The organism is Pseudomonas sp. GW821-FHT01E05, assembly GCF_059422425.1.
This window is the reverse complement of the sequence record NZ_JBWKWW010000001.1, coordinates 169,802-284,018: the sequence shown is the minus strand read 5'-3', so window position 1 is coordinate 284,018 and position 114,217 is coordinate 169,802. Positions and strand designations below refer to the sequence as shown.

Below are 114,217 nucleotides of genomic sequence, written 5' to 3'. Positions count from 1 at the left end.
ACAAGTGCAAAATATTGAGTAAGGCTACCCCGACATGACCCACAGCACCGGCACCCTCTACATCATTTCCGCCCCGTCTGGCGCGGGCAAGACCAGCCTGGTCAAGGCCCTGATCGACGCTCAGCCGCAAATTCGCGTTTCGGTTTCCCACACCACCCGCGCCATGCGCCCCGGTGAAGTCGACGGCGTGAACTACAACTTTGTCGACCGGGCCGAGTTCGTGCGGATGATCGAGCATGGTGATTTCCTGGAGCGCGCCGAAGTGTTCGGCAACCTCTACGGCACTTCGCAGAGCCATTTGCAGCAGACCCTGGATGAAGGTCACGACCTGATTCTGGAAATCGACTGGCAAGGGGCCGAGCAAGTGCGCAAGTTGATGCCCCAGGCTCGCTCGATCTTCATTCTGCCGCCGTCCCAGCAGGCCTTGCGCCAACGCCTGACCAATCGCGGCCAGGACAGCGACGAAATTATCGAAGGCCGGATGCGCGAAGCCGTCAGCGAGATGAGCCATTACCTCGATTACGACTTCCTGATCATTAACGATGACTTCGCCACTGCACTGGACGATCTGAAAGCTATCTTCCGCGCCAATCAGCTGCGCCAAAAGCCTCAACAACAGCGTTTCGGTAAATTACTCGCTGAACTGTTGGGCTAAAGACCTCTTCCCAAAAACGCTGCAAGGGCTTTACATTGGCACTTGTAGCGCGTTGGAGAGCTGGGCGGAAAATCAGCGCTTCCCTAAACGCTGGTGATTTTTTAAACTGTTGAGTCCGCTCGCCCATCCGGGCAGCGCGCATATTGCATTTGCTACGAGGAATACCATGGCCCGCGTAACCGTTGAAGACTGCCTAGATCACGTGGCTAACCGCTTTGAGCTGGTCATGCTCTCTACCAAACGTGCTCGTCAATTGGCGACCGGTGGCAAAGAGCCAAAGCTGGCCTGGGAAAACGACAAACCTACCGTAATGGCGTTGCGTGAAATCGCAGCAGGTTTGATGAGCTATGAAGTCATCGCTGAAGCTGAAATCGTTGAAGACGAACCGCTGTTCGCAGCGTTCGAGGACGAGTCCAACGAGGCCGTCTAAGCCTATGCCTGGTCGACGTAGCACGGCGCGGGGTCACAGCCATCGGCAGGAGTCATCATGCCGAGCATAGACGCCCTCGCCGATCGCTTATCGACCTATCTCGGCACGGACCAGGTCAACCTGGTTCGCCGAGCGTACTTTTATGCCGAACAAGCCCACGACGGCCAACGCCGGCGCAGTGGCGAAGCCTACGTCACGCACCCGTTAGCGGTCGCGAATATTCTTGCCGACATGCATATGGACCATCAAAGCCTGATGGCGGCCATGCTGCATGACGTGATCGAAGACACCGGTATTGCCAAGGAAGCGCTCTCGGCGCAGTTCGGTGAAACCGTGGCCGAACTGGTCGACGGGGTCAGCAAACTGACCCAGATGAACTTCGAGACCAAAGCCGAAGCCCAGGCCGAAAACTTCCAGAAAATGGCCATGGCCATGGCCCGCGATATTCGCGTGATCCTGGTCAAGCTGGCCGACCGCCTGCACAACATGCGAACCCTGGAAGTGCTGTCCGGCGAAAAACGCCGGCGGATCGCCAAGGAAACCCTGGAAATCTATGCGCCCATCGCCAACCGCCTGGGCATGCACAGCATCCGCATAGAGTTCGAAGACCTTGGCTTCAAGGCCATGCACCCGATGCGTTCCGCGCGGATCTACCAGGCAGTCAAACGCGCCCGGGGCAACCGCAAGGAAATCGTCAACAAGATCGAAGAGTCCCTCAGTCACTGCCTGGCCATCGACGGCATTCAGGGCGAGGTCAGCGGTCGGCAGAAACACCTCTACGGCATCTACACGAAGATGCGCGGCAAGCGTCGGGCCTTCAACGAGATCATGGACGTCTATGCGTTCCGCATCATCGTCGACAAGGTCGATACCTGCTATCGAGTGCTCGGCGCTGTACATAATTTGTACAAGCCGCTGCCGGGGCGTTTCAAGGATTACATCGCGATCCCCAAAGCCAACGGCTATCAGTCGCTGCATACCACCCTGTTCGGCATGCATGGCGTACCGATCGAGATCCAGATCCGCACCCGCGAAATGGAAGAGATGGCCAATAACGGCATTGCTGCCCATTGGCTGTATAAATCCAGCGGCGAGGAGCAACCGAAAGGTACTCACGCCCGTGCTCGCCAATGGGTCAAGGGCGTTCTGGAAATGCAGCAGCGCGCCGGCAACTCTCTCGAATTCATCGAAAGCGTGAAGATCGACCTGTTCCCGGACGAGGTCTATGTCTTCACGCCCAAAGGCCGGATCATGGAGCTGCCCAAAGGCTCCACGGCAGTCGACTTCGCTTACGCGGTACACACCGACGTTGGCAACAGCTGCATTGCCTGTCGGATCAACCGTCGCCTGGCGCCACTGTCCGAACCACTGCAAAGCGGCTCGACCGTGGAAATCGTCAGCGCACCGGGCGCCCGGCCAAACCCGGCCTGGCTCAACTTCGTGGTCACCGGCAAAGCCCGCACACACATTCGTCACGCCCTGAAACTGCAACGCCGCTCCGAGTCCATCAGCCTCGGCGAACGCCTGCTGAACAAGGTGCTCAACGGTTTCGACAGCTCGCTGGAAAAAATTCCGGCCGAGCGCATCCAGGTGATGCTCAACGAATACCGCCTTGAAGTGATCGAAGACCTGCTGGAAGACATCGGCCTGGGCAATCGCATGGCCTACGTCGTCGCCCGCCGCCTGCTCGGCGAAGGCGAACAGCTGCCGAGCCCGGAAGGCCCGCTGGCGATTCGCGGCACCGAAGGTCTGGTCCTCAGCTACGCCAAGTGCTGCACACCGATCCCTGGCGACCCGATTGTCGGCCATCTGTCCGCAGGCAAAGGGATGGTGGTGCACCTGGACAACTGCCGCAATATCAGCGAGATCCGCCATAACCCGGAAAAATGCATCCAGCTCTCCTGGGCCAAGGATGTCACCGGCGAATTCAACGTCGAACTGCGCGTCGAGCTGGAACACCAGCGCGGCCTGATTGCCCTGCTGGCCAGCAGCGTCAACGCGGCCGATGGCAATATCGAAAAAATCAGCATGGACGAACGCGATGGTCGCATCAGCGTGGTCCAACTGGTGGTCAGCGTGCACGACCGTGTGCATCTGGCCCGCGTGATCAAGAAACTGCGCGCCCTGACCGGGGTCACCCGCATCACCCGCATGCGTGCGTAACCAGCCCATTACAAGGAGTCATACATGACCAAGACTGTTATCACCAGCGACAAGGCACCTGCCGCCATCGGTACATACTCCCAGGCGATCAAGGCTGGCAACACCGTCTACATGTCCGGTCAAATTCCTCTGGACCCGAAAACCATGGAGCTGGTCGAAGGCTTCGAAGCCCAGACCGTTCAGGTTTTCGAGAACCTCAAGGCCGTGGCTGAAGCCGCTGGTGGTTCGTTCAAGGACATCGTCAAACTGAACATCTTCCTCACCGACCTGAGCCACTTCGCCAAGGTCAACGAGATCATGGGCAAATACTTCGACCAACCTTACCCTGCCCGCGCCGCCATCGGTGTCGCCGCACTGCCAAAAGGCTCGCAGGTCGAGATGGATGCCATTCTGGTCATCGAATAACTGCCAGCACATATCCTGGCGCAGCCGCCACGCTGCGCCAATTCCGTTTTGAAAGGATTCCGTCATGCGCAAAGCGCTTGCCCTCTCGCTGCTCGCCATATTCCTCGGCGGCTGTGCCAGCAATCCCGCCGACCGCGACATCAGTGGCACCTGGATCAACCAGGTAGCAATCGATGCTGCTGCCAAAGGCGGCCCCTTGCGTGAAGCCCTCCAGGCCAACGGTCCAAACCTGGAATGGGACATCAATACCAAAGCCGGTCAGGCGAGATTTACCAACGGTTTCGAGAATGTCGAAGGCAAGCTGCTGGGTGAGAAATCCGGCGCCTGGAAGATCGATTTCTATGGCGGCTCCTCCAGCGAACTCAGTCGCGACGGCAAACAGCTGCAGCAAGTGGCAAACGACTCAGAACCGGAACAGGTTTTCAATCGAGCGCAAGACACGGTTCCCGAAGGCGCACCGATTGGCGCCAGCTTCGAGCGAGCCCTGTACTCCGCTTATATGGGCGGCAGCTGGAAAGTCGTCAGCGGCCCGGGCGAAGGCAGCACCGTTCAGTTCCAGGCCGATGGCCGGGTTGAAGGCCTGCCAGGCACTGATCGTTACGCGCTGTGCCTGGCCGGTGATTGTGCGTCCATGAGCGGCGGCCATGACAACATCTGGCTGCAGCAAGGCGGCCAGGGCAACCCATGGATTTTTACTCGCAAAGGCAAACAACTGGAGATCTTCCAGGTGGTCAATGCGTCTCAAGCCGATGAAGTACCATCACTCTCTCCTGGTAACCGGCAGTGGTTACTGGAAAAACAGTGACCCCGCAATAAAGGAGCCCATGGGCTCCTTTTTCTTTGCCTTGAAGGTTGAGTCAACGACTGCCCTCGAGAATCGCCGTATACCCTTCACGAAAGCTTGGATAACGCGGCACCCAACCCAGCGCCCGCGCCCGCGCGTTGCTACACCGCTTGCTGCCGGCCCGACGGACACTGGCGTCGGCCGCCCATTCGGTGACACCCAGATACTCGTGTAACCAGTCGACCACTTCCGCGAGCGGCGCAGGTGCATCGTCGACACCGATGTAGCAGTCCTGCAGCGCCTCACCTCGACGATCCGCCTGTAGCAGGAACGCCAGCAGACCGGCAGCATCGTCGACATGAATCCGGTTGCCATACAGCGGCGGATCGATGACTACACGATAACCCTGGCGTACTTGAGTCAACAGCCGCTCACGGCCCGGACCATAGATACCCGTCAGACGCACCAGGCTTGCCGGTATGCCACTGTGCAAAGCCACCTGCTCGGCTTCCAGCATCAAACGTCCGGAGTAACCGCCGGCTTCGGTCGGCGAACTTTCGTCAACCCATTCGCCCGCCTGCTGGCCATACACGCTGCTGCTGGAGACAAACAGCAGGCGCTTTGGCTGCTGACCATGCTGCTTCAACCAGCTCAATACATGCTGCAAACCTTCGACATAGGCCGCGCGATAGCCGGCTTCATCGTGTTCGGTGGCCGCGGCGCAATACACCAGGTAATCCAGCTTTTCAGTCGGCCAGGCGGCCGGACACTGCTCACTGAACAGATCACCCGCCACTCCCACGACACCGCTTGGCAGGCGCGAAATGTTCCGTCGCAACCCATGAACCAACCAGTTCCCGGCCAGTAGCTGGGTGGCCAAACGGCTGCCGACATCACCGCAGCCGGCGATCAAAACAGAAGGGGTGGACATCACAAAACTCCTATCGGAAAGACCCAGCCTAGCGTCGGCAATGGACGAGCGGCTGGTAATCCAAGAAAAAAAAGATACTCTATTACTTTTGTTAACGAGAATTAATTGCGATAATTGCCGCCCATTTGTTCTCGGCCCTGCGAGGCCTGGAAGGACATTTACTCTTTTTCCCTCTTAGGTCCGGCCAGCATGACAAGCAATCAACTCCCCGCTTCGCCAACCACGCTTCCTAGCCCATCGCGCGCCTGGCGCATGGTAGCAGCGCTGCTGTTCAGCCTGCTGCTGGCACCAACCGCCGCGTTCGCCGATGAGCCTGTGCCTGCCACCGGACCTGCCGCTCACGGCAGCGCTGACCATGCCGCTGCAGTCGCGACCCCGGTCGTCAGCGACCCGGCTCTGGCTGCTCAAGGCGCACCTCTCCAAAATCAGCCTGAAGTACTCGAGGCCGATAACACCCTGGGCATGGCCCACGACCTGTCGCCTTGGGGCATGTACCAGAACGCCGACATTATCGTGAAAATCGTGATGATCGGTCTCGCCATCGCCTCGATCATCACCTGGACCATCTGGATCGCCAAGGGCTTTGAGCTGCTCGGCGCCAAGCGTCGTCTGCGTGGTGAAATCGCCAGCCTGAAAAAAGCCACCACCCTTAAAGAAGCCAGCTCGACTGCCACCAAGGAAGGTACCCTCGCCAACCTGCTGGTCCACGACGCTCTGGAAGAAATGCGCCTGTCGGCCAACAGCCGTGAAAAAGAAGGCATCAAGGAACGCGTCAGCTTCCGTCTCGAGCGTCTGGTTGCCGCATGCGGCCGCAACATGAGCAGCGGCACCGGCGTACTGGCAACCATCGGTTCCACCGCGCCCTTCGTCGGCCTGTTCGGTACCGTGTGGGGCATCATGAACAGCTTCATCGGCATCGCCAAGACCCAGACCACCAACCTCGCTGTCGTGGCTCCCGGCATTGCCGAAGCCTTGCTGGCGACCGCACTGGGTCTGGTTGCGGCGATCCCGGCGGTGGTGATCTACAACGTCTTCGCCCGCTCCATCGCCGGTTACAAGGCGCAGGTTTCCGATGCCTCGGCAGAAGTCCTGCTGCTGGTCAGCCGCGACCTCGACCACCTGCCGCCCGAGCGCGTCTCGCAACCGCACATGGTGAAAGTGGGGTAATCAGCCATGGGCCTGCATTTAAAAGAAGGCGCTGACGACGATCTCGCCGAGAATCACGAAATCAACGTCACGCCGTTTATCGACGTAATGCTGGTGCTGCTGATCATCTTCATGGTGGCAGCACCGCTGGCGACTGTAGACATTAAAGTCGACCTGCCCGCCTCGACCGCCAAACCGGCGCCGCGGCCAGAGAAGCCGGTGTTCCTCAGCGTCAAGGCCGATCAACGGCTGTTCCTCGGTGAAGACCAAGTGAAGGCTGAAAGCCTTGGCGCGACCCTTGATGCCAAGACTCACGGCAAGAAGGACACGACGATCTTCTTCCAGGCCGATAAAGGCGTGGACTACGGCGACTTGATGAGTGTGATGGATGCCTTGCGGGCAGCCGGTTACCTGAAAGTCGGCCTGGTCGGACTTGAGACGGCAGCCAAGAAATGATCACGACGCGCCAAAAGCTGACGCGTTACAGCGGTAGCCTGGCAGTGGTGCTGGGCGTCCACGCGGTCGCGATTCTCCTCGCGCTCAACTGGTCGTCGGCACAGCCGGTCGAACTGCCGCCGATGGCAATGATGGTCGAGCTGGCGCCGGTTCCGGCACCGCCTCCACCGGCACCGCCCAAAGTCGTGACGCCGCCGCAACCACCTGCACCGGTGGAAGAACTCCCGTTGCCAAAACTCGCGGAGGCGCCGAAGCCGACCATCTCCGTGCCCAAGCAGGTCAAACCCAAGCCAAAGCCGCAACCGCCCAAGCCTGAGAAGACACCGGAGCCGCCAAAGGAAAAGCCTCCCGAGGAAAAACCTGACGACACGCCGCCCACGCCTGCGCAGACGGACAAGTCCGCGCAGCCGGCACCCGGCCCTACTGCGGCGCAGAATGCCGCCAAAGCCAGCTGGCAAAACACGCTGTTGGCGCACTTGCAAAAGTACAAGAAGTACCCGCCCGCAGCTCAAGCGCGCGGCAAGGAAGGGATGAACCGTTTGCGCTTCGTGGTCGACGCCGAAGGTAATGTGCTGTCGTTCGAACTGGCCGGTCTCTCCGGCAACGCCGATCTCGATCGGGCGACACTGGAAATGATTCGCCGCGCCCAGCCGCTGCCTAAACCGCCAGCCGAAATGCTGACCAACGGCTCGATCGAAATCGTTGCGCCATTCGTTTACAACATCGAAAAACGTCGCCGCTGACTTCGGTTGGCGCGAATGCCGGACACAAAACCTGTGGCGAGGGGGCAAGCCCCCTCGCCACAGGTGCGACGTTCGCCAATGTCCTTCGCTGGCTGGCACTCCCCCAAAAGGCACCGAAAGGTGCCTTTTGCATTTCCGACACCGGCAAACATGCATTGCCCTGTGTCGCTCTCCGCCCTCAGTCTGATAACGTGCGTCTATCGATTGCAGCCGGTATGCTTGGCTCGCAACCTCATGGACGCCCGCTATGACTCTCACAGAATTACGCTACATCGTTACCCTCGCCCAAGAGCAGCACTTCGGCCACGCGGCCGAGCGTTGCCATGTCAGTCAGCCGACCTTGTCGGTAGGCGTGAAGAAGCTTGAAGACGAACTCGGTGTGCTGATTTTCGAGCGCAGCAAAAGCGCGGTGCGCCTGACGCCTGTCGGCGAGGGCATCGTCGCCCAGGCCCAGAAGGTTCTTGAGCAAGCCCAAGGTATTCGTGAGCTGGCCCAGGCCGGTAAAAACCAGCTGACCGCTCCGCTGAAAGTCGGCGCGATCTACACGGTCGGTCCGTACCTGTTCCCGCACCTGATTCCACAACTGCACCGGGTCGCCCCGCAGATGCCGTTGTACATCGAAGAAAACTTCACCCATGTACTGCGCGACAAACTGCGCAATGGCGAGCTGGACGCGATCATCATCGCCCTGCCGTTCAACGAGGCTGACGTACTGACCCTGCAGCTCTACGATGAGCCGTTCTACGTACTGATGCCCAGCGCGCACCCATGGATCCAAAAGAAAACCATCGACGCCAACATGCTCAACGACAAGAGCCTGCTGCTGCTCGGCGAAGGGCACTGCTTCCGCGATCAGGTACTCGAGGCCTGCCCGACTTTGGGCAAGGGCACCGACGGCACCAAGCACACCACGGTTGAATCCAGCTCCCTGGAAACCATTCGGCACATGGTCGCTTCCGGCCTGGGTATCTCGATCCTGCCGCTCTCGGCGGTGAACAGCCATCACTACGCCCCTGGCGTGATCGAAGTCCGTCCGATGACGCCACCCGTGCCGTTCCGTACGGTGGCGATTGCCTGGCGCGCCAGCTTCCCACGGCCAAAAGCGATTGAAATCCTCGCTGACTCGATCCGCCTGTGCTCGGTGGCCAAGCCGCCAGCGGCGAGCTAAGACACCGCGATGACTGAGCTGTCGAAGGTGCCGGTCACGGCGCTCAAGGGCGTCGGTGAAGCAATGGCCGAGAAACTGGCCAAGGTCGGCCTGGAGAATCTCCAGGACGTCCTGTTTCACCTGCCGCTGCGTTATCAGGACCGCACCCGCGTAGTACCGATCGGCCAACTGCGACCTGGGCAGGATGCCGTGATCGAAGGTACCGTCAGCGGTGCCGACGTGGTCATGGGCAAGCGCCGCAGCTTGCTGGTGCGCCTTCAGGATGGCACCGGCGGGCTGAGCTTGCGCTTCTACCATTTCAGCAACGCACAAAAAGAAGGCCTCAAACGCGGCACCCGCGTGCGCTGTTATGGCGAGGCCCGGCCCGGCGCGTCGGGGCTGGAGATTTATCACCCGGAATACCGCGCCATCAACGGCGACGAACCACCGCCGGTGGATCAAACCCTGACGCCGATCTACCCGCTCACCGAAGGCCTGACCCAGCAACGTTTGCGTCAACTGTGCCAGCAAAGCCTGGCCCTGCTCGGCCCGAGCAGCCTACCCGACTGGCTGCCGGAAGATCTGGCGCGGGACTATCAGCTGGCCCCGCTGGACGACGCGATTCGCTACCTGCACCACCCACCGGCGGATGCCGACGTCGACGAACTCGCCCTAGGTCATCACTGGGCGCAACACCGGCTGGCGTTCGAAGAGCTGCTGACCCATCAACTGTCTCAGCAACGCCTGCGTGAGAGCCTGCGCTCCCAGCGTGCGCCAGCCTTGCCGAAAGCCAAAGAGTTGCCGGCGAAATACCTGGCCAACCTGGGCTTCTCGCCCACGGGCGCGCAGCAACGGGTCGGCAATGAAATCGCCTACGACCTCAGTCAGCGCGAGCCGATGCTGCGGCTGATTCAGGGTGATGTTGGCGCCGGCAAGACCGTGGTCGCCGCCCTCGCCGCCTTGCAGGCACTGGAGGCGGGCTATCAGGTTGCATTGATGGCACCCACCGAGATTCTTGCCGAACAACATTTCATCAACTTCAAGCGCTGGCTCGACCCCCTGGGAATCGAAACCGCCTGGCTGGCCGGCAAGCTCAAAGGCAAAAACCGCGTAGCGGCGCTGGAGCAGATCGCCAACGGCGCGCCGATGGTGGTTGGTACCCATGCGCTGTTCCAGGACGAAGTGCAGTTCAAGAACCTCGCACTGGTGATCATCGACGAACAGCACCGCTTTGGTGTGCAGCAGCGTCTGGCCCTGCGTCAGAAAGGCGTGGGCGGGCGGATGTGTCCACACCAGCTGATCATGACCGCCACGCCGATTCCGCGCACGCTGGCCATGAGTGCCTACGCGGATCTCGACACCTCGATCCTCGACGAACTGCCGCCTGGCCGGACCCCGGTGAACACCGTGCTGATCACGGATACGCGGCGCATCGAAGTCATCGAACGCGTGCGCGCCGCCTGCGCTGAAGGTCGCCAGGCCTATTGGGTATGTACGCTGATCGAAGAGTCCGAAGAGCTCACGTGCCAGGCCGCCGAAACCACCTACGAAGACCTGACCAGCGCCTTGGGCGAACTGCGGGTCGGACTGATTCACGGGCGAATGAAGCCTGCCGAGAAGGCTGCGGTCATGGCCGAGTTCAAGGCCAGCGCCCTGCAACTGCTGGTGGCGACCACGGTGATCGAAGTCGGCGTCGACGTGCCCAATGCCAGCTTGATGATCATCGAAAACCCCGAACGTCTGGGTCTTGCGCAACTGCACCAATTGCGCGGCCGGGTTGGCCGGGGCAGCGCCGCCAGTCACTGTGTGCTGCTCTACCATCCGCCATTGTCACAGATCGGCCGTCAGCGCCTGGGTATCATGCGCGAGACCAACGACGGCTTCATCATCGCCGAAAAAGACCTCGAACTGCGTGGCCCCGGCGAGATGCTCGGCACCCGGCAAACCGGCCTGCTGCAATTCAAGGTCGCCGACCTGATGCGCGACGCCGATCTTCTGCCCGCCGTGCGCGATGCCGCCCAAGCCTTGCTTGAGCGCTGGCCGCAACACGTGAGCCCGCTGCTGGAGCGCTGGCTGCGTCATGGGCAGCAATACGGCCAAGTGTGAGCAGTGTTTCAGTTAATGGGCGATCACCCGAACCAAGCTGGTTATACTGGCGAAATTGTAAAAAAACGGATACAGGCCATGACCGAAGTTGCCCTTGCTACCGAAGCTCCGCACGCGCCGTCCGTTATTCGGCTGCTGCTCGGCAAGCTGGCTATCAGCTATAACGAAGTGCTTGACCACCCCGGCCTTCGCGCCGCGCGCAAGGTTCAGGCCGTTCTGCTGGACGACGCCGTCGGCACACTCATGGTGCTGTTCGCGCAGAGTCAACTTCTGGACCTCAACCGCCTCGCCGAACTGACCGGCCGACGCCTGACCGCGGTGCCTCTGGATCGCCTGGAGCGCATGCTCGGCAAACACAACCTGAGCCTGCTGCCCGGTCTGCCAGCGCTCACCAGCTCCCCCTGCCTCTATGAAGAAAGCCTGCTGCGCGAACCGAGCCTGCTGATCAACTCGGGCGAGCCGGGCCTGCTGCTGGAAGTCTCCAGCGAAGCCTTCAAAAGCATGCTCAACAAGGCCAGCGCCGCGAACTTCGGCGAAGCCCTGAACACGATCCGTCCGAACCTCGACCGCCCCCACGATGACCGCGAGGAAATCACCCAGGCGGTGCAAGCCTTCACTGCCCGGCGTATTCAGCAACGGCTGGAAGAGACCATCGAGATTCCACCACTGGCCGAGACCGCGCAGAAAATCATCAAACTGCGGGTCGACCCCAACGCCACCATCGACGACATCACCGGGGTGGTGGAAACCGATCCGGCCCTGGCCGCGCAAGTGGTGAGCTGGGCGGCGTCGCCGTACTACGCCTCGCCGGGCAAGATTCGCTCCGTGGAAGACGCGATCGTCCGCGTGCTCGGTTTCGATCTGGTGATCAACCTGGCGCTGGGCCTGGCGCTGGGCAAAACCCTGAGCCTGCCCAAAGACCATCCGCAACACACCACGCCGTACTGGCAGCAGTCGATCTACACCGCGGCAGTCATCGAAGGCCTGACCCGCGCCATGCCCCGCGCCCAGCGCCCGGAGGCTGGCCTGACCTACCTCGCAGGCCTGCTGCACAACTTTGGCTATCTGCTGCTGGCCCACGTCTTCCCGCCGCACTTCTCGCTGATCTGCCGCCATCTGGAGGTCAACCCGCACCTGTGCCACAGCTATGTCGAGCAGCACCTGCTGGGCATCAGCCGCGAGCAGATCGGCGCCTGGTTGATGCGCCATTGGGACATGCCGGAAGAACTGTCCACCGCCCTGCGCTTCCAGCACGACCCAGGCTACGACGGCGACTACGCTGAGTACCCGAACCTGGTCTGCCTGGCCATACGCTTGCTGCGCAGTCGCGGGATCGGCTCCGGCCCCGATGAAGAAATCCCCGACGCCCTGCTCGACCGCCTGGGCCTGACCCGCACCAAAGCCGATGACGTCGTCAGCAAAGTCCTGGAAGCCGAAGCCCTGCTACGCGAACTGGCCTCGCAGTTCAGCCAGGGCTAAAGCACCGCAGGCAAGAACTGGGCGGCCCCCTGCTCCTGCGGGTTACGCGAGCGTCGAACGGCTCATCAGACTCAATACCGGCTGTTCCCACACTCGATCTTATGTGGGGGAGCAGCCGGGCTACGCTGCGCTTGTTCACGAAGGCATAGAGAGTCTGGAGGGTGAATCAGTCAATTTTGGGGCTGGGATAACTGATTCACTCTCACTAAAGGCACTTTTATCAAAAATTAGATCGAGTATTTTCTGTGGGCTACCGTGGCCTTCAACCGTGTGTGTCCAATAGTTGAAGTCGCGGTCTATCCATCCTTGCAGTTGAGTTGCGTAACTCTCTGGGTACTGCGCCTGCTCGATGCCGGGCAACGTTTTATAGTGATCCAGTACCGCAGTGAAAAAGTGGGTGAGTTTTCCTGTGCCATTGTATTCAGCCGTCGCCATGGCTACGACCATTTGACGCCACGCTGACTCTTGGTGAAACGCTTCACTCCACGCCGCTCTTCTTTCATTGACCGTGAACGTTCCACTCTCATCATAGGTAATCAGCGCAAGCTGATCTCGTGACAGGCCAGCAAAAGGATTTGATCCACTCCCGTTTTCGAACTGTGTGGCTTTCCTGGCGCGAGCCAGAAGCTCAGGGTTATCTGTATTCGGAACCTCAGCGTCATTATTGGCCTTGTTGGCAAAGTAGCTGTCCCCCGCAACCTGGCTGAGCAACTCGGTAGCCTTCGCGCCGAGCGCCCTCCTGCTCAGACTTGCATCGCGAGCTTCGGCACGTGTTGCACTTTCGCTTAACTGCTGAGCAAGCAATGAAAGCCTGCCAGTGCCTCCAGAATTTTCTGTGACACGAGTTGCGGCACTGGCACTCGCTGTTGCGACAGATTGAGTTGAGGGGGTAGAGATACTGGCCGTCTGGTTATTAGTGAGCAGAGTCGAGCTTACTGAAGTCACCATTATGAGGCTCTCCTTAACATGAAGTTTTCATGGAAATATCTTTGGCAGACTTATTATTGGCAGCTTAAAAGCTGCATTTTTTGGCGCACAACACGATTGAAGTCCTTCTATCAAGGTAGGGCCGTGCAGAAAACTCTCCGCACGGCCCGATCAGGTATCACTTCATCGTAAATTCAACTGACCACGCGTAAGTTGTTGCGTTCATCGAAGTAGACTTCGCCGTGCAGGTTGCTCCACCACCAGCGGTGGCTCTATTGTTCCACTTAGGAATTTTCGAGCCCTGTGGTCCTGACATAGCGACAAAAGTCGCGATAAAAGTACAAGTTTTACCGCCCATCATGTAGCGCAAGTTAGCGTAATTGCCATCTGGAGAAACATTGCTTTGCACAACATAAGTGTCAGTCTCCCCACTCCTGACTAAAGCAACAGGTTTTGGAGTTGCATTATTATGGGTAGAAGCTTCGTTGCTTGTTCCAATCCTGTAAATCGCGTCGGTGTCCCCAACGTTCTTGAATGTCACTGTAACTGCGGGTCCGGCCAGCGCCGAACCTGCAGCGGAGATTGCGATAATTGTCATTGCTACAAAAAGTGATGTTGATACTTTCATGCGTAGTGCTCCCTGAATTATAAGTTGGTATTCCCTTACCGAATTGAACGCCGAAGATTTTTTGTGCGCTTTATATTCAATATCAGTGACTGGGCCAGTCTAGTGTGCTGAGCCATATCCACTCCCTGGATATGGTTCTTTTATCTAAACCTATGGAATCAAGTGCGCTAAGAATCCGGAGGGTGAATCAGTCAACTTTGGGGCTGGGACAGCTGATTCACTCTCGTTAAAGACACTTTTATCAAAAATCAGATCGAGTATTTTCTGTGGGCTACCGTGGCCTTCAACCGTGTGTGTCCAATAGTTGAAGTCGAGGTCTATCCATCCTTGCAGTGCGGTTGCGTAACTGGCTGGGTACTGCGCCTGCTCGATGCCGGGCAACGTTTTATAGTGATCCAGTACAGCAGTGAAAAAGTGGGTGAGCTTTCCTGTGCTGTTGTATTCAACCATCGCCATGGCTACGACCATTTGACACCACGCTGACTCTTGGTCAAACGCCTCACGCCACGCCGCTCTTCTTTCATTGACTGTAAACGTTCCACTCTCATCATATTTAATCAGCGCAAGCTGATCTGGTGACAGACCAGCAAAAGGATTTGTTCCGCTCCCGTTTATGAACTGTGTGGCTTTCCTGGCGCGAGCCAGAAGCTCAGGGTTATCTGTATTCGGAACCTCAGCGTCATTATTGACCTTGTTAGCAAAGTAACCGTCCCCCGCAATTTGGCTGAGCAACCCGGTAGCCTTCACACCGAGCTCCCTCCTGCTCAGACTTGCATCGCGTGCTTCGGCACGTGTCGCACTTTCGCTTAACTGCTGAGCAAGCAATGAAAGCGTACTAGTGCCTCCAGTATTTTCTGTGACACGAGTTGCTGCATTGGCACTGGCTGTTGCGACAGATTGGGTTGAGGGGGCAAAGATACTGGCTGTCTGGTTGTTAGTGAGCAGCGTCGAGCTTACTGAAGTCACCATTATGAGGCTCTCCTTAACATGAAATTTTTATGGAAATGTCTTTAGCAGATTTATGATTATCGGCAGCTTAAAAACTGCATTTTTTGGCGCACGACACGATTAAAATTCTTCTATCAAGGTAGGGCCGTGCAGAAAACTTTCCGCACGGCCTGACCAGGCATCACCTCATCGTAAATTCAACTGACCAAGCGTAAGTTCTTGCGTTCATCGAAGTAGACCTCGCCGTGCAGGTTGCTCCGCCATCAGCGGTGGCTTTATTGTTCCACTTAGGAATTTTCGAGCGCAGTGGTCCTGGCATAGCGACAAAAGTCGCGAGAAAAGTACAAGTTTTACTGCCCATCGTGTAACGCAAACTAGCGTAATTGCCATCTGGGGAAATATTGCTTTGTACAACATAAGTGTTAGCACCTCCACTTCCGACTGAAACAATGGGCTTTGGTCTTGAATTGACATGGGTAATAGCTTCGTTGTTTGTTACGACTGTGTAAGTCGCATCAGTGTTCCCAACATTCTTGAATGTCACCGTAACGGCGGGGCCCGCCAGTGCCGAACCTGCAGCGGAGATTGCGATAATTGTCATTGCTACAAAAAGTGATGTTGATACTTTCATGCTTAGCGCTCCCTGAATTTTAAGTTGGTATTCCCTTACCGAATTGAACGCCGAAGATTTTGTGTACGTTTTATATTCAATGTCAGTGACTGGGTCAGTCAGTCCAGCTTGCTGAGACATATCCACTCCCTGGATATGCTTCATTTAACTAAAACCTACTGGACCAAGTGCGCTACCGGGAAATCAGTCATTGGATTGATCGTTTGTCGTGCACTGTACCCAGCGTGTATCTGCCTGAACTAATCTCATGGTATGCGATGGGTTCTAATCGTGCATCCGAGACCCTTGTAGGCTGTTTCTGCTTGTAACGAAGGGCACTTCGGACATTTTCAATAAGGCGTGAATTGCCTGACCAAGAGATAGACATTTCTTCGGGTTCAAGCGGAAATTGCTTGTAGGCGTATATCGAGTAAGGGTTCAGCTTCGAAGTTGAGGCCCCGCCGTAAAAATCACCGCCCATAAAAAAGGCCACTGCAAACGCAGTGGCCGGGAGGCATCAACCTATTTTGGGACTAGACAACCACAGCAAATAAGTCCGTCTTCTTTTCCCCGATCTCATGTAGGAGCGCACCGGGCGCCGCTGCACTTGCTCACGAAGAAGTAGAAGTGGTCTGACTGACCAACCTCACACCTGCGGCTTTTTCTTCGGCTTCAAATACTTGGTCAGCCCCTGGAACCAGATCACCAGCGCCGGGTTGCCCTTGATCTGGATCGACTTGTCCTGAATCCCCGTCATGAACGCCAGTTGCTTGTTTTTCGCCTGCATCGTGGCAAAGCCGTACGCGGCGTCTTTAAAGGCAATGGCGAATGCCGGCGTTGGGTAAACACCCGCGCGGCTGGTAATACGCTGGTCTTTGACGAAGAAGTGACGGGCAACCTTGCCGTCAATCGTCTGCAACTGGAACACCAGTTCTTTATCACCCAATTGCTGCTGAAACGCCGGGTTGTTACGACTGGCTTTGCCCATCAACAGGCCCAGCATCCAGAGAAGAAAACGAAATTTCATGCTCACAGCCTCAAAGGAAAAAATGAACGGCCGGCGCAGTGTAGCGGCTTCATTGAAGAACGCCACCGTTGTGCAGCGTTAGAAGAAGATGATGCGGTTTTTGCGGCTGATGACTACTAAGTCACGGAATTATCCTGGCCAGCCCACTCTCTGTAGTAGCTGCCGCCAAGACTTGGGCACACACAGGGCATCGTGCAATTCACGAGTCGTAATTTTTCGATCTGCCACATCGAAGGCCAGCGCTGTTCGCAGGGCTGGCCAACAGTGTTTAGGAAGATGTTTGGGCGCTTTCAGTTGCCGCTCCAGGTGCACGTCACGGGCGTGGGTAGATGGCAAACGGCAGAACGGGTGCTTACCGCCCGCCAGTTCAAAGATTACACAGGCCACCGCGTACAGATCGGCACTGGCCGACAACGGTGCACCTTCAAGCAGTTCGGGGGCAGCGTAACTTGGCGTCCAGGCGTTGAATCGGCTACGGCTCAGCCGCGGCAAGCCGGGCAACACACCCTCCTCGGCCTGGCCGAGGCCAAAATCGAACAGCCGTACCCCTTCTTCACTGAGCATGACATTGCTCGGTTTCAAGTCGCCATGCAGCACACCGCGGTCATGAGCATAGGCCAAGGCGTTCATTAGCGGTACGGCGACATCCCGCAGCTCGCTCCACGGCAAACCGGTCGGCCGCTCGCAGAGCAACCTATCCAGGGTCAACCCGCGCATCAGCTCCATGGTGAAGAAGGCGCGCTGGAAATCGGCGTCCACTTCGAAGCTGTGTGGGCGCAGTACATTAGGATGGTGTAGCCGTCGGGTCAGGGCGAACTCGCTATAGAGCAAGGCGCTTGCATCCGGAGACTCGACAAATTCTTCGCTGAGTATTTTCAGCGCAATGTACGGGTCGGGATCGCCATACTGTTCGTGCAGCAGATCCCGTGCTCGATAGACTGCGCCCATGCCCCCGGCACCGAGCAGGCGCTCGATGCGATAACGCCCCCCGAGCACCTCCGGCAACTCGCTTGCGCGGGTTTTGGTCGGGACCATGACACGCGGCATTTCACGGGGTATGGCGAAGGCGAAACAAGTCAGATTGCCTGGTTCCTCTTCGGTCGCCAGCAAGCGATCCATCTGCGGTATGAGGTCACTCATTTGCGAATTACCACAGCGGTCAGGTTATCCCGAGCCGAGCCTCGCAAGGCGCTGTCGAACAAGCGCTCCAATGCCACTTGCGGCGAAAACAGGCTCAAGGCGTTGCCCAGCACTTCGCTGGACAGTCCTTGGTACAAGCCATCGCTGCACAGCAAAAATGCATCGCCTGGATAGACCTCGAGCTCGAGCACATCCAGGGTCAACTGTTCGCTGGCGCCGACCGCTCGGGTAAGCGCATTTGCGGACGGGTGGACTTTGGCTTGCTCGACACTCATCTGTTTTTCGTCGACCAATTGCTGTAGCAGTGAATGATCCCTGGACAGCTGATAGAGCCGCTGCCCGCGCCACAGGTAGCAGCGACTGTCACCGGCCCAGGTGCAGACTGCACGATTGCCCTCAAGCAACAGTACGACCACGGTGCTACCCATAATGCAGTCGCGCCGCTCGGCGGTGACGGTCAGTTCCTGTCCCAGGCGGCGGTTAAGCCAGTGCAGGCACTGGCGCACACCCTTGAGCCGTTCATCGAAGCCGTCTTGCGAAGGTAGTTCGGCGAGAGTGGCGACAATCAGCTGACTGGCAATATCGCCTCCCTGATGGCCACCCATACCATCGGCGACCACCCAAAGCCCCTGCTCCGGACAGGCCAGGAAGGCATCTTCGTTGCGCGCCCGAACCTTGCCCGGATCGGTACGCGCCGCGCTGCGCCAGGTACTGACACCCCCCATCAGAGCTGCGCCGGCATACGAAAGGTGCGCAACACGCCCATGTCGAACGGGTTCGGTGTGCGTTGGCTCAGCAGTAGATAGTTGGCGCGCAGGCCACCCAGATCGGCCTTGAGCACCATCACGTCGCGGCCGGTCAGGTACTCGGTCTGCATCAGGTCGAAAAGACGGAACAACGACCAAGGCCCGATGTTTTTCTCGATACCAATCGGTCGGCCGGCCATTTTTTCCAGGACCAGACTGGCACGACCGTCTTCTGCATCGCTCGGCCAATAGAAAGACGTCGACACAATCGGGCCATGGCGGTATTCCATCAACTGACTGCCGAAGCGGAATTCAGCGCGGCTCACGCCCGGGTCGAGGGTGTACGGTTCAAGCTTGAACTGCACCTGCGGCTCGGCTGGATTTTGTGCGAAGAAACTCTGGCGGATCACCTGCGCTGCGGCCATCTGGTCGAGGTAGCCCCTGGACATCGGCAGGCTGTGGCCATCGATGCTGCGCAAACGATAGTTGCCTGGATTGCCGTTGATGAAAGGCCTCATGTAGGTTTCGAAGAAGCCATCCACCACACCTTGCGCCTTGAAAAATTCGCGAAAGTCGTTGATGGCAACATCGCTGGTGCTATGGGCGTTGAACGGATAACGCTTGTTGATTGCCTTGTCGTAAAAGCTATAGAGCTCACTCTGATAGCGCTGGTTGAGGTGCTGGTAGGAATCGTTGAGCACCAGACGCCAAGTGTCCTCGGCTAGCAGGTTGAACCAGACACTCACCGGGCGCGGTAAGCGCATCGAGGCGTTCCGCAGGTTACTCAGTGCATCGCGCTGGCCGCTCATGCGGGTCTTGGCCATTTCGAAGGCGGCCTGCTCAGGCTGGCTCGCACGACCGAGACTGGCCAGCTGCAATTGCAGGTCGTTGAGCGCTTGCAGGGTTGGGGTCAGGTCAGCCGCTGGGCCGTTGTTGTCGTCCAGCAACCGATGCAGCGGCTCGAAACGACGTTGCAGGGATTGCTTCGCAGTGTCTGGCAGGTTCTTGGTCAGTGCACTCCGAGCATTGCCCAGAGCCGCAGCGCCAGCTGCAACCTTGCCCAGGATACTAACCTTCACACCGAACTTATCAGCGACTTCGGCCATGTCATCGACGTTGTCGGCGATGGTCGCAAAGCGTGTGTTTTCACGCACCGCGACCAACAGCAGCAGCAGCGGCGAATTGGCCGACGTCAGAGCGGCAAGCTGATCAGCGCCTTCGCCAGCATCGCTGAACGGCTGCAAACCAACCTGGCTGACGGCCTCGCCCCAGGCGTTGGCGTAGTCGCGGAAGTACAGCTGCTCAAGCTCGACCATCAAGCGCCGCAAATCCATGCCGCTGATGCTGCCGCCCTCGCCCAGCACCCAGTTGTCACGCAGGATATCGGTCACCAGGCTCGCGCCCTGGATGGTGAAATACTGCTGATAACCCTGCTGAGTGTAGAAGCCCGGGATCAGGTAATCGGTGCCGACAAACAAGCTACCTTGTGAGCCAAGATGCTGGCTAAGACGGTATTCCGGCAGATTGCGGGCTTGCTCGCGCAGAACCCGATAGACCACGTTGGCCAAGGATTCGCTACGCAATATCTGACGCGACTGGGCGACCAGTGCATCGTTGAGCGGATAGATAAACGGCTGTTTGAGCAGACGTTCGAAGTGCGCATTCAGTCCGCTCTGAACCGCGGGGTTACCGGGGTAACGCAGCGACCAATTGGACGCAACTCTCTCCTGCAGCCACGATGGGTCACGACGTTCCGTCATGCTCAACATCAGGTACGCGCGCAAGTTATTGAGCAGGCGATCGCGGTCTTTCATGTTGTCGCGGATCTGCCCTTCCAGCAGCTGTGCGACCCTTGGAAGCAGCTGTTTTTCCAGCTCTCGTTCATAGGAGCTCTTGAGCACCGGACCGGCCAGTCCACCCTGATACAGACCAACATGCTCATGTAGCGAAACATCACCTCTGGAGGCAAAGACCTTGGTCGCCTCAAAGGCCGTATCCAGCGGCTTGAGGACCGCCATCGCATCATCGCGTGCACTCAACGACGAACGCTGTTGAGTCCACTCTTGTGCCAGATCACGAATTCGCTCAAGACGCTCATGGTTGGCCGAATAACCTCCAGCCCAGAGAGAACCGAATAAGCCTAGCGCAACCAGTGCACCGACGTATAACGCACGCTGCCCCCAATGGATTCGGCTGTGCTCACGCTTTTCTAGCCCAACCAGATCGGCCTCAGGAAAAATCACTCGGCTCAACAAGTGGTGAATAAAACGCGCACGACCGCTGCGCAAGGTTGGCAGCACACCACTGCTCATGCTCAGGTTGGCGCCAATACTCGCAGTGTCCCGGTCAAGCTTTTCAGTCAGATATGGGGCGCTGGTCAGGTAAAAACCACGCAATTGGCTGACACGTTGATAGCGGTTGCCGGTAAACGCCATGTCGACAAACAGACACAGACGCTCGCCGATCTGCCCTAGCTGATGCGGAAAGTCGAGTATCCGTCCCCGACGCTGAGTGTCGCGCTCCTGGTGCATACGCATGATCACTTGGCTGTTGAGGCGCCGCAGCAGTTCTTCGAACTCCTGACGCAGCACCGCCACGTCAGTCCCGCCCTGCTCTTTGCGGAAACTGGTACCGAGTACCTGATCACTTTCTTCGCGGCTCAGCTGATCGAAGAACTCATCGAAGCCCAACAACTCATCGGCTTTGCTCAGGACCAGATAGATCGGTAAATCGACATGCAGCTTCTGGTGAACATCTTGCAGACGCGCACGGACCTGGCGCGCGAGGATATCAAGGTCCTGTTCACTGCTGGCCAGTAGCATCCCGACGGGAATAGTCACCAGCACGCCATTGAGCGGACGGTTGCGGCGACGAGTGCGCAGCAGACTCAGCAAGGTTGTCCAGGCACCGCCGTCAACGTCGGCGTCGGGCTGGGTCAGGTAGCGACCGGCGGTGTCGATTAATACGCCGTGATCAGCGAAGTACCAGTCGCAATGCATAGTCCCGGTGGTATCGCGGGTCAGTTTGCGTTCGATCTTGTTGATCGGAAACTCCAGCCCCGAAAAGTCCAGCAGGCTGGTCTTGCCGCTGCCCTGCGGTCCGATCAGCAGGTACCAGGGTAAATCGTCGCGCCAGCGTTCACTGCGACCGCGATACAAACTCGAACTCTTCAAGGTGCGCAAGGCATCCTTGAAGCGGCTGCGCAGTTCTTTATGCTCTTCGTCGATCAGCTCTTCACGGCGGAGGCGATCCTGGCCGCCCTCGCTTTCTTCAACCTGTTTCTTGCGCACACCGGTATGCCAGCTGGCAAAGACCATAGTGAGCCCCCAGATCAGGAATAACACACTGATGGTCAGTAAACGGGAGGTCGAACCTTCCCAGAACTTGTAGTCATTGACGGCGAGCAACGGTCCGATGAACCAGACCAACATCGCTACGAAAAGCACCAGCAGCAACGTCCAGACCCAGGTCCTGCGCACAAACGCGCCGACTTTTTTGAAGAAAAATCTCATCACGCTTCCCTGTATTAACGAGGTTGAACCACGGCCGAATCAAGCTGCAGATAGGGTTGCAGAACGGTCTCACGCTGCTCGCCGAGGACCCAGGAGAAACCCGAATACATCATTGCCAGGCAACCCACCGTGAACAGCACCACCATCCACCACGGCACGATGCGCACCAGCCTGCGGCGCTGATCGCTGATACCTTCCCAATGGGGTGACAGCTCACGGGAAACGTCACCGCGCAGCTGGCGAATCTGTCGATACAAGGCGTCGCGAACACCCTCGAGCTCCAGCACTCCGCGGGTCATCACCCGGTATTTGCCTTCGAAGCCCAGCGACAGACACAGGTACATCAGTTCAAGTATCGGCAAATGCTTGACCGGGCTCTTCGACAGCCGATCGAGCATTTGGAAGAATTTTTCACCACCGAAGGTTTCGTTGTGGAAGCTACTGAGCAGGCTCATCTGCGCCCACTCGCTTTCGTTGCCCCAGGATGTCGTGACCACCGCTTCATCGGCCACAGTGCAGAGGACGTAACGGGCGGCCATTACCTGGCTACTCTCAGCACCGCTGTGCAGCGCCAGAACCTCAAACTGTTTCAGACTGTTGGTCAGTCGCTCATGAAGTCTTCGCATGTCTTCGCCAGACTTGCTGTGCTTGAGCCGCACTACTTCCGACAGCAGCTCGGAAGCCGCCGCGACCAACGAGTTGAGGCTGACGTTGAACACCTCCGCCGGGCGAAGACGCGCGGCATAAATCATCCGCTCTTCCAGCTGTTCGATACGCGGCGGCACAGCAAAGTCGGTGAGAGGGCTTAAAGCAGGGTCGTGACCTTGACGATCGAGAAGGACTGTCTTGTCGTCGAGCTGGTGATCGTTTTCCTTGATCATATCGTTCAGTTCCTGATGGCCCAGAATTTCAATTCAAGTTCGGCAAATTCACCAGACACGTGAAAGGCGAAGCCACCGGAGCCTCCCAGTTGCACTAAGTCTTCGGAATTGAGTTCGAGGATGAAATAGGTTTTGTTCGAGTGAAACGGAATCTGTCGCGGAGCCACGGGCAAGGGTTTGACCTTGATGCCTGGCAGGTGCAGGTTAACCAGTTGGCGAATGCGCTCTACCGGGCCTACTTTGAGGTGCGCCGGTAAACGATGGCGCAACTCGTCACCATCGCAGTTGGCACTGGCCGCCAGCACGAACGACGCCGAACCCAGCAGTTTGTGGTCGTGCAGCGGCGACACCAGAATCCCGTATTGACGGGCTTGCAGCGCCAGTTCGGTGGCGTGCTGTTCAAGCACCATCGACAGCACCTGACGGATCGCCTCCATTAGTTTGCGGAAGCTCGCGCCCTGGTCGCTATGAAGGTAACGACTGTCCAGATTCGGGCGTTTGCTGTCGCTGGCGAACGTCGCTAGATCACCCAGCATCGACAGCAGCGTGCGATACAACTCCTCCGGATGTACGTGTTCCAGGCTCAAGTAGTGACGCAGCACGAGTTCGGTCCGGTTGATCAATTGCAGCATCATGAAGTCGCCGACTTCCGCACCGCCGACCTTACCGTTGGCGCGAATCCGCTCAGCAATGGCGTCGCCCCGGTGGCCAAGCATGCTGATGACTTCTTTGAGACACGACAGCAGGTAACCGCAAGCATGGGCGTGAATGAAAGTCGGAACGAAGTCCGGGTCGAGACTGATCACGCCGTCTGGTGTAGTGTTGAGGACTTCGCAGACTTTCAGCTTCACGTAGGCCTGATCACTCTGCTGCTCGCCGAGTAGCAGGCGAAAATCCGGACGTGCACAGCTGACCTGGCAGCTGAAGTCATCACCCGCGTTGGAGTCGGCCACTTGTGCCTCATAGGCGGTATAGCGCGCCAGCACGTCGGACTGCTCCGGGCGACGGGATTCGATGTGGTTGCCGGTCACCAGTGGCAAGGCTAGATAGATCGGCGTATTGCCTGTATTCGGCGGTACATCCAGAGCTAGTGGCTCGGTGTTGCCACCCAACTCGAACAGGCTTCCGTCGGGCAAGACTCCACAGGCGTGGCTGATCACCAGTTTGCCCATGTTGAGGAACTGCAGGTCGATCTCAAGCCCGAGAAAACCCCAAATGTAACTACCCAGTAATTGGGTACGGGTTTTCATCTGGTTATCGTAGTAACGATCGTTGTGCTGGAAATGCTGTGGGCGCAACAGCATGCCTTCCTGCCAAATGACTTTATGCACACTCATAATTAGTCATCCGCCTTGGCGAACGTTTTATTGTTGTTGTGGATACCGGCCTGATCGAGAGTCAACTCGGCCTCCGTCAGTTTCACCGGGGTGACCTGAACCACATAGCGCCACTTGGTTTCAGGCAGGTCACGGTAAGCCGCCAACACCCCAACGTAACGGCTACCACTCTCGAGGCTGAGCTTGAGCTCGACACTTTCCCCGGGGCGCAACTCAAGCTCTTCGCTGGCTCCCAGATCCGGCGCCAAGGATTCCCTGGCGCGTTCGTAGAGACTGAAAAAGTCGGCGTTCTCAAAAGCCACCGGATGCTTGAGCTCCATCAGTCGTACCACGATCGGCGAAGGTCGGCCGTTAAGGTCCGGGTTGACCTGGTCGCTGGCGGTCAGCTTCAGGTCCAGCTTGGTCATGCTGGAATACGGCGAAAGCGACGAGCAACCGGCCAGTAGCACCAGAGCGACGAGCGTAGTCAGTGTTTTGAGTAAAACGGTCGAGAAGCGAGACATTCGCATCATCCTTGGTGTTCAGTGTGGAGGGTGGAGATCAGGCGGATCTGTTCTTCGTAGGCTTGAGCGAAATCCCGAGCCAACAGGCGCTCGCACCAGTCATGGTCCTGACACAACGCCTGGTGGTAACGACCATAGGCTCTCCAGCGGTTGCCCGAAGTGGCGAGTAGCGGCTGGTGGCCGTCGCGCTCGAAACGCAGGGTCAGCTGTTGCGGCGAGAAGTGTTCGAGGGCGCCGCGTATCGCCGCACGACTGGCGGCAAGCAAAGCCACCTGATGCGCCTGCAGGTCGCGGAAGGCCCGGGCGATGGCTTGCTCGGCCGGAAACTGGCCCGGCTTGTTGGGCTGCAGCAGAACGCCCAGCGCTTCGCTGGCATCCGCGGCAAATTTCAGCGGGTTTTTGCTGGTGCCCTGAGCGGTGGTCAACGCCAGACGCAGTTCATTCTTCAGCTCGCTACGGGTGTGCAGACTCTGCTGCAAACCACCAATGCTTTGCTTGAGCAAACACGCAGCATTAATCGCCAGGGCTTCGCGGCGCTCGTGGTCAAGAGAGTCAAGATCGACCCCCAGCGCGGCGCCAAAATGTTGCCAGAAACCTTCGCTCTGCAGTTCCACCGTCTTAGATGCTGACGCAGGCGCTGCCTCTTCCGGCGCCGAGACCAGCTCGGGCACGATCAAGCTTTCCATGTCGATGCGCGCATAATCGGCGCACTGTTTCGACTCTTGGCGCGGCGCATTGAGCTCGGTGAACTCATCGAGCTCCAAGTACACCTGCTCCTGCTGGTCGAGCGCACTCACCGGGTCGAGGTCGAGGAAGGCATCGTCAGGAATGGTGCTCCCCGCAGACTGCGGGCAGCCGACTTCAGCCTCGTAGAACTCTGGAGTGCGGACCAGCCGCGCGCGGATTTCGAAATCCCCCAGCATGTAGACGCTGCCATGCTCGATACGTCGGGCTTCGTCCTTGCGCAGGCGCTCACCGGTTTCACGGGTCTGAATACCGTTGCTGCTGGTATCGGTCAGGAAGAAAGCTCCGTCGCGATAGCTGATCAACGCGTGATGGTTGGACAAGTGACGTTTGCGGTCTGGAATGATCCAGTCGCAATCCTCTCCACGCCCTATCACGCCGCCGGCCTGCGTGAAGGTTTTGCTACTCGCCTGCGTGGGCACAAACTGCTGGGTGTTCAGCATTTCAAAAACCAGTTCCATATGATCATGCTCCTTGCGCTCACTGACCGCGATTGACCGTCTGCGGATCACCCAATGGGCGATAGGTGTTGTCGTTGAATTTGTAGTTGCCGTTACAGCCGCCGAGGCTGCTTAGAACGACGAGGATCAGCAGGACGGTTTGCCAGTGGCGAACAGACATCAGGTGGCTCCATGGAAAGACAATGCTGACAGCGTCGACCTGGTTGGCGACTCTGCGAAGAGCGAAAAATCGGGTTGAAATCAGCACGCGTTGCTAACCCTCAAAATTGCCAAGGTTTAGATTCAGGCGTCCGAGGCGATACAGCAGAGTGCGGCGCGGCAAGCCCAGTTCACGGGCCGCCAGGGTCTGGTTACCTCCGTTCTTGCGCAGGCAATCGAGCAACAGACTGCGCTCGACCTGTACCAGACGTTCACGCAGATTCAGGCTGAATGCTTGCGGCACAACGTCGGTGCGCAACGAAAAGTGCTCGGCCAGCAATTCCCCGTCCTCGCAGAGCAACACCGCACGCTCCACCAACCCTTTGAGCTCGCGCACGTTGCCTGGAAAGTCATAAGCGCACAGGCGATCCAGCGCTGCGTCGGACCAGCGCACCAGGTCACGCTGCAGAAAAGCGCAGGCCTTGTCGGCGAAATGCCTGGCCAGATCGGGGATGTCACCCTCGCGCTGACGCAATGCCGGCAATTCGATGGGAAACTGCGCCAGGCGGTAATACAGGTCCTCTCGAAACTTACCCTCGCCCACCAACACCGACAGATCACGGTGGGTCGCAGCGAGAATGCGCACGTCGGACTTATGGGTGTCGTTGGAGCCCAGCGGACGAATCTCGCCTTCCTGCAACACTCGCAACAACTTGGCTTGCAGAGACATCGGCATGTCGCCGATTTCATCCAGCAGCAAGGTGCCGCCATTAGCCGCATCGAACAGCCCGGCGCGGTCACGATCGGCGCCGGTAAAGGCTCCTTTGCGGTAACCGAACAATTCACTTTCCAACAGGTTTTCCGGAAACGCCGCGCAGTTCTGCACAATGAACGCCCGGGAGCGCCGCGGTCCACAATCGTGAATGGCGCGAGCAACCACTTCTTTGCCAGTCCCGGTCTCGCCACGTAGCAATACGGTGTAGGGGTTGTGCAAAACCTTGCTGATCAGCTGTAAAGTCTGGTGCATGGCAGGGCTCCTGCCGATCAACCCGTAACCACTGGCATTCGTGATAACGTTGGGTGTCGACGAAACATAGCCCGCTGGTCGACGCAAACCTTGCAGCAGGTGCAACTGCGCCAGAACGAACGAGCCCAATTGCCCAAGTGAATCAGCAAAACCTTGTAAGTCGACATGCTCGCAGCTGACACAGAGCAACAGCCCTTGAACAGCCTTCTGCTGGTTGACCAAGGGCACGCACAACAGCGACTGCCACGGTACGTCCTGCACCGGCAAGAAACTGGTTTCGTGGAGGCTTGCGTTCAAGTTGCTGAAGCTCACTACCCGGTTCTGGCACAACGCGAACTGCAGCAACTGCTCGCCGTTGTAATCGACCGGCAGGCTCGCGGCCTCCCGTAGCTTCAGAGTGCCCTGCAAGCACTCGGCGTTCAGCCACAGGTGAGTGTGAGTCACATCGAGCAAGTACAACTGACTCAACTCACAGGCACTGAGTTCGGCCGCTGCCCGCACAAAGTCACCCAGCAACGTAGCGCAGTCGGACACACGGGAAAGGCTGGTAAATTGCGCCACCAAAGCTTCGGCATAGACCAGCGGCTGCCCTACTCGAGTAAACATCACACCCACCTCAGGAGAACTCGCAGGTCACGCCGGCGCTGGCGTCGAACGTTGCATGTACGCGCTTAAGGCTTTCACCATTGGCCATGGCGTCAAGGAGCCGGTCAGCCACCAACGGCAACAGGTGCAGATCCAGCATGTGATCGATCAACCGCGCGCCGCAGTCGCTTTGGGTGCAGCGCTCAACCAGATGCTCGACAAGCGCCTGGCAGTGACTGAAGCTCAATTGGCGCCGTTGCAAACGATCACCCAAACGTCGCAGTTTGATTTCGATCAGCTCACGCAGGATCGGGCCACTGACCGGGTAGTAAGGGACCACCCGCATACGTGCCAGCAACGCTGGTTTGAAATGCTTGCTGAGGAAAGGGCGGATGGCTTCTTCGAGGGTTTCGGCCGTCGGCCGCGTACCGTTCTCGCAGAGCTCGCTGATGCGTTCGCTGGCAAGGTTCGAGGTCATCAGTATCAACGTGTTGCGAAAGTCGATCTCACGCCCTTCGCCGTCGTTGGCCACACCTTTGTCGAAGATCTGATAGAACAGGTTCAGTACATCTGGGTCGGCCTTCTCGACTTCGTCGAGCAGTACCACCGAGTACGGCTTCTGTCGCACCGCTTCAGTGAGCATCCCGCCTTCGCCATAGCCGACGTAGCCCGGCGGCGCTCCGATCAGCCGTGAGACGGTATGCTTCTCCTGGAACTCGGACATGTTGAGGGTGGTGATGAAACGGTCACCGCCATACAGCAGGTCTGCCAACGCCAGCGCGGTTTCGGTCTTGCCGACTCCACTAGGACCGACCAGCAGGAATACGCCCGCCGGTGCATCCGGTTTGTTCAAGCCAGCAGCGTTGGCGCGCATCGAACGGTCCAGCGCGTGGACCGCTTGCTCCTGACCACGAATACGCGTGCGCAAGTCCTTAGCGAAGCTTGCGACCTTCGCATTGTGCTCACGGGCCAATTGCGCCAGCGGCACACCGGTCCAGGCGCAGATCACTTCCGCCACCAGATGCGGGCAAACCTCGAAACGCACCAGACGCTCACTTGTCTGGGCGGCGCTCAGGGTACGGTGGGTTTCGTTGAGTGCGGCTTCCAGGGCTTCGACGCTTTGCGTCTGATCGACTGCAGTCTTGAGGGTTTCGACCTCTCGGGCCTTGACCAATTGCTGACGCAGTTCCAGCAGACGCTCAGCCAACTTGCGCTGTTTGCCCCAGCGTTTTTCCAACGCTTGCTGCTCGACTTCGGCATCGGCCAAGCGAGCTTCCAGAGCGTCCAGCTCTTGCTGATCGATCGGCAAACCGGCCTCGGCATCGCGGCGCAGGGCCTGACGCTGACGACCGCCTTCAGCCAGTTCTCCGCGCATGCATTCCAGACTTTCCGGCGCGGCAGCCAGGCTGATCCGCACCCGGGCGCACGCGGTGTCGAGGACATCAACGGCCTTATCCGGCAGTTGCCGGCCAGCGAGGTAACGGGCTGACAATTCAGCGGCGGCAACCACCGCATCATCGCGCAAGTAGATGCCATGGCTCTTCTCATAGACCTGGGCCAAGCCACGAAGAATAGTCACGGCTTCGCAGACGGTGGGCTCGTGCAATTGCACCGGCTGAAAGCGCCGAGCCAAAGCCGGATCTTTCTCAAAGTACTTCTTGTACTCTGCCCACGTCGTCGCGGCGATGGTACGCAACTCACCACGAGCAAGCGCTGGTTTCAGCAGGTTAGCCGCATCCAAACCACCGGCTTGGCCGCCAGCACCAATCAATGTGTGGGCTTCATCAATAAACAGAATGATCGGTTTTGGCGACGCTTTGACTTCTTCGATCACGCCTTTGAGGCGCCGTTCGAACTCACCTTTGATGCTGGCTCCGGCTTGCAACAGGCCCATGTCCAGCGACAGTAGCTCGACGCCCTTGAGCACCTGCGGAACTTCATCGGCAGCGATCCGCGAAGCCAGGCCTTCGACGATTGCGGTTTTACCGACGCCGGCTTCACCGACCACGATCGGGTTGTTTTTGCGGCGGCGTGCGAGGATGTCGATCATCTGGCGGATCGAGCCGTTGCGACACAACACCGGATCAAGCTTGCCGTCACGGGCTTGCTTGGTCAGGTTGTGAGTAAAACGTTGCAAGAGCGATTCGCCCGCAATGGTGGGTTTGCCAGCCGGATCGGCCTTGTCGGACAGGGCAAAATCCTTCAGACGTTCAATATTGAGCCTGGCCAGTAATGGCTGATAACGGCTACCGGCATAACGCATCGGGTTGCGCAGCAGCGAGAGAATCAGCGCCGCTTGCTCGACCTGGCTTTGACCCAACTCGAGGTTGGCCACTACCAGCGCATCTTGTAACCACTGCACCAGTTCAGGAGCAAACACCGGGTTACGCGAAGCACTGTGTTCGAGTCGCGGTTGCAGGGCCCCGATCAGCTCGCCAGCATTCACATCAGCATCTTGCAGGGCCCGAGCCAGCAAACCTTGCGGACGCTCCAACAATCCCAGCAACAGGTCTTCAACGAGGATTTTGCTGCCGCCGCGAACCACACAGCGTTCGGCAGAACCTTCCAGGTCTCGACGGGTTTCGGCGTCCAGCACCTGGATAAGTTGTTGCAGGTCTACATTGATCATGGTCATCCGTCCTTAATGAGTTTTACTGCCCAGGATCACCACGCCGTCTGCGTGTTCACCGCCCAGCCAACTGGTCCACCCGAGGCGACAGGTGTTCTGCTCCCCGATACGCAACTCGCGGATTTCCTCCTGACGCAGGACCAGGCGAATGTCGTAGTCCAAGGGGTCACGCAGGGTGAATCGCACCAATGCGCACAGCGGCTGGTAGCCGAAACCAATCGGCAGGAATTCGTGGAAACGTTGCCAGTCGAGCTGACGGATATGAATGCGGAACTTGCCACTGCGATCGCGCACACACTCGCCGAGCACCAGATCTTCGCCGAGCCTGCTGTTGGTGCGCCCCAAGCGATTGCGCTGCTCCTCCAGGATTTCCACACGGCGCTCGATGCACTGCTCGATGACAAGCTCCGCATGCTTGAAGTAGTAGCGCAGTACCGCCTCAATCAGCGCTGCCGAGTGGGCGCGTAAACTGAGTAAGCCGAGGTACGGCAGCAGACGCTTCCAGTTCAGCTCCCTGGCTGTGCGGATGTCTTCACCACCCAGACCGATCAGCGCGAATAGCTGCTCGGAAAACGGGTCGATTGCACCGCTCCGAAAACTCGCTCGATAGCGGTACTTACGCCAGATCGGTAGCATCAGCCGTTGCAGACGGTGGTGAAACAAATCAAGGAAAGTGCGCGTCGGGTTGTCGTCCTGGTTGTTGCCCAAGGCCTGTTCACCGTAGAACGCCGGTAGCGGCGAACCGGAACCAACCAGGCCAATCAGGTTGAAACACAGCCGCGCGCGCAGTTCACCGTGCTCCTCGAAAAACTCCACGCTATCAACATCGCTGCCGGGGAACCCCAGGCTCGGGTTAGCCTGGAATTCCAGTTGGTCGTAGAGCTCCTCGTCACTCAAGTGCGGGTGGGCCACGCGCAGCCGGTCAACCACCAGCAGCACGGCCTGAAACAGCGAGTACTCGCGTATTACCCGGGTCAGCTCGCTTAAAGCAGGGGCTGCAGGCCCATACGTGGCGCCCATTGGTACACCTCTCCCTCTGTGCTTTTTACCCGCAGTTCGTGGTACGAATTGAGACTGGCGTAGAGAGCGAAAAACTCGTTAAGAATCGAAGCGAAAACGAACAGATCGCCTTCGCCGATGTACCCTTGCGGGTCGATAGTCAGCTCTGTGCGCAATCCGCGCAGCGGCAACCCACGGTGCAATCTGTCAACGTGTTGATGACGGATCGATTTGAGACCGTCCAGCAAGCGTTTGCTGACCTTTTCTGCATGCCGGTCGTAGTAGCGTGGCAGGTCGTAGGTCTCGAGGATCACCTTGAGCGCGTCGACGTTGGCCAGCGATAGGTAGTTGAGTGACATGTTGCTGATCAACTTCCAGAGGAAGTCGCGATTCAACGGCGGCGCGAAGCTCGACGTGGCAGGAGTGATGTCGCGGAAACTGAGGAACTGCGGTGTCTCTTCGCAGGCCTGGCAGATGTCGCCGAGCTTTAGTCGGCGCGGCAGGTTCTGGTTGGTGCAGGTCAGCTCGATGGACAAGGTTTCCTGGGCATCGGTGCGGCGAATACCGAAACTGAGGTAGGTGTCGAGACCGTCATGCAACAACGAGGAACGTTGACGAATGCTGTAGTGCGCACGGCTCTGCAGCACATCAAAGCTTGGGTCGTGCTCGAAGGATTCGAACGGTACGTACTCCTGAGATCCTGTACCGCCCGGACGCCAGCCAGTAACACTTTCGATCGAGAATACCCCGCAGTATCCAAGGTCATACTCGGCCGGCAGCAACAGGTATTCGTCCTGCTTGCCATCGAGGCGGATCGGCAAGGCATCGTGCTTGAACAGATTGACGATAGGCGTGCAGTACAGCTTTACGTTGTCCAGGGTCGGACGCAGTCGCTGAATGCCGCTCTTGCGAATATCAAAGCGAAGCTCCAGGCCGCGTATCTGCTTAAGGGTATTTTCGGGCAGGGATTTGAGCAGATTGAGGCCGTTCAAATCGACGAACAGAAACTTGTCCTGAAAGGCGAAATATTCCTGCAAATAGCGATATCCGCGGAAGGTATTTAACGGATACGGAATCAAGGCTTCCTCTTCGGCAAAGCCGACCGGCTGCACCCGATCGCTCGGCAGGCTGAACAACATTGGCGCGCCGCTGACGCCATTAATCGGCTTGTTGGCCGCATCCAGAGGGATCAACTGGATACCTTCAAGGTTGCGCAGCAGGCTCAGATAAAGCATCTGGCTGATATAGCGCTCGCCGGCTAGATGCAGCCGCAGGCGACTCAGGTTCAGTTCACCGATATGCCCATCGCAACTCATCTCCAGCTGCAAGCTCAACAGCGAACCATCGCCCTTCACCGAGTACTTCAGAGTGGTCAAATCCAGCGGTAACACTTCCGTCGGATAGCAGGTGCGAAAGCGGCAGCGCACGTCATCGATCGGCACGCTCTCCACTGGCGTATCGCGCTCGACCAGCAATGCCGGCCCGGAACGCTTCAGCGCATCGAATTGCAAAATACTGAACGCCGGCAGCGGCCGCATGTAGTTCGGCCACAGCAGGTGCATCAGCGAATGACTCAGCTCCGGCAATTCGTCATCGAGCTTCTGGCGCAAGCGACCGGTCAGAAACGCAAACCCCTCAAGCAACCGCTCCACATCCGGATCACGCCCGGCCTGCCCCAAAAACGGTGCCAATGCCGGACTACGCTCAGCGAAACGGCGACCCAACTGGCGAAGCGCGGTGAGTTCGCTTTGGTAGTAGTGGTTAAAAGACACAGGGGTCACCTTTGCATGCTGTTTTTGCGTGGCTGGGTGCTGTAAATCGCAATCGGCCCGGTGCCATGACCAGGGCGCGGGGAAGCGACTGGGTCGGTGACTCGTGCAGCGGTGTTTTTCCGGACATAGGAGTCTCCTTAGCTCACCCTGACTTGACCGCAGCCATCCAGCCGCGCGGTGAAACTGACCTGACGCTTTAAACCATCAACCTCCAGCTGGCCTTCGATACTGAACGACAGCTGAAGTTGATCGTTATTGCGCGGCAGGGGTACGACATGCGCATTGAACAAGCGCGGCTCATAAGCTTCGATGAAGCGTTCGATGGCCAGGCGGGCCTGGCTCAGGGAGTCGTGCAGGCTCAGGCGCATGTCGTTGAGATCGGGTAGTCCGTAATCGGCCAGAGTCTGTACGCTACCCGCACGGGTGCTGAGCATTTTCGCCAAATGGGCAGCCACCGAGGCCATGGCGCAAGCCTCGCGGCTCCAGCCGACCCGTTTGTCGGTTTCACCACCAAGGCGTTCGAAAAGGCTGCCATATCCGGCCATAGCTCAGCTCCTGGTTACTCTTTGTCCAGTTTGCCAACCAGCGACAGAGTGAAATCAGCTCCCATGTATTTGAAGTGCGGGCGCACGTTCAGGCTGACGCGGTACCAGCCAGGCTCGCCGTCAACATCACTGACGATGATCTGGGCAGCACGTAGCGGGCGACGGCCACGGACTTCGGCGCTCGGGTTTTCCTGGTCGGCCACGTACTGACGGATCCACTTGTTGAGCTCCAGCTCAAGGTCCGTACGTTCTTTCCACGAACCGAGTTGCTCGCGCTGCAACACTTTCAAGTAGTGAGCCAGGCGGTTGACAATCATCATGTACGGCAGTTGGGTGCTGAGCTTGTAGTTCAGCTCGGCCGTCTTGCCTTCGGCGCTGATACCGAAGCTCTTGGTCTTTTGCACTGAGTTGGCAGAGAAAAACGCGGCGTTGTCGCTGCCTTTACGCATGGTCAGGGAGATGAAGCCTTCCTCCGCCAGCTCATATTCACGACGGTCGGAGACCAGCACTTCAGTCGGAATCTTGGTTTCGATCTCGCCCATGCTTTCGAAGTGGTGCAACGGCAGGTCTTCAACCGCGCCACCGCTCTGCGGGCCAATGATGTTCGGGCACCAGCGAAATTTGGCGAAGCTGTCGGTCAGTTTGGTACCGAACGCATAGGCGGTATTGCCCCATAGGTAATGCTCGTGACTGTTGGCAACCGATTCCTTGTAGACGAAGGATTTCACCGGATTTTCTTCCGGATCGTACGGGTTGCGTAGCAGGAAACGCGGCACGGTAAGGCCGACGTAACGCGAGTCTTCGGACTGACGGAAGCTCTGCCATTTGGCGAATTGCGGGCCATCGAAATGATCTTTCAGATCCTTGAGGTCCGGCAGCCCGGCGAAGCTTTCCAGGCCGAAGAATTTCGGACCGGCCGCGGTGATGAACGGCGCATGGGACATGCAGGCAACATTTGCGACGTACTGCATCAATTTGACGTCTGGCGAGCTCGGTGACATGAAGTAGTTGGCGATGATCGCGGCCACCGGCTCACCACCGAACTGGCCGTATTCAGCGGTGTAAACGTGTTTATAGAGGCCTGCCTGCATCACTTCCGGGGAATCTTCGAAGTCGTCCAGCAAGTCGTCCTTGGAGACATTGAGAATTTCGATCTTGATGTTTTCGCGGAAATTGGTGCGCTCGACCAGCAACTGCAGGCCACGCCACGCGGATTCCAGCGACTGGAACACTTCGTGGTGAAGGATCTCGTCCATCTGGCGGCTGAGCTTGGCATCGATCTCGGCAATCATGCGGTCAACCATGGCCTTTTTGACCGGTTCACCTCTGTTCTGTGGCTTGAGCAGCTCTTCGATGAAGGCTGACACTCCACGCTTGGCGATGTTGTAGGCATCGTCGTTCCTGGTCAGTCTGGTCTCGGCAATGATGCTGTCGAGAATGCTGTGTTCTACGCTCTCATGGTTTTTTTGCTGTGCGACACGTGTGCTCATAATGTTGGCTTCCTTGGCTGATGGGGACTCAAGCGTCTTGGATTACGGCAGCTTGCAGACCTAGTTCACCCAATACGCGACCGCGCGATGCGTCATCGGCAAGTACGCCTTCGATGGCTTTGCGAAATGCCGGTGCATTGCCCAGCGGGCCTTTGAGGGCCATCAGCGCGTCACGCAGTTCCATCAGCTTTTTCAGCTCAGGCACTTGCTCAACCAGACTGGCCGGGTTGAAGTCCTTCATCGAATTAATCCGCAGCTTGATTGCCAGTTCTTCGGTGTCGCTGTCTTCCTGAAGGCGGTTTGGCACACTCAACGTCAAACTCAGCGCCTGCTTGGACAGCACATCGTCGAAGGTCATTTTGTCGATACTGATCGGCTTCCGATCCTCAACCTTGCGTTCGTCCGCACGGTGGGTGTAGTCACCGATTGCCAGCAGCTTCAACGGCAGTTCAATCTCTTCCTGAGCTCCGCCGGTGGCGGGTTTGAAGGTGACGTTGATGCGTTCCTTAGGGGCTACCGATCCTTCTTTGGCCATGGCTTTTCTCCTTGCGGTTGTGGCCCGGGGGCCTATTCGAGTACCACTTCAAGGTCGAGGTGGCACAGCCTGCGATAAATCTCTTCCTTGCGTTCTCGCACTGCGTGGTTCTGCGGTAACAACTCACAACAGCTATGCAGGAGATGCAGCACTTCAAGCGCAAGATCAGGTTCCCAGGCCTGCACACCTGAGTTCTGTAATTCTTGATCTAGGGATTCCAGTTGGGTCTTGGCCAGCTCGTATTTCTTGGCCATGAAACACAACCGGGCCAAACTGAACTGCCAGAAAAACCTTACGCGGCCGCCATGGGCGCGTTGCAGTCCTTGCTTGAGAATCTGTACCGCGGCCTTGAGGCCGTCCTTGTGCAGAATCGGCATGACCTCTTCCAGCGCCTCTTCCCAGGCGAGTTGGCCGGTGTTGGTTTCGACCTTGCGCGGCGCACTGGTGGTTTGCAGATGGGGCATGACGTTGGCGCTGATCCAGCTGCGGGTAGCCGGGTCGGCGAAGGGCGCGCCGTCGTGAAAACGCAGCTCGACAACTCCCGGCAACCGCTGCAGCAACAGCGAGAGTTGAATTTCCACCTCACGCATGGCGAAGTCGGCGTTCAATCCTTGCAAACACTCCCAAGCCATGCGCTGGCCGTCGAACCAGAACGGCGCTCGGGCCAAACTGGCTTCGAGCTCCACTAGCAGGTCGGCGTACTGTCCTTGCGCGTAGCCTTCCTGGTAGGTTTTCAACTTGTCCGCGGGCAACCCGCGCAAGGCGGTGATCTGCTCGGCATTGCGCTCGGGGACGCTGTCGATAGGCAGCCAAAGCAGCGTGCGGCTGAGGCGCAGAGCACGCAGGTCGGTGGCCTTCTGACGCAACCACCAGGCACACAATGGACGAGCACTTTCCTGCTGCGCGCGCAGGGCTTTATGGGCTTCTTTTTCGTTATCGATGGGAGAACCGGGGGTAAACAGCTGGGTCGCGGCCTGCTTGACTTGGGCCACCGCCGCACCGACCGCGCCGGGTTCTGGTTGATTATCGGCGGCGCGCTGGACCATGGTCGCCAGTCGTCGGCAAATCGGCAGCAACAACGGTGCGCCATCGCCCAGGTGTTGCGTCAGCGCAACGTCCAGCCCCTCCAGGTACTCGACCAAGCGACGAAATAGCGGAAGCTGCTCCTTAATTGGCACGTTTTCGCTCAGTATTTGCTCAAGACGCGGTACCAGCCAACCGATGGCGGCAGCCCGGGTACGCAGCTTGATCGGGTAAATCTGCTCCCAATGCTGGTCGCACAAGTGGTGCAGCAGACCGAAGCCGGCTAACAGGCCCTGAAAGGACTCACGTTGATACAACGCCCAGGTCAGCCATGCGGCGATCCGCAGATCCTTGGATTGAGTTCGTAACAGAGCTTCGCTGTTTTCGAGAATTTTCAGCCAGTCAATTTGCCCGCTTCCATGCATGGATTGCGCTTTGCCCAGCTCACTCTCCAACGCCTCATATTCGTTTGAAAAACGAATGTCCTCGCCCGCCAGGCTTTTTTTGGAAACAGAGCACTTGGCAAGTTCAAGGTAATGGGCGGACAGTTTGCTTGAGTAGGACATCCATGGCCTTCATCAGGATTACAATTAATACAAATTTCGAAATTGCCGAGAAAGGGACAATATCGAAGATCAATTTGAGTCTTTTGCTCTTTCAGCAGGCAAATATCGCATTCACAACGATGACAGTTGACGAGCAACGCATTTAACAAGCAGAAATACCTTATTACTTGTAGAAAACACCCTGCATCAAGCAACAAGCTCTTTTAACATCCAACCACTCAGGTATCGCCCCACCCCACCACCAATCCAATGTCGCAGCAACTTCTTGTAGAATTGATCACGAGGTAAGTAGTTGCGCAGAGTAAAGAGGACAAACACTCAGGTATGTAGGATTTATCCTAGAAATAAACACTTTGTGCGCACAAGATATTTCACGGAGCCCCATGAGAAAAACCCTGAAACAAAGGCACTTCATATATGATCGGCCAATAGTCGAATACGTAACCAACCAAATCAGATAACGATGCGCAGGCATTTTCAATACCTGCACACTCAACCGCCATACCCGTAATATCCAGCAAACCTTTCACCCATAAAAAATGGGCACCCAACCTGATTGGCGTGCCCATCTTAAATACCGCTCTCCCGCTACTTTGGGAGTACGCATCCGTTATGGATTGACGCTGTCTTTCAGCGATTTGCCTGGTTTGAAGGCAACGGTGTTGCTTGCCTTGATTTTCACAGGCTCACCGGTTTGCGGGTTTTTACCGGTGCGGGCGCCACGGTGGCGTTGCAGGAAGGTGCCGAAGCCCACCAGGGTGACGCTGTCTTTACGGTGCAGAGCGCCTGTGATTTCTTCAAGAACGGCGTTGAGCACGCGACTGGCTTGTTCTTTGGTGAGATCAGCTTTTTCAGCAATGGCGGCTGCGAGATCTGGTTTACGCATAGTGAAGCCTCTTTGACGGTTTTTTGTTGTTATGTCCGTGCTGTTCTTCCGGAACAGCGCCCAAGGCGCCGCAGGCTCTACTCTGCGGCAGACAGCAGTGAGAATGGCATGCGGGCAAGGGCGGCGCCAGCCTGCGCGCGACCTTTGTAGTGGCAAAAGTGTGTTGAATCCGACAGAACGACCGGTATTTATGCCAGCAGCGCTGGAAGCTCCCGGTTTAGAGCGAGTTTTTCCATCACGGCGCTGCCGGTCAGTGCATAGCCCAGCAGTTTGCCGCTGGCGTCACGGCACAGCGCCTTGATATTGACGCCCTCACCTTCAACCGTCCAGGCACCTTCCGAGCCCCGCGGCGGCGGCGAGACGACCAACGGGCAGACCGGTGTTTTCACGGTAATCGGCATGGGGCCATAGCTGACCACGGTCGGGTTGCCGGCCAGGGTCTGGGCCAGCGCACGGGCGCAACTCATCAGCGGCATGACGTACAGCAGGTTCAGCCCGTCGACTTCGGCGCAGTCGCCCAGGGCGTAGATATTGGCGTGGGACGTTTTGAGATGACGGTCGACCACGATGCCGCGATTGACGGCCAGGCCAGCGGCCGCCGCCAGATCGATGCGCGGGCGCAGGCCAATGGCTGAAACAACGACATCGCAGGGGATGACCTCACCGTCGCTGAGGTGAGCCTCAAGCCCGCCTGCCGTGCGCTGCAAGCGGTTGAGCACCGGCCCAAGGTGGAAACGCGCCCCCAGGCTTTCCAGCCCGGCTTGTACCGCGGCAGCGGCGGCTGGATGCAGCAAAGTCGGCATCACTTGCTCGCACGGCGCCACCAGTTGCACCTCGTAGCCACCGAGGATCAGGTCGTTGGCGAACTCACAGCCGATCAGGCCGGCGCCGAGCAGCAATACCCGGCGCTTGCCGGCCGCCGCGGCGCGAAAGCGTGCGTAATCTTCGAGGTCGTTGATCGGGAAAATCGCCTCAGGGGCATCGCCTTCCACGGGCACCCGCACGGTTTCCGCGCCCCAGGCCAGGATCAGGTCGCGATAGACCAGCGCCTCTTCGCCGATCCACAGGCGCTTGTGGCCCGGATCAATGCCGCTGATGCGGGTATGGGTGCGTATCTCGGCCTTGAGTTGCTCGGCCATGGCACCGGGTTCGGCCATGCTCAGGCCGTCGGCGTCCTTGTTTTTGCCAAAGCCGGTGGAGAGCATCGGCTTGGAGTAGGAGCGACCATCATCTGCGGTAATCAGCAGCAGCGGAGTTTCGCCATCGAGTTTGCGAAACTCCCGGGCCAGGTTGTAGCCAGCCAGCCCGGTGCCGACGATCACGACAGGTGCGTTCATCCCTTTCTCCTCTTCAATTCATAAAAAAGCCGCGATCAAGCAGCGATTTCGATCATCTCGAAATCCATTTTGCCGACGCCACAGTCCGGGCACAGCCAGTCTTGCGGTACATCTTCCCAGCGAGTGCCAGGCAAAATACCGTCATCCGGCCAGCCGTCAGCCTCGTTGTAGATCAGGCCGCAGACCACACATTGCCACTTCTTCATTACTTGTTTCCTCAGATTCCAGGCTTTTTCTGGCACGCACAGTCTAATGCCTCGCCGTGCGGCTCAGGGCGTTTTGTACTGATCGGGATCAATAGATGCAAGCACGTTCGACGCGCGGGCCGGACCCGATCAGGCTCAATCGCTTATCAACATGGTAAGCTCGCCGCCTCATTTGCTGCCAATAATGACTCACTGTGCCGCACTCTACGCCCCTCACCCCTGCCCCTGTCTGGCTGCCCCAAAGCCATCTGACGCCCCTCCCCGACGCGCAAACCCTCGACTGGTTGTTCGATGAAGGCTCGCTGACCCGCCGCCTGACCCGGCTGTCGGATAACGGCTTCAGTGTCACGCCACTGTTCGAGGGCTGGCAAACGCTGCGCGCCGACGAATGCACCGCGCTGAACCTCCCCCCGGAGAGTCAGGGCTGGATCCGCGAGGTGTATTTGCGCGGTCATGGCCAGCCGTGGGTCTTTGCCCGCAGCGTGGCGGCGCGCAGTGCCTTGCAGGGTGGCGGGCTGAATATGGATGAACTGGGCAGCCGTTCGCTGGGCGAGCTGTTGTTCTGCGATCAGGCGTTCCAGCGCCGCGCCATCGAGGTCTGCCATTACCCACTCCAGTGGCTGCCCGTCGAGTCCCGGGCTCCCGGGCTTTGGGGGCGTCGTTCACGTTTTGATCGGGGTGCATTGAGCGTGCTGGTCGCGGAAATATTCCTCCCGACCCTTTGGCTCGCCGCGAGCGCCCATCCGGAGAACTGCTGATGTACCTGAGCCTGCTCAAATCGCTGAATCGCCTGAACCCGCGCGCCTGGGACTTCATTCAGCTGACCCGCATGGACAAGCCGATAGGCATTTACCTGTTGCTGTGGCCGACCCTCTGGGCACTGTGGATTGCCGGCAAGGGCTCGCCATCGCTGAGCAACATCGTGATCTTCGTTCTTGGTGTGGTGCTGACCCGCGCTGGCGGTTGCGTCATCAATGACTGGGCCGACCGCAAAGTCGATGGCCATGTGAAGCGCACCGAGCAGCGTCCGCTAGTCAGCGGCAAGATCAGCTCCAAAGAGGCACTGCTGTTCTTTGCGGTGCTGATGAGCGTGAGCTTTTTGCTGGTGCTGTGCACCAATTCGACGACTATCTGGTTGTCATTCGGCGGGCTGGCGCTGGCGGCCAGTTACCCCTTCATGAAGCGCTACACCTATTACCCGCAAGTGGTGTTGGGCGCGGCGTTTTCCTGGGGAATGCCGATGGCGTTCACCGCCGAAACCGGCAACCTGCCGGCCGCCGCCTGGCTGCTGTATATCGCCAACCTGCTGTGGACCGTGGGTTACGACACTTATTACGCCATGACCGACCGTGACGACGACCTGAAGATCGGCGTGAAATCCACGGCGATCCTGTTTGGCGATGCGGATCGGGCGATCATCCTCACCCTGCAAGGGCTCGCGCTGGGTTGCTTGCTGCTGGCAGGCGCACGCTTCGAGCTGGGCGGCTGGTTCCACCTCGGGCTTGCGGCGGCGGCGGCGTGTTTTGCCTGGGAGTTCTGGTACACCCGAGACAAGGACCGACTGAAATGTTTCCAGGCCTTCCTGCATAACCATTGGGCGGGGTTGGCGATATTTGTCGGGATCGTGGCGGATTACGGGTTACGTTGAATGTGAGTCCTGACAGGCGTCAGGGCTGACGCCTTCGCTGGCAGCCTCGCTCCTACGGGTAAGAGCAAGGCTTGCAGGTGGCGCAGATCAACTACTTCTGGGTCATGTGCCAGACACCACCTTTGCCGTCACCCATTGCGTCTCCCGGTTTCGCGTCCATTTTATAGGTGTACATCGGCTTGCCGTCATGAGCCCATTGCATCATGCCGTCGTCACGCTTGATGATCGTCCACTTGCCTTCGGCCTTGGCACCCGCCGGGGCCATCATCGGCGGCCAATTCTTGGCACAATCAGCGTTACACATCGACTTGCCGCCTGTGTCCTTGTCGAATGTGTACAAGGTCATGCCCTTTTGATCGACCATCATGCCGTTTTTCATCATCCCCGGTTCTGCGGCAAGTGCCAGCCCCGGCAGGACTAGTGCAGCAGTCACCAACAGGGCTTTCCAGGAAACAGTGCAGTGAGACATAGAAACCTTCCTTTTGTAGTTGTCAGGAGTCGGACTTAGAGCTTAGTTCAGGATTGCGCTAATCGCCGTAGCACTAAAATACCGCCACACGACTGCAATAATTCCGTTATCTGGTGCGGCGCAAGACAGTTAAATGACAAGAGGATTCAGCATGGTTGGCAGGAGCATTCTGATTGTTGACGACGAAGCGCAGCGGCCCTGAAGCCTGCGATCGCATTTTGTCAGCACACTGCATCTATAGATTTTGCGACTACTGCGCCCGAGCACGGACCGGCCGGCGGGAGCTCTCGCCACATGGAAAGAGCTCGACCAGAGAATTTGCGGTGTTTGGGCTGACGCTTCGCGGGCAACAGCCTCGCTCCCACAAGAACTGTGTTATTCCTGCAGGAGCGGGCTTGCAGGGGATCGACCTCAGGACTAACCCGAACTATTCAGGTTTGGCAACGTGCCAGGCGCCGTCCATTTTCCCTTCACCCGTCATGTCACCAGCCTTCTTGTCCATGACGAAGGTGTACAGCGGCTTGCCGTAGTAGGCCCATTGCATCTTGCCGTCAGCGCGTTTGATCACCGTCCAGTCGCCCTTGGACTTGTCGGCACTGGTGGCCATCAGCGGCGGCCAGTTGGCGGCGCATGCGTCATTGCACATGGACTTGTCAGCAGTGTCTTTGGCAAAGGTGTACAAGGTCATGCCCTTTTGGTCGACAAGCATTCCGCCCTTTGTCATCGCCGGATCGGCAGCAAAAGCCAGCCCCGGCAGGACTAGTGCAGCAATCACCAACAAGGCTTTCCAGGAAACAGTGCTGTGAGACATAGAAACCTTCCTTTTGTGGTTGTCAGGTGTGGGACTTAGAGCTTAGTTCAGGAACGCGCCGATCGCTCTGGCACTAAAATACTGTCACACGACTGCAATAATTCCGTTATCTAATGCGGCGCAAGACAGTTAAATGACAAGAGGATTCAGCATGGTTGGCAGGAGCATTCTGATTGTTGACGACGAAGCGCCTATTCGCGAGATGATCGCCGTTGCGTTGGAAATGGCCGGCTACGACTGCCTGGAAGCGGAAAACTCCCAGCAGGCCCATGCCATCATTGTCGACCGCAAGCCCGACCTGATTCTGCTCGACTGGATGCTCCCCGGCACGTCAGGCATCGAGTTGGCCCGGCGCCTCAAGCGCGATGAGCTGACCGGGGATATCCCGATCATCATGCTCACCGCCAAGGGCGAAGAGGACAACAAGATCCAGGGCCTGGAAGTCGGCGCCGACGACTACATCACCAAACCCTTTTCCCCTCGTGAGCTGGTCGCCCGTCTGAAGGCCGTACTGCGCCGCGCCGGCCCGACCGATGGCGAAGCGCCGATCGAAGTCGGTGGCCTGCTGCTCGACCCGATCAGCCATCGCGTGACCATCGACGGCAAACCCGCCGAGATGGGTCCCACCGAATACCGCTTGCTGCAGTTCTTCATGACTCACCAGGAGCGTGCCTATACCCGCGGGCAACTGCTCGATCAGGTCTGGGGCGGCAATGTGTATGTCGAGGAGCGCACTGTTGACGTGCATATCCGTCGTCTGCGCAAAGCCCTCGGCGATGCCTATGAGAATCTGGTACAAACCGTACGTGGCACCGGCTATCGCTTTTCCACCAAAGGCTGAGCCGCACTTACCCGCCGGACAAGCTGACAAGGACGCATGTTTAATTGAACCAAAACTGGCATGGCACCCTGATACGCCACATGCTGCTTCTGATCACCGGCTGTTTGCTGATCGGTTTGATCAGCGGTTATTACGGCTGGAGCCTGGCCATTGGCCTGGGGGCCTATCTGGGCTGGACGCTCAAGCAGCTGTTGCGTTTGCACGAATGGCTGCGCCTGCACAAACCCGACGACGCCCCGCCCGACGGCTATGGCCTGTGGGGCGAAGTGTTCGACAGCATCTATCACCTGCAACGCCGCGACCAGCGGGTGCGCGGGCGGCTGCAAGCGGTGATCGACCGGGTTCAGGAATCCACGGCCGCGCTGAAAGACGCGGTGATCATGCTCGACAGCGACGGCAACCTGGAATGGTGGAACCGCGCCGCAGAAACCCTGCTCGGCCTTAAAACCCCGCAGGACAGTGGCCAACCGGTGACCAACCTGGTACGCCACCCGCGCTTCAAGGAATATTTCGAGCAGGAAAACTACGCCGAACCGCTGGAAATCCCCTCGCCGACCAATGATCGCCTGCGTATCCAGCTGTACATCACCCGCTACGGCAACAACGAGCACTTGATGCTGGTGCGCGATGTCACCCGCATTCATCAACTCGAACAGATGCGCAAAGACTTCATCGCCAACGTGTCCCATGAGCTGCGTACGCCGCTGACGGTGATTTGCGGTTACCTGGAAACCTTGCTCGACAACATCGAAGAAGTGAACCCGCGCTGGACCCGCGCCCTGCAGCAAATGCAGCAGCAAGGTGGACGCATGCAGACCCTGCTCAATGACTTGTTGCTGCTGGCCAAGCTGGAAGCCACCGACTACCCGTCGGATAATCAGCCAGTGTCGGTGGACAACCTGCTGCTATCGATCAAGAACGATGCTCTGGCATTGTCCGGGCAACGCAATCAACGCATCACGCTGGAAGCCGATTCTTCGATTTTGCTCAAGGGCAGCGAAGCCGAGCTGCGCAGTGCGTTCTCCAATCTGGTGTTCAACGCGGTGAAATACACCCCGGCCGAAGGCAACATCCGCATTCGTTGGTGGGGCGACGAACAAGGCGCACACCTCAGCGTGCAGGACTCCGGCATCGGCATCGACAGCAAACACCTGCCGCGCCTGACCGAACGCTTCTACCGCGTCGACTCCAGCCGCAACTCCAATACCGGTGGCACCGGGCTGGGGCTGGCCATCGTCAAACACGTGTTGCTGCGCCACCGCGCGCGGCTGGAGATCAGCAGCGTGCTGGGCCATGGCAGCACCTTCACCTGCCATTTCGTACCCGCCCAAGTCACGAAATCCAGGGCCGGCAGCCTGACCGACTAGCTCCACAATGACTGACCACTAGGCAATCACCCTGTCAGCCGCTACATTGGCTGACTTGGGCCTGCCTTTCAGGCTCGGCAATCCTCTTTCTTTTCGAATATACGGAACCCGCAAAACTCCACCATGGACCCTTCCCCTAGTTTCACCCTCGCCTCACTCTTCGCCGATTTCGGCATGATCCTTTTTGCACTGATCCTGGTTTTGCTCAACGGCTTCTTCGTTGCGGCCGAGTTCGCCATGGTCAAACTGCGCTCGACCCGGGTTGAGTCCATCGCTCACACCAATGGCTGGCGCGGGCAGATCCTGCGCACCGTACACAGCCAGCTCGACGCCTACCTGTCTGCCTGCCAGCTGGGTATTACCCTCGCTTCCCTGGGCCTGGGTTGGGTCGGTGAGCCGGCGTTCGCGCACATTCTCGAACCACTACTCGACGCCGTCGGCGTACATTCCGCTGAAGTGGTCAAAGGCGTGTCGTTCTTTACCGCCTTCTTCATCATTTCCTACCTGCACATTGTGGTCGGCGAACTGGCCCCAAAATCCTGGGCGATTCGCAAGCCCGAGTTGCTGTCGCTGTGGACCGCGGTGCCGCTGTACCTGTTCTATTGGGTGATGTACCCGGCCATTTACCTGCTCAACGCCAGCGCCAATACCATCCTGCGGATCGCCGGCCAAGGCGAACCCGGCCCGCATCACGACCACCATTACACCCGTGAGGAACTGAAACTGATACTGCACTCCAGCCGTGGCCAGGATCCGAGCGACCAAGGCATGCGAGTACTGGCCTCGGCCGTGGAAATGGGCGAGCTGGAGGTGGTCGACTGGGCCAACTCCCGTGAGGACCTGGTATCGATCGAGTTCAACGCTCCGCTCAAGGAAATCCTCGCGCAGTTCCGTCGCCACAAGTTCAGCCGCTACCCGGTCTACGACACCGAGCGCAATGAGTTCGTCGGTCTGCTGCACATCAAGGATCTGCTGCTGGAACTGGCCGCGCTGGACCACATTCCCGAGTCGTTCAACCTCGCCGAACTGACCCGCCCGCTGGAGCGCGTGTCCCGACACATGCCGCTGTCGCACTTGCTGGAGCAGTTCCGCAAGGGCGGCTCGCACTTCGTGCTGGTGGAAGAAGCCGATCGCAACATCATTGGCTATCTGACCATGGAAGACGTGCTGGAAGTGCTGGTCGGTGACATCCAGGACGAACACCGCAAGGCCGAACGCGGCATCCTCGCCTACCAGCCGGGCAAACTGCTGGTGCGTGGCGATACGCCGCTGTTCAAGGTCGAACGCCTGCTGGGCATCGACCTGGACCACATCGAAGCCGAAACCCTCGCCGGGCTGGTCTACGAAACCCTGAAACGGGTGCCGGAAGAGGAAGAAGTACTGGAAGTCGAAGGTTTGCGGATCATCATCAAAAAGATGAAAGGCCCGAAAATCATATTGGCCAAGGTGTTGATGCTCGATTAAGCACAAGGCGGGCGACCGCCTGCGATTTTCTGCTTTTAAACAATCATTGCCTGCCCAACGCAAAGTTGGGCAGCGCCCCTACCGGTTGATTGAACTGAAACGGGATCGACACCAACCCCAGGCCGGTATTGCGCTGCACCACAAAATGCAGGTGCGGCCCGCTGCTGTTGCCGGTGTTGCCTGACAACGCCAACGCGCTCCCCACCGCCACTCGCTGCCCCTCACGAACATTCACCGAGCCTTGCTTGAGGTGCAGATAGACGCCCATGGTGCCGTCGTCGTGCAGCACCCGGACAAAGTTGCCGGAAGGGTCGGTGCCACGCCCGGTCTGGGTATTTTCAGTCTTCACCACTATCCCGCCACGGGCCGCGATGATGGGCGTGCCTTCGGGCATGGCAATGTCCATGGCATAGCGACTCTTGACTGCGAAGTGACTGTATTGACCGTTGGCCCCCTGAGTCAGCCGAAACGGCCCGCCTCGCCAAGGCAGTGGATAACGATAGGCCTGCACCGCCCCTGAAGGGTCACCCAGCGAATAGCGGAACCTTGGGGTATAGACCAACGGCTTGTCGCCCAGCGTTGGCCGGTCGCTGAACGAGACCACGCCGCTGGCGTCGGTGGACTTGTAGATCGTCATGGCCACAGCCGATGTGGTGGCCATGAAAAGACCACAGAAAAACAACAATCGCGCGAGCATGGGCAAGGATCTGTCGACTAAGGCGTGCAAAGCAGCCTATCAGCTGTGATGCACCAGCGAAGTCGTCAGATGTTTCAGAACTGTGCGTTGATTCAGGGAGGATTGTGTTGAATTCAAGGCCGCCATATCGCGGGCAATCCGACTTGCCCGCGATAGACGGTCTGAGCGTCGGAATAGAGATCGATCAGACCCAAAAACGCTTATGCACCCGGCACAAAATGCTTCTGCGCCGTACCGCGAGCGATCAGTCGGGAAATGTAGTCGAGTTTCTGCGCGTCCTGGTCGACAAAGCGGAAGGTCAGTTGCAGCCAGTCGCTGTCCGGTTTCGGCTCGTGGGCGACGACCGCGTGCAGGTAGCCGTTCAGACGCGCCACTTCGGCGTTGTCGCCCTGCTCAAGGTCGAGCACGGCGCTGTCGAGGATTTGCGGCAGGGTGTCGGTGCGTTTTACTACCAGCAGCGCTTCTTTGATGCTCAGCGCCTTGATCACACACTGTTGGGTACCGCTGGGCAGACGCAATTGGCCTTGACCACGACCGCCAGCCGAGGCGCCGGAAGCTGCTGGCGCCTTGACCGGTGGACTGTTGAGCAGACCTCGAGCCGGCGCCTCGGCTGCAGGTTTGGCGAACGGGCTGACCGGGGCAGCAGCCGCCGGAACCACTGCAGCCTTACCGCCGGTCAGCGCACTGAGGGAGTCGTTGCCGAACGCCGAGTTCATTTTGGTGGGGGCGCTGGAAAGCAAGGTGTCGAGTTTACCGACCTTGTTCAGGGCCTGTTTGACCTTGGTCAGCAACTGCTCGTTGGTGAAGGGTTTGCTGACGTAGCCGGAAACGCCGGCCTGGATCGCCTGAACCACGTTCTCTTTGTCGCCACGGCTGGTGACCATGACGAACGGCATGGCTTTGAGGTTGTCCTGTTCGCGGCACCAGGTCAGCAGTTCGAGGCCGGACATTTCCGGCATCTCCCAGTCGCACAGGACCAGATCGAACGCTTCACGGGCGAGTAAGGCCTGGGCTTTCCTGCCGTTGACAGCATCCTCAATCCTGATGCCGGGGAAGTAGTTGCGCAGGCACTTCTTCATCAGATCACGAATGAACGAAGCATCATCCACCACCAACACACTTACCTTACTCATCGACCACCCCTTTAAAAAATCCCGGCAAGCATAACGCTCATCTGATGGCAATTTGCCAAAACTCTTCAGCCACGCCGGTACTTTTTTCGTTCGCGGGTGCTATGAATTCGAAAACCACAAACAAAAACGCCCGACCAAAAGGCCGGGCGCTTTTCTTGGGCAATCTTACTTATCGTCAGGTTTGCCCGGAACATTAGCGCTTTCAGCGCTTGTGCCTTCAACTTCTTCTTTCATGCGTTTGAGGCCCAGGTGACGTACGTCGGTGCCACGCACCAGGTAGATCACCAGTTCCGAGATGTTGCGCGCATGGTCACCGATCCGCTCCAGCGAACGCAGGACCCAGATGATGCTCAAGACCCGCGAGATAGAGCGCGGGTCTTCCATCATGAAGGTCGCCAGCTCACGCAGCGCGGTCTTGTATTCGCGGTCGATGACCTTGTCGTACTGTGCCACCGACAGCGCCAGATCGGCGTCGAAGCGCGCGAAGGCGTCCAGTGCATCGCGGACCATGTTGCGCACCTGGTCACCGATGTGCCGGACTTCGACGTAACCGCGCGGCGCTTCGCCTTCTTCGCACAACTGGATGGCGCGACGGGCGATCTTGGTCGCTTCATCGCCGATGCGCTCCAGGTCGATCACCGATTTGGAGATGCTGATGATCAAACGCAGGTCGGACGCCGCCGGTTGGCGACGAGCCAGAATGCGCAGGCACTCTTCGTCGATGTTGCGCTCCATTTGATTGATCTGGTCATCGATCTCGCGCACTTGCTGGGCCAGACCCGAGTCGGCTTCAATCAGCGCGGTCACGGCGTCGTTGACCTGTTTCTCCACCAAACCACCCATCGCCAGAAGGTGGCTGCGCACCTCCTCGAGTTCGGCATTGAACTGCTGGGAGATGTGATGCGTGAGGCTGTCTTTACTAATCATGGTTGGCGTCCTTGGAGCGTCCGGTAAGGTGCGGTCGACCGCAGCGTTGGTTCAGTGAACGACTGCTGCTTCCTAGCCGTAACGACCGGTGATGTAGTCTTCAGTCTGCTTCTTCGCCGGATTGGTGAACAGGGTGTCAGTGTCGCCGAACTCCACCAGTTTGCCCATGTACATGAACGCCGTGTAGTCAGAAACCCGGGCGGCCTGTTGCATGTTGTGGGTGACGATAACGATGGTGAATTTGGATTTCAGCTCGTAGATCAGCTCTTCCACTTTCAGCGTCGAGATAGGGTCCAGAGCCGAGCACGGTTCGTCGAGCAACAGGACTTCCGGCTCCACGGCGATGGTGCGGGCAATCACCAGGCGTTGCTGCTGACCACCGGACAGGCCAAGTGCCGACTCGTGCAGGCGGTCCTTGACCTCCTCCCACAGCGCCGCGCCCTTAAGCGCCCATTCGACCGCTTCGTCGAGCACACGCTTTTTGTTGATGCCTTGAATGCGCAGGCCGTAAACCACGTTCTCATAGATGGTTTTCGGGAACGGGTTAGGCTTCTGGAACACCATCCCGACCCGGCGACGCAATTCGGCGACGTCTTCACCCTTGCGGTAGATGTTGTTGCCGTACAGATTGATTTCACCTTCCACGCGGCAGCCGTCGACCAGATCGTTCATCCGGTTGAAGGTACGCAGCAGGGTCGACTTGCCGCAGCCGGACGGGCCGATGAAGGCGGTCACGCGCTGCTTGGGAATGTTCATGCTGACGTCGAACAGCGCTTGTTTGTCGCCGTAATACAGGCTCAGGCTCGGCACTTCGATGGCGACGGTTTCTTGCGCCAGACTCAAGCTTTGCTTGTCGCGCCCCAGGGCGGACATGTTGATGCCGTGGCTGTGTGCTTCGTGCTGCATGGGATGCTCCCTACGCTAACAAATTCGATTCAGTTGGCCGCTGGCCTCACGAGGCGGGCCAGCGGTAATGCCGTTCTGTAGGAGCGAGCGGTGCGGCGATCCGACTTGCCCGCGATGCCGCCGGTGAGTTTTAACCGGCTCACCGCGGTGATGCCATCGCGAGCAAGCTTCGCTCCTACAGGGTCGGCGGCGATTAACTATCCAAAGCTTTGTATTTTTCGCGCAGGTGGTTACGAATCGCCACCGCGGACAGGTTGAGCAAGGCGATCACCAGCACCAGCAGCAGCGCCGTGGCGTACACCAGCGGCCGTGCGGCTTCGACGTTCGGGCTTTGGAAGCCGACGTCATAAATATGGAAGCCCAGGTGCATGATCTTCTGGTCCAGGTGCAGGTACGGGTAGTTACCATCCATCGGCAGCGACGGGGCCAGTTTCACCACGCCCACCAGCATCAGCGGCGCCACTTCACCAGCGGCGCGGGCCACGGCGAGGATCATGCCGGTCATCATCGCGGGGCTGGCCATCGGCAGAACGATCTTCCACAGCGTTTCCGCCTTGGTCGCACCGAGCGCCAACGAACCTTCACGCACTGTGCGAGGAATCCGCGCCAGACCTTCTTCCGTGGCGACGATGACTACCGGCACCGCCAGCAATGCCAGGGTCAGGGACGCCCAGAGCAGGCCCGGCGTACCGAAGGTAGGTGCCGGTAGCGCTTCAGGGAAGAACAAACGGTCGACCGAGCCGCCCAATACGTAGACAAAGAAACCCAGACCGAACACGCCGTACACAATGGCCGGAACACCTGCCAGGTTGTTCACGGCGATGCGGATCAGTCGGGTCATCGGGCCCTGACGTGCATATTCACGCAGGTAAACCGCCGCCAGCACGCCGAACGGGGTAACGATCATGGCCATGATCAGGGTCATCATCACGGTGCCGAAAATCGCCGGGAAGATCCCGCCTTCGGTGTTGGCTTCACGCGGGTCGTCGCTGAGGAATTCCCAGGCCTTGTTGAAGTAGAAACCGACTTTGGTCAGCGTGCTCATGGCGTTCGGCTGATAGGCGTGAACCACTTTGCCGATGCCGATTTCCACTTCTTTACCGTTGGCATCGCGGGCCGTGAGGCTGTCGCGATTGAACTGCGTGTGCAGGTCACTGAGCTGCGCTTCGACCGCCTGATAGCGGTTGTTCAGCTCGGCGCGCTCCCCGTCCATATCCGCCTGAGCGGCGGCATCGAGCTTGCCGGCCAGTTCCAGCTTGCGAGCATGCAGACGCAAACGTTCGAGGCCGGCGTTGATGGCACCGATGTCAGACTTTTCGAGGGCTTTGAGTTGCACGGCGAGCTTGTTGACGCGCTCGACACGGGCTTGCAGCTCCGGCCATGCGGCCTCGCCTTCAGCGATGACCTTGCCGTCCTGCTTGACGTTGACCAGGTAGCCGTAGAAGTTGCCCCACTCACGACGCTCGATGGTCATCAGTTCAGCAGGCGTGCTCTGGCTGGTCAGCCACTCGCCAACGATCCAGGTGAAGTCGTTGCCATTGAGGTCACGGTTGCCGACCTTGATCAGCTCGCGGGTCATGAACTCCGGGCCTTGATCAGGTACTGGCAGGCCAGCACTTTTCAGGCGCTCACGAGGCACTTCTTCTTTCTGCACCACTTCGCCGATGACGATGTGATTGGCCTGGTTCGGCACGTTGTAACTGGCGTGCATCAGGTCCGCCGGCCAGAAATGGCCCAGACCGCGCACGGCAATCACTGCCAGCAGACCGAGGGTCATGATGACCGCGATGGACACCGCACCACCGCTGATCCAGACGCCGGGGGCGCCGCTCTTGAACCAGCCTTTTAGGGAGTTCTGTTTCACAGACTTCTACCTTTCTTAAAGCGACGAGTATTTCTTGCGCAGACGCTGACGGATCAGCTCGGCGAGGGTGTTCATGATGAAGGTGAACAACAGCAGCACCAGCGCCGAGAGGAACAGCACGCGGTAGTGGCTGCCGCCGACTTCCGATTCGGGCATTTCCACCGCGACGTTGGCGGCCAGGGTACGCAGCCCTTCGAACAGGTTCAATTCCATGACCGGGGTGTTGCCGGTGGCCATCAGCACGATCATGGTTTCACCCACCGCACGGCCCATGCCGATCATCAACGCCGAGAAGATGCCCGGGCTGGCGGTGAGGATCACCACCCGTGTCATGGTCTGCCATGGAGTAGCACCCAGTGCCAGCGAACCCAGCGTCAGGCCACGCGGCACACTGAACACAGCGTCTTCGGCAATCGAGTAGATGTTCGGAATAACGGCGAAACCCATGGCCAGACCGACTACCAGGGCGTTGCGCTGGTCGTAGGTAATGCCCAGGTCGTGGGAGATCCACATGCGCATGTCGCCGCCGAAGAACCAGGTTTCCATGTACGGGCTCATGTACAGCGACAGCCAGCCTACGAACAGAATCACCGGAATCAGGATTGCGCTTTCCCAGCCGTCCGGAACCCGCAGGCGCAGCGACTCAGGCAGGCGGCTCCAGGCGAACCCGGCCACCAGGATGCCAATCGGCAGCAGCATCAGCAGGCTGAAGATGCCCGGCAAATGACCTTCGACATACGGTGCCAGGAACAGACCGGCGAAGAAACCGAGGATCACCGTCGGCATCGCTTCCATCAGCTCGATCACCGGTTTGACCTTGCGGCGCATGCCCGGAGCCATGAAATACGCGGTATAGATCGCGGCGGCGACGGCCAGCGGTGCGGCCAGCAGCATGGCGTAGAACGCAGCTTTCAGCGTACCGAAGGTCAGCGGCGAGAGGCTCAGCTTGGGTTCGAAGTCAGTGTTGGCGGCGGTCGACTGCCAGACATACTTAGGCTCGTCGTAGTTTTCGTACCAGACCTTGCCCCACAGCGCGCTCCAGGAAACCTCCGGGTGCGGGTTGTCGAGCAGCAGCGGTTGCAGCTTGCCACCCGCCTCGACGATAACGCGGTTGGCTCGTGGCGACAGACCGAAAATACCGGCGCCGTCGACCACTGGTTCAACCAGCAAAGTGCGGTGGGCGGTGCTATGGAACACACCGAGCTTGCCCGAGGCGTCCAGGGCGATGAAACCTTTGCGACGTTCTTCAGCGGTGATTTCAACGATCGGCGTGGTGCTCATCTGGAAGGTCCGAATCTGCTTCAGACGCAGCTCGCCATCCGTGTCGCGGGCCATGAACCACTGGGCCAGGCCGCCTTTGGAGTCACCGATGATCAACGAGATACCGCCCACCAGTTGGGTACTGGCAGTCACTTCGGCATTGCCGTCTTCGAGCAGCTTGTAGCGACCGTTGAGGCTCTTGTCGCGCAGGCTGAACACGTCGGCCTGGGCACGACCGTTGACCACGTACAGCCATTGCTGGCGCGGATCGATGTAGATCGCTTTGACCGTCTCGGTCATTTGCGGCAGTTCGATGCGGGTCTGATTACTGGTGACTTCACCGGTCATCATGTTTTCTTCGCGGGTCAGCGACAGCACATGCAGCTGCGGACCGGTAGAGCCGGCAACCACCAGCGCCGATTCGGTGGCGTTGAGGCTGACGCGCTCAAGGGCGCCGCCCTGCTCGTTCAGCGCGATCGGTGTTTCACCGTACGGGTATTCGATGGCTGGCGAAATGGTCTTCTTGCCATCCGGGTAGCTGACTTTGTAAGTGTGGCGGAACACCAGGGCCTGGCCGTTTGACAAGCCAACTACCACCAACGGATGCCCCGGCTGGTCTTCACCAATGGACGTCACGCTGATGCCGGCCGGAATCGGCAGGTTCACGCGGCTCAATTCAGCACCACTGTCGATGTCGAAGAACAACGCCTGACCTTTGTCGGAAACCCGCATAGCGACCTGGTTCTGCTCTTCAAGAGAGATCATCAACGGCTTGCCGGCGTCTTGTATCCAGGCAGGGGTGATGGCGTCCTTGGCGGTCAAGTCAGCGCCCTGGAACAGCGGCATTACGACGTAACCGAGGAAGAAGAAGATCAAGGTGATTGCGCCGAGGACGGCCAGACCGCCTATCAGCACATACCATTGGGTCAGGCGGTCTTTGAGCGCGCGGATACGGCGCTTGCGTTGCAGCTCAGGCGTATTGAAGTCAATTCGCTTGGGGGGATTGGTAGTCATGGTGGAATTGGCCAGATCATTCATGCGCACACCCTAGCGGTCCTGTATGACAAAAAGATGACAATGCAGTGACGCGACAAATCCGCCGCATAGCAGAGCTGGCAGCGGACCGGAAAAATTGGGGGCGTAGAAGCGAGGCTTGCCCGCGATTCAGTCGACTCGATCTGACTGGATCACCGCGGTGATGCCAGCGCGAGCCAGCATCGCTCCTACAGGTCCGGGCTAAGCCCCCGGACCTAAGGTGTTACTTTTTTACGACTTCACCGCCGCCTTCTTGCAGGCCCAGGTCAGCCAGTGCTTTTGCAGCAACCTTGGCTGGCAGAGGGATGTAGCCGTCTTTCACAACCACTTCCTGGCCCTGTTTGGACAGAACCAGCTTCACGAACTCGGCTTCCAGCGGGGCCAGAGGCTTGTTCGGGGCTTTGTTGACGTAAACGTAGAGGAAACGCGACAGCGGGTATTTGCCGTTCAGGGCGTTTTCTTCGCTGTCTTCGATGAAGTCAGTGCTGCCTTTTTTGGCCAGAGCCACGGTCTTCACGCTAGCGGTTTTGTAGCCGATGCCCGAGTAACCGATACCGTTCAGCGAGCTGCTGATCGATTGTACGACCGAAGCCGAACCTGGTTGTTCGTTGACGTTTGGCTTGTAGTCGCCTTTGCACAGGGCTTCTTCTTTGAAGTAGCCATAGGTGCCGGATACCGAGTTACGACCGAACAGCTGGACTGGCTTGTTGGCCAGGTCGCCGGTCACGCCCAGGTCACCCCAGGTTTTCACTTCGGTTTTGGCGCCGCACAGACGAGTCGAGGAGAAGATTGCGTCGACTTGTTCCATGGTCAGGTGCTTGATCGGGTTGTCCTTGTGCACGAATACGGCCAGGGCATCCACAGCGACCGGGATTGCGGTCGGCTTGTAACCGTACTTCTGCTCGAAGGCAGCCAGTTCGGTGTCTTTCATCTTGCGGCTCATCGGGCCCAGGTTCGAGGTGCCTTCAGTCAGCGCAGGTGGCGCAGTGGCGGAGCCAGCGGCCTGAATCTGGATGTTTACGTTCGGGTATTCTTTTTTGTAGTTCTCGGCCCACAGGGTCATCAGGTTCGCCAAGGTATCGGAACCGACGCTGGACAGGTTGCCCGACACACCAGTGGTCTTGGTGTAGCTCGGGATAGCAGGGTCAACAGCGGCAACCGCATTAGCAGTCGCAACGCCAGCAGCGACAAAAGTCATTGCCGCCATCAAACGCTTCAGTTTCATGCCTTACTCCTAGCAGATAGGGTGAATTGGATCGGGGCCAAGTATCTGTAGGCCGTGTGAACACTCTATGACTGGAATATGACAATTAGATGAAGGTCCGGCATTCGATTAGAAGGCTGGACCTTGAGGGAGAAGGTAAAGCAAACGCAGAGGTGATGCGGGGTTTAGCGAGCTTTACGCCACAGATACAGGCCCACCAACAGGCCCATGCTGCAAATTACTGCAACATAATAGGCAGGACCCATCGTGCTTTCCTTGAGTAGCAGGGTGACGATCATCGGGGTCAGACCGCCGAAAATCGCGTAGGCCAGGTTGTAGGAGAATGACAAACCGCTGAAGCGCACTACGGCCGGAAACGCGTTGACCATCACGAATGGCACCGCGCCGATGGTGCCGACGAACAAACCGGTCAGCGAGTACAGCGGGAACAGCCAGTCAGGGTGGCTGAACAGGCTGTGATAGAAGGTCCACGACGTCAGCAACAGCGCCGCGCTTCCAAACACGAACACCCTGCCCGCGCCGAAACGGTCAGCCAGTGCGCCGGAAGCGACACAACCCAGGCTCAGAAACACGATTGCCAGGCTGTTGGCCTGCAACGCGGTGGTCGCCGAGAAGTGGTAGACCGTCTGCAGTACGGTCGGAGTCATCAGAATGACCACAATGACCCCCGCAGAGAGCAACCAGGTCAGCAGCATCGAAATCACAATCGCCCCGCGATGATCGCGCAGCACGGCGCGCAACGGCACTTCTTCGGCCAGGGCTTTGCGCAGTTGCAGTTCGGCGAACACCGGGGTTTCGTGTAGCCAGCGACGCAGGTACACCGAAAACAGCCCGAACACCCCACCCAGCAGGAACGGGATACGCCAGGCGTAATCGGAGACTTCGGTCGGGCTGTAAATGCTGTTGATCGCCGTGGCGACCAATGAGCCGAGCAGGATCCCGGCGGTCAAGCCACAAGTCAGCGTCCCGCAGGCGTAACCGATGTGCCGCTGCGGTACGTGCTCGGACACAAACACCCAGGCGCCTGGCACTTCACCGCCGATGGCCGCGCCCTGGATAACTCGCATCAGCAGCAAGAGAATCGGCGCCCACATACCGATCTGCGCGTAAGTCGGCAACATGCCCATGATCAGCGTCGGCACGGCCATCATGAAAATGCTCAGGGTGAACATCTTCTTGCGCCCCAGCAGGTCACCGAAGTGTGCCATGACGATACCGCCCAACGGCCGGGCCAGATAACCAGCCGCGAAAATCCCGAAGGTCTGCATCAGGCGTAGCCACTCCGGCATGTCCGCCGGGAAGAACAGCTTGCCGACCACCGTGGCGAAGAACACGAAGATAATGAAGTCGTAAAACTCCAGCGCCCCACCCAAGGCAGAGAGCGACAAAGTCTTGTAGTCGTTGCGGGTCAACGGACGTGCGGCTTGTGCTGGCTGCGCAATGCTCGAGGGCACACTGGTCATGGCAAGGGCTTCTCTTATAGTCGGGTCTGGAAGCCGCAACAGCGCTGGTTGGGGCCTGGCAGGTTTGGCACGATAGCAAATTGTTCGAAAAAGCACATAGATGAGCGCAATTGACGGTCAAAATGAGAACCGGACGGTCGTCGCGAGGTCTACCGATCGATATACTCGCAATCTACGGGTAAACACCCGCACGCAGAGGGTTGCTGTGCGAAAGCGCCGTTGGGCACCAACCAGCCGGTTTCGCAGAGTTTCCCTTTAGTACGCCTTACGAAAAACGTGACGAACGTAGTATGTTCGGGCTGAATCGTTTTTCCCGAGACGGCTATTCACCCGCAGCACACTGTAGAGTCACGGGTCAGAGGCACCCCCGGCATGATAGAGCTCGAACAAGAAGATCCTATTCCGCAAGGCGATCTGGCCCTGCAAATCACCGCGCTTCCTCGCGAAACCAACGGTTTTGGCGATATTTTCGGTGGTTGGCTGGTCGCGCAAATGGACCTGGCCGGCACGGCGATGGCCAGCAAAGTCGCTGGCGGACGCGTGGCAACGGTAGCGATTGATCGCATGGCGTTTCTGGTGCCGGTCGCGGTCGGAGCGCAACTGTCCTTCTATACCCAGGCGCTGGAAATCGGCCGAAGCTCGATCCAGATGATGGTTGAGGTCTGGAGCGACGATCCACTGTCCAGCGAATGGCGTAAAGTGACCGAAGCGGTGTTTGTCTTCGTCGCCATCGATGGCAGCGGCCGGACCCGTTCGGTGCCTCCACGGCGTTAAACTCATGGACCCGTTGCGGGTCCATTGCAGTCATTGTTTCCAAGTGAGATCTGCAGCATGCCTACGCCCAACGTTGAAGCTGTGAAACTGGATGAACTGAACTGCTGGCGCATCCGCCACGGTCAGGCCGAATTGCTGGTGGCCCAACAAGGTGCGCACATCCTCAGCTATCAGTTGGCGGGGCAACCACCGCTGATCTGGCTCAACGATGAGGCCGCGTTCAAAACCGGCAAGAGCATTCGTGCCGGCGTTCCGGTGTGCTGGCCGTGGTTCGGTAATCTGGCGCGCAACCCGCAAAGCGTTCAGGACATGCGCCAGAGCACTGAACCCGCCACCGCCCACGGTTTGGTAAGGGCGATGGACTGGGAGTTGGACGGGATTGAAGCTGAAGGTGAAAACCTGAAGGTTGAATTCGTTCTGCCTCAGCCCGAAGGCGGCTTGCCTGGCTGGCCGCACAAGGTTGATTTGAAGCTGAGCATTCGTCTGGATGAGCAACTGCACATCAGCCTCACCAGCCACAACCAGGGTACTGAAAGCGTGAGTATCAGCCAGGCGCTGCACAGCTACTTTGCAGTCAGCGATGTGCGCAACGTGCACGTCGAAGGACTGGACGGGGTGAGCTATATCGAAACCCTGGACGACTGGAAAACCTGTATTCAGGCCGGTGATTTGCGCTTTGCCGGTGAAACTGACCGCATCTACCTGGATACGCCTGAACAGCTGAACATTGTTGACCCGAGTTGGGAGCGGCGCATTCAACTGACCAGCCGCGGCTCGCGCTCGGCGGTGATCTGGAATCCGTGGATCGAACGCGCCAAACAATTCAGCGACATGGCCGACGATGGCTGGCAGCGCATGCTGTGCATCGAAACGGCGAATGTGATGGATGATGTGATAACCCTGGCGCCGGGGGCGAGTCATACGCTGGGCGTGAGTGTTGCCAGCAAGCCCCTTTAACACCACGAAACCAATGTGGGAAGCGTCGCCCGACCCTTCCCACATTAAATCGGTGCCCAAATGTCTGGCGCTGTTATAGATCCGACTCTTTCACCACCCTAACCTTCGCCGCATCCAGCGCATACGCCGCATCAGCCAGGTCATTGTTGACCTTCTCGACTTTCAGCGTGCCGGTTACCCACAGCGGCGTATAGATATCATCGAGCTTCAAACCCTTCGGATAACGCACCAGCACCAGTTGATTGGGAGGCGGCGGCGGTACGTGGATGCAGGCGCCTGGGTATGGCACCAGGAAGAACAGCGTGCTGCGACCTTTGGCATCCGTTTCCAGCGGCACCGGGTAACCACCGATACGGATGTCCTTGTCGTTCATCGCCGCCACGGTTTTGGTCGAATACATCACCGCAGGCAGGCCTTTACTCTGTTTCAAGCCACCCTTGTCGGTGAATGTCCCATTGGCTTCGGGCGAGTTATGGTCAATTTCCGGCATTTGTTCGAGGGCTTTCTGGTCCGACTTTGGCATCAGTTCGAGCCAGTCGGTTTCCGGCAGTTCGCCGGCATGGGCCAGGCCACTGCCCAGCAGAAGAAGAGTCAACAGAAGACGGCGCATGGGTTTGCTCGGAAAAGGAAGAACAGTGGAACGCCGAGCATTCTAGTGCCCTATTTCGTAACTGCGTTCAACTTTTGACAAGTGAATAGCGTTTTCAGGCAAGGCGCGGCGACGAGTCATAGACTGCTATGGCGAAGAGCTGGACGCGGTCAAAGGTGAACAGTCATTTCGAGACGGGCACCACTCTCCGCGTTCCGCGCAGAGAGGGTTTTTGTCGCTTTAATCAGCTCTTTTTGACCAGGCCGTAGATCACCAGAAGGACGATTGCGCCAATCAGTGCGCCGATGAAGCCCGCCCCCTGACCCGCATGATAGATGCCTAATGCCTGGCCACCATAGGTCGCCGCCAGCGAACCGCCGATACCGAGCAGGATGGTCATGATCCAGCCCATGCTGTCATCGCCCGGTTTCAGGAAGCGTGCCAGCAGACCAACGATCAAGCCGACAAAGATGGTTCCAATAATATGCATGGCATTTCCTCTGTATGAAATGGTTATGCCGAAGCCTAGTCAGCGCTTTGGCATCCTGCCATCAGAGAACGGCGGTGACCGAAGGTTCCCGCCAACCCAAGGGATTTCTTACTCGGCGATCAGCGCTTCGACCTTGAGAATCTGCCGCTCAAGGGTGGCCTTGTCAGCGCAGCGCAGGCTGGCGTGACCGACCTTGCGGCCGACCTTGAACGCCTTGCCATAATGGTGCAAATGGCAATCGGCAATGGCGATGACCTTCTCCACGGCCGGTACTTCACCGATAAAGTTGAGCATTGCGCTTTCGCCGACCTTGGCGGTCGACCCCAGCGGCAGACCGGCCACCGCCCGCAGGTGGTTTTCGAACTGGCTGCACTCGGCGCCTTCGGTGGTCCAGTGCCCGGAGTTGTGGACCCGCGGGGCGATTTCGTTGGCCTTGAGGCCGCCGTCGACTTCAAAGAACTCGAACGCCATCACGCCAACGTAATCCAGCTGCTTGAGCACGCGGCTCGAGTAGTCTTCGGCCAGGGCCTGCAGCGGATGGTCGGTGCTGACCACGGACAGACGCAGAATGCCGTTGTCGTGGGTGTTGTGTACCAACGGGTAAAACTTCGTTTCGCCATCGCGGGCACGCACAGCGATCAGCGAGACTTCGCCAGTGAACGCTACGAAACCTTCCAGCAGGCAGGCGACACTGCCCAACTCGGCGAAAGTGCCCGCCACGTCGGCGGCGCTGCGCAGAACCTTCTGACCCTTGCCGTCATAACCTAGAGTACGGGTCTTCAGGACTGCCGGCAGACCAATGCTGGCCACGGCTGCGTCCAGATCGGCTTGCGACTGGATGTCGGCGAACGCCGGAGTCGGAATCTCGAGGTCCTTGAACATGCTCTTTTCGAACCAGCGATCACGGGCGATGCGCAGGGCTTCGGCGCTCGGGTAGACCGGCACGAACTGCGACAGGAAGGCCACGGTTTCAGCCGGGACGCTCTCGAATTCGAAAGTCACCAGATCCACTTCATCGGCCAGCTGGCGCAAGTGATCCTGATCGCCGTAATCGGCCCGCAGGTGTTCGCCCAGCGCCGCTGCGCAAGCATCCGGTGCCGGATCAAGGAAAGCGAAGTTCATCCCCAGCGGTGTACCCGCCAGAGCCAGCATGCGACCCAACTGGCCGCCACCGATTACACCGATCTTCATCGTCAAAAACCTCAGGCGACGCGTGGGTCTGGATTTTCCAGAACGCTGTCTGTCTGCTCAGCGCGGAATTTCTTCAGCACAGTGTGAAATTGCGGGTGCTTGGCACCAAGGATGCTCGCGGACAACAGCGCGGCATTGATCGCCCCGGCCTTGCCGATGGCCAGCGTGGCGACCGGAATGCCCGCCGGCATCTGCACGATGGACAGCAGCGAGTCGACGCCCGAGAGCATCGACGACTGCACCGGCACGCCCAGTACCGGCAGGTGCGTCTTGGCCGCACACATACCCGGCAAGTGGGCAGCGCCGCCGGCGCCGGCGATGATCACCTCGATGCCACGCGCTTCGGCCTCTTCGGCGTACTGGAACAGCAGGTCCGGGGTACGGTGGGCAGAGACCACTTTCACCTCGTAAGGGATGCCGAGCTTTTCCAGCATATCGGCGGTGTGGCTAAGGGTGGACCAATCGGACTTGGAGCCCATGATCACGCCAACCAGTGCACTCATCGTCGTGCCTCTTCTCTCTGGGCGCCCGCAGGCGCGTCAAAAAACAACAAGCCACGCGGGAAAACCGGCGTGGCTTGTTATACGAATCAAGGCCGGTTAAACCGGCCGAAGGCCGCGCAGTATACCGTAAAGAGACAGATAAACAGACCCCGGTTCGACCATCTGTCATATGGCGCAAAGTGGTGATTTTATTGACTCGAAGGTCAGGGCAATACACCACAAATCCAGTGTGGGAGCGGGCTTGCACGCGAAAGCGGACTGTCAGTCACATTAATGCTGGATGTGCCGCCGTCTTCGCGAGCAAGCCCGCTCCCACATTGGATCTTCGTTGGCTTCAGGATCCTGTTGTGCCTTGCGCCGCACCACCTTCCAGCTTGCGCCACAACAAACGGACGTTGGCCTTGCGCACCAGGGCGCAACGATACAGGCGGATCTCCAGCGGCACATGCCATTGCGGGCCACCACAGACCACCAGCTCACCTCGCGCCAGTTCGGCGCGAGCGCTGAGCTGCGGCACCCAAGCGATGCCCAGGCCTTCCAGCGCCATGCTTTTGAGGCTGTCGGCCATGGCAGTTTCATAGATGGTGGTGAAACGCAGGGCGCGCTGACGCAGGAGCATGTTCACCGAACGACCGAGGAAGGCACCGGCGCTGTAAGCCAGCAACGGCACGCTGGCTTCGCCTTCCAGGTCAAACAGCGGTTTGCCGTCGGCATCGGCGGCGCAGACCGGGAGCATTTCAGTGTGACCCAGGTGCAGCGAGGGAAAGATTTCCGGATCCATTTGCATGGCCGCATCGGGATCATAGAACGCCAGCATCAGGTCACAACCACCTTCGCGCAGGGCATGCACGGCGTCGCCAACGTTGGTCGCAACCAGCCGCGTGGCGATGTTCAAGCCTTCGTTGCGCAGTTGCGCGATCCAGCGCGGGAAGAAGCCCAGCGCCAGGGAATGCGCAGCGGCGACCTGTATCACTTCGCCCTGCCCGCCTTCCAGATGATGTAAATGGCGCAACACTTCGCCGAGCTGCTCGACCACAGTACGCGCGGTCACCAGAAACAACTGTCCCGCCGCCGTCAGTTCGATTGGCGTGCGCGAGCGGTTGACCAGCGTCAGACCCAGTGCCGCCTCAAGACTGCGGATCCGCCGACTGAACGCTGGCTGGGTGACGAAACGTCGCTCGGCAGCCTGGGAGAAACTGCGGGTGGCGGCCAGAGCACTAAAGTCCTCAAGCCATTTGCTTTCCAGATTCATCACGCCCTCCCGGACACGCACCATTTTAGGTCGCACGTTCGACGCCCAAGCGGCGTCACATCGACATTATGCCGTTTATGCATAGGCTAGTGCTTAACAGCATTGGCCGTAAATTGCCCCCAAGCCTAGCATTGGCAGCGTTCCGGCACAGACCGGGTCCATATCGAGATGATTTCTATCATGTCCTCCGCTGCATCTTTCCGCACCGAAAAAGACCTGCTTGGCGTACTCGACGTACCGGCTCAAGCGTATTACGGCATCCAGACCCTGCGAGCGGTGAACAACTTCCGTCTCTCCGGCGTTCCGATTTCGCATTACCCGAAGCTGGTTGTGGGCCTGGCCATGGTCAAACAGGCCGCTGCCGACGCCAACCGTGAGCTGGGTCACCTCAGCGAAGCCAAGCACGCTGCCATCAGCGAAGCCTGTGCCCGTCTGATCCGCGGCGATTTCCACGAAGAGTTCGTGGTGGACATGATTCAAGGCGGCGCTGGCACTTCGACCAACATGAATGCCAACGAAGTCATCGCCAACATCGCGCTGGAGGCCATGGGTCACCAGAAGGGCGAATACCAGTACCTGCACCCGAACAACGACGTGAACATGGCGCAGTCGACCAACGACGCCTACCCGACGGCCATCCGCCTGGGTCTGCTGTTGGGTCACGACGCGCTGCTGGCCAGCCTCGACAGTCTGATCCAGTCGTTCGCCGCCAAAGGTGAAGAATTCAGCCACGTCCTGAAGATGGGTCGTACCCAACTGCAAGACGCCGTGCCGATGACCCTGGGCCAGGAATTCCGTGCCTTCGCCACTACCCTGAGCGAAGACCTGGCGCGCCTGAAAACACTGGCGCCTGAGCTGCTGACTGAAGTGAACCTGGGCGGCACCGCGATCGGCACCGGCATCAACGCCGACCCGCGTTACCAGCACCTGGCTGTTCAGCGCCTGGCCCTGATCAGCGGTCAACCGCTGGTACCGGCTGCCGACCTGATCGAAGCCACCTCCGACATGGGCGCCTTCGTGCTGTTCTCCGGCATGCTCAAGCGCACCGCGGTCAAGCTGTCGAAGATCTGCAACGACCTGCGCCTGCTGTCCAGCGGCCCACGTACCGGCATCAACGAAATCAACCTGCCAGCGCGTCAGCCAGGCAGCTCGATCATGCCTGGCAAGGTCAACCCGGTTATTCCTGAAGCGGTCAACCAGGTGGCGTTCCAGATCATCGGTAACGACCTGGCGCTGACCATCGCGGCCGAAGGCGGCCAGCTGCAGCTGAACGTGATGGAGCCGCTGATCGCCTTCAAGATCTTCGACTCGATCCGCCTGTTGCAACGCGCCATGGACATGCTGCGCGAGCATTGCATCGTCGGCATCACTGCCAACGAAGCCCGCTGCCGCGAACTGGTCGAACACTCGATCGGTCTGGTCACCGCTCTGAACCCGTACATCGGCTATGAGAACGCCACCCGCATCGCTCGCATCGCGCTGGAAAGCGGCCGCGGCGTGCTGGAACTGGTGCGCGAAGAAGGCTTGCTCGACGAAGCCATGCTCGACGACATCCTGCGCCCGGAAAACATGATTGCTCCGCGTTTGGTGCCTCTGAAGGCCTGACCAACGCCGGCTCTCAAGGCATAGCACTGCTCACCAGGATGAGGGACTAGACACCTCTCACCTTTTGAGGGCTTGGAGATTACTCTCCAGGCCCTTTTTTTTAACTTGTTTGCAACAACGCAGAACCTGTGGGAGCGAGCTTGCTCGCGATGAACGATGACGCGGCTTTCCTGAAAAACCGCGGTGCCGGCATCGCGAGCAAGCTCGCTCCCACAAGAGCCTGACGCCATAAAGTCGGGTGTTTCAAGGCTTCGTTTCAGCGCTTGCACCACAACTGTGCAGACGGACGCCGCACTGATAGGTATAGTGCCGCCCCTCTTCGCGTGAGCGGTCGTCAGTAACGAGGCCCAACCCCATGCGAAACCCGAACTAATAACAACCTGCGAAATGGAACAGGACCAACCTTCGCCTCACCTATTGTGCCGTGCGCAATCGGGTGTAATGCGATGTGTCGGACCGACCAGCATTTGCCTACACAAAAAACAGCGAGGAAAACTCCATGCTCGAAGTCATCAACGACTTCCTCTCAGGGAAAGTACTGATCGTGCTCATTGTCGGGCTCGGTAGCTACTTCACGATCCGCTCGCGTTTCGTCCAGTTGCGTCACTTCTTCCACATGTTCGCGGTGTTCCGTGACAGCCTGCGCAGCAGCGCCGGTCAACTCAGCTCCTTCCAGGCCCTGATGCTCAGCCTCGCCGGCCGAGTCGGCGCGGGCAACATTGCCGGTGTCGGCATCGCCGTGACCCTGGGTGGCCCGGGTGCGGTGTTCTGGATGTGGGTGACCGCGCTGGTCGGCATGTCCAGCAGCTTCTTCGAATGCTCCCTCGGCCAGCTCTACAAGCGCTGCGACTCCGAAGGCCAGTACCGTGGCGGCCCGTCCTATTACATCCAGCATGGCCTGCAGAAACGCTGGTTGGGCATGATCATGGCCTTCCTGCTGCTGGTGACCTTCGGTTTCGCCTTCAACGGCCTGCAATCCCATGCCGTGACCCACTCGCTCAATAACGCCTTCGGCCTGAACACCACCTACACCGGGCTGGGCCTGGCAGTGCTGCTGGGCCTGGTATTCATCGGTGGCATCAAGCGTATCGCCAAGGTCGCTGACCTGCTGGTTCCGGTGAAGACCCTGGTGTACATCGGCGTGACCCTCTATGTGATCGTGCTGCAATTCGACCACGTGCCAGCCATGCTGATGACCATCGTCAAAAGCGCCTTCGGTCTGGATCAAGCCTTCGGTGGCCTGATCGGTAGCGCGATCATCATGGGCGTGAAGCGCGGCGTTTTCGCTAACGAAGCCGGTCTGGGCAGTGCGCCTAACGTTGCCGCTGTCGCGCAGGTCGAGCACCCGGTCGCACAAGGCGTGGTACAAGCGTTCAGCGTGTTCCTGGATACCTTCGTGATCTGCACCTGCACCGCGTTGCTGATTCTGCTGTCAGGCTTCTACACCCCTGGTTTCGAAGGTGACGGCATTGCCCTGACCCAGAACTCCCTGGCGGCGGTAGTCGGTGACTGGGGCCGGATGTTCATCAGCGTCGCGCTGGCGTTGTTCGTGTTCACCTCGATCCTCTACAACTACTACCTGGGCGAGAGCAACCTGCGCTTCTTGATCGGCGACAACCGCAAGGTGCTGGTCGGCTATCGCGCATTGGTATTGGTGTTGATCTTCTGGGGTGCGATCGAGAACCTCGGCACCGTGTTCGCCTTCGCCGACATCACCATGACGTTGCTGGCCTTCGTTAACCTGATCGCGTTGTTCCTGCTGTTCAAGGTCGGCATGCGCATCCTGCGTGACTACGACGACCAACGCGCCGCAGGCATCAAGACACCAGTGTTCGACTCCAGCAAGTTTGCGGACCTGGATCTGGACCTGAAAGCCTGGCCAGCCAATCCGCCAGCACCGGCCACTCAAGCCCAGGCAACACCTGCAGTCGCGAGCGCAGCGCAACGCTGATCGCCAAACCGGGCGCAATCCATTGCGTCCGACGTGACACACCGCACGGTCAGCGTCATGCTCGACCGTACGGTGTACTCGTCCAGGAGATTCCCACATGAACCCCGCAACTTACCCCGCAGCACAGCACGTCATGGTGCTCTACACCGGTGGCACCATCGGCATGCAAGCCAGCGCTCACGGCCTGGCCCCAGCTTCCGGTTTTGAAGCACGGATGCGCGACTACCTCCACAGCCAGCCAGAGCTGGTAGTGCCGAACTGGCGCTTCCGCGAAATGGCCCCGCTGATCGACAGCGCCAACATGACACCTGCCTATTGGCTGCGTTTGCGTGAAGCGGTCATCGATGCAGTCGACGTACAGGGCTGCGACAGCGTGCTGATCCTGCACGGCACTGACACCCTCGCTTACAGCGCCGCGGCCATGAGCTTCCAGTTGCTCGGCCTGCATGCGCGGGTCGTGTTCACCGGCTCCATGCTGCCGGCCGGCGTGACCGACAGCGATGCCTGGGAAAACCTCGGCGGAGCGCTGGTTGCACTGGGCCAAGGCCTGGCGCCGGGAGTGCATTTGTACTTCCACGGCGAACTGCTGGCGCCGACCCGTTGCGCGAAAATTCGCAGCTTTGGTCGTCATCCGTTTGCTGCGCTGCAACGTAACGGTGGCGTGGCCAAGGCGCCGTCAGTTCCCGCTCAGCTGCAATACGATCAGAGCAAGCAACTGGCCAGGGTTGGCGTGCTGCCGTTGTTCCCCGGCATTGGTGCTGAACAACTTGATGGCCTGCTCAATAGCGGCATTCAAGGACTGCTGCTCGAGTGCTTCGGCAGCGGCACCGGGCCAAGCGACAACCCAGAGTTCCTCGCCAGCCTGCGACGAGCGCAGGACAAGGGCATCGTAGTGGTGGCGATCACTCAGTGCCATGAAGGCGGGGTTAAGCTGGACGTCTACGAAGCTGGCAGCCGGTTGCGCGATGCTGGCGTGTTGTCGGGTGGCGGCATGACTCGTGAGGCGGCGTTTGGCAAATTGCATGCGCTGTTGGGTGCAGGGCTTGAGACGGCCGAGGTTCGGCGTTTGGTTGAGCTGGATCTGTGCGGCGAATTGAGCTGATAACACGATCCCGTAGCAGCTGGCGGAGCCTGCGTCCGGCCGCGTAGCAGTCGTAAAGCCTGCTATCACGTTCTTCAGAATGAACGCGTCTGCCGGACTACGACCGCTACGCGGCCGGACGCAGGCTCCGCCAGCTGCTACCAGGTCTTCGCCTACCAACCCCCTGCGGCACACAACTTGCTCGGCTCCAGCATCCCCAGCCGGAACCGAGCATGCTGCACTCCCATCTCACGACCCTCAACGCGGTCTCACTGGTGCTCAGCACCTTCAAGGCTGAAGGTCTGTCCAGCGAAGCCCTGTTGGCCGGCAGCGGCATCAGTGCGACAGATCTGAGCCGTGCCGACACGCGAATCACCACTAATCAAGAAATGCAGGTTTGCGCCAATGCCGTCGCGCTCAAGCGCGAGATCGGCCTGGAGCTGGGCCGGCGCATGCATGTCTCTTCCTACGGCATGCTGGGTTATGCCCTGCTCACCAGTGCCACCTTCGGTGACGCTTTGCGTCTGGCGCTGCATTATCCGGCGCTATTGGGAACACTTTTCGAGTTGAGCCTCGAGGACGATGGCGAGCGCATCTGGCTCACGGCCGGCGACTATCGGGAAAACCCGGCGCTGGCGGAGTTCAACACCGAGTTCTGCCTGGTCTCGATGAAGGTCATCTGCGACGACCTGCTCGGCCACCCGCTGCCATTGCTCGGTGCCCGCTTCGAATATCCCGCACCGGACTACCAGACCCGCTACACCGAGCGCTTCGACTGCTCCTTGCAGTTCGATGCCACGGCCAATGGCTTTGCCTTCGACAAGCGGTGGCTCGACCAACCGTTGCCACTGGCCGACACCATTACCCACCAGGCCATGGCCGAGCGCTGCCGCAAACAGAACACCGAATTCACCGGACGTCAGGCCTGGCTGGGGCGAATCCGCCAACTGCTCGCCACGCAACTCAACGCTGCACCGGGACTTGAGGGCTTGGCCGAGCAAATGAACTGTTCGGCGCGCACTCTGCGCAGGCATCTCAAGGATCTGGGGAGCAGCTATCAGGAGCTGCTCGACGAGCTGCGCTTTGAGCGGGCCAAGCAAATGCTCCGCGAAGATCAGTTGCCGATTTACCAGATCGCCGAAAACCTGGGTTTCAGCGAAACCGCCAGTTTCCGCCATGCCTTCGTCCGCTGGAGCGGCGTTGCGCCGAGTCAGTTCCGGCCCTGAACCGAAGATCGCAGTCTGCGGCAGCTCCTATGGGCGACGATCGTTCCCACGCTCCCGCGTGGGAATGCAGCCCGTGACGCTCTGCGTCGCAGCCGAAGCAGACGCAGACGCAGAGCGTCCAATGAGACATTCCCACGCAGAGCGTGGGAGCGATCATGTCTCCCGCGCCATTCAGGGGCGAATTTCGGACAAACAATTTGGCCATATCGATCCCCTTTTGGCCGCTCCTGCCGTTCTCTCAAACTCCGTGCGCCGCAAGACTGTGAGCAACCGAATCAGCCTGCGGAGAATAAGAAATGCTGACGATCTACTCGGATGATCACCACCTGCACCACGGCCGTTGTGAATTGATGGACGGGCAACTGATGCCCTGCTTCGAAATGCCCTCGCGCGCCGATCACGTTCTGCAGCGGGTCCAGTACCGCAGCCTGGGCCCGGTGCAAGCACCGCAGGATTTCGGTTTGGGGCCGATCCAGCGGATTCACTCCAGCGAATATCTGGACTTCTTCAAAGGCGCCTGGCAGCGCTGGACCGAGTTCGGTCGCGAGGGTGACTTGCTGCCCTACACCTGGCCGGCCCGCACCTTGCGCAGGGTGATCCCGAAAAGTCTGCATGGCCAACTCGGCTATTACAGCTTCGACGGCGGCGCGCCGATCACCGCCGGCACCTGGCAAGCCGCGTACAGCGCAGCGCAAGTCGCGCTCACAGCCCAGGCGGAGATCCAACGCGGCGCTCGCAGTGCTTTCGCCCTGTGCCGACCACCGGGACACCACGCTGCCAGCGACTTGATGGGCGGTTACTGCTACCTGAACAACGCGGCCATCGCCGCTCAGGCGTTCCTCGATCAAGGCCATAAAAAGGTTGCCATCCTCGACGTCGACTACCACCACGGCAACGGCACCCAATCGATTTTCTATGAGCGCAGCGACGTGCTGTTTGCCTCGATCCATGGCCACCCGCAAGCCGAGTTTCCGTTCTTCCTCGGTTACGAAGACGAGCACGGAGAAGGTGCTGGCGAAGGTTTCAACTTCAACTACCCGCTGGCCGCCGGCAGCGGCTGGGACAGCTGGAGCGCTGCGCTGGAACTGGCCTGCAAAGAGATCGAAAGCTACGGCGCCGATGTCGTGGTGGTTTCTCTGGGCGTCGACACCTTCAAGGACGACCCGATCTCCCAGTTCAAGCTCGACAGCCCGGACTACCTGCGCATGGGCGAACGTATCGCGCGTCTCGGCAAGCCGACGCTGTTCGTGATGGAAGGCGGTTACGCGGTAGAAGAAATCGGCATCAACGCCGTGAACGTTCTCGAAGGTTTCCAAAGCGCCCAATGAGGAATTAGAACAATGAACAGACTCAAGCGTTTTATCGCTCCAGCCCTCTGCGCCACAGTGCTCAGCGGCGCCGTACATGCTGAAGACCGCACCTTGCGGGTCTACAACTGGTTCGATTACATCACTCCCAAAACCCTCGAAGACTTCAAGGCCGAGACCAAGGTCAAACTGATCTACGACATCTTCGACACCAACGAAGCGCTGGAAGCCAAGCTGCTCACCGGCAACTCCGGTTATGACGTGGTGGTGCCGTCCAACGTGTTCCTGGCCAAGCAGATCGAAGCCGGGGTGTTCCAGCCACTGGACCGCAGCAAGCTGCCGAACTGGAACCACCTCGATCCCAAGCTGATGAAGCTGATCGAAGCCAACGACCCCGGCAACAAATACGCCGTGCCCTACATGTACGGCACCATCCTGATCGGTTTCAACCCGGACAAGATCAAGGCCGCGCTGGGCGACAACGCGCCGGTGGACAGCTGGGACCTGATCTTCAAGGAGGAGAACATCAGCAAACTCAAGCAGTGCGGAGTCGCTCTGCTCGACTCGCCGTCGGAGATCCTGCCGCTGGCCCTGCAACACCTCGGCCTGCCGCCCAACAGCACCAAGCCTGCAGACTACGCCAAAGCTGAAGCGCTGCTGTTGAAGATTCGTCCGTACATCACCTACTTCCACTCCTCCAAGTACATGGCCGATATCGCCAACGGCGACATCTGCGTCGCGGTCGGTTATTCCGGCAGCTTCTCCCAGGCCGCCAACCGCGCCAAGGAAGCCAAGAATGGTGTCGTCGTCGATATGCGCCTGCCCAAAGAAGGCGCGCCGATCTGGTTCGACATGCTGTCGATCCCTAAAGGCGCCAAAGATCCGGAGGACGCTTACACCTTCATCAACTACCTGCTACAACCGAAAGTGATCGCGCCAATCAGCGACTTCGTCGGCTACCCGAACCCGAACAAGGACGCCACCGATCTAGTCGACCCGGCGATCCGCACCAACCCCAACCTGTACCCGACCGAAGCGGCGATGAGCACGCTCTATACCCTGCAACCCTTGCCGCGTGATGCGGAGCGGGCACGTACCCGAGCCTGGACCAAGATCAAGTCCGGGACCTGAACCGAATGATTGCCGGGCATTGATGTCCGTAGAGCAAAACCGAAGACCCGCCACTGCGCGGGTCTTTCAATCCCGATCAGATCTCATCAACTCCAGACGCCCCGTAACCGCGTCAGTGCCGCCTCAATGGCCACTTCCGGCACCGCCGCAAACCCGAGCACCAACCCTGCCCGCTCCTCTGCTGGCGTACTCGAATCCGGTAACCAGTAACGGCTCAAGCCACTGATCTCCACATCGACACTCGCGGCTTGTTCGATCAGCTCACGTTCGCGGGCCGGACTGTCCACCCGTACGGTCAGATGCAAACCCGCCGCCACACTGGGCAAACTGCCAACACCCGGGATATCCACCGGCCAACCGGCCAACAATGCATTGCGTCGACTCAACGCCGCGCGGCGCATCCGGCGGATATGCCGCTGAAAATGCCCGGCCGCCATGAACTCAGCCATCACCGCTTGGGTGCTGACCTCCGAGTGCCGCACATCCACTGCCCGACGTTGGGCGAAGGCCTCCACCAGCCCCATCGGCAACACCAGATAGCCTAGGCGCAACGCCGGAAACGCGACTTTGCCGAAAGTCCCGACATACAACACACGGCCCTGGCGATCCAGCGCGGCCAAGGGCGCCAGTGGTGCGCCGCTGTAACGGTATTCGCCGTCATAGTCGTCCTCGACGATCCAGCCTTGGGTGCGCTCGGCCCATGCCAGCAACTCCAGACGCCGCGCCAGACTCATGACCACCCCGGTCGGGTACTGATGAGAGGGGGTGACATAGGCCAGCCGGCAATCGCTCAAGGTCGCCAATTGCGTGCAGTCCATGCCCTCGCTGTCTACCGCCACACCACGCAACTGCGCCCCTGCCACGGCAAAGGCATGGCCGGCCGCCCGATAGCCCGGGTTTTCCACAGCCACCCCATCGCCGGGCTCCACCAGCAACTGTGCACAAAGGCTAATTCCCTGCTGCGCGCCACTGGTGATCACAATTTGTTCAGCGCTGCACTGCATGCCACGGGAGCTGCGCAAATATGCAGCGACCAGCCCGCGCAAGCGTGCGTCGCCTTCCGGCGCGCCATAACACAACTGCTGCAAATCCGGTTTTCGCCAGAAAGCCGCATTCAGCTTGGCCCAGACCTCGAACGGGAACAGATCAAAAGCCGGAACACCCACCCGAAAAGCGCGCGGAGGACCACCCGGCGGCCTGGTCAAATGGTGCTGTTCGACACGCTCAAGGGCACTGCTGTGGATAACTTTACTGGATGTAATCCCAGGTAAAACAGACGATTTTGTGGATAACCCTGTGGGTAAGCCTGTTGAAAACCCTGTGGATACTTTTGTGGATAGTTTTTTCACCGGGAGGGCTGTCTCCGGTAACAGAGCCACATAGGTGCCGTCACCCACGCGCCCTTCGATAAAGCCTTCGGCGTACAGCTGATCGTAGGCGCGAACTACGCTATTGCGGGAAATCGACAAGGCTGCGGCCAGGTCCCGGGTAGCAGGCAAACGCGTGCCGCTGGCCAGGCGTCCGTCCAGTACCCGCAAGCGCAAAGCCTGATAGAGCTGTCGACTCAAGCCCTGACGACGATCCAGTTCGATACCCGCCGGGTTGAACGACAAGGACAGCGGCGCAAGGGACATGGGCTGGGACCTCAAAAAATGGACCTATGAAATTGGTCATTAATGGCTCTTACAACAGACCAATAGCCTGCCTAGGATGCAGGCATTCGCCAAGGAATATTTCCATGTACACACCCAGCGCATTTGCCGAACAAGACGTGTTGCAACTGCACCAACAAATCCTCAGCACCCGGCTCGCGATGCTGATCACCCACGGCGCACAAGGCTTGCAAGCCAGCCATTTGCCGCTGTTGCTGAGCCCTGAGCAAGGGCCCAATGGCACCCTCTACGGGCATTTGGCCAGAGCCAATCGGCAATGGCAGGAACTGGAGGCCGGCGCTGAAGCACTGGTGATCTTCGCCGGGGCCGATGCTTATGTCAGCCCCTCGTTTTACCCGAGCAAAGCCGACCACGGCAAAGTCGTGCCGACCTGGAACTACGTCGCCGTACATGCCTATGGCAAGGCCGAAGTGTTCAGCGACGCGCACCGCTTGCGCAACCTGGTCAGCGCCCTGACCGATCGCCACGAAGCCGGTCTCGCCAAACCGTGGAAGGTCGACGATGCGCCGGCCCACTACATCGACGGCATGCTCAAGGCCATCGTCGGTTTCGCTTTGCCGATCCAGCGTCTGGAAGGCAAACGCAAGCTCAGCCAGAACCGCAGTACCACAGACATCGCCGGTGTGCGTGAAGGGCTGGCCGCCAGTCCCGACCTGCACGACCAGGCCCTCGCCCACTTGATGCGTTAAGGAATAACCATGAGTCAGATCGAGATCCGCCCCGTCACCGCCAACGACCACGCCGCCTGGCAACCGTTGTGGCAAGCCTACCTGCGCTTCTACGACACTGAGTTGCCCGGCACTGTTTATCAGAGCACCTGGCAACGCTTACTCGATCCGAACGAACCAACCCACGCCGCCCTTGCGTGGCTCGATGGCAAGGCGGTGGGTCTGGTGCACTTCATTTACCACCGCTCCAACTGGAGCATCGAAAACGCCTGCTACCTGCAGGACCTGCTGGTCGTCCCGGAAACACGCGGCACCGGCGTCGGTCGGCAGCTGATTGAATTCGTCTATGACACCGCACGCGCTGACGGTTGCGCCAAGGTCCATTGGCTGACCCACGAGACCAATGCCACTGCTATTCGGCTCTACGAGCGCATCGCCGAGCGCCCTGGCTTCATCCAGTTTCGCAAAGGCCTTTAAGGTTTAAGGAGAGCAGCATGTCGAACCCACTCGCTCACTGGAAAGGCGTCCCTGCGCCCTCGGTGAAACTCATCGAAGGGCGCTTCATCCGCCTGGAGAAACTCGACCCGGCACGTCACGGCGATGGCCTGTGGCAAGCGCTACAAGGCCCGAATTCCGATCCGAAACTCTGGGACTATCTGCCTTATGGCCCCTTCGCCGAGCGCGATGCATTCGATGACTGGCTAAACAACCACGCGGCCAATAGCGACCCGTATTTTTTCACCGTGATCGACCGCGCCAGCGGCGACGTTCAGGGCATTCTCAGCCTGATGTCGATCGTCCCGGCCCAAGGCCGGATCGAAATCGGCCACGTTACCTTCGGCGCACCAATGCAGCGTTCACCGAAAAGTACCGAAGCGGTTTATCTGCTGGCCAAAGAGTCTTTTGCGTTGGGGTACCGCCGTCTGGAATGGAAGTGCAACAACGGCAATGCCCGCTCCAAGTACGCGGCTGAGCGTCTGGGCTTCAGTTTTGAAGGGGTGTTCCGCCAGCACATGGTGGTCAAAGGTCAAAACCGTGACACGGCGTGGTACTCGATCCTGGATTCGGAATGGCCGGCGATTGGGGCAGGGTTTGAGAAGTGGTTAAGCGAGGAAAATCAGGCGGGGTCTGGGCAGGTCAAGACGTTGGTGGAGTGTCGTCAGAATTCCTGACGATGATCGTTCCCCACGCTCTGCGTGGGAATGCAGCCCGTGACGCTGCGCGCCACATTCAGGAGCGGACGCAGAGCGTCCAGTGAGGCATTCCCACGCGGAGCGTGGGAACGATCTTTACACCAGTTTCTGCGCCAACACCGCAATATGCTCCGGCCCTATCCCGCAGCAACCGCCCAGATGGCTGGCACCACGTTTCTGCCAATCGGCCGCCCATTGCAGGTATCCCGGCGGATCGAGGTCTTCACGCAATGGGTCCAGACCATCGTTGGCCGTGGCTTCTTTGGGCTGCGGCGGGAACGCGTTGGCGTAAGCGCCAATGTTGATTTTCACCCCCAACCGCTCAAACGTTTCCCGGGCTGCGTCGATCGCGGCACCGATCACTTCCGGCTGGCTGCAATTGAACAACAAGGTTTCAACGCCCAGTTGCGCGGCGACAGCTGCGGCCTCGCTAACCGGCTCGCCGGAGCGCAAACGCGGTACTTCGTCGGTGTCTTCATCCTTCAAGGTGAATGACAACCAGAACGGCTTGCCATCCTTCGGCAGGCCCGCGTGAATCGCCTGGGCTTCGACGATAGAACTCTGGGTTTCCGCCAGCCACAGGTCCACATGCGGGGCCAGACCGGCCACCAACGGCGTCAGTAACTCGGACACCCGCGACGCATCGAACAGGTCCGGACGATAAGAACCGAACAGCGGTGGCAATGAGCCCGCCACACGCACCGGCTGCCTGGCGGCGTCGGCCGCACGACGCGCCAGTTCACCCGCCAATGCGGCGAGCGCCTGACCTTCAGCTGCAAAACGCTCTTCCCCAATATGAAACGGCACTACCGCATAGCTGTTGCTGGTAATAACGTTGGCACCGCTTTCGATATAAGCGATGTGAACCGCCTCAACCGCTTGCGGGGCTTCGCTCAAGGCCAGTGCTGACCACTCAGGCTGCCTGAACGGAGCGCCTCGGCGCTGCAGTTCACGACCCATGCCGCCATCCAGAATTACCGTGCTGCCTGCGCTCATATGCTTTTTACTCATATGCTTATGAAAATAACTCACTACCGGAGTCGTTCTTATAACTATTAAATACGCACCATTCAGTTAATAACAACCTCTTTTTAGTCAGGAACCACCCGTGAAACTTCAACCGCTGCTGGCCTTGGGCCTGACGATTCTCGCTGCCTCCACCCAGGTATTTGCCGGTGCCACGCTGGATCGCGTCGAACAAAAGAAAGAGCTGGTGGGCGTGCTGATGGAAAGTTATCCACCCTTCTCGTTCCTCAACGATCAGAACCAACTCGATGGTTTCGATGTTGACGTGGCCAAAGCCGTAGCAGACAAACTCGGCGTCAAACTGCGCCTCGAGACCCCGTCCTGGGATGTGATCGCCGCCGGGCGCTGGAGTGGTCGCTATGACATCTGCATCTGCTCCATGACCCCGAGCAAGGCACGCGCCGAGGTCTTCGATTTCCCGGTGGAGTACTACGCCTCACCGGCAGTGATCGTGGTCAATGCCAAGGATGACCGCATCCATAACGCCAAAGACCTGAGCGGCAAAAAAGTCGGCCTCACCAGCGCCTCCAGCTACGAAAGCTACCTGAACAAAAACCTGGTGATCGAAGGAGCCGAGGACACCCGGTTGCAGTACCCGTTCGAGGACGTGCAGATCGCCCCGTATGACACCGACAACGTCGCCTTCCAGGACCTGGGCCTGGGTGCCGGGGTTCGGCTGGACGCAATCCTTACCAACCTGGTAACCGCGCAACCGCGACTTAGCGAAGACAAACGCTTCAAGCTTGCCGGTGAGCCGCTGTATTCGGAACCTAACTCGGTGGCCATCGAAAAAGGCGACGCGCAGTGGGACAGCAAAGTGCGTGAAGTATTCGCCCAGCTGAAACAGGACGGCACCCTGACCAGGCTGTCGCAAAAATGGATCGGCGCCGACATCAGCAAATGACTTCTTTCCCCCAACCGCCTCAGCCGCCACAACCGGTGGCTGAGTCGTTGCTCAAACGTGTCTTTGGCTTTCGCACGCGCCTGTACCTGACCTGGGCGGCGATGCTCGGCTTGTTCGCGAGTTTTTTCCTGAGCTTCGACCTGAAGTTCTCGATCATCCTCGACAAACTGCCGAACCTGATCGGCCTGCATCTGGCGCCCAATGGCTTCTTGCAAGGCGCAGCGCTGACACTGTTTTTGTGTCTGGGCTCGATCGTCGCCTCGTCTCTGCTGGGCTTCATCACTGCCCTGGCGCGGCTGTCGAAGAGCGCGGTAGCGTTCGGCGTCGCGAGTTTTTACGCGTCGTTTTTTCGCGGCACACCGCTGTTGATTCAGATCCTGCTGATCTACCTCGGCCTGCCGCAACTGGGCATTGTCCCCGGCGCCATTGCGGCCGGGATCATCGCCTTGTCGCTGAACTACGGCGCGTACTTGAGCGAAATTTTTCGCGCCGGCATCCTCGGCGTACCCCACGGTCAGCGCGAAGCCTCGCTGGCACTGGGCATGCGCGAGACAGTGATCTTCTGGCGGGTCACCCTGCCGCAAGCCATGCGCACCATCATCCCGCCCACCACCAACCAATTCATCTCGATGCTCAAAGACTCGTCACTGATCTCGGTGATGGGCGTCTGGGAAGTGATGTTCCTGGCTCAGTCCTACGGCCGCTCCAGCTACCGCTACATCGAAATGCTGAGCACCGCGGCGATCATTTACTGGTTGATGTCGATTGGTCTGGAGTTGATTCAGGCACGGATGGAGCGCCATTACGGGAAGGCGTATCAGCAGCGCAGCCAGATGACCGATTGAGCTTCCAGCCCAGTGCATCCAGGGCATCGCAGCCATCCTGAATCAGCAAATGCGCGGCGTTGGCGAAGTGTTCCAGGTCGTAGCCCTCGGCATCCTTCACGCTCAGGCAGGTGACGCTGTTGAGCAAATTACGTGCGGTCTTGATGCGGTGGATCGCGGTCTCGAAGAGATCACAGGCGTCGGCATTGATGTTGAGGAATAGGGTCGGTTCGACGCTGAGATTGCTTTGGAGGGGGGTGTAGTTGGGCATATGTAACTCCATAATTATTTTTCGGAGCTACCACCGTTTGCAGATAAGCAAAACTAGGGCGGCGCTTTAACGTCCACTCTGTTTTTCGACCGGCTAAGATCGGTCACCATTTTGGCGATGACGGACGAACTATAGGCAAGCCTCTGCAGGATGTAAAAGCCGGTCCCTACATCTCAGACCGTTCCTACATTCAATCGAAGGAAGAAGCGCCGAGTACAGACTCCTTTCGCCTGTTCGCTCTGGCTCTGGCTTTGGCTTTGGCTTTGGCTTTAGATCTTGATCCACCCGCCCCTTCGGAAGGCCGAGCGAAGGTGTTCATCAGGGGACTGGCGCGCAGCGCCCCTCGGCGAAGCCGAGGACATCGCATGGAGGTCGTAGCGAAGCAGACCGGAGGGCGATGCCCCCTGATGGACACCGTAGCGAGGGAACACCGAGCCCCAGCGAGGGGCCGAACGCTCGGGGCGAAGACTTTTTGGTTCCTTTTGGGGCGTTTGCCAAAAGGGACCCGCTGTAAGAGCGGAACCCTAAGTTGCCGTTACCGCAGAAATGGATATGTACACCTGCAAGAGATTGGTCGGCTGTCAGGCCGCCATCGCGAGCAAGCTCAGCTCCTACAATTTATCTCTGAGTACATCCGCAGGAGATCGGCCGGCTGTCAGGCCGTCATCGCGAGCAAGCTCGGCTCCTACAATTTATCTCTGTGTACATCCGCAGGAGATCGGCCGGCTGTCAGGCCGTCATCGCGAGCAAGCTCGGCTCCTACAGGGCATCTGGGCAACCCGCCAGGACGGTGTTTCAGACAGACGAAAAAAAAGGGGAGCACATGCCCCCCCGAGGTTTAAAGCGTTTCAGTCAAAGGCTGTCAATCAGCCCTCGATCTCGATCAGGATTTCGCCAGGGTTGACCCGGTCGCCCTTGGCCACATGGATAGCGGTGACTTTGCCGGCGATGGCCGATTGAACTTCGGTTTCCATCTTCATCGCTTCGGTGATCAGCACCGCCTGGCCGGCTTTCACTGTGTCGCCTTCCTTGACCAGCACATCGACGATGTTACCCGGCATGGTGGTGCTGACGTGGCCCGGCGCGGAGGCCTGCTTGCGCTTGCTGCTACCGCCGCTGACGAATTCATTGAGCGGTTCGAACACCACTTCTTCCGGCATGCCGTCGATGGACAGGTAGAAGTGACGCTTGCCTTCAGCCTTGACGCCCACACCGGTGATGTCGACGCGGTAGGTTTCGCCGTGGACGTCGATGACGAACTCGGTCGGTACGCCTTCGCCACCGGCCGACCTCACGCCGCCGGCTTCCGGGATCGGCAGCAGCACTTCCGGGGTCAGGGTGCCGGCTTCGCGCTCTTCGAGGAACTTACGACCGATGTCCGGGAACATGGCGTAGGTCAGCACGTCTTCTTCGGACTTGGCCAACGCGCCGATGTCGCCACGTAGCTTGGTCATTTCCGGCTTGATCAAATCGGCCGGACGCACGTCGATCACCTCTTCGCTGCCGATGGCCTGACGACGCAGTTTCTCGTTCACCGTACCCGGCGCCTTGCCGTAGCCGCCTTGCAGGTAGAGCTTCACTTCGTTGGTAATGGTTTTGTAACGCTCGCCAGCCAGCACGTTGAAGAACGCCTGAGTGCCGACAATCTGCGAGGTCGGGGTTACCAGCGGCGGGAAGCCGAGGTCCTCACGAACCCGCGGGATCTCCGCCAGCACTTCGCTCATGCGGTTCAGCGCGCCCTGCTCTTTCAACTGGTTGGCCAGGTTGGAAATCATCCCGCCCGGTACCTGGTTGACTTGCACGCGGGTGTCGACGGCGGTGAATTCGCTTTCGAACTGGTGATATTTCTTACGCACGGCGTAGAAATACAGACCGATTTCCTGCAAAAGCTCCAGGCTCAGGCCGGTGTCGAATTCGCTGCCTTTAAGGGCGGCGACCATCGACTCGGTACCCGGATGGCTGGTGCCCCAGGCGAAACTGGAGATCGCAGTGTCGATATGGTCGGCACCGTTTTCGATGGCCTTGAGTTGGCACATCGCAGCCAAACCGGCGGTGTCATGGGAGTGGACGAACACAGGCAGCGATTGCTCGGCTTTCAGCGCCTTGACCAGTTCGCCAGTGGCGTACGGGGTCAGCAGGCCGGCCATGTCCTTGATCGCAACAGAGTCGCAACCCATGGCTTCCATTTGCTTGGCTTGCGCCACGAAGGCCTCGATGGTGTGCACCGGGCTGGTGGTGTAGGCGATGGTGCCCTGGGCGTGTTTGCCGGCAGCTTTCACCGCTTCGATGGCAACGCGCAGGTTACGCACGTCGTTCATGGCGTCGAAGATGCGGAACACGTCGATGCCATTGACCGCGGCCTTGGCGACGAAGGCTTTGACCACGTCGTCGCTGTAGTGGCGGTAGCCCAGCAGGTTCTGACCACGCAGAAGCATTTGCAGACGGGTGTTAGGCAAGGCCGCACGCAGTTTGCGCAGGCGCTCCCACGGGTCTTCTTTCAGGAAGCGCACGCAGGCGTCGAAAGTCGCGCCGCCCCAGACTTCCAGCGACCAGTAGCCGACTTTGTCGAGCTTGTCGCAGATCGGCAGCATGTCTTCGGTGCGCATGCGGGTCGCCAGCAGCGATTGGTGGGCGTCGCGCAGGATCGTGTCGGTAACGTGAATTTTCTTGGTCATGATTATTCCTCACAGGCCTGCGTGGGCGGCGATGGCGGCGGCGATGGCCAGGGCCAGCTCTTCGGGTTTGCGCTTGATCGAGTAGTTGGTCAGCTCAGGGTGGCTTTCAACGAAGCTGGTGTTGAACTGACCGCTACGGAATTCCGGGTTACGCAGGATTTCCTGGTAGTAGGCGGCGGTGGTCTTGACCCCTTGCAGACGCATGTCGTCGAGGGCGCGCAAACCACGGTCCATCGCCTCTTCCCAGGTCAACGCCCACACCACCAGTTTCAGGCACATGGAATCGTAGAACGGCGGGATGGTGTAACCGGTGTAGATCGCCGTATCCGTGCGCACGCCGGGACCGCCGGGTGCGTAGTAACGAGTGATCTTGCCGAAACTCGGCAGGAAGTTGTTTTTCGGGTCTTCGGCGTTGATCCGGAACTGCAGCGCAAAACCGCGGTGCTGGATGTCTTCCTGTTTCACCGAAAGCGGCAGACCGGAAGCGATGCGAATCTGTTCGCGAACAATGTCGATGCCGGTGATTTCTTCGGTAATGGTGTGCTCTACCTGGACCCGGGTGTTCATCTCCATGAAGTACACCTCGCCCTCGGCGAGCAGGAACTCCACGGTACCGGCGTTCTCGTAGCCCACAGCCTTGGCTGCGCGCACCGACAGGTCGCCGATGTAGGCGCGCTGTTCAGGGGTCAGTTGCGGGCTTGGGGCGATCTCGATCAGCTTCTGGTTGCGGCGCTGGATCGAGCAATCACGTTCGAACAGGTGAACCACGTTGCCAAAGCTGTCGCCGAGGATCTGCGCTTCGATGTGCTTTGGATTGACGATGCATTTTTCCAGGAAGACTTCCGCCGAACCAAACGCCTTGGTCGCTTCGGAAATCACCCGCGGGAAAGCTTGCTCCAGCTCTTCGCGGCTGTTGCAGCGACGAATACCGCGGCCGCCACCACCGGAGGTGGCCTTGAGCATCACCGGGTAACCGATGCGGTCGCCTTCGACCAACGCTTCGGCGATGTCCGCGACGTTGCCTTCGGTGCCCGGGGTCACTGGCACGCCAGCCTTGATCATGCTGCGGCGCGCTTCAGTCTTGTCGCCCATGCGGCGAATCACTTCTGCCGACGGACCAATGAATTTGATACCGCGCTCGGCGCAGATTTCTGCCAGTTCAGCGTTTTCCGACAGGAAACCGTAACCTGGGTGCAATGCATCGCAACCGGTTTCCACTGCCAGGTTCACCAGCTTGCGCGGATTCAGGTAACCGGCCAGGGGTTCGGCACCAACGCTGTGGGCTTCATCCGCGCGCTTCACATGCAATGCATGGCGATCGGCGTCAGAATAGATCGCGACCGAGCGAATGCCCATCTCGGCGCACGCACGCACGATTCGTACGGCAATTTCCCCACGGTTGGCGATCAGGATTTTTTTTATCACTTGGAGGTTCCCTTGAGCCGATGGCACTGACGACCTGCTAAACCAGGTCGGCGCGTGACTAAATGTTTCAGTTCAGTCGCATAGCCACACTATCCCGCTCAAGGAATTAACAAAAATCAATAATAATTGGGCCGCTCATAAGCAAAGACTTATAGTTGACGGACAAGCCTGCGGCCAGAGTTTCTAAAAATGCGTAAGTCCTTGATGCGTATGACATTGCGCCAGCTTCAGATTTTCAATGAAGTCTGCGATCTACGGTCCTACAGCCGTGCAGCTGAGGAAATGTCTCTCACACAGCCGGCCGTCAGCCTGCAAATTCGTCAGCTGGAAGAGCTGATTGGTCAGCCATTGTTCGATTATGTAGGCAAAAAACTCTACATGACCGAGGCCGCTGAAGCCCTGCAACGGGCCAGCCGGGATATTTTCGGGCGCCTGGAAAACCTCGACATGCAGCTCTCGGACATGCAGGGCTCACTGCAGGGGCAACTGAAACTGGCAGTGGAATCCAGCGCCAAGTACTTCGTGCCGCACCTGTTCGCCGCCTTCAAGCGCCAGCATCCAGAGGTCAACCTGCAGCTGACCGTGATCAACCGCGCACAGGCCATTCGGCGCCTCTCGGATAACCGCGACGACCTGGTGATCATGTCCATGGTCCCGCAGGACATGGGCCTGGAGTTCCTGCCGTTCCTCAACAACCCGATCATCGCCGTGGCGCCGCCGGACCATCCGCTATGCCACATGGGGCCGCTGCGTTTGCAGGATCTCGAACCCTATACGCTGCTGCTGCGCGAGCAAGGCTCGGGCACACGACTGGCGTGTGAGGAGTATTTCAAGGAGAAGCGTGTGCACTTCACACAAACCCTGGAGGTCGCTTCGGCGGAAGCTCAGCGCGAGTGTGTGGTGGCAGGTTTGGGCGTAGCGCTGTTGACGCGCCACGCCCTGAACCTTGAGTTGGCAACCGGCACGCTCAAAGAGTTGCCGGTGGAGGAGTTACCACTGTACCGCAGTTGGTGCGTGGTACAGGCCAAAGCCAAGCGCCTGTCACCGGTGGCGCATGCGTTCCTGGGGTTTATCCGCAGCGAACGGGTGCAGATCAGCGGGCTGGTTGAGCGTTTCGACGGGAAGTTGCTGGCGCTGCCTGCCAGTAATTGAGCTCCGCCGAGTCGGGAAAGTCACCAATCTCGGCGAGCAACTGACGCTGCTCACAACGGTGCTCAATCGCGCGACGGAATGCCATGCGGCGCTGATCTTCCTGCTGACGGCGGGTTTTGACGGCGCTGTTGCGTTCTTCGTAGTGCTGGGCCATTTCGAGTCTCCCAAGACGAGTACGGGAGTTACACGATGGACGTCAGGGATGACGATTTGGCTGCGCGGGGATTACAAGGATGTGAAAGTTACCGGGCGGCGATAGTGCAAGCCTCACCCTTACAGGGATTTGTGGCGCTCTTATAGGAGCGAGGCTTGCCCGCGATAAGGTCGGAACGACCTTCCAGCAATCAATCGTCCAGCGCTTTGACCGACTTGGGCGACAGACGCAAGCTGCGCAGGCTGCGTTTGACGCTTTTGAGGTGGTTGACCAGGCTTGGGCCACGGGCCATGGCTACGCCCATCGCCAACACGTCGATCACCACAAGGTGAGCAATACGCGAAGTCAGCGGCGTGTAGATTTCGGTGTCTTCATGCACGTCAATCGCCAGGTTGACAGTCGACAGCTCGGCCAACGGCGTCTGGCTCGGGCACAAGGTGATCAGCGTCGCGCCGCTTTCGCGGACCAGGTTGGCGGTGATCAACAGGTCTTTGGAGCGCCCGGACTGGGAAATACAGATCGCCACGTCGGTAGGTTTCAGCGTCACCGCCGACATCGCCTGCATGTGCGGGTCGGAATAGGCTGCGGCGGTCAGCAGCAAGCGGAAGAATTTGTGCTGGGCATCCGCCGCCACCGCGCCAGATGCACCAAAGCCGTAGAATTCGACGCGCTGGGCCTGGGACATGGCGGTGACCGCACGCTGCAAGGCCGCCGGGTCGAGCTTCTCGCGCACTTCCATCAGCGTATGCAGGGTAGTGTCGAAAATCTTCAGACTGTAGTCGGCAACCGAGTCGTCTTCATGGATCGCGAACTGCCCGAAGCTCGCACCTGCCGCCAGGCTTTGCGCCAGTTTCAGCTTCAAGTCCTGGAAGCCCGAACAGCCGATGGCACGGCAGAAGCGCACGATGGTCGGCTCGCTGATGCCAACGCTGTGGGCAAGATCGGCCATGGAACTGTGCATCACAGCCGCGGGGTCAAGCAGCACATGATCGGCGACCTTGAGCTCCGACTTGCGTAACAGGTGGCGTGACTGGGCGATGTGTTGCAACAGATTCAAAGGGCTGGACTCGTTGTTATTGGCAGACGCCAGGGATGTAGCCATTTTGTAGTTATACTACATGAATGCGCTTTTTGCCCGCTCAATGCGTAACTGAATCGCCTTGCCGCCCCCTATTTTGGCCGGCCGCGCGCTATGTAGCAGCTGGCGCAGCCTGCGTTCGGCCGCGAAGCGGTCGTAAAATTTACGACCGCAATTTTCCTGAAAGCTGCATTCATCCAATCTACGGCCGCTTCGCAGCCGAACGCAGCCTTCGGCAGCGGCTACAAAAAGCGCTCATCCGCGCGCAATAAATCCGCCAACCCTGCGGCTTCCACCGGCCGGCTAATCAGATACCCCTGCACTTCATCACAGCCCTCAGCCTTGAGAAACTCAAGCTGCTCCGGACGCTCGACCCCTTCAGCCACCACTTTGAGTGACAGCCCATGGGCCATGGCGATGATTGCCCGGGTGATCGCCGCGTCTCCACTTCCCTCGGCCAAACCGCGAATAAACGCTTGATCGATCTTCACGTAGTCCACCGGAATGCGCTTGAGGTAACTCAACGACGAATACCCGGTACCGAAGTCGTCAATCGCCAGTTTCACTCCCAGATCACGTAGTTGCTGGAAGGTTGCGATGATGTGCTCGACGCTGTCCAGCAGTTGGCTTTCGGTCAGTTCGAGCTCCAGGTAGTGCGGCGCCAGACCGGTTTCCTCAAGCACCTGGCGAACCAGGCTGACCAGCTTGCCCTGACGCAATTGATGCACCGACAGATTGACCGAGACCCGGATCGGCTCCAGCCCCTGACGTTGCCATTCGCAGGCTTGCCAGCAGGCCTGACGCAACACGAACTCGCCGATCGGACCGATCAGCCCGGTTTCTTCGGCAAGCCCGATAAAGTCGCCTGGCGGCACCCGCCCCATGGTCGGGTGATCCCAGCGAACAAGGGCTTCAGCGGCATTCAAGCGGCCCGTCGCCAGACACAGCTTCGGTTGGTAGAACACCATCAACTGCTGCTCTTCGATTGCCTTGCGCAGCTGGTTTTCCAGTTGCAGGCGTTCCAGAGTGCTGGCTTGCAGACTTTCGGTGTAGAACTGGAAATTGTTGCCGCCCAAATGTTTGGCATGTTGCATGGCCATATTCGACTGACTGACCAACGTCGAAATGTCCCGTGCATTGTCCGGCAACATGCTGATACCCATCGAGGCACTGACCACCAGCTCATGCCCTTCCACCGTCAGCGGCAACCGCAGCTTGTTCGCTAGCCGGGTCGCTACCCGGGCCAGGCTGGACAAGTTGCCATAAGCGTCGAACAGCACCGCAAATTCATCGCCGGATAAACGCGCGATGGTGTCGGCCTCCGGTAGCGCATTGACCAGTCGGCGTGCCATTTTCTGCAACAACTGGTCGGCGATTTCATGGCCTAGGCTGTCATTGAGCAACTTGAAGCGATCAAGATTGATATGCAGCAACGCCAGGCTTCGGCCACCCTGGCGCACCCGCTGATGGGCGTCGTGCAGCCGCTCGCGGAACAGTGAGCGATTGGCCAAACCGGTCAGTTCGTCGTAATGGGTCAAATAGCGCATGCGCTCTTCGGATTCGCGTCGGGCGGAGAGATCGGTGAAAAAGCCGACGATATGGCTGACATTTCCTCGAACATCGCGCACGACGTTGAGCTGGAGCCATTGCGGATACAGCTCGCCGTTCTTGCGCGCCTCGACCAACTCCCCCTGCCAACTGCCGTGTTGCTCCAGAGCCTGATGGATCACCGGGTAGTACCGGCGCGCGTCACGACTGCCAGGCAACTCGACGACGTTACGCCCGAGCATGTCTTCGATCTGGTAACCGGTCACCCGGCTGAACGCCTGATTGACCGCGATTAACGCGTAATTCGGATCGAGAATCACGATACCTTCGCTGGCCGCTTCGAACACCGTGGCCGCCAAGCGACGCTGCTCTTCCAGCTCTTTGCTGGTGCTGATGTCGCGTCGGGTACCGACCATACGGATCACTCGACCGTTTTCCCCTCGCTCCACTGCCCGCCCGCGGTCCTCGATCCACACCCAATGCCCGTCGCCATGGCGCACGCGGTACTCAATAGAATAATCCTCGGTGCGGCCCTTCAAATGCTCGACCAGTGCGCGCTTGAGCGGCAGCAGATCCTGTGGATGCAAACGCGGCTTGAGATGGCTGAGCATCGCAGTCACGTACTCCGGCTCCAGGCCAAACAGCTCTTTAAGCTGCGTGTGATGCACCTCGTCTGTTTGCAGATTCCAGTCCCACAACCCCAATTCACTGGCCTTTAAGGCCAACCCCAGACGCGCTTCGCTTTTGCTCAAGGCCTGATTCGCCGCGTCCAGTTCCAGGCTGCGTTGCGAAACCCGGCTTTGCAGACTGGTCTGAGCCTCACGCAGTTGCTCTTCGGCACTGCGACGCTGGTCGATTTCCCGGGCCAGTTCCTGGTTCAGCTGTTCGCTGCGACTTTGCGCCTGCTGTAAATGCTCGATCAGCGCCTGGTTCTGGAAGCGCCGCTGCAAACCATGATGAATCAACCGATTAACCTGCCAGGCGACGACACTCAAGGAGGCCAGCAGAATCACCCCCAGCCAGCCCCAGCCTTGCTGCTGTTCGTCACCACCCCAGAATAAATAGCCAATCGCCGGCAACAGACACGGCAAGGTAAAGGACAGGAACGCCGGCAGACTGACTGCATAGGCGACGCTGGCCGAAAGCGTCGCCGCACCGATCAGGCCAAAGACCCAGGCCTGTTGCAGGAAACTGTCGGTCGGCACCAGGGCGATGCCGGCACAAGCCAGGGTCAAACCGCTCATGCCGGAGCCAAGCAGGAACATCCGCCGCCAGATCGGCTGCGCCTGGCGGCTCGGCATTGCGGAGTCGAAGGCCGCTACCTGAATGACACGTAGCGCCACCAATGTCAGCAGCCAGACCAGCCAAATGCTGACCAGCAAATAGCGCTGCGGGCTCCAGAGCAACCAGACGCAGACCAGACCATTGAGCAACATGAACAACGTGGGCAGCAGCGAGCCTTGATAAAGCAAACGCGTGCGTTCGACCGCCATCTCCATGGCGTAGTGCTTGCGTATAACCCGCGGTTCCACAGAGGGGCCCGGCAGGCCAGGGCTGAGTGTCATAGGCAATGTTCTTATAATGGTGAGCCCGAAACGTCGCAGGAGCATACACAAGCAACCGCCCGGACCAAACTGCTCCAGATCATAAAATCGACAAACAATTTGCGTCTGATTCCCTCTCCGGACCGCTCAAGCGAGCCCCGCCAACGCCTGCAGCGAATGACTGACCGGTCGTCCCCCGTCTCTTTTTATCGGTTAAACCAAAGCTCGGTTTGCCCGGTGTGGCCCAGCACCCTAGAATGCTCCGATGCGCGATGATCTCTCCCTTCTGCTGAACTCTCTCAACGATGCCCAACGCCAGGCTGTAGCTGCCTCCGTGGGTCGTCAGTTGGTCCTGGCCGGTGCTGGTTCCGGTAAAACCCGTGTGCTGGTACACCGCATCGCCTGGTTGATCCAGGTCGAGCAGGCCTCCTCGCACTCAATCCTGTCGGTGACCTTCACCAACAAGGCCGCTGCCGAGATGCGTCATCGCATCGAGCAGTTGATGGGCATCAGCCCGGCCGGTATGTGGGTCGGCACCTTCCACGGCCTGGCGCACCGCCTGTTGCGGGCGCACTGGCAGGAAGCCGGTTTGAGCCAGACCTTCCAGATCCTCGACAGCGATGACCAGCAACGCCTGGTCAAGCGGGTAATCCGCGAGCTGGGGCTGGACGAACAACGCTGGCCGGCCCGTCAGGCGCAGTGGTTCATCAACGGGCAGAAGGACGAAGGTCTGCGCCCGCAACATATACAGGCCAGCGGCGATCTGTTCCTGGCCACCATGCGCAGCATCTATGAAGCCTACGAGGCCGCCTGCCTGCGCGCCGGGGTGATCGACTTTTCCGAGCTGCTGCTGCGCGCCCTCGATCTGTGGCGCGATCACCCAGGCTTGCTCGCGCATTATCAAAAGCGCTTCCGCCATATACTGGTGGACGAGTTCCAGGACACCAACGCTGTGCAGTACGCCTGGTTGCGGCTGCTGGCCAAGGGTGGCGACAGCTTGATGGTAGTTGGCGATGACGACCAATCGATCTATGGCTGGCGCGGCGCGAAGATCGAGAACATCTACCAGTATTCCGAAGACTTCCCGGACGCTGAAACCATTCGTCTGGAACAGAACTACCGCTCCACCGCCGGGATCCTCAAGGCTGCCAACGCCTTGATCGCCAACAACACCGGCCGTTTAGGCAAAGAGCTGTGGACCGACGGCGGCGAAGGCGAAGCGATCAATCTGTACGCGGCCTTCAACGAGCACGATGAAGCGCGCTACGTCGTGGAAACCATCGAAAGCGCCCTGAAAACTGGCCTGGCCCGCAGCGATATCGCCATTTTGTATCGCTCCAACGCCCAATCCCGGGTACTCGAAGAAGCGCTGCTGCGCGAACGCATCCCTTACCGGATCTACGGCGGCCAACGCTTCTTCGAACGCGCCGAAATCAAGAACGCCATGGCCTACCTGCGCTTGCTCGAAGGTCGTGGCAACGATGCAGCGCTGGAACGGGTGATCAACGTTCCGGCCCGCGGCATCGGCGAGAAAACCGTCGAAGCGATTCGCGAGCACGCACGCCACAGCGATGTGTCGATGTGGGAAGCCATGCGCCTGTTGGTCGCCAATAAAGGCCTGACCGGTCGTGCAGCCAGTGCCCTTGGGGTATTCGTCGAGCTGATCGAGAACCTTGCGGCCAAAACCGTGGACATGCCACTGCACCTGATGACCCAGACGGTCATCGAGCAGTCGGGTTTGATCGCCTACCACGAGGCGGAAAAGGGCGAGAAAGGCCAGGCTCGGGTAGAAAACCTTGAGGAACTGGTCAGTGCCGCGCGTAACTTCGAGAACGCCGAAGAGGACGCCGACCTGTCGCCACTGGCCGCCTTCCTTGGCCATGCGTCGCTGGAAGCCGGTGATACCCAGGCCGACGAACACGAAGACAGTATTCAGTTGATGACGCTGCACAGCGCCAAGGGCCTGGAATTCCCTTATGTGTTCCTGGTGGGCATGGAAGAAGGTCTTTTCCCGCACAAGATGAGCCTGGAAGAGCCTGGCCGCCTGGAAGAGGAACGCCGCCTGGCCTACGTGGGCGTCACCCGGGCGATGCAGAATCTGGTGATGACCTACGCCGAAACCCGACGCCTGTATGGCAGCGAGACTTACAACAAGGTTTCACGCTTCGTACGCGAGGTACCGAAGGGCCTGATTCAGGAAGTGCGGCTGTCCAATAGCGTCAGCCGACCGTTCGGCAGCGGCCAGAAACAAAGTTCGAGCAGTATGTTCAGCGGCACCGAGATCCCGGAAACCGCGTTCAGTCTCGGTCAGCACGTACAACACTCGGTGTTCGGCGAAGGAGTGATCCTCAACTTCGAAGGCGCTGGCGCCCAGGCACGGGTGCAAGTGAATTTCAGCGAAGGCAGCAAGTGGTTGATGCTGGGTTACGCCAAGCTGGAAGCAATCTGACTTTATTGAAGGTAGAAGTACATGGGCTCGGGTTTTTTCTCTTCCTGGACATTCTGGGCCCTGCTTTCGGCGGCGTTCGCGGCCATGACGGCGATCTTCGCCAAAATTGGCATTGAAAACGTCAACTCTGACTTTGCCACCCTGTTGCGCACCATGGTGGTATTGGTCAGTCTGGCCTTGATTTTGTACGCCACGGGCCAATATCAGTCATTAGGATCGATCTCGGCGAAGAGCTACCTGTTTCTGTTGCTGTCCGGACTTGCAACAGGCGCCTCATGGATTTGCTACTTCCGCGCACTGAAGCTGGGGCCTGCGTCGCTGGTGGCGCCAGTGGACAAGCTCAGCGTGGTGCTGGTGGCGGTGCTCGGGGTGATCCTGCTGGGTGAAAAGCTCGACCTGCGCCAATGGGGCGGAATCGGCCTGATCACCTCCGGTGTAGTAATGTTGGCCTTACGGCGCTAAAAAAAAGACATTCCTACAGAACTTATCCATCAGGCCTACAGCCCAAACATTACCGGCCCTACGCCACCGACTGCGCTTCATGGCAGACGACCAGGCAAAAGCCCGAAACACTCTGCCGCTAGCCAGTGACACTTCACCTGTGCAACATGGCACGCGTGCCATCCACAAATGGGAATTCCCTTTATGAAACGTTTTCTTAGCATCGCCATGGCGTTGTGCATCGGCCTGACGATGAGCCTCGACGCCAACGCCAAGCGTTTTGGTGGCGGCAAAAGCGTCGGCGCTGCGCCGACCCACCAGACCAGCCAGATGGCCCCGTCCTCTTCGGGCGTTGGCTCTGCCGCCGCTACTGCAGGGGCTGCCGGTGCCGCAGGCGCTGCTGCCAAAGCCGGTGGAGCTTCGCGCTGGCTCGGCCCTCTGGCCGGCATCGCTGCCGGTGGCCTGCTGGCCTCCATGTTCATGGGCGGCGGCTTCCATGGCATGCAGATCTTCGACATCCTGATCATGGCGGTCATCGCCTTCCTGATCTTCCGCTTCATTGCCGCTCGTCGCCGCAAGCAGCAAGAGCACATGACTCCAGCTGGCCACGCACCGATGCAGCGTGAAGTATTCGAGCAAAAACCGGCTCAAGGGCCGATCTTCGGTGGTTCGGCAGCACCTGCTGCCGCTCGTCCGGTGATCAACGCACCAGCCTGGTTCAATGAACAGCGTTTCGTTGAAGCCGCGCGCAACCACTTCCAGTCCCTGCAGCAGCACTGGGACGCCAACGAAATGGACAAGATCGCCGAGTTCGTGACCCCGCAACTGCTGGAGTTCCTCAAGCGCGAACGTGCTGATCTGGGCAACGGATTCCAGTCCACCTACATCGACAACCTCAATGTTCAGCTGGACGGCGTGGATGATCGCGCCGACAAGACCGTCGCCACCCTGACCTTCAGCGGCGTGTCGAAAACCTCTCGTTTCGACCAGGGCGAAGTGTTCAGCGAAAGCTGGAACATGGAACGCCCGCAGGGCGAGAACCAGCCTTGGCTGGTGGCCGGTATCCGCCAAAACGGCTGATCCGATACTCTGCGTTGAGTATGTTGAAACAAAACCCCAGCCTCGGCTGGGGTTTTCTATTTCGCAGTTGCACTTATAGCGAGCTACTGTATAAACCGCCCCCATATAAACCGCGCCATTGAGCAAGAGGATTGAGGTCGTGGAAGAAGTCATTGAAGAACTGCGTGAAAAAAATGAACCTGTGCCGGTCCCGTTGGAACTGCCAGATGAAGATCTACTGGTGGAGATCGAAGAACAGCTGTTCATCGACATTCCCTTTGTCTTCAAAGAATTCCTGTTGACCGTCAGCGATGTTGTCTATGGCAGCCTGGAGCCGGTAACCGTCACGGATCCACAGTCCCATACCTATCTGCCTGATGTTGCGGCCAACGCCTGGGACGCCGGTGTTCCCCGGGAGTTGATCCCGATCTGCCAGGACGGAGATGACTATTACTGCGTCGAGGAAGACGGCACTGTGGTGCTGTGGTCCGCCGAAGAAGAACTGGTTACCGAAGAAACCTGGGAATCTGTATGGCATTGGGCGCGGGACGTCTGGCTGGAAAGCTGATCCCGACCGCTTGAGCCCGCTTCCAGCGCCAGACTGGAGCGGGCCTCAATGTTCGGCAGAATCGTTGTGGTTATCCAGGGTTTCCAACAGGGCAACCTGCATCCGCGTATGCACGCGGATAAACCAGCGCCACAGAAGTGCTGCGACAGCCGCCGCAACGACGGCAATCAGGATCAACAGCTCGGTGGTCGGCAGAATGCTCGACGACAATGCCGCCAGCAGCAGGAAGATCACCAGCAACGACAGAATCGGTATCACCTCGGCGATCACCCGCCGCACCCGCTGGGTATGACGACCGGCCATGTCAGCCTTCACACCCATCTCCGCCAGCAACATCGACAGCGCTTTGAGTTTGCGATAAGCGGCGATCAAAAACGGCAACGACAACAGCAATGCCCCTCCCCAGATCAGCGCCTTCTGCCATCCTGGATCGCTGATCCAGCCTTGAAGATAACCGCCAATACGCCCGGCGAAAAAACCGCCAGAGAAAAAGATCGCCATCACCAGCGCCAGATTGACCCCCACCTGTAACAGGATCCGCCGAATCATTTTGGCCAACAGCGCGCCCTGCCCTTGGGGCTGGATGCTGCGCAGCCATTCACCGTACATCCCAAGTACACGAGCCAGACGCTGCGGCATCACCGCTGTCAGCTTTAGCGACAACGGGTCGGCCGCACGAATCAGGTAGGGAGTCAGTAAAGTGGTGATAGCCGACACGGCCACAGCCACCGGATAGAGAAAATCGCTGGTGACCTGCAAGGTCATACCCAAGGCCGCAATGATGAAAGAAAATTCGCCGATCTGCGAAAGCCCCATGCCAACCCGCAGTGAGGTGCGTCCGTCATTGCCCGCGATAAAGGCGCCCAGCCCACAGGACAACATTTTGCCCAGCACCACAGCGACAGTGATCACTGCAATCGGCCAAGCGTATTGCAGCAGAATCTGTGGGTCGATCATCAAGCCGATGGCGACAAAGAAGATGGCGCTGAACATGTCGCGAACCGGCTCGATCAATCGCTCTATTTTCAGTAATTGGCGCGACTCGGCCATAATCGCGCCAATCAGAAATGCCCCCAGCACCATGCTGTATTCCAGCTTGACCACCAGCAGACAGAAGCCAAAGCACAGACCCAACACGGTGATCAGCAACATCTCGTCGCTTTCAAATGTGGCCACATAGGCCAGCAGCCGTGGCACCAGTGAAATGCCGATCACCAGGGCGACAATCATGAACAATGAGAGCTTGCCGACCGTGGAAAACACTTCTCCGGAGCTGACGGTGCCGCTGACCGCAATACTCGAAAGCAGCGCGATGATGCCAATCCCGAGAATGTCTTCAACGATCAACACACCGAAGATCAGCTGCGCAAAGCGCTGGTTTTTCATTTTCAGGTCGTTGAGGGCTTTGACGATGATGGTTGTCGAGGAAATCGCCAGGATGGCGCCGAGGAACATCGAGTCCATGGTATTCCAGTCGAACCAGCGGCCGATTTCGTAACCGATCCAGATCATCAGCACGATTTCGAGGAATGCCGCGATAAACGCCGTAGCCCCTACCCTGAACAATTTACGCAGGCTGAACTCCAGCCCAAGACAGAACATCAGAAAAATCACCCCGAGCTCTGCCAGGGTCTTGATGGTCTGCTCGTCATGGATCAGACCGAAAGGTGGCGTGTGCGGCCCGATGATGAAGCCGGCGACGATATAGCCGAGCACCACCGGCTGTTTGAGCCGATGAAAAAGAATTGTCACCACCCCCGCGACCAACATGATCACTGCCAGGTCCTGAATGAAACTGATGGCGTGCATGGCGTGGAGCTCCTTGGGTCAGGTGCTGACACAGTCGTTCGATCACCGGAACGCCAACAATGGCGTGATTGAGTGAACTACAAATCTGAATCTCAGGTAGAAAATGCCCTCGGGACAGGCTTTTGAAGGGTAACACCGCGACTTCCGGCAGAAAGGCGGTGCAATATATGGAAACAGATCGATCCGGGCGTGACGGCCTTCACCGGTTCGGCGTCCCGTTAAAGATGGTTTTGAAAAACTGACCAGGCGCCCGCAGAGGTGCTCCCAAAATCCCTGCCTAGAATCGTGAGTAGTGAGCTATGGAACCCGGAAACGCCCAGCTGTCGATGACGGTATTGATGACCCCCGACATGGCCAATTTCTCTGGCAATGTCCACGGCGGAACCCTGCTCAAGTATCTCGACGAAGTCGCCTACGCCTGCGCCAGCCGCTATGCCGGACGCTACGTGGTCACCCTGTCGGTGGATCAGGTGATCTTCCGTGAGCCGATCCATGTTGGTGAATTGGTAACCTTTCTTGCTTCGGTCAACTACACCGGCAACACCTCGATGGAGGTGGGAATCAAGGTGGTGACGGAGAACATTCGTGAGCGCTCGGTGCGCCATACCAATAGCTGCTTTTTCACCATGGTAGCGGTCGACGACCAGCGCAAACCTGCCGTCGTGCCTCAGCTGCAACCGCAAAACAGCGAAGACAAACGCCGTTTTATGCAGGCCAAGCAACGCCGCCAGATTCGTCAGGAGCTGGAAAAGCGTTATCAGGAAATCAAGTCGGACGCCTGAGGGCCGTCATTCAAGGACAATCAGGCGAGCGCCTGACCTGTGGCGAAGGGGCAAGCCCCCTCGCCACAAGGTTATGCCAGCCTTGGGACTTGCCTGACTCAGCTCAGAGGCTGATCGCCGTCGCCTCAAACCGCACCCTTGGATGGGCAATCCGGTCCTGGGCTCGCACCAACTCCAGTTCGTAGCTGGCGCAGGCCTGGGTTTCCAGCAGCACTTCATGTACCGCCGCGGCGGTGAACTCGAAGGCCGCCAGCAGGCTGTCCCCCAGCAGCACCCGAGCCAGAAACAGACCGGACGTCAGGTCACCGACACCCACCGGTTGGCGCGGAAAAGCCAGCAACGGCCGACGCAGGTGCCAACTGCCCTCGGCGGTCACCAGTAACATCTCAAAGCCGTCCGGCAACTTGCCGGGATAATCCAGGTGTTTGACCAGCACCGCCTTCGGACCGCGTGCCAGCAGCGCTCGCGCCATGGCCAGGCAATCGAACAGCGACTGCGGCTTGCGACCGGAGAAGCTGTCCAGCTCGAGTTGATTCGGGCACATGAAGTCAGCCATCGCCGCAGCTTCGTCCAGCAGGAAGTCGCTGACTTCGGCCGGCACACTGCAGCCCTTTTCAGGATGGCCCATCACCGGGTCGCAAAGGTACAAGGCTTTGGGATTGATCGCCTTGATCCGCTCCACCCCGGTAAGAATTGCCCGCCCCTGGGCCGCGCTGCCGAGGTATCCGGACAGCACCGCGTCGCAGTTACCCAATTCGCCAATCGCCGCTATCCCTTCCACCAGCGCCGGAATCTGTTGCGGTGCCAACACCTCTCCCGCCCACTGTCCATACTGAGTATGGTTGGAGAACTGCACGGTATTGAGTGGCCAGACATTCACCCCGACCCGCTGCATGGGGAAAACCGCAGCACTGTTGCCAGCATGACCGAAGACCACGTGAGACTGGATGGCGAGCAAATGGGGTGTACGTTTCATGCGAGATTTCCGTAAACCGATTGAAATTCGAGCCGCGCAGTATGCGACTAAACGCAGCCTGTACGACAGACCGGAGACACAGTTAAGCTGACACTACTTTGTTGGAGCGTTCGTTCATGCTGACCCTGGGAAATATTTTCGTGCTGATGCTGCTGGCGACCGGCGCCGCCTGGCTGTGGCACAACCACGGCTTGCGCGAGCGGGCACTGGAGAGGGTCAAGCAGCATTGCGCCAAGCTCGATATCGAACTGCTGGACGGCAACGTCGCGTTGAAGCGCATTGGCTTCGTCAAGGATGCCAACGGTAGACGACGCCTGGCCCGCATCTATAACTTCGAGTTCACCGTAACCGGCGAGACGCGCCATTCAGGCACCATCACCCAGTTTGGCGCCCACAGCTCACAAATCGAGCTGGCGCCCTACCCGTTCGAGGTCAAAACCCCACTCCCGAGTGCTGAAATAATCGAACTGAACCAGTGGCGCCAGGAACATAACAAGCGCAGTAGTTGACGCAAAGGCAAAAGATCGCAGGCTGCGCCAGCTCCTGCAAGGGGTACGCGTGGGTCAAGCCTGCACTACGCGGCACCCGGCCAAGATGTTTTGCAGCGCTGCCGCGTCCTGCGGCTCGCTGAAAATCAATTCGATACGTGAATCACGCCGCCATTCACTGGGCTGCCAGTGCAGATCCGAGTTATCCACTGCGTTGGCTGACACCCAGCCGTCGGCGCTGTGGATAACCAGCTTGGCCCGCCGCCACTCAAGGCTTTGAAGCCATTGCAGAACCCGCGTCGCATCGAATCGCTGACTCGGATGCCAACGCCAACCAATACTCCAGTCGCCTTCCTGTTGCTGGCTCAGACAAATCGGCTGCGCCGGATCAGTCCAGATCGAGGGCATCTTTGCCTGGCCTTTAGGCGCGGTGAAGTTATCCACACCCGCGTTTGCCTGGTTCTGCACACCGGGTAATTCGGACAGTGGCAAAGCGGCTTGCTGCGTCCAGCACATCGGACAATCGGGCAATTGTTTGATGATCCGCTGGCGATCCGCATCGCTGAGCTGCTCGTCCTTGTTCAGTACCAACAGACCCGCATTGGAAAGCGCTTCCTGCTGCGCTTGCGGCAGTGGTTTCCCGGCGGCCAGCGCTTGGGCATCCAATACCAGCACACATGGCTGAACGGCCAAAACGCCCTGCCACGGCGCATCCTGTAATTGTTTGAGTAACTGCGCCGGATGGCCCAATCCGGAAGGTTCGATAAACAACCGGTTTGGCCGCGCCTTACGCAACAAACGCCCAAGCCCAATCTGAAACGGCGCTCCATTCACGCAACACAAGCAACCGCCTGCCACCTCACCCAGCGCAATACCATCGGCGTCCTGAGTCAGCAACGCAGCATCCAGGCCGATTTGACCAAACTCATTGATCAGCACCGCCCAGCGCTCATGGGCCGGCCGCTGCGCCAGCAGGTGCTTGATCAGGCTGGTCTTGCCGGCGCCAAGCGGCCCGGCAATGACGTGGGTGGGAATGTTCTGCAGCATGTTCGACAGTTTTCTAAAGAGGTGAATGATGCGGGTGATATGGCTGCCATTGCTGTGAGGCGTTGGCCCAAGCCTGTGTGGTCCACAGCCAGGCACAACGGCTCGACGTCAAGGTCTGTCAGCAGAACCGCGACGTCCCGAAAAACTGTTCAACGACGGCTTCTGCCAACCCAGACTGGCCGGCCAGAAAGTCGACGTAGCGTTCACCAAGCAGTGCCCCGCCGGAGCCTTCGGCGTTTGCAGCAACGCCCAAGTGGCCAATATGCCTTACCGGCAGGATATTCACTATTACGGCGTGGCCACTGATGCAACGTATTCACAGCCGTATTGCGAAAACCAAAGCCAGGGTACATGGCTGAAGTCTTGAGTGCGCCTAGCTCAGCCAGTCGAGGGTCAGAATCAGTCGGCGTTCACCCGATGCCGGTTGCGGCGAGCGATGGATCAGGCCGAAGCCTTCGTTGCCATGCCATTTCTCGCCTTTGAGCAAAGCCACTTCACCGCAGGCGACTTGCTGAATCTTTGAGAAGTCTTGCGGCTCGGCGTCGACCTTGCCCAGTTGCCGACGATCCATCGCCCCCTCTTGTAGCCATTGGCTGCCGATGCCGGCGTAAGTGGTGATCAGACGCACCGGCACATGATCGACGTGGAAGCGCGGGCACATGGCCTTGTCCAGCACCCGCAGACGCAGGCCGATGCGCTTGGCGCCCAGCAAGCAGGCGAAGGCGCTGACCAGCCAGGAGATGTCGGCGATAAATCCTTCGTAGCCCTCCAGGTCGCTGAAGCCTGAGGCCAGACCTTGCAGATTCGGTTCTGAATCATCATTGGCCAACTCCAGCGATAACGACTCTGCCAGCGGCTCACCCAAGGACAGCAGCAACGTGCCGAAATCGGCGACATGCACTGGCAGGTGGCGTTGCCAGACAGCCAGATTCACTCCGTCGTCCAGAATTTGAGTGAGCGCTTTTGGTGTATCACCCCGGACCTGACGAATTATCGGACGCAGCTTCAGACTGGGCGCGAGCATCAAGCCGCCTCCTCTTCATGCCAAGGGCCGAAAGGGTCAACCATCAGTCGCCAGCCTTCCACACCCACGGCCATTTCGTCGTCGGTCAGCAGGCAGCTATCAAGCTCGGCAGTGAGCAGGGCGAAGTCGATGTTCTGACCGATGAATACCAGTTCCTGACGGCAATCACCGGTGGCGGCGGCCCAGTTTTCCATGATCGCCGAGGTGCTTTCCTGATCCTGTGGCCACTGCGGCTTCGGCACGAATCGCCACCAGCGTCCGGCAAAGCCATGACGCATCAAACCGCCAGCCTGGGACCAGCTTCCAGCGTCCCGATGCTTGCTGGCCAGCCAGAAAAAACCCTTGGAACGCAGCAGTTTGCCGTTCACCCACGGGCGGTCGATGAAGCTGAAAAAGCGCTGCGGATGGAAGGGGCGTCGCGCCCGATAAGCCGTCGAGGCGATGCCGTATTCCTCGGTTTCCGGGACGTGCTCACCGCGTAACTCCTGCAACCAGCCCGGCGCCTGAGCGGCACGTTCGAAGTCAAAACGCCCGGTGTTGAGGATCTTCTTCAGCGGTACTTCACCCATCACCATGGGGATTATTTCTGCCTGGGAGTTGAGCCGTTCGAGAATGGCGATCAGCTCCTGGCGGTCGCTGCGGCTGATCAGATCGATTTTGCTGATCAGAATCACGTCGGCGAATTCGATCTGCTCGATCAACAGATCCGTGATCGAACGCTCGTCCTCCTCGCCCAGGGTTTCACCACGGGAGGCGAGGCTTTCGGCCGCTTGATAGTCGAGCAGGAAGTTCATACCGTCGACCACCGTGACCATGGTGTCGAGCCGGGCGATGTCGGCCAGGCTCTGGCCTTCTTCATCGCGAAAGGTAAAGGTTTCCGCAACTGGCAAAGGCTCGGAAATACCAGTGGATTCAATCAGCAGGTAATCGAAACGACCTTCCCTGGCGAGCTTGCTGACCTCTTCCAGCAAGTCTTCACGCAAGGTGCAGCAAATGCAGCCATTGCTCATTTCGACGAGTTTTTCTTCGGAACGATTCAGCGTGACATCGCGCTGAACCTCGCTGCCGTCGATATTGATCTCACTCATATCGTTGACGATCACCGCCACCCGAAGGTTGTCGCGGTTGCGCAGAACGTAGTTGAGCAGCGTGCTTTTACCGGCGCCGAGAAAGCCGGAGAGCACGGTAACGGGAAGGCGATTGGGCATCAGGGTGTCTCATCAGAGCGGGACTTATTTTAATGTTATAATATAACAATGCAATTAAGCCAATCCCCTCTTGTTCCCAGCGACGAAGGGCGCAATGCTTGCGCCAACCCGCCTCACGAGAAACCCCATGCGCAACGCTCTGAAATACACGCTGTTGGGCCTTACGCTGTTTGCCGCGAGCAACGCCTTCGCGCAACTGCCGAGAACGCTTGCCAACTGCACCCGCAGCGCCAACCTGCTGGCGTGCGTGGATGCCGATGGCAATGCCTATAGCGTCGCCACAGCCGGCAGCACCACGTATCTGCGGGGTTTCGAAGTAATCGGCAAACGCTACTGGGCGCAGACCAACAGCCGCTACGGGCAATTGACGTTCTTCACAGGCATCGCCTCTGACGGCGAAGCCTGGGTCGGCTACAGCCGCCGTGTTGGCTGGACCACTATCAATCGCTTCTCCAGCTCCGGTGGCGCCAGTGCCAAGTTCACTTGCAGCCGTATCAGCGGCTGTTAGACCTGGGCTTTTTTCTGATCCTGCAACCAGGCCATGTAGCTATTCACCGGTGGATTCTTCTGGAAGTAGCGCTGCAACCCTTCGAACAAGCCGTCGGCCACCGCCTGCTGGTGCCGTGGGGTGACCAGCCGCTGACTGTCGCGGCTGTTGGAGATGAAGCCGGTTTCCACCAGGATTGAAGGCACGTCCGGCGACTTAAGCACCGCGAACCCGGCCTGTTCCACGCGCTTCTGATGCAACGTGGTGATCCCGGCGAGGCTACCGAGCACCGTGCTGCCCAACTGCAAACTGGCAGCGATGGTCGCGCTCATCGACATGTCGAGAATCACCCCGGCGAGCATCGGATCCTTGTCCTTCAGATTGAGCAGGCTGGTGGCGCCCAGCAGGTCGGCGCCGTTCTCCCGTTGCGCCATAAAGCGCGCGGTGGCCGAGGTCGCCCCGCCCTCGGACAAGGCATACACCGAAGCACCGGACGCCGTAAGCCTTGGCGCGGCGTCGGCATGCACCGAGATAAACATGTCGGCGTTGTGCTTGCGGGCGATCTCCACGCGTTTTCGCAGCGGCACGAAGAAGTCATCGTTGCGCACCAGCTTCACGTCAAACCCCTTTTCTCGTTTCAGTCGCTTGGCCAACAGTTGTGCGATGGACAGCACCACATCTTTTTCGCGCTCACCCTTGGCGCCAACCGCGCCTGGATCCTTACCGCCATGGCCGGGGTCGATCACCACCATGATGTCACGCTTGGGATGGGCTTTATCCATCGGTGTTTCACGCTGAACCAAAGGCGCAGCGGCAATCTGTGTCGGCACGTGGGCACTGCTGGTGAGGTCGAGTACCAGCCGATGACCCTGCCCGTCCTGCGGCGGCAACTGAAAGCTGTTGAGCTGCACCGGCCCATAGAGGTCGAGCACGATCCGTGTATCGCCTTGCCCTAAGTACCCGGAGCGGATCGAACGAATCACCGTGTTGGTCAACGCCAACTGACTGAAGTCGCCACTCAGGCGCGCGCCACTCAAATCGATGATCAGCCGTTGCGGCTCGGTCAGCGAGAAGGTCTTGTACTGCACCGGTCCGCTCAGATCGAGCACCAGCCGCAGCTTGTCATCCGAACGCCAGAGCCGGGCGTTGCGGATTTGCGTGGCGGACACGCCCAGCGGTAAAGCGAAGGCCACACTGGCCAGAAGCAGGTTGAGCAATTGACGTCTGCGCATGACATTTACCGCTGATGAGGGAGCGTCCGTACTCAACTTGATGTGATGAGAGGCCGTTCAGGAAAAAGACATCGTCGACTGTAAAGTTATAATATAACATGTCGAATCATTTCCAACGATGGACCTGCTTATGAACGCGCTGACTCTGCCGGATATCGCCGCGCAGGCCTCACGCCAAGCCTTGCCACTCGAGTGGGTGGGCATGTGCGGCATTGCTCTACCCATGTTGTTCGATGGCCAGCGAATGAGCGCAAAAGCGGATGCAGGCGTGAGTCTCGATGATGGCGAGGCGCGTGGCATTCATATGTCACGTCTGTATCTGGCGCTGGAAATGCTCGAACAGGAAAACCTCACACCGCTGCTTTTACGTCAGGTTCTTCAACGTTTTCTCGATAGTCATGATGGGTTATCCAACAGCGCCTATCTGCGTATTCACACCGATCTACTGCTTAAGCGGCCAGCCTTGGTCAGTCCGCTGTCGGGTTGGAAAACCTACCCGGTGAGCATCGAAGCGCGGCTGAAAAACGCAATGTTCCACGTGGAACTAAAAATTGAGGTTAGTTATTCCTCAACTTGCCCGTGCTCAGCCGCACTGTCGAGACAGCTAATTCAGCAGCAATTCGCCGAGGACTTCGCCAACAAAGCGTTGCAGCACGCCGACGTTCTGGCCTGGCTCGGTTCCTCAAAAGGCATCGTTGCGACGCCTCATAGCCAGCGCAGCAGCGCGCAGTTGCAGCTGCGGTTGGACGACTGTCTCGAAAGCTTGCCATTGATCACGGTGATCAATGACGCTGAAGCAGCCCTCGGCACCGCCGTTCAAACCGCGGTGAAACGCGCCGACGAACAAGCCTTCGCCTTGGCCAATGGTCAAAACCTGATGTTCTGCGAAGACGCCGCTCGACGCTTGAATCTGGCCTTGAAAAGATCCCCGGGCATCAACGCCTTCCTCCTGCGCGTTACCCACGCCGAAAGCCTGCATGCCCACGATGCTGTGGCCGAAAGTTGCTGGAACTGGGAGGCCGCATGATCCGTTGCCAAGCATTACGCTGGGGCGCTCCCGGTCAACCACTGACTCCCCCCGTGAATTTCGAACTGGCGAACGGCAGCCTGACCGCGGTAATCGGCGCTAACGGCTCGGGTAAAAGCAGCCTGCTGAAAGTTATCGCTGGGTTACAGAGGCCGCTGGCTGGCAAAGTCGAACTGGATGTTCCACGACGCGGCAGCCTGTCTTTCCTTGCGCAACAACAGCATCTGGACCGACAGTTCCCCATCAGTCTGCAAGAGCTGGTCGCCGCTGGATTCTGGGGCAGCAAGCAAACCCCACAGATGCGCAACCAACGCCTGCAAACCGTACTGGAAGACTGGTGCTTGAGTGGCCTGGAACATCGCCCATTGATGGCGTTGTCGGGCGGTGAATTGCAGCGAGCCCTACTAGCCCGTTTGAGTCTGGGCCATGCGCCGGTGTTGTTACTCGACGAACCCCACGCCGCGCTCGACGAGCTCGGCCAGACATTGCTCTGGAAACACATCCACGCCTGGCATGCCGATGGTCGGACGTTGGTCGTCGTCTGCCATGACCTGGCTGCAGTGCGCCAACACATTCCTCAAACGCTGCTGATCAAAAGCAGTGGCTGCATACTTGCGCCAAGTACCGAACTGATCACCCAACTACCTCAGACGCAGGTGGCGTAATGGTCGCCGCTGCTGCGCTTTGGCAACCGTTCCACGAATTCGTCTTCATGCGCCGGGCACTTCTTGGCGGTTTGGTATTGGCCTGTAGCACTGCCCCACTCGGGGTGTTTTTGATCCTGCGGCGCATGAGTCTGATCGGTGACGCGGTGGCTCACGGGATCTTGCCCGGCGCCGCCTTGGGGTTCTGGTACGCCGGTTTGAGCCTGACGGCGCTGACCGTTGGCGGCCTCGGTGCCGGCCTGGGCATGGCCGGGCTCGCAGCATGGATCACCCGCCGTACCGGCCTGCGAGAGGACGCCAGCCTCGCGGCGATCTACCCGATTTCCCTGGCTTGCGGTGTGCTGATTCTCGGGATCGCCGGCAAACGTCTGGACCTGCTGCACCTGCTATTCGGCTCAGCGCTTGCCGTCGACGGACCGACGTTGGCCGGCATGCTTTGGGTCTCGGGTTTCAGTCTGACTGCCATGGCGCTGATCTATCGCCCCTTGTTACTCGACACCCTTGACCCGCTGTTTCTGCAAACCGTCAGCCGTCTCGGACCGTTGGCACACGGGCTGTTTTTGACCCTGGTGGTGCTGAATCTTGTCATCGGCTTCCAGGCCATCGGCGCGCTGATGGTGGTCGGTTTGATGATGTTGCCCGCCGCCGCTTCGCGTTTCTGGAGTCGACGCTTGCCAGTGCTGATGGTCATCGCAGCAGTGCTCGGTTGCCTCTCGGTGTGGCTTGGTCTGTTGCTGTCGTTCTACTACTCGCTGCCCAGCGGTCCGGCCATCGTGCTGGTGGCTGGCGGTTTTTACCTGCTGTCCGTGGTGTTCGGTCCGGTGCACGGTTTGCTGCGCCGCCCACCTTTGCTTACATCCCAATGAGGTGTTTCCCGATGCGCGCTCTACTTGTGCTGTTCAGCCTGCTGCTGCCGTTGTCGCTCTCGACAGCATCCGCGGCAGAAAAACTTCAGGTCGTCACCAGCTTCAGCATTCTCGCCGACATGACCCATCAAGTCGGTGGTGAGCATATTCAGATCACCAACATGGTCGGTCCGGACGCAGACGCCCATACCTACGAACCCACCCCGGACGATGCCAAAGCGCTGCTCAAGGCCAGGCTGATCATCAAGAATGGCTTGGGTTTCGAACCGTGGCTGGATCGCCTGGTCACCAGCACCGAGACCAAAACCCCGGTGATCACCGCCAGCCGTGGCGTCATCCCGCGAACCATGGATGAAGACGGCGAGACCATTCCCGACCCGCATGCCTGGCACAACCTGGCGAACACCGAACTCTATGTGAACAACATCACCAAGGCGCTGATCGCAGCGGATCCGGCGAACAAAGCCGACTACAAACGTAACAGCCAGGCCTACCTGAAACAGATCTACCGTCTGCTGGCCGACGCCAAAGCCAAGCTCGGTTCTTTGCCACCGGGAAACCGCAAGATCGTCACCTCCCATGATGCCTTTGGCTATCTGGGCCAGGCTTACGGCATCAACTTCATGGCGCCTCAAGGTTTGTCCACCGAGCGCGAACCCTCCGCAACCGAGGTCGCTGCGCTAATCACCCAGATCCGCCAGGCCAAGGTCAAAGCGGTGTTTATGGAAAACATCAAGGACGCGCGCCTGCTCAAGCAGATCGCCGAAGAAAGCGGCGCGCATATTGGCGGCACCTTGTACTCCGATGCCCTCGCCGCCACAGGTCCGGCCAGTACCTTCGCCGGGCTCTTCGAATACAACCTCAACACGCTGTACGACGCCTTGAGCACGCCATGATTCGAAAGAACCCGTCAGGCGATCTGCCGCTGATCGCCGAGTCCGCTTATGTGGATAAAACCGCAATCATCTGCGGCAAGGTGGTAATCGGCGAGAACGTCTTCGTCGGCCCCTATGCGGTGATTCGTGCCGACGAAGTGGACGACTCAGGTCAGATGGAGCCAATCCGCATCGGCGCCAATTCGAACATCCAGGACGGCGTGGTCATCCACTCAAAATCCGGCGCGGCGGTGACGATCGGCGAGTTCAGTTCGATCGCCCACCGCTCCATCGTTCACGGGCCATGCTCCGTCGGCAATCGGGTGTTCATCGGCTTCAACAGCGTGTTGTTCAACTGTGCGGTCGGCGACGGCTGTGTGGTGCGGCACAACTCGGTGGTCGATGGCAGGGATCTGCCTGAAGAGTTCTACGTACCGTCGACCACACGCATCGGACCCAAGACCGACCTGTCGCAGTTCCCGCCTGTCAGCGTCAGTGCTTCGGAGTTTTCCGAGGATGTGGCGCGGACCAACGTCGATCTGGTGCGCGGCTACAAAGCCCTGCAGAACGAGTTTTGAACATGAACAGTGCGCTGACTCACAACGCCCGGTTGGTCAACGAAGGTCATGAGTTCTACGCCGATCTACTGCTGGACCACGGTCGCATCGTGAAGTATGTAAGTTTGCGTAGCCGCAATGGGGAGGGTTGGGGGCAGATGAGTGTTCATCAGGTGTGTGGGCGATTGGGGTTGGAAACCAACGCTAATTAGTGACTAGATCGTTCCCACGCTCCTGCGTGGGAACGCCTCAATGGACGCTCCGCGTCCGCTTTGTGACGCAGCGTGTCACGGGCTGCATTCCCAAGCAGAGCGTGGGAACGATCATCACGCTCGTGGCTTGACCGTACCGCAGTCTTGCCCCATCCACACCGCTCGGGTGTCCAGGCTGCCCTTCTGCTGGATGCCGGTGGCATTGAAGGTGCCGTTGACCTTGGTCGTGAACTCTCGATCACTGAGGAAAGTGGCGACACCGGTGCCCTGCGCTTTCGGGCAGCTGAAGCGAAATTTCCACTGATTGCCGGCGCGGTCGGTGATTTCCTGCTTGCAGCCCGATTGCGGATCCGTCAGCGGAATGTTGTCGGACTGCACTTGGGCCTGAGTCAGACAAGCTCGAATACCTTTGCCGCCCATGGTGATGCCCTGCTGCTCTAGCGCTGCCCGTTGTTCCGGGGTCATCTGGCTCTGTAACTGGCCAAGGATCAATTGCAGATCAGGCAGGTTCTGGTCATCGACCTTCATATTGCTCGACGTCAATTCCCACAACCCAGGCTGCAACATTTGCGCCTGAGCAGCGACAGGAAGTGACAAGCCAACAACCATGGCCAAACCCAGCAGACGAACGTTCATCAAGTAACTCCTAGAGAATAGTGGCCGTTAGACGTCTGCAACCTACTTCAGTTGCATGGCGAATTAAATAGCGACATTCGCCGTGGAACATGGTCTGTTAAGCATTGAACCTTCAGGAGAAAGGCTGCCCCATGGATTATTTTGGCCCGCATTTTTTCGGTTATCTGATCGCCACTATTCATTTGCTGGGCATGATCGCCGCCATCCATGCCGTATTCACTGTCAGGACTGCCCAAGGCGCAATCGCGTGGGCCTTGTCACTGTTGTTCATTCCTTATCTGACCCTCATCCCCTATCTGGTCTTCGGCCGCAGCACGTTCGATGCCTATATCAAGGCAAGGCGCCAGGCCAACGAGGAAATGCGCAAAGCCATCGCCGATCTGAACTGGCGCCCCTGGATCGAAGAAGCGCTGACCGCTCGCGCCTCAAATGCCTACGCCTCGCTGCGTGCCATGCCGAAACTGGGACAAATGCCCTGCCTTGCCAATAACCAGGTGCGCCTGCTGATCAATGGCGAAGCCACTTTTGCGGCGATTTTCGATGCCATCCGTAACGCCCGCCAAACCGTACTGATCCAGTTTTTTATCATCCACGACGACCACCTCGGTCGCCGCTTGCAGGCCCTGCTGATGGAGAAAGCTGCCGAAGGCGTAGCCATTTACGTGCTCTACGACCGTATCGGCAGCCACTCCCTGCCTCACAGCTACGTTCAGCCAATGCGCGAGGCCGGCGTACAGATCAAAGCCTTTGCCACACGCAGCGGCTGGCTCAATCGCTTCCAGATCAACTTTCGCAATCACCGCAAAATTGTCGTGGTCGATGGTTTGTCCGGATTCGTCGGCGGGCACAACGTCGGCGACGAATACATGGGTGAGAAATCGCCGCTGGCGCCTTGGCGCGACACCCACGTCCAAGTCAGCGGTCCGGTGGTGGCCTGCATGCAGGAGTCGTTCGCTGAAGACTGGTTCTGGGCTTCACGCCAGCTGCCGCCGCTGATCCTGCCGGACACCTATCCGGATGACGGCGTACTCTGCCAACTGCTGGCCAGCGGCCCGGCAGACCCCTACGAAACCTGCTCGCTGTTTTTCGTTGAAGCGATCCATGCCGCGACTGAGCGGGTGTGGATCACCAGCCCGTATTTCATTCCCGACGAAGCGGTTTTCGCTGCGCTGCGACTGGCAGTGTTGCGCAATGTGGATGTGCGGATTCTCCTGCCGTCGCGGCCGGATCACCGCGTCGTCTACGCCGCGTCCAGTCTCTTCGCCTTCGAAGCCGTGCGGGCCGGGGTACGAGTGTTCCGTTATGAGCCCGGTTTTCTGCATCAGAAAGTAGTGCTGATCGACAGCGAAATCAGCGCCATCGGCAGCGCGAATCTGGACAATCGATCGTTCCGGCTCAACTTCGAAGTGATGCTGCTGACCGTCGACAGACAATTTGCCGCCGAGGTGGAACACATGCTCTGCGAGGATTTCGACCAGGCCCACGAGATCGCTAAAGGAGAAAGCCGGGAGACCCACCGCCTGCAACAACTTGGCATGCGGGTCGCCCGGCTTATATCGCCGATCCTTTAAGGGTTGTAGATATCGTCGCGAGTCCACGGCAGTTCATGGCTACCGTCGGCATGAGCCTTGACCGCGAGGATCTGGTGCAAATTGATCCAGCCTCTGGCGAATGCATAAGCGCAACCGGCCAGGTAGAGCCGCCAGATACGTAGAACCTGCTCTGGCACCTGTTTTGCGGCGGCTTCAAGGTTATCTTCCAGGCGCTCGCTCCAGTGGTCCAGCGTGCGTGCGTAATGCAGGCGCAGGCTTTCGACGTCGACGATTTCCAGCCCCGCCTCGCTGATTTCGGCCGAGATCATCGACAGGTGCGGTAGCTCGCCATTGGGAAACACATAACGCTCGATGAATTCGCCAGCACCCCGCCCAACCGGCCGACCGTCGATGTGCTTGGCGGTAATACCGTGGTTCATCACCAGGCCGCCTTCGCGCACAGCGCCGAACAGGGTCTGACAATACTGCGCCAGGTTCGCATGGCCCACATGCTCAAACATGCCAACGCTCACCACCTTGTCGAAACGGCCGTCCTGAGGCAGGTCGCGATAATCGAGCAATTGCAGTTCGACCATATCCTCCAGACCTTCCTCAATCACCCGCTCACGAGCCAGCGCCAACTGCTCTTTGCTCAGGGTAATCCCGAATACTTTCGCTCCGAATTCCCGGGCGGCAAAGCGCGCCAGCCCTCCCCAACCGCAACCGACATCCAGCAAGTACTCGCCGGGCTGCAGGCGCAGCTTACGGCACAGATGCCGAAACTTGGCTTGTTGGGCCTGTTCGAGGCTCTCGCTACCGGTCTCGAAATAGGCGCAGGAATAGGCCATGTCGCTATCGAGCCAAAGCTGATAGAACGCATTGGACAGGTCGTAATGATAGGAAATGGCTGCCGCGTCGGTAGCTTTGTCATGGACGGAGCGAACCGGTTGATTGCCTTCGTCCTCAGCCAGCAGAGCCTGGCTCCACTCATCGCAGACCCGAATGACCTCATTGATAGAGCCTTCGAGTTCCAGCTTGCCTTCGACGAACGCCGCCCCTAGCAAATCAAGGCTCGGATGAGTGAATTTGGCAACCAATTGCGGGTCCTTGACCACAATGGTGACGCTGGGCGCCGGGCCCAGATTAAACTCATGGCCATCCCAGAGTCTGAGGCATAACGGTAGTTGCAGATTCTGTAAGGCCGGTGGAAGTTGCACGAGCATGGATAGTCCCCCTTGTTTCAGACGTCTGATTTGAGGGTAGACCATCCATGAAAATTAGCAGGCTATCGAACTCATAGCCTCTCTCTATGACCCGCGACGGTGATCGAACCGTCGTGAACCCACTGTTTCAGCCAGGTTACGGCCTGTAGTGGCGCACCCTCTACACAAGTGACTGTGAACTCGCTACACAGTTCGGAAAAGCTCAAACCGTCGTTCACCACGGTAGTCCCGACATAGCACTAGAGAGAGATCCGCCCCTGATCAGACATCCTCTTTGAGCTTGAGCAACGGCTCCTGAAAACGCAGCAAACGGCCCGCATTGCCGAGCACCAGCAAGGTGCTGAGGTTGTGCAGCACCGCGGCGATCATCGCCCCCGCCGCCCCAAGCCAGCCGAACGCGGCAAACGTGACGATCGCAAGCGTCCAGCCCAGACCGATGATCACATTGACTTGCAGCGTCTGACGACACTGGCGACTCAAGCGTACGCAAGTGCCCAGGCGTCGCAGGTCGCTGCCAATCAGAACGATGTCCGCCGAGGCCAAAGCGATATCCGCCCCGCCCGCGCCCATGGCGACACCGACCACCCCGGCTTTGAGTGCCAGCGAATCGTTGATCCCGTCGCCCACCACCATCGGCCGAAAACCGCTGCCGATTTCCTGCAGAACGCGGTTGAGTTTGTCTTCAGGCAAGGCTTGGGCTTCGACATCGCTGATCCCGACTTCATAGGCCAGGCTGTGGGCCACGCTATGCCGATCCCCGGTGAGTAGCAGTTGCCGCCCCAGTCCCAGTTCTCGCAGCTCGCTCAGTGCGTGGCGAGCCTCGGGTTTGATGCTGTCCGCTAACAACAGCCAACCGAGAAATTGCCCGTCCAGCGCCAGCCCGGCAATGGGGCCGTCATGCTCGGGCACGGCGGACGTCGCAATGCCCAACTGGGTAAACAGCTCCGGACGACCGAGTGCCGCCTCGCCCTGCTCCGTTCGCGCCACGACACCCAAACCCTGGCGTTCACGGATATCCGACAGCACCAGAAAATGTTCCTGCGTCACCAGCCCGGCCAACGCACGGCTAACCGGATGGCTACTGGCCGAACCCAGGCTGGCTGCCAGTTTCAGCAAGGCGCTGCGATCTCCGACCGGGCTGTCGATCGATTGCAAACGCAGGGTGCCAAACGTCAGGGTGCCGGTCTTGTCCACTACCAGCGAGGTCAGGTCCGCCAGCTCTTCGAGAAACGCCGAGCTGCGAATCAAAATCCCGTGGCGCGCCGCTACGGCGATCCCGGCAATTGCCGTTGCCGGCGCCGACAACACCAAAGCACAAGGACAGGCTGCCACCAACACCGCCAACATCGCCTGCGCATCGTTGCTGATAAACCAGGTGACGGCCGCCAGCAGCAAGACCAGCACCATGTAGCTGCCGGCATAACGCTCGAGCAAACGAGTGATCGGCGGCTTCGAGCGCTCGGCGCTTTGCATCAGTGCAATGACTTTGCCCAGGGTCGACTCATTACCGGTGCGGGTAACTTCAATGCGCAACAGGCCATCGAGGTTGATCGCCCCGCCGAACACCTGCATGCCGACACTCGCCTCCAGCGGCACCGACTCGCCAGTGATCGGCGCGGTGTCGAGGCTGGCCTGCCCGGAAAGCACCAGGCCATCGGCCGGCACCCGGTCACCGGCGCGCACTTCCACCAGGTCGCCGGTCTTGAGCGTGGTGTTGTCCACTTCGATAATCGTGCCGTCACCCTGCACTCGCCGTGCATGGCTGCGCGTCAACTTACCCAAGGCATGAATAGCTTCCTGGGAGCCGATCACGCTGCGCTCTTCCAGCACATGGCCGAAGATCATGATGATCGGCAGCAAGGCCGCCGTCAGCAGATCGCCAGTGGCCCACGCACCCATCATCGCCAGTGCGATCAACTGATCGGTGATGCCGTGCAGGCTTGGATAACGCAGGCTGTACCAGGCCGAACGCATCACCGGTACGGCTACCAGCAACGAGGCAAAACCCAGCAGCAACTGGCTGACACCATTTTGCTCCGGCACCAACCAGCGCCAGACCAGACCCAGCCCGAGCAGGCCGAGGGCGAGCATCGCCAGGGTCAGTTGTCGCGCGGCGCCGCGTTGTTCGGCAGAGGTCAGCATGCTCGCCGCAGGTTGGGCGGCAGCAGAATGGGCAGTCATTGTTCGGCTCCCTGAATGATCAGGCGGGTATCGTCTTTAGGATCGACCGTGGTCACCGAGCCGGCCTGGCCGAGGATCTTAGGCAGACGCTCACGATAAATTCGCAGCAGCATTTCAGGGTCGGTGCCCTTCTGCTGCACCTGGGCCAGGCTCTGTACTGTTGCCGTGTCGGTCGACGCTTTGGCCAAGCGCTCACTGGCTTGTGCATGAGCTACTTGCAGGACACGGTCGGCTTGCTGGGTGGCGGTCTGGGTCAATTTTTCAGCATCGGTTCGCGCGTTCGCCACGGCCTTGTCAGCCTGTTGGCTGGCGGTCAACACCGCGTTGAACGCGTTCACCGCAGGCTCCGGCAAACTCGATTGCACGTCGACTCGTGCCACCTCAATCCCCAATCCCTGCCCCGTCGCGGTCAATTCGGCCAAGCGTTGATTGATGCCCTGCACCAGATCCCCGCGCAGACGTTCGCGACGCTCGGCGGCCTGGTTATCCGCGCCGATCAACTCAGGGCGCGCCACCAGAATAGTGTCCAGGTCTCGCGCAGCCGTCAGCGCCACCGCACTGCGGGTCACCAGGCGATCCAGTGCCGGCAGCACATGCTCGCCTTGCAGTACGAACGCATACGGCTCGTTGACCTTGTAGAAGACCCGTACATCCAGTTGCACCACACCGGCATCACCGGTCAGCAAGTAACCGGAGCCGGCCAAGGCGTCACTCAACGGCGTGGCGAAACTGGCAACTCGATCGCCTTGTAGCGCAGCATCGGAACGCAACAGGTTTTCCACCCGGCGCTCGATCACCCGATCCGCCGCCGGCAACAACACAACCTGTTCAAACGGTCGCGGCCACGCCAACAACAAACCAGCATTCTGAATACGATCCAGAGCCCCAAAGTGCAGTACCACCGCCCGATTCTGTGGATCGATCTGCCGCACGTTGGAGAACGCCCAAACCACCGCAGCCAACACTGTCACCGCGTACAACGCTAGGAAGGTCAAGCGGCCGGCTTGAATCCACGGGCTACTGACTTCATTTGTTCCACGTGGAACGTTACTCATGGCTGCGACTCGGCCTTGCTACCCAGGCTCGGCGGCCCGTCCACCAACACCCGAAATGGCGCCGCGTCGGTGCGCAATATCAGCTTGGTACCCGGAGTGACTACCGTGCCCAGAGTGTCCAATGAGCGCAGCAAGTTATACAGCTGCGGTGAACCCGCATAAGCGCGGCCGTAAATCTGCGCGGCCTCGACTCGCGATTGAGCTTCGATATCTGCGGCTTTCACCGTGGCATCGGCTTGCACAATTCGCGCATCACGCTCGGCGGCCGATCGAATTTGCGCCGCCTCGCGTTTGCCGATTGCGGTGCGCTCAGTGGCAATGGTTTCACGCTCAGCGCGCATTCGGTCGACGGTAGCGGTCAGGGTCACCGACGGCAGAGTCAGCCGCTCGATACCGACTTGCAGCACACGCACGCCATAGGTGGTCAGCAACTGCTGATCGATCTGCTTACGCAGTTGCGCTTCGAAGTCAGCGATGTGGACCTGGTTGGCGTCGGTGTTCACCAGATTGGCCAGGTCAAAACTGCTGGCCGTGGTTTCCAGCGCCGAGCCGACAAAGGTACGAATCTGCCGCGCTGCCTCGTCTGGCTGGTTTTGTACCGCCCGCATAAAGCGCTGCACGTTATCCGGATCGCCCTGCACCTGCCACGCCACGTAGGCCTGAACAATGATCCGCAAACCATCACGCGTACCGACGTCCTGTAAACCGCTGGAGGTGGTGCGCAACCGCAGGTCCACCGGGATCGCCGCCTCGAACGGCGCTGGCCAACGCCAGCCAAGACCAGGCTTCAGCAGCACCCGCGACGGGTTACCAAAACGGGTGATTACCGTGGCTTCACCTGAGCGCACTTGCACCAGGCTCGCCGCCGCAATAGCAAACAACACCAGCAACACCGCCCAGGCCATGCGCCGCCAAGGAAAAGGTCCGGCCTCTTGTGGATCGCCATGGTGATGATGGTGGCCATGATGGTGCCCGCCATGGCCGTGGTCGTGGCCGACGTGGTCTTGATGATCGTGGGAATGAGGCTGGCTCATTGGGAAGCTCCTGACTGAACGGCTTTACGCGGCGCCGCAGGGTCAACCGGTAGCGTGAACGTACGTAAATCGATTGTCGGAGCGCTGTTGCCGCCCAAACGATGATCGAGAATAAGCAGCTTGGTTTTCGCCAGGCTCAAGGTTAGCTGGCTGAAGTATTGCTCCAGCACAAAGGCCTTCCCGGCCGAGGCATAAGCCTTTTGTTCAGCCGCAAAACGCAGTTCGGCGGACTGAGCGGTGGCTTTGACTTCATGGGCGCTGGCCTGCGCCTGATCACGGGTAACACTGGCTTGCAATTGCGCCTGATTGGTCTGCTCACTGGCAGCCCCCCGCTCACGGGCGATCAACGCCTGGGCGCCGATCTGCGCAGCTTGCACACCGTGATAAGCGTTGGCAGCACCGGCCGGTGGATGAATCGCTTCAACCACCGTGGCAAGGATTTCCACGCCGCTGTCGAGTTTCTGCAAGTCAGCCTGCACCGCGCGACCGATGTCACCGGCAAGCCCTACACGATCCTCACCCAGCAACCCATCGAGGGTACGCGAAGCGAAATCGTGAACAAGAATCCGGCTGGCGGTGCTGCGAATCAGCGTCGGAACATCTGCAGTGTTATAAGTCGCCGCCAGCGCCGCCTGATCGGTCAGGCCGATGCGATAGACAAAACGCACGTCCATGTTGACGATCTGAAAGCTCTGTTTGTCGGCACTGCTGCTGGCGATGACCTGTGATTTGTCGTTCACATGGCTGGCATCCCACAGCCGATTGGCGATCAACGGTGCGGGGCCTTCCGCCGAATCTGGCAGTGTTGCGACAGTCGCTTCACCGGTGCTGGTGGCCAACTCATGCACCACACCGTTCTCGACACTCAGCACGCGACCTAAAGGCCAAGGCAAGCCGGCATGCAGTCCCGGCCCGAAGACCTCGACCGGCTTACCGAAGCGCTCGTAAATTCCCCGCGCTTGCAGGGGAATTTCGTGAATCCCGGTGAGCAGCCAACCAACCGCCAGCACCACCATCAGTACTGGAAAAAACGCCCGGCGCATGTAGGTGAAAGCCCAGATCTGCCTAAGGTCGATACCGAAGCGGTTGTGCAGTTCGTGCTGTAACGCCAGCAAGGGCTGCGGAGGCCAGCGCAGCATGCCGGCGACAAAACTTTGCGCCAACAGCCGTGGTTCAAGCTGTTCGCGACGAGGGCTGAACAGCGACAACAGCGCGCGCAATAGCAATTCGATCGCCACCAAACCCGGCAGCAATCCGATCAACACCGCCAGACGTACAGGCCAAACCGACATTTCACTGCTGAACAACAGGCATAACGCGCTCAACACCAGGCAGATGATCGCCACCCGGACCAATTGCCCAAGCTGCCCGGCCTCGGGCCATTCAGCGGGGCTTTCCTGGGCCAGCTGACGTTCGAACACCAGCAAGCCGAAGGCCAGTAATAACGAAAGCGCCGCCCCCACACTGGCCGACAGCCCTAATGCGGCGCCGGGCAACGACAGATCCCAGACCTGCTCGATGCTCAACAGCGCCAACAGTGCCCAGCCACACAGCCAGAGAGTCGGTGCGCCAATCTGCGCCAGCAGGCGCATCCAGCTGTCGCCAATACGCTCCAGCAGCCGCTCGTACCAGCCAAGCGCTTCAACCGGCCTGTCCACGATTTGCTCAGCGGATGGTGCGGCCTGTGACCCCAGCGCTCGCCCGCGCCACTGTGTCACCCACCAGGCTGATTGCAGCCCGGCAATCACGACCAGCAGGGAGGCGGTCTGATTGACCAACAACGCAGACCATGGCGATTGCGGGGCGAAAAGTCCGACAAAAAACGCCAGCACCAA

106 protein-coding genes and 2 pseudogenes (2 of these 108 cut by a window edge) are annotated in these 114,217 nt (G+C 59.0%); 46 read left to right on the top strand and 62 right to left on the bottom strand.

Annotation, left to right across the window (positions count from 1 at the left end; genetic code table 11):
- From AC07W5_RS01390 to AC07W5_RS01365, 6 genes are all read left to right on the top strand, one after another.
- Positions 1-22: the end of a YicC/YloC family endoribonuclease gene (locus tag AC07W5_RS01390; RefSeq protein WP_494990901.1), read on the top strand. It extends 842 nt beyond the left edge of the window; 22 of the gene's 864 nt are visible here — the last part of the coding sequence; the start codon falls outside the window, past its left edge; it ends in the stop codon at positions 20-22.
- Positions 23-34: 12 nt separating this feature from the next.
- Positions 35-655 (top strand): guanylate kinase, encoded by a 621-nt coding sequence (gene gmk, locus AC07W5_RS01385; RefSeq protein ID WP_494990902.1) that lies wholly within the window; start codon positions 35-37, stop codon positions 653-655.
- A gap of 166 nt (positions 656-821) precedes the next feature.
- Positions 822-1,085: a DNA-directed RNA polymerase subunit omega gene (gene rpoZ, locus AC07W5_RS01380; RefSeq protein ID WP_150640823.1), complete on the top strand. Its 264-nt coding sequence runs from the start codon at positions 822-824 to the stop codon at positions 1,083-1,085.
- A gap of 57 nt (positions 1,086-1,142) precedes the next feature.
- Positions 1,143-3,248, top strand: a complete 2,106-nt coding sequence (gene spoT / locus AC07W5_RS01375; RefSeq protein ID WP_495022661.1) for a bifunctional GTP diphosphokinase/guanosine-3',5'-bis pyrophosphate 3'-pyrophosphohydrolase — start codon at positions 1,143-1,145, stop codon at positions 3,246-3,248.
- A gap of 24 nt (positions 3,249-3,272) precedes the next feature.
- The gene (locus tag AC07W5_RS01370) at positions 3,273-3,653 is read left to right on the top strand and encodes a RidA family protein (protein WP_003229509.1); all 381 of its coding nucleotides are present in this window, start codon (positions 3,273-3,275) and stop codon (positions 3,651-3,653) included.
- Positions 3,654-3,717: 64 nt separating this feature from the next.
- Positions 3,718-4,458: a putative periplasmic lipoprotein gene (locus AC07W5_RS01365; RefSeq protein WP_495022660.1), complete on the top strand. Its 741-nt coding sequence runs from the start codon at positions 3,718-3,720 to the stop codon at positions 4,456-4,458.
- 52 nt (positions 4,459-4,510) lie between these two features.
- Here the strand turns inward: AC07W5_RS01365 and AC07W5_RS01360 are convergent, their stop codons facing one another.
- Positions 4,511-5,368, bottom strand: coding sequence for an SDR family oxidoreductase (locus AC07W5_RS01360; protein WP_495022659.1), 858 nt, complete (start codon positions 5,366-5,368; stop codon positions 4,511-4,513).
- A 189-nt stretch (positions 5,369-5,557) separates the two neighbouring features.
- On the opposite strand from AC07W5_RS01360, the gene exbB reads away from it, so the two are divergent.
- The 6 genes from exbB (at position 5,558) to AC07W5_RS01330 (ending at position 12,445) form a co-directional block, all read left to right on the top strand.
- Positions 5,558-6,535 carry a tonB-system energizer ExbB gene (gene exbB, locus AC07W5_RS01355; RefSeq protein WP_494990906.1) on the top strand — a complete coding sequence of 326 codons (978 nt, stop codon included), beginning with the start codon at positions 5,558-5,560 and terminating at the stop codon, positions 6,533-6,535.
- A gap of 6 nt (positions 6,536-6,541) precedes the next feature.
- Positions 6,542-6,970 (top strand): TonB system transport protein ExbD, encoded by a 429-nt coding sequence (gene exbD / locus AC07W5_RS01350; protein WP_494990907.1) that lies wholly within the window; start codon positions 6,542-6,544, stop codon positions 6,968-6,970.
- Positions 6,967-7,713 carry a TonB family protein gene (locus AC07W5_RS01345; protein ID WP_494990908.1) on the top strand — a complete coding sequence of 249 codons (747 nt, stop codon included), beginning with the start codon at positions 6,967-6,969 and terminating at the stop codon, positions 7,711-7,713. The genes exbD and AC07W5_RS01345 overlap by 4 nt, the downstream gene beginning before the upstream one ends.
- Before the next feature lie 247 nt (positions 7,714-7,960).
- Positions 7,961-8,881 (top strand): hydrogen peroxide-inducible genes activator, encoded by a 921-nt coding sequence (locus tag AC07W5_RS01340; protein ID WP_495010439.1) that lies wholly within the window; start codon positions 7,961-7,963, stop codon positions 8,879-8,881.
- Between the two features lie 9 nt (positions 8,882-8,890).
- On the top strand, positions 8,891-10,966 hold the full coding sequence (recG, locus tag AC07W5_RS01335; protein WP_495010440.1) for an ATP-dependent DNA helicase RecG: 2,076 nt from the start codon (positions 8,891-8,893) through the stop codon (positions 10,964-10,966).
- A gap of 78 nt (positions 10,967-11,044) precedes the next feature.
- The gene (locus tag AC07W5_RS01330) at positions 11,045-12,445 is read left to right on the top strand and encodes an aminoacyl-tRNA deacylase and HDOD domain-containing protein (RefSeq protein ID WP_494990911.1); all 1,401 of its coding nucleotides are present in this window, start codon (positions 11,045-11,047) and stop codon (positions 12,443-12,445) included.
- Positions 12,446-12,580: 135 nt separating this feature from the next.
- Here AC07W5_RS01330 and AC07W5_RS01325 read toward each other — a convergent pair whose 3' ends face one another.
- The 25 genes from AC07W5_RS01325 to AC07W5_RS01205 all read right to left on the bottom strand — a co-directional run bounded on the left by AC07W5_RS01325 (position 12,581) and on the right by AC07W5_RS01205 (position 39,647).
- Positions 12,581-13,393 (bottom strand): hypothetical protein, encoded by an 813-nt coding sequence (locus tag AC07W5_RS01325; RefSeq protein WP_495022658.1) that lies wholly within the window; start codon positions 13,391-13,393, stop codon positions 12,581-12,583.
- A gap of 157 nt (positions 13,394-13,550) precedes the next feature.
- A complete protein-coding gene (locus AC07W5_RS01320; protein WP_494990913.1) occupies positions 13,551-14,000 on the bottom strand; it encodes a hypothetical protein in 450 nt (149 codons plus the stop codon).
- A gap of 150 nt (positions 14,001-14,150) precedes the next feature.
- Entirely contained in the window at positions 14,151-14,969 is an 819-nt protein-coding gene (locus AC07W5_RS01315; protein ID WP_494990914.1) for a hypothetical protein, read from the bottom strand.
- A gap of 160 nt (positions 14,970-15,129) precedes the next feature.
- Positions 15,130-15,699: a hypothetical protein gene (locus AC07W5_RS01310; protein WP_495022657.1), complete on the bottom strand. Its 570-nt coding sequence runs from the start codon at positions 15,697-15,699 to the stop codon at positions 15,130-15,132.
- A gap of 505 nt (positions 15,700-16,204) precedes the next feature.
- Entirely contained in the window at positions 16,205-16,585 is a 381-nt protein-coding gene (locus tag AC07W5_RS01305) for a helicase (protein ID WP_494990915.1), read from the bottom strand.
- A 129-nt stretch (positions 16,586-16,714) separates the two neighbouring features.
- Complete coding sequence (locus AC07W5_RS01300; RefSeq protein ID WP_494990916.1) at positions 16,715-17,725, bottom strand: serine/threonine-protein kinase; 1,011 nt, start codon at positions 17,723-17,725, stop codon at positions 16,715-16,717.
- A complete protein-coding gene (locus AC07W5_RS01295) occupies positions 17,722-18,450 on the bottom strand; it encodes a PP2C family protein-serine/threonine phosphatase (protein ID WP_495022656.1) in 729 nt (242 codons plus the stop codon). The genes AC07W5_RS01300 and AC07W5_RS01295 overlap by 4 nt, the downstream gene beginning before the upstream one ends.
- Complete coding sequence (gene tssM, locus AC07W5_RS01290; RefSeq protein WP_495022655.1) at positions 18,450-21,983, bottom strand: type VI secretion system membrane subunit TssM; 3,534 nt, start codon at positions 21,981-21,983, stop codon at positions 18,450-18,452. Before tssM ends, AC07W5_RS01295 begins: the two co-directional genes overlap by 1 nt.
- A gap of 14 nt (positions 21,984-21,997) precedes the next feature.
- Entirely contained in the window at positions 21,998-22,864 is an 867-nt protein-coding gene (icmH, locus tag AC07W5_RS01285; RefSeq protein ID WP_495022654.1) for a type IVB secretion system protein IcmH/DotU, read from the bottom strand.
- 5 nt (positions 22,865-22,869) lie between these two features.
- Positions 22,870-24,201, bottom strand: coding sequence for a type VI secretion system baseplate subunit TssK (gene tssK / locus AC07W5_RS01280; RefSeq protein WP_494990920.1), 1,332 nt, complete (start codon positions 24,199-24,201; stop codon positions 22,870-22,872).
- A 2-nt stretch (positions 24,202-24,203) separates the two neighbouring features.
- Entirely contained in the window at positions 24,204-24,704 is a 501-nt protein-coding gene (gene tssJ / locus AC07W5_RS01275; protein ID WP_495022653.1) for a type VI secretion system lipoprotein TssJ, read from the bottom strand.
- A gap of 5 nt (positions 24,705-24,709) precedes the next feature.
- Positions 24,710-25,909 carry a type VI secretion system-associated FHA domain protein TagH gene (tagH, locus tag AC07W5_RS01270; protein WP_494990922.1) on the bottom strand — a complete coding sequence of 400 codons (1,200 nt, stop codon included), beginning with the start codon at positions 25,907-25,909 and terminating at the stop codon, positions 24,710-24,712.
- Positions 25,910-25,928: 19 nt separating this feature from the next.
- Positions 25,929-26,069, bottom strand: a complete 141-nt coding sequence (locus AC07W5_RS01265) for a type VI secretion protein (RefSeq protein ID WP_494990923.1) — start codon at positions 26,067-26,069, stop codon at positions 25,929-25,931.
- Between the two features lie 93 nt (positions 26,070-26,162).
- On the bottom strand, positions 26,163-27,680 hold the full coding sequence (locus AC07W5_RS01260; protein ID WP_495010450.1) for a sigma-54 interaction domain-containing protein: 1,518 nt from the start codon (positions 27,678-27,680) through the stop codon (positions 26,163-26,165).
- A 10-nt stretch (positions 27,681-27,690) separates the two neighbouring features.
- On the bottom strand, positions 27,691-30,294 hold the full coding sequence (gene tssH / locus AC07W5_RS01255) for a type VI secretion system ATPase TssH (RefSeq protein ID WP_495022652.1): 2,604 nt from the start codon (positions 30,292-30,294) through the stop codon (positions 27,691-27,693).
- 6 nt (positions 30,295-30,300) lie between these two features.
- Positions 30,301-31,308 (bottom strand): type VI secretion system baseplate subunit TssG, encoded by a 1,008-nt coding sequence (gene tssG / locus AC07W5_RS01250; RefSeq protein ID WP_495022651.1) that lies wholly within the window; start codon positions 31,306-31,308, stop codon positions 30,301-30,303.
- Positions 31,272-33,059, bottom strand: a complete 1,788-nt coding sequence (gene tssF / locus AC07W5_RS01245) for a type VI secretion system baseplate subunit TssF (RefSeq protein ID WP_495010453.1) — start codon at positions 33,057-33,059, stop codon at positions 31,272-31,274. The genes tssG and tssF overlap by 37 nt, the downstream gene beginning before the upstream one ends.
- Positions 33,060-33,196: 137 nt before the next feature.
- Positions 33,197-33,604 (bottom strand): type VI secretion system baseplate subunit TssE, encoded by a 408-nt coding sequence (tssE, locus tag AC07W5_RS01240; RefSeq protein WP_495022650.1) that lies wholly within the window; start codon positions 33,602-33,604, stop codon positions 33,197-33,199.
- A 14-nt stretch (positions 33,605-33,618) separates the two neighbouring features.
- Positions 33,619-35,094, bottom strand: a complete 1,476-nt coding sequence (tssC, locus tag AC07W5_RS01235; RefSeq protein ID WP_495010454.1) for a type VI secretion system contractile sheath large subunit — start codon at positions 35,092-35,094, stop codon at positions 33,619-33,621.
- A 28-nt stretch (positions 35,095-35,122) separates the two neighbouring features.
- On the bottom strand, positions 35,123-35,629 hold the full coding sequence (tssB, locus tag AC07W5_RS01230; protein ID WP_494990930.1) for a type VI secretion system contractile sheath small subunit: 507 nt from the start codon (positions 35,627-35,629) through the stop codon (positions 35,123-35,125).
- A gap of 32 nt (positions 35,630-35,661) precedes the next feature.
- The gene (gene tssA / locus AC07W5_RS01225) at positions 35,662-37,218 is read right to left on the bottom strand and encodes a type VI secretion system protein TssA (RefSeq protein WP_494990931.1); all 1,557 of its coding nucleotides are present in this window, start codon (positions 37,216-37,218) and stop codon (positions 35,662-35,664) included.
- A gap of 371 nt (positions 37,219-37,589) precedes the next feature.
- Positions 37,590-37,787, bottom strand: coding sequence for a hypothetical protein (locus AC07W5_RS01220; RefSeq protein WP_494990932.1), 198 nt, complete (start codon positions 37,785-37,787; stop codon positions 37,590-37,592).
- A gap of 41 nt (positions 37,788-37,828) precedes the next feature.
- Positions 37,829-38,104, bottom strand: coding sequence for an HU family DNA-binding protein (locus AC07W5_RS01215; RefSeq protein ID WP_154860881.1), 276 nt, complete (start codon positions 38,102-38,104; stop codon positions 37,829-37,831).
- Positions 38,105-38,292: 188 nt separating this feature from the next.
- Complete coding sequence (locus tag AC07W5_RS01210; protein ID WP_495022649.1) at positions 38,293-39,441, bottom strand: NAD(P)/FAD-dependent oxidoreductase; 1,149 nt, start codon at positions 39,439-39,441, stop codon at positions 38,293-38,295.
- Between the two features lie 35 nt (positions 39,442-39,476).
- Positions 39,477-39,647 carry a rubredoxin gene (locus AC07W5_RS01205; RefSeq protein WP_494990934.1) on the bottom strand — a complete coding sequence of 57 codons (171 nt, stop codon included), beginning with the start codon at positions 39,645-39,647 and terminating at the stop codon, positions 39,477-39,479.
- Between the two features lie 194 nt (positions 39,648-39,841).
- Here AC07W5_RS01205 and AC07W5_RS01200 point away from each other — a divergent pair, with 194 nt between their 5' ends.
- On the top strand, positions 39,842-40,405 hold the full coding sequence (locus AC07W5_RS01200; protein ID WP_495010458.1) for a chorismate--pyruvate lyase family protein: 564 nt from the start codon (positions 39,842-39,844) through the stop codon (positions 40,403-40,405).
- On the top strand, positions 40,405-41,295 hold the full coding sequence (gene ubiA / locus AC07W5_RS01195) for a 4-hydroxybenzoate octaprenyltransferase (protein ID WP_495022648.1): 891 nt from the start codon (positions 40,405-40,407) through the stop codon (positions 41,293-41,295). The genes AC07W5_RS01200 and ubiA overlap by 1 nt, the downstream gene beginning before the upstream one ends.
- Positions 41,296-41,386: 91 nt before the next feature.
- On the opposite strand, the gene AC07W5_RS01190 is transcribed toward ubiA, so the two are convergent.
- A complete protein-coding gene (locus AC07W5_RS01190) occupies positions 41,387-41,764 on the bottom strand; it encodes a COG4315 family predicted lipoprotein (RefSeq protein WP_495010459.1) in 378 nt (125 codons plus the stop codon).
- 427 nt (positions 41,765-42,191) lie between these two features.
- Complete coding sequence (locus AC07W5_RS01185; protein ID WP_494990938.1) at positions 42,192-42,575, bottom strand: COG4315 family predicted lipoprotein; 384 nt, start codon at positions 42,573-42,575, stop codon at positions 42,192-42,194.
- Positions 42,576-42,726: 151 nt separating this feature from the next.
- On the opposite strand from AC07W5_RS01185, the gene phoB reads away from it, so the two are divergent.
- The 3 genes from phoB to AC07W5_RS01170 all read left to right on the top strand — a co-directional run bounded on the left by phoB (position 42,727) and on the right by AC07W5_RS01170 (position 46,247).
- Positions 42,727-43,416, top strand: coding sequence for a phosphate regulon transcriptional regulator PhoB (phoB, locus tag AC07W5_RS01180; RefSeq protein ID WP_003176964.1), 690 nt, complete (start codon positions 42,727-42,729; stop codon positions 43,414-43,416).
- Between the two features lie 80 nt (positions 43,417-43,496).
- On the top strand, positions 43,497-44,783 hold the full coding sequence (phoR, locus tag AC07W5_RS01175; RefSeq protein WP_494990939.1) for a phosphate regulon sensor histidine kinase PhoR: 1,287 nt from the start codon (positions 43,497-43,499) through the stop codon (positions 44,781-44,783).
- A gap of 123 nt (positions 44,784-44,906) precedes the next feature.
- The gene (locus tag AC07W5_RS01170) at positions 44,907-46,247 is read left to right on the top strand and encodes a hemolysin family protein (RefSeq protein ID WP_495010461.1); all 1,341 of its coding nucleotides are present in this window, start codon (positions 44,907-44,909) and stop codon (positions 46,245-46,247) included.
- Between the two features lie 43 nt (positions 46,248-46,290).
- Here the strand turns inward: AC07W5_RS01170 and AC07W5_RS01165 are convergent, their stop codons facing one another.
- From AC07W5_RS01165 to AC07W5_RS01130, 8 genes are all read right to left on the bottom strand, one after another.
- Complete coding sequence (locus AC07W5_RS01165) at positions 46,291-46,944, bottom strand: M23 family metallopeptidase (RefSeq protein ID WP_495022647.1); 654 nt, start codon at positions 46,942-46,944, stop codon at positions 46,291-46,293.
- A 200-nt stretch (positions 46,945-47,144) separates the two neighbouring features.
- Entirely contained in the window at positions 47,145-48,077 is a 933-nt protein-coding gene (locus AC07W5_RS01160; protein ID WP_495010463.1) for a response regulator, read from the bottom strand.
- Positions 48,078-48,242: 165 nt separating this feature from the next.
- On the bottom strand, positions 48,243-49,004 hold the full coding sequence (gene phoU, locus AC07W5_RS01155) for a phosphate signaling complex protein PhoU (protein ID WP_494990943.1): 762 nt from the start codon (positions 49,002-49,004) through the stop codon (positions 48,243-48,245).
- Between the two features lie 72 nt (positions 49,005-49,076).
- Entirely contained in the window at positions 49,077-49,910 is an 834-nt protein-coding gene (gene pstB, locus AC07W5_RS01150; protein ID WP_494990944.1) for a phosphate ABC transporter ATP-binding protein PstB, read from the bottom strand.
- A gap of 193 nt (positions 49,911-50,103) precedes the next feature.
- Positions 50,104-51,774: a phosphate ABC transporter permease PstA gene (gene pstA / locus AC07W5_RS01145; RefSeq protein WP_495010464.1), complete on the bottom strand. Its 1,671-nt coding sequence runs from the start codon at positions 51,772-51,774 to the stop codon at positions 50,104-50,106.
- Between the two features lie 15 nt (positions 51,775-51,789).
- Positions 51,790-53,823, bottom strand: coding sequence for an ABC transporter permease subunit (locus AC07W5_RS01140; RefSeq protein ID WP_494991180.1), 2,034 nt, complete (start codon positions 53,821-53,823; stop codon positions 51,790-51,792).
- Positions 53,824-54,292: 469 nt separating this feature from the next.
- Complete coding sequence (locus tag AC07W5_RS01135; protein ID WP_494990946.1) at positions 54,293-55,294, bottom strand: phosphate ABC transporter substrate-binding protein PstS; 1,002 nt, start codon at positions 55,292-55,294, stop codon at positions 54,293-54,295.
- Between the two features lie 164 nt (positions 55,295-55,458).
- Positions 55,459-56,757, bottom strand: a complete 1,299-nt coding sequence (locus AC07W5_RS01130) for an MFS transporter (RefSeq protein WP_495022646.1) — start codon at positions 56,755-56,757, stop codon at positions 55,459-55,461.
- A 372-nt stretch (positions 56,758-57,129) separates the two neighbouring features.
- Between AC07W5_RS01130 and AC07W5_RS01125 the strand changes: the two genes are divergently transcribed.
- Positions 57,130-57,531 carry an acyl-CoA thioesterase gene (locus AC07W5_RS01125; RefSeq protein WP_150640794.1) on the top strand — a complete coding sequence of 134 codons (402 nt, stop codon included), beginning with the start codon at positions 57,130-57,132 and terminating at the stop codon, positions 57,529-57,531.
- A gap of 57 nt (positions 57,532-57,588) precedes the next feature.
- Complete coding sequence (locus tag AC07W5_RS01120) at positions 57,589-58,488, top strand: D-hexose-6-phosphate mutarotase (protein WP_495022645.1); 900 nt, start codon at positions 57,589-57,591, stop codon at positions 58,486-58,488.
- Between the two features lie 73 nt (positions 58,489-58,561).
- On the opposite strand, the gene AC07W5_RS01115 is transcribed toward AC07W5_RS01120, so the two are convergent.
- The 5 genes from AC07W5_RS01115 to AC07W5_RS01095 all read right to left on the bottom strand — a co-directional run bounded on the left by AC07W5_RS01115 (position 58,562) and on the right by AC07W5_RS01095 (position 62,513).
- On the bottom strand, positions 58,562-59,098 hold the full coding sequence (locus tag AC07W5_RS01115) for a DUF3299 domain-containing protein (RefSeq protein WP_494990949.1): 537 nt from the start codon (positions 59,096-59,098) through the stop codon (positions 58,562-58,564).
- Positions 59,099-59,321: 223 nt separating this feature from the next.
- A complete protein-coding gene (locus AC07W5_RS01110) occupies positions 59,322-59,567 on the bottom strand; it encodes a GlsB/YeaQ/YmgE family stress response membrane protein (RefSeq protein ID WP_494990950.1) in 246 nt (81 codons plus the stop codon).
- 108 nt (positions 59,568-59,675) lie between these two features.
- Positions 59,676-60,758 (bottom strand): 5-(carboxyamino)imidazole ribonucleotide synthase, encoded by a 1,083-nt coding sequence (locus tag AC07W5_RS01105; protein WP_494990951.1) that lies wholly within the window; start codon positions 60,756-60,758, stop codon positions 59,676-59,678.
- Between the two features lie 11 nt (positions 60,759-60,769).
- On the bottom strand, positions 60,770-61,261 hold the full coding sequence (gene purE / locus AC07W5_RS01100) for a 5-(carboxyamino)imidazole ribonucleotide mutase (RefSeq protein WP_494990952.1): 492 nt from the start codon (positions 61,259-61,261) through the stop codon (positions 60,770-60,772).
- A 334-nt stretch (positions 61,262-61,595) separates the two neighbouring features.
- Positions 61,596-62,513, bottom strand: a complete 918-nt coding sequence (locus AC07W5_RS01095; RefSeq protein WP_494990953.1) for a LysR substrate-binding domain-containing protein — start codon at positions 62,511-62,513, stop codon at positions 61,596-61,598.
- Positions 62,514-62,693: 180 nt separating this feature from the next.
- On the opposite strand from AC07W5_RS01095, the gene aspA reads away from it, so the two are divergent.
- The 6 genes from aspA (at position 62,694) to AC07W5_RS01065 (ending at position 70,814) form a co-directional block, all read left to right on the top strand.
- On the top strand, positions 62,694-64,118 hold the full coding sequence (aspA, locus tag AC07W5_RS01090; RefSeq protein ID WP_494990954.1) for an aspartate ammonia-lyase: 1,425 nt from the start codon (positions 62,694-62,696) through the stop codon (positions 64,116-64,118).
- Between the two features lie 499 nt (positions 64,119-64,617).
- Entirely contained in the window at positions 64,618-66,069 is a 1,452-nt protein-coding gene (locus AC07W5_RS01085) for an alanine/glycine:cation symporter family protein (RefSeq protein ID WP_495022644.1), read from the top strand.
- 97 nt (positions 66,070-66,166) lie between these two features.
- Positions 66,167-67,171: an asparaginase gene (locus AC07W5_RS01080; protein WP_495022643.1), complete on the top strand. Its 1,005-nt coding sequence runs from the start codon at positions 66,167-66,169 to the stop codon at positions 67,169-67,171.
- 212 nt (positions 67,172-67,383) lie between these two features.
- Positions 67,384-68,376 carry an AraC family transcriptional regulator gene (locus tag AC07W5_RS01075; RefSeq protein WP_495022642.1) on the top strand — a complete coding sequence of 331 codons (993 nt, stop codon included), beginning with the start codon at positions 67,384-67,386 and terminating at the stop codon, positions 68,374-68,376.
- 296 nt (positions 68,377-68,672) lie between these two features.
- The gene (locus AC07W5_RS01070; protein ID WP_494990958.1) at positions 68,673-69,704 is read left to right on the top strand and encodes a histone deacetylase family protein; all 1,032 of its coding nucleotides are present in this window, start codon (positions 68,673-68,675) and stop codon (positions 69,702-69,704) included.
- 12 nt (positions 69,705-69,716) lie between these two features.
- Positions 69,717-70,814 carry a polyamine ABC transporter substrate-binding protein gene (locus tag AC07W5_RS01065; RefSeq protein ID WP_494990959.1) on the top strand — a complete coding sequence of 366 codons (1,098 nt, stop codon included), beginning with the start codon at positions 69,717-69,719 and terminating at the stop codon, positions 70,812-70,814.
- A gap of 86 nt (positions 70,815-70,900) precedes the next feature.
- Here the strand turns inward: AC07W5_RS01065 and pdxR are convergent, their stop codons facing one another.
- Positions 70,901-72,448: a MocR-like pyridoxine biosynthesis transcription factor PdxR gene (pdxR, locus tag AC07W5_RS01060; protein WP_495022641.1), complete on the bottom strand. Its 1,548-nt coding sequence runs from the start codon at positions 72,446-72,448 to the stop codon at positions 70,901-70,903.
- Positions 72,449-72,552: 104 nt separating this feature from the next.
- Here pdxR and AC07W5_RS01055 point away from each other — a divergent pair, with 104 nt between their 5' ends.
- From AC07W5_RS01055 to AC07W5_RS01045, 3 genes are read left to right on the top strand one after another with little or no spacing between them, the layout of a single operon-like run.
- Positions 72,553-73,176, top strand: coding sequence for an FMN-binding negative transcriptional regulator (locus AC07W5_RS01055; RefSeq protein WP_495022640.1), 624 nt, complete (start codon positions 72,553-72,555; stop codon positions 73,174-73,176).
- Between the two features lie 9 nt (positions 73,177-73,185).
- Positions 73,186-73,632 carry a GNAT family N-acetyltransferase gene (locus tag AC07W5_RS01050; protein WP_494990962.1) on the top strand — a complete coding sequence of 149 codons (447 nt, stop codon included), beginning with the start codon at positions 73,186-73,188 and terminating at the stop codon, positions 73,630-73,632.
- Between the two features lie 17 nt (positions 73,633-73,649).
- The gene (locus AC07W5_RS01045) at positions 73,650-74,327 is read left to right on the top strand and encodes a GNAT family N-acetyltransferase (RefSeq protein ID WP_494990963.1); all 678 of its coding nucleotides are present in this window, start codon (positions 73,650-73,652) and stop codon (positions 74,325-74,327) included.
- 117 nt (positions 74,328-74,444) lie between these two features.
- Here the strand turns inward: AC07W5_RS01045 and AC07W5_RS01040 are convergent, their stop codons facing one another.
- Complete coding sequence (locus AC07W5_RS01040) at positions 74,445-75,344, bottom strand: homocysteine S-methyltransferase family protein (protein WP_495022639.1); 900 nt, start codon at positions 75,342-75,344, stop codon at positions 74,445-74,447.
- Positions 75,345-75,456: 112 nt separating this feature from the next.
- Between AC07W5_RS01040 and AC07W5_RS01035 the strand changes: the two genes are divergently transcribed.
- Both AC07W5_RS01035 and AC07W5_RS01030 read left to right on the top strand, forming a co-directional pair.
- Complete coding sequence (locus AC07W5_RS01035; RefSeq protein WP_495022638.1) at positions 75,457-76,278, top strand: ABC transporter substrate-binding protein; 822 nt, start codon at positions 75,457-75,459, stop codon at positions 76,276-76,278.
- A complete protein-coding gene (locus AC07W5_RS01030; protein WP_494990966.1) occupies positions 76,275-77,123 on the top strand; it encodes an amino acid ABC transporter permease in 849 nt (282 codons plus the stop codon). The genes AC07W5_RS01035 and AC07W5_RS01030 overlap by 4 nt, the downstream gene beginning before the upstream one ends.
- Here the strand turns inward: AC07W5_RS01030 and AC07W5_RS01025 are convergent.
- The 3 genes from AC07W5_RS01025 to AC07W5_RS01015 form a co-directional block, all read right to left on the bottom strand.
- Entirely contained in the window at positions 77,023-77,373 is a 351-nt protein-coding gene (locus AC07W5_RS01025) for a hypothetical protein (protein ID WP_495010475.1), read from the bottom strand. The genes AC07W5_RS01030 and AC07W5_RS01025 overlap by 101 nt on opposite strands.
- An 866-nt stretch (positions 77,374-78,239) precedes the next feature.
- Positions 78,240-80,048, bottom strand: a complete 1,809-nt coding sequence (oadA, locus tag AC07W5_RS01020) for a sodium-extruding oxaloacetate decarboxylase subunit alpha (RefSeq protein ID WP_495022637.1) — start codon at positions 80,046-80,048, stop codon at positions 78,240-78,242.
- A gap of 9 nt (positions 80,049-80,057) precedes the next feature.
- On the bottom strand, positions 80,058-81,473 hold the full coding sequence (locus AC07W5_RS01015; RefSeq protein WP_494990971.1) for an acetyl-CoA carboxylase biotin carboxylase subunit: 1,416 nt from the start codon (positions 81,471-81,473) through the stop codon (positions 80,058-80,060).
- 189 nt (positions 81,474-81,662) lie between these two features.
- Between AC07W5_RS01015 and AC07W5_RS01010 the strand changes: the two genes are divergently transcribed.
- The gene (locus AC07W5_RS01010) at positions 81,663-82,625 is read left to right on the top strand and encodes a LysR family transcriptional regulator (protein WP_495022636.1); all 963 of its coding nucleotides are present in this window, start codon (positions 81,663-81,665) and stop codon (positions 82,623-82,625) included.
- Here the strand turns inward: AC07W5_RS01010 and AC07W5_RS01005 are convergent.
- From AC07W5_RS01005 to AC07W5_RS00995, 3 genes are all read right to left on the bottom strand, one after another.
- Complete coding sequence (locus tag AC07W5_RS01005; RefSeq protein ID WP_494990973.1) at positions 82,567-82,779, bottom strand: PA3496 family putative envelope integrity protein; 213 nt, start codon at positions 82,777-82,779, stop codon at positions 82,567-82,569. The two genes, AC07W5_RS01010 and AC07W5_RS01005, sit on opposite strands and share 59 nt — an antisense overlap.
- Before the next feature lie 190 nt (positions 82,780-82,969).
- Positions 82,970-83,836, bottom strand: coding sequence for a transcriptional regulator HexR (hexR, locus tag AC07W5_RS01000; protein ID WP_494990974.1), 867 nt, complete (start codon positions 83,834-83,836; stop codon positions 82,970-82,972).
- A 263-nt stretch (positions 83,837-84,099) separates the two neighbouring features.
- Positions 84,100-86,970 (bottom strand): putative bifunctional diguanylate cyclase/phosphodiesterase, encoded by a 2,871-nt coding sequence (locus AC07W5_RS00995; protein ID WP_495022635.1) that lies wholly within the window; start codon positions 86,968-86,970, stop codon positions 84,100-84,102.
- A gap of 244 nt (positions 86,971-87,214) precedes the next feature.
- Here AC07W5_RS00995 and uvrD point away from each other — a divergent pair, with 244 nt between their 5' ends.
- From uvrD to AC07W5_RS00975, 4 genes are all read left to right on the top strand, one after another.
- On the top strand, positions 87,215-89,398 hold the full coding sequence (gene uvrD, locus AC07W5_RS00990; protein WP_495010476.1) for a DNA helicase II: 2,184 nt from the start codon (positions 87,215-87,217) through the stop codon (positions 89,396-89,398).
- 21 nt (positions 89,399-89,419) lie between these two features.
- A complete protein-coding gene (locus AC07W5_RS00985; protein WP_494990977.1) occupies positions 89,420-89,860 on the top strand; it encodes an EamA family transporter in 441 nt (146 codons plus the stop codon).
- 183 nt (positions 89,861-90,043) lie between these two features.
- Positions 90,044-90,919 (top strand): Tim44 domain-containing protein, encoded by an 876-nt coding sequence (locus AC07W5_RS00980; protein WP_495010477.1) that lies wholly within the window; start codon positions 90,044-90,046, stop codon positions 90,917-90,919.
- Between the two features lie 139 nt (positions 90,920-91,058).
- A complete protein-coding gene (locus tag AC07W5_RS00975) occupies positions 91,059-91,466 on the top strand; it encodes an SMI1/KNR4 family protein (protein WP_494990979.1) in 408 nt (135 codons plus the stop codon).
- Between the two features lie 45 nt (positions 91,467-91,511).
- Here the strand turns inward: AC07W5_RS00975 and AC07W5_RS00970 are convergent, their stop codons facing one another.
- A complete protein-coding gene (locus AC07W5_RS00970) occupies positions 91,512-93,275 on the bottom strand; it encodes a cation:proton antiporter (RefSeq protein ID WP_495010478.1) in 1,764 nt (587 codons plus the stop codon).
- Positions 93,276-93,574: 299 nt separating this feature from the next.
- Between AC07W5_RS00970 and AC07W5_RS00965 the strand changes: the two genes are divergently transcribed.
- Positions 93,575-94,057 carry an acyl-CoA thioesterase gene (locus AC07W5_RS00965; protein WP_494990981.1) on the top strand — a complete coding sequence of 161 codons (483 nt, stop codon included), beginning with the start codon at positions 93,575-93,577 and terminating at the stop codon, positions 94,055-94,057.
- A gap of 103 nt (positions 94,058-94,160) precedes the next feature.
- On the opposite strand, the gene pdxY is transcribed toward AC07W5_RS00965, so the two are convergent.
- Positions 94,161-95,033, bottom strand: a complete 873-nt coding sequence (pdxY, locus tag AC07W5_RS00960; protein WP_495010479.1) for a pyridoxal kinase PdxY — start codon at positions 95,031-95,033, stop codon at positions 94,161-94,163.
- 116 nt (positions 95,034-95,149) lie between these two features.
- Here pdxY and AC07W5_RS00955 point away from each other — a divergent pair, with 116 nt between their 5' ends.
- The gene (locus AC07W5_RS00955; protein ID WP_494990983.1) at positions 95,150-95,542 is read left to right on the top strand and encodes a DUF3301 domain-containing protein; all 393 of its coding nucleotides are present in this window, start codon (positions 95,150-95,152) and stop codon (positions 95,540-95,542) included.
- Between the two features lie 54 nt (positions 95,543-95,596).
- On the opposite strand, the gene AC07W5_RS00950 is transcribed toward AC07W5_RS00955, so the two are convergent.
- Positions 95,597-96,568, bottom strand: coding sequence for a CobW family GTP-binding protein (locus AC07W5_RS00950; RefSeq protein ID WP_495022634.1), 972 nt, complete (start codon positions 96,566-96,568; stop codon positions 95,597-95,599).
- Between the two features lie 62 nt (positions 96,569-96,630).
- Between AC07W5_RS00950 and AC07W5_RS00945 the strand changes: the two are divergent.
- Positions 96,631-96,935, top strand: a pseudogene (locus AC07W5_RS00945) (NADH:ubiquinone oxidoreductase).
- Between the two features lie 6 nt (positions 96,936-96,941).
- On the opposite strand, the gene AC07W5_RS00940 reads toward AC07W5_RS00945, so the two are convergent.
- A complete protein-coding gene (locus AC07W5_RS00940; protein WP_494990985.1) occupies positions 96,942-97,592 on the bottom strand; it encodes a DUF1826 domain-containing protein in 651 nt (216 codons plus the stop codon).
- Positions 97,592-98,800, bottom strand: a complete 1,209-nt coding sequence (gene zigA / locus AC07W5_RS00935; RefSeq protein ID WP_495022633.1) for a zinc metallochaperone GTPase ZigA — start codon at positions 98,798-98,800, stop codon at positions 97,592-97,594. The genes AC07W5_RS00940 and zigA overlap by 1 nt, the downstream gene beginning before the upstream one ends.
- Positions 98,801-98,927: 127 nt before the next feature.
- On the opposite strand from zigA, the gene AC07W5_RS00930 reads away from it, so the two are divergent.
- The gene (locus tag AC07W5_RS00930) at positions 98,928-99,308 is read left to right on the top strand and encodes a glutamine synthetase (protein ID WP_494990987.1); all 381 of its coding nucleotides are present in this window, start codon (positions 98,928-98,930) and stop codon (positions 99,306-99,308) included.
- Here the strand turns inward: AC07W5_RS00930 and AC07W5_RS00925 are convergent.
- On the bottom strand, positions 99,305-100,519 hold the full coding sequence (locus tag AC07W5_RS00925) for an N-acetylmuramoyl-L-alanine amidase (RefSeq protein ID WP_495022632.1): 1,215 nt from the start codon (positions 100,517-100,519) through the stop codon (positions 99,305-99,307). The genes AC07W5_RS00930 and AC07W5_RS00925 overlap by 4 nt on opposite strands.
- Positions 100,520-100,649: 130 nt before the next feature.
- Between AC07W5_RS00925 and folE2 the strand changes: the two genes are divergently transcribed.
- The 6 genes from folE2 to AC07W5_RS00895 are packed head-to-tail and all read left to right on the top strand — an operon-like array spanning position 100,650 to position 104,721.
- On the top strand, positions 100,650-101,546 hold the full coding sequence (gene folE2 / locus AC07W5_RS00920; RefSeq protein WP_495022631.1) for a GTP cyclohydrolase FolE2: 897 nt from the start codon (positions 100,650-100,652) through the stop codon (positions 101,544-101,546).
- Complete coding sequence (locus tag AC07W5_RS00915) at positions 101,543-102,211, top strand: metal ABC transporter ATP-binding protein (RefSeq protein WP_494990990.1); 669 nt, start codon at positions 101,543-101,545, stop codon at positions 102,209-102,211. Before folE2 ends, AC07W5_RS00915 begins: the two co-directional genes overlap by 4 nt.
- On the top strand, positions 102,211-103,077 hold the full coding sequence (locus AC07W5_RS00910; protein WP_495010484.1) for a metal ABC transporter permease: 867 nt from the start codon (positions 102,211-102,213) through the stop codon (positions 103,075-103,077). The genes AC07W5_RS00915 and AC07W5_RS00910 overlap by 1 nt, the downstream gene beginning before the upstream one ends.
- Before the next feature lie 11 nt (positions 103,078-103,088).
- On the top strand, positions 103,089-103,973 hold the full coding sequence (locus AC07W5_RS00905; RefSeq protein ID WP_495022630.1) for a metal ABC transporter substrate-binding protein: 885 nt from the start codon (positions 103,089-103,091) through the stop codon (positions 103,971-103,973).
- The gene (locus tag AC07W5_RS00900; RefSeq protein WP_495022629.1) at positions 103,970-104,530 is read left to right on the top strand and encodes a gamma carbonic anhydrase family protein; all 561 of its coding nucleotides are present in this window, start codon (positions 103,970-103,972) and stop codon (positions 104,528-104,530) included. Before AC07W5_RS00905 ends, AC07W5_RS00900 begins: the two co-directional genes overlap by 4 nt.
- Positions 104,531-104,532: 2 nt before the next feature.
- Positions 104,533-104,721 (top strand): hypothetical protein, encoded by a 189-nt coding sequence (locus AC07W5_RS00895; RefSeq protein WP_495022628.1) that lies wholly within the window; start codon positions 104,533-104,535, stop codon positions 104,719-104,721.
- Between the two features lie 114 nt (positions 104,722-104,835).
- Here the strand turns inward: AC07W5_RS00895 and AC07W5_RS00890 are convergent, their stop codons facing one another.
- The gene (locus AC07W5_RS00890) at positions 104,836-105,357 is read right to left on the bottom strand and encodes a DUF3617 domain-containing protein (RefSeq protein WP_494990995.1); all 522 of its coding nucleotides are present in this window, start codon (positions 105,355-105,357) and stop codon (positions 104,836-104,838) included.
- A gap of 131 nt (positions 105,358-105,488) precedes the next feature.
- Between AC07W5_RS00890 and cls the strand changes: the two genes are divergently transcribed.
- Positions 105,489-106,928, top strand: a complete 1,440-nt coding sequence (gene cls / locus AC07W5_RS00885) for a cardiolipin synthase (protein WP_495022627.1) — start codon at positions 105,489-105,491, stop codon at positions 106,926-106,928.
- On the opposite strand, the gene cfaB is transcribed toward cls, so the two are convergent.
- The 6 genes and pseudogenes from cfaB to hflK (AC07W5_RS00855) all read right to left on the bottom strand — a co-directional run.
- A complete protein-coding gene (gene cfaB / locus AC07W5_RS00880) occupies positions 106,925-108,112 on the bottom strand; it encodes a C17 cyclopropane fatty acid synthase CfaB (RefSeq protein ID WP_494990997.1) in 1,188 nt (395 codons plus the stop codon). The genes cls and cfaB overlap by 4 nt on opposite strands.
- A 71-nt stretch (positions 108,113-108,183) precedes the next feature.
- Positions 108,184-108,333 (bottom strand): annotated as a pseudogene (locus tag AC07W5_RS00875) (HvfC/BufC N-terminal domain-containing protein); the annotation flags it as partial.
- Positions 108,334-108,373: 40 nt separating this feature from the next.
- Positions 108,374-110,293, bottom strand: a complete 1,920-nt coding sequence (locus AC07W5_RS00870; RefSeq protein ID WP_494990998.1) for a cation-translocating P-type ATPase — start codon at positions 110,291-110,293, stop codon at positions 108,374-108,376.
- Complete coding sequence (hflK, locus tag AC07W5_RS00865) at positions 110,290-111,348, bottom strand: protease modulator HflK (RefSeq protein ID WP_495022626.1); 1,059 nt, start codon at positions 111,346-111,348, stop codon at positions 110,290-110,292. Before hflK (AC07W5_RS00865) ends, AC07W5_RS00870 begins: the two co-directional genes overlap by 4 nt.
- Positions 111,345-112,382 (bottom strand): protease modulator HflC, encoded by a 1,038-nt coding sequence (gene hflC / locus AC07W5_RS00860; protein WP_494991000.1) that lies wholly within the window; start codon positions 112,380-112,382, stop codon positions 111,345-111,347. The genes hflK (AC07W5_RS00865) and hflC overlap by 4 nt, the downstream gene beginning before the upstream one ends.
- Positions 112,379-114,217 carry the 3' portion of a protease modulator HflK gene (gene hflK, locus AC07W5_RS00855; protein WP_495022625.1) on the bottom strand. The gene runs 126 nt beyond the window's last position, so 1,839 of the gene's 1,965 nt are visible here — the last part of the coding sequence; its start codon lies off the right edge, out of view — the gene reads right to left on this strand; it ends in the stop codon at positions 112,379-112,381. The genes hflC and hflK (AC07W5_RS00855) overlap by 4 nt, the downstream gene beginning before the upstream one ends.

Bases quoted from the DNA above. Each gene is read 5' to 3' on its own strand.
- gmk (WP_494990902.1), top strand. From the start codon at position 35: ATGACCCACAGCACCGGCACCCTCTACATCATTTCCGCCCCGTCTGGC.
- rpoZ (WP_150640823.1), top strand. From the start codon at position 822: ATGGCCCGCGTAACCGTTGAAGACTGCCTAGATCACGTGGCTAACCGC.
- spoT (WP_495022661.1), top strand. From the start codon at position 1,143: ATGCCGAGCATAGACGCCCTCGCCGATCGCTTATCGACCTATCTCGGC.
- AC07W5_RS01370 (WP_003229509.1), top strand. From the start codon at position 3,273: ATGACCAAGACTGTTATCACCAGCGACAAGGCACCTGCCGCCATCGGT.
- AC07W5_RS01365 (WP_495022660.1), top strand. From the start codon at position 3,718: ATGCGCAAAGCGCTTGCCCTCTCGCTGCTCGCCATATTCCTCGGCGGC.
- AC07W5_RS01360 (WP_495022659.1), bottom strand. From the start codon at position 5,368: ATGTCCACCCCTTCTGTTTTGATCGCCGGCTGCGGTGATGTCGGCAGC.
- exbB (WP_494990906.1), top strand. From the start codon at position 5,558: ATGACAAGCAATCAACTCCCCGCTTCGCCAACCACGCTTCCTAGCCCA.
- exbD (WP_494990907.1), top strand. From the start codon at position 6,542: ATGGGCCTGCATTTAAAAGAAGGCGCTGACGACGATCTCGCCGAGAAT.
- AC07W5_RS01345 (WP_494990908.1), top strand. From the start codon at position 6,967: ATGATCACGACGCGCCAAAAGCTGACGCGTTACAGCGGTAGCCTGGCA.
- AC07W5_RS01340 (WP_495010439.1), top strand. From the start codon at position 7,961: ATGACTCTCACAGAATTACGCTACATCGTTACCCTCGCCCAAGAGCAG.
- recG (WP_495010440.1), top strand. From the start codon at position 8,891: ATGACTGAGCTGTCGAAGGTGCCGGTCACGGCGCTCAAGGGCGTCGGT.
- AC07W5_RS01330 (WP_494990911.1), top strand. From the start codon at position 11,045: ATGACCGAAGTTGCCCTTGCTACCGAAGCTCCGCACGCGCCGTCCGTT.
- AC07W5_RS01325 (WP_495022658.1), bottom strand. From the start codon at position 13,393: ATGGTGACTTCAGTAAGCTCGACTCTGCTCACTAATAACCAGACGGCC.
- AC07W5_RS01320 (WP_494990913.1), bottom strand. From the start codon at position 14,000: ATGAAAGTATCAACATCACTTTTTGTAGCAATGACAATTATCGCAATC.
- AC07W5_RS01315 (WP_494990914.1), bottom strand. From the start codon at position 14,969: ATGGTGACTTCAGTAAGCTCGACGCTGCTCACTAACAACCAGACAGCC.
- AC07W5_RS01310 (WP_495022657.1), bottom strand. From the start codon at position 15,699: ATGTCTCAGCAAGCTGGACTGACTGACCCAGTCACTGACATTGAATAT.
- AC07W5_RS01305 (WP_494990915.1), bottom strand. From the start codon at position 16,585: ATGAAATTTCGTTTTCTTCTCTGGATGCTGGGCCTGTTGATGGGCAAA.
- AC07W5_RS01300 (WP_494990916.1), bottom strand. From the start codon at position 17,725: ATGAGTGACCTCATACCGCAGATGGATCGCTTGCTGGCGACCGAAGAG.
- AC07W5_RS01295 (WP_495022656.1), bottom strand. From the start codon at position 18,450: ATGGGGGGTGTCAGTACCTGGCGCAGCGCGGCGCGTACCGATCCGGGC.
- tssM (WP_495022655.1), bottom strand. From the start codon at position 21,983: ATGAGATTTTTCTTCAAAAAAGTCGGCGCGTTTGTGCGCAGGACCTGG.
- icmH (WP_495022654.1), bottom strand. From the start codon at position 22,864: ATGATCAAGGAAAACGATCACCAGCTCGACGACAAGACAGTCCTTCTC.
- tssK (WP_494990920.1), bottom strand. From the start codon at position 24,201: ATGAGTGTGCATAAAGTCATTTGGCAGGAAGGCATGCTGTTGCGCCCA.
- tssJ (WP_495022653.1), bottom strand. From the start codon at position 24,704: ATGTCTCGCTTCTCGACCGTTTTACTCAAAACACTGACTACGCTCGTC.
- tagH (WP_494990922.1), bottom strand. From the start codon at position 25,909: ATGGAACTGGTTTTTGAAATGCTGAACACCCAGCAGTTTGTGCCCACG.
- AC07W5_RS01265 (WP_494990923.1), bottom strand. From the start codon at position 26,069: ATGTCTGTTCGCCACTGGCAAACCGTCCTGCTGATCCTCGTCGTTCTA.
- AC07W5_RS01260 (WP_495010450.1), bottom strand. From the start codon at position 27,680: ATGTTTACTCGAGTAGGGCAGCCGCTGGTCTATGCCGAAGCTTTGGTG.
- tssH (WP_495022652.1), bottom strand. From the start codon at position 30,294: ATGACCATGATCAATGTAGACCTGCAACAACTTATCCAGGTGCTGGAC.
- tssG (WP_495022651.1), bottom strand. From the start codon at position 31,308: ATGGGCGCCACGTATGGGCCTGCAGCCCCTGCTTTAAGCGAGCTGACC.
- tssE (WP_495022650.1), bottom strand. From the start codon at position 33,604: ATGGCCGGATATGGCAGCCTTTTCGAACGCCTTGGTGGTGAAACCGAC.
- tssC (WP_495010454.1), bottom strand. From the start codon at position 35,094: ATGAGCACACGTGTCGCACAGCAAAAAAACCATGAGAGCGTAGAACAC.
- tssB (WP_494990930.1), bottom strand. From the start codon at position 35,629: ATGGCCAAAGAAGGATCGGTAGCCCCTAAGGAACGCATCAACGTCACC.
- tssA (WP_494990931.1), bottom strand. From the start codon at position 37,218: ATGTCCTACTCAAGCAAACTGTCCGCCCATTACCTTGAACTTGCCAAG.
- AC07W5_RS01220 (WP_494990932.1), bottom strand. From the start codon at position 37,787: ATGGGCACGCCAATCAGGTTGGGTGCCCATTTTTTATGGGTGAAAGGT.
- AC07W5_RS01215 (WP_154860881.1), bottom strand. From the start codon at position 38,104: ATGCGTAAACCAGATCTCGCAGCCGCCATTGCTGAAAAAGCTGATCTC.
- AC07W5_RS01210 (WP_495022649.1), bottom strand. From the start codon at position 39,441: ATGAACGCACCTGTCGTGATCGTCGGCACCGGGCTGGCTGGCTACAAC.
- AC07W5_RS01205 (WP_494990934.1), bottom strand. From the start codon at position 39,647: ATGAAGAAGTGGCAATGTGTGGTCTGCGGCCTGATCTACAACGAGGCT.
- ubiA (WP_495022648.1), top strand. From the start codon at position 40,405: ATGTACCTGAGCCTGCTCAAATCGCTGAATCGCCTGAACCCGCGCGCC.
- AC07W5_RS01190 (WP_495010459.1), bottom strand. From the start codon at position 41,764: ATGTCTCACTGCACTGTTTCCTGGAAAGCCCTGTTGGTGACTGCTGCA.
- AC07W5_RS01185 (WP_494990938.1), bottom strand. From the start codon at position 42,575: ATGTCTCACAGCACTGTTTCCTGGAAAGCCTTGTTGGTGATTGCTGCA.
- phoB (WP_003176964.1), top strand. From the start codon at position 42,727: ATGGTTGGCAGGAGCATTCTGATTGTTGACGACGAAGCGCCTATTCGC.
- phoR (WP_494990939.1), top strand. From the start codon at position 43,497: ATGCTGCTTCTGATCACCGGCTGTTTGCTGATCGGTTTGATCAGCGGT.
- AC07W5_RS01170 (WP_495010461.1), top strand. From the start codon at position 44,907: ATGGACCCTTCCCCTAGTTTCACCCTCGCCTCACTCTTCGCCGATTTC.
- AC07W5_RS01165 (WP_495022647.1), bottom strand. From the start codon at position 46,944: ATGCTCGCGCGATTGTTGTTTTTCTGTGGTCTTTTCATGGCCACCACA.
- AC07W5_RS01160 (WP_495010463.1), bottom strand. From the start codon at position 48,077: ATGAGTAAGGTAAGTGTGTTGGTGGTGGATGATGCTTCGTTCATTCGT.
- phoU (WP_494990943.1), bottom strand. From the start codon at position 49,004: ATGATTAGTAAAGACAGCCTCACGCATCACATCTCCCAGCAGTTCAAT.
- pstB (WP_494990944.1), bottom strand. From the start codon at position 49,910: ATGCAGCACGAAGCACACAGCCACGGCATCAACATGTCCGCCCTGGGG.
- AC07W5_RS01135 (WP_494990946.1), bottom strand. From the start codon at position 55,294: ATGAAACTGAAGCGTTTGATGGCGGCAATGACTTTTGTCGCTGCTGGC.
- AC07W5_RS01130 (WP_495022646.1), bottom strand. From the start codon at position 56,757: ATGACCAGTGTGCCCTCGAGCATTGCGCAGCCAGCACAAGCCGCACGT.
- AC07W5_RS01125 (WP_150640794.1), top strand. From the start codon at position 57,130: ATGATAGAGCTCGAACAAGAAGATCCTATTCCGCAAGGCGATCTGGCC.
- AC07W5_RS01120 (WP_495022645.1), top strand. From the start codon at position 57,589: ATGCCTACGCCCAACGTTGAAGCTGTGAAACTGGATGAACTGAACTGC.
- AC07W5_RS01115 (WP_494990949.1), bottom strand. From the start codon at position 59,098: ATGCGCCGTCTTCTGTTGACTCTTCTTCTGCTGGGCAGTGGCCTGGCC.
- AC07W5_RS01110 (WP_494990950.1), bottom strand. From the start codon at position 59,567: ATGCATATTATTGGAACCATCTTTGTCGGCTTGATCGTTGGTCTGCTG.
- AC07W5_RS01105 (WP_494990951.1), bottom strand. From the start codon at position 60,758: ATGAAGATCGGTGTAATCGGTGGCGGCCAGTTGGGTCGCATGCTGGCT.
- purE (WP_494990952.1), bottom strand. From the start codon at position 61,261: ATGAGTGCACTGGTTGGCGTGATCATGGGCTCCAAGTCCGATTGGTCC.
- AC07W5_RS01095 (WP_494990953.1), bottom strand. From the start codon at position 62,513: ATGAATCTGGAAAGCAAATGGCTTGAGGACTTTAGTGCTCTGGCCGCC.
- aspA (WP_494990954.1), top strand. From the start codon at position 62,694: ATGTCCTCCGCTGCATCTTTCCGCACCGAAAAAGACCTGCTTGGCGTA.
- AC07W5_RS01085 (WP_495022644.1), top strand. From the start codon at position 64,618: ATGCTCGAAGTCATCAACGACTTCCTCTCAGGGAAAGTACTGATCGTG.
- AC07W5_RS01080 (WP_495022643.1), top strand. From the start codon at position 66,167: ATGAACCCCGCAACTTACCCCGCAGCACAGCACGTCATGGTGCTCTAC.
- AC07W5_RS01075 (WP_495022642.1), top strand. From the start codon at position 67,384: ATGCTGCACTCCCATCTCACGACCCTCAACGCGGTCTCACTGGTGCTC.
- AC07W5_RS01070 (WP_494990958.1), top strand. From the start codon at position 68,673: ATGCTGACGATCTACTCGGATGATCACCACCTGCACCACGGCCGTTGT.
- AC07W5_RS01065 (WP_494990959.1), top strand. From the start codon at position 69,717: ATGAACAGACTCAAGCGTTTTATCGCTCCAGCCCTCTGCGCCACAGTG.
- pdxR (WP_495022641.1), bottom strand. From the start codon at position 72,448: ATGTCCCTTGCGCCGCTGTCCTTGTCGTTCAACCCGGCGGGTATCGAA.
- AC07W5_RS01055 (WP_495022640.1), top strand. From the start codon at position 72,553: ATGTACACACCCAGCGCATTTGCCGAACAAGACGTGTTGCAACTGCAC.
- AC07W5_RS01050 (WP_494990962.1), top strand. From the start codon at position 73,186: ATGAGTCAGATCGAGATCCGCCCCGTCACCGCCAACGACCACGCCGCC.
- AC07W5_RS01045 (WP_494990963.1), top strand. From the start codon at position 73,650: ATGTCGAACCCACTCGCTCACTGGAAAGGCGTCCCTGCGCCCTCGGTG.
- AC07W5_RS01040 (WP_495022639.1), bottom strand. From the start codon at position 75,344: ATGAGCGCAGGCAGCACGGTAATTCTGGATGGCGGCATGGGTCGTGAA.
- AC07W5_RS01030 (WP_494990966.1), top strand. From the start codon at position 76,275: ATGACTTCTTTCCCCCAACCGCCTCAGCCGCCACAACCGGTGGCTGAG.
- AC07W5_RS01025 (WP_495010475.1), bottom strand. From the start codon at position 77,373: ATGCCCAACTACACCCCCCTCCAAAGCAATCTCAGCGTCGAACCGACC.
- oadA (WP_495022637.1), bottom strand. From the start codon at position 80,048: ATGACCAAGAAAATTCACGTTACCGACACGATCCTGCGCGACGCCCAC.
- AC07W5_RS01010 (WP_495022636.1), top strand. From the start codon at position 81,663: ATGCGTAAGTCCTTGATGCGTATGACATTGCGCCAGCTTCAGATTTTC.
- AC07W5_RS01005 (WP_494990973.1), bottom strand. From the start codon at position 82,779: ATGGCCCAGCACTACGAAGAACGCAACAGCGCCGTCAAAACCCGCCGT.
- AC07W5_RS00995 (WP_495022635.1), bottom strand. From the start codon at position 86,970: ATGACACTCAGCCCTGGCCTGCCGGGCCCCTCTGTGGAACCGCGGGTT.
- uvrD (WP_495010476.1), top strand. From the start codon at position 87,215: ATGCGCGATGATCTCTCCCTTCTGCTGAACTCTCTCAACGATGCCCAA.
- AC07W5_RS00985 (WP_494990977.1), top strand. From the start codon at position 89,420: ATGGGCTCGGGTTTTTTCTCTTCCTGGACATTCTGGGCCCTGCTTTCG.
- AC07W5_RS00980 (WP_495010477.1), top strand. From the start codon at position 90,044: ATGAAACGTTTTCTTAGCATCGCCATGGCGTTGTGCATCGGCCTGACG.
- AC07W5_RS00970 (WP_495010478.1), bottom strand. From the start codon at position 93,275: ATGCACGCCATCAGTTTCATTCAGGACCTGGCAGTGATCATGTTGGTC.
- AC07W5_RS00965 (WP_494990981.1), top strand. From the start codon at position 93,575: ATGGAACCCGGAAACGCCCAGCTGTCGATGACGGTATTGATGACCCCC.
- pdxY (WP_495010479.1), bottom strand. From the start codon at position 95,033: ATGAAACGTACACCCCATTTGCTCGCCATCCAGTCTCACGTGGTCTTC.
- AC07W5_RS00955 (WP_494990983.1), top strand. From the start codon at position 95,150: ATGCTGACCCTGGGAAATATTTTCGTGCTGATGCTGCTGGCGACCGGC.
- AC07W5_RS00950 (WP_495022634.1), bottom strand. From the start codon at position 96,568: ATGCTGCAGAACATTCCCACCCACGTCATTGCCGGGCCGCTTGGCGCC.
- AC07W5_RS00940 (WP_494990985.1), bottom strand. From the start codon at position 97,592: ATGCTCGCGCCCAGTCTGAAGCTGCGTCCGATAATTCGTCAGGTCCGG.
- zigA (WP_495022633.1), bottom strand. From the start codon at position 98,800: ATGCCCAATCGCCTTCCCGTTACCGTGCTCTCCGGCTTTCTCGGCGCC.
- AC07W5_RS00930 (WP_494990987.1), top strand. From the start codon at position 98,928: ATGCGCAACGCTCTGAAATACACGCTGTTGGGCCTTACGCTGTTTGCC.
- AC07W5_RS00925 (WP_495022632.1), bottom strand. From the start codon at position 100,519: ATGCGCAGACGTCAATTGCTCAACCTGCTTCTGGCCAGTGTGGCCTTC.
- folE2 (WP_495022631.1), top strand. From the start codon at position 100,650: ATGAACGCGCTGACTCTGCCGGATATCGCCGCGCAGGCCTCACGCCAA.
- AC07W5_RS00915 (WP_494990990.1), top strand. From the start codon at position 101,543: ATGATCCGTTGCCAAGCATTACGCTGGGGCGCTCCCGGTCAACCACTG.
- AC07W5_RS00910 (WP_495010484.1), top strand. From the start codon at position 102,211: ATGGTCGCCGCTGCTGCGCTTTGGCAACCGTTCCACGAATTCGTCTTC.
- AC07W5_RS00905 (WP_495022630.1), top strand. From the start codon at position 103,089: ATGCGCGCTCTACTTGTGCTGTTCAGCCTGCTGCTGCCGTTGTCGCTC.
- AC07W5_RS00900 (WP_495022629.1), top strand. From the start codon at position 103,970: ATGATTCGAAAGAACCCGTCAGGCGATCTGCCGCTGATCGCCGAGTCC.
- AC07W5_RS00895 (WP_495022628.1), top strand. From the start codon at position 104,533: ATGAACAGTGCGCTGACTCACAACGCCCGGTTGGTCAACGAAGGTCAT.
- AC07W5_RS00890 (WP_494990995.1), bottom strand. From the start codon at position 105,357: ATGAACGTTCGTCTGCTGGGTTTGGCCATGGTTGTTGGCTTGTCACTT.
- cls (WP_495022627.1), top strand. From the start codon at position 105,489: ATGGATTATTTTGGCCCGCATTTTTTCGGTTATCTGATCGCCACTATT.
- cfaB (WP_494990997.1), bottom strand. From the start codon at position 108,112: ATGCTCGTGCAACTTCCACCGGCCTTACAGAATCTGCAACTACCGTTA.
- AC07W5_RS00870 (WP_494990998.1), bottom strand. From the start codon at position 110,293: ATGACTGCCCATTCTGCTGCCGCCCAACCTGCGGCGAGCATGCTGACC.
- hflK (WP_495022626.1), bottom strand. From the start codon at position 111,348: ATGAGTAACGTTCCACGTGGAACAAATGAAGTCAGTAGCCCGTGGATT.
- hflC (WP_494991000.1), bottom strand. From the start codon at position 112,382: ATGAGCCAGCCTCATTCCCACGATCATCAAGACCACGTCGGCCACGAC.